This window comes from Afipia clevelandensis ATCC 49720 (assembly GCF_000336555.1).
Lineage (GTDB): Bacteria > Pseudomonadota > Alphaproteobacteria > Rhizobiales > Xanthobacteraceae > Afipia > Afipia clevelandensis.
On the sequence record NZ_KB375281.1, the window covers coordinates 3116214 to 3229770 of the forward strand.

The following is a 113557-nucleotide window of genomic DNA, read 5'->3' on the forward strand; positions in this document are numbered from 1 at the left end:
GGAGACGCTGGCAGGTGTGGACATCATCGCCTGCGAGGACACCCGGATCACGCGGCGGCTGCTGGAACGCTTCTCCATCAACGCGACGCTGAAACAGTATCACGAGCATAACGCCGAACAGGCGCGGCCGAAGATTCTGGAAGCGCTGGCGAATGGATCGTCCATCGCGCTGGTCTCGGATGCGGGTACGCCGCTGATTTCCGATCCGGGCTTCAAGCTGGTGCGCGAGGTGAGCACGGCGGGCTTTCCGGTGATCGCGCTGCCCGGCCCGTCGTCGGTGCTGACGGCACTGTCGGTGGCGGCGCTGCCGACCGACCGGTTTTTCTTCGAGGGCTTTCTGCCGTCAAAGCAGAACGCCCGCCGCACCCGCATCACCGAGCTTGCGCGCATCGATGCGACATTGGTGATGTTTGAAAGCGGCGCGCGGGTGCAGGACTGCCTGCACGATCTCGCCAGCATCATGGGCGCGCGTGATGCTGCAATCTGCCGCGAATTGACCAAGCTGCATGAAGAAGTCCGCCGCGCGCCGCTACCGGAGCTTGCCGCGATCTCGGACACGCTCGAAACCCGCGGTGAATTCGTGTTGGTGATCGCCCCGCCCGCGGCAGACGCCGGCATGGATGACGCGGCGCTGGACACCCTGTTGCGTGCCGCATTGGCGAGCGGCAGTGTGAAGGATGCGGTGGCACAGGCGGTCGACGCATCGGGCCGCGCGAAGCGGGACGTCTATGCCCGCGCGCTCGAACTGTCGAAAGACATGCGGAGCGGCGATGACGGAGAATAGCGATCCGCCGCAGCGAACGCTCAAGCGCCGTGGCACCATCGCGCCCGAGAAGTCGGCGCCCAAGAGTTCGGCGTCCGGGGACCGTCCGGGAAAAACGCCCGCACCGGAGCGCGTCGCGGCGTTTCAGACCGGCCTCTCCGCCGAGAGCAAGGCCAGCGCTTACCTGATCGCGAAAGGCTATCGCATTCTGGCGCGGCGGTTTCGCACGCCTTACGGCGAGATCGACATCGTGGCCCGCCGGCGCGGCCTGCTGGCCTTTGTCGAGGTCAAGGCGCGCGCATCGCTGGACGACGCGGCGTATTCGGTCACCCCGCAACAGCAGCAGCGCATTGTCGCCGCCGCGCAGGTCTGGCTGATGACCCATCCCGAGCACGCGAATTTCGAGATGCGCTTCGACGTGGTCCTGATCGCGCCGAAACATCTTCCAAAACACCTGATGGCGGCGTTCGATGCGGGGGTTTGACCAGCAGGGTTGCAAGGATTTGCGCTGGAAAGATCGCGCCAAATCGCACAGATTGCCGCCGCAACAGATCAACAGCCGGGTTTGAATATCATGAAGCTGAACGTCGCCGTCCAGATGGACCCCATCGCGCGGATCAATATTCGCGGCGACTCCACCTTCGCTTTGCTGCTGGAAGCGCAGAAGCGCGGCCATGCTATCTCCTACTACACGCCGGAGAAACTTTCTCTCCGGGGCGAGCAACTGGTGGCGAGCGTGCAGCCGCTCACCGTGCGCGATCAGGAAGGCGATCACTTCACGCTGGGCGAGCCCAAGCGCGTCGATCTCGAATCCTTCGACGTGATCCTGCTGCGGCAAGACCCGCCGTTCGATCTCGCCTACATCACCACCACGCATTTCCTCGAACGCATCCATCCGAAAACGCTGGTGGTCAACAACCCGGCCAGCGTACGCAACGCTCCGGAAAAGATCTTCGTCATGGAGTTCGCGGACCTGATGCCGCCGACGCTGATCTCGCGCGACAAGGACGAGATCAATGCCTTCCGCGCCGAGCATGGCGATGTGGTGATGAAGCCTCTGTATGGCCATGGCGGCGCGGCAGTGTTCCGCATCACCCCGAACGACATGAATTTCGGCTCGCTTTACGACATGTTCTCGGTGACATTCCGCGAACCGTGGGTGATCCAGCGTTTCCTTCCCGAGGTGAAGCACGGCGACAAGCGCATCATCCTCGTCGACGGCGAATTCGCCGGCGCGGTGAACCGCGTGCCCGCGGCCGACGACCTGCGCTCCAACATGGTGCGCGGCGGCGCGGCGGCTGCGACCGACCTGTCGCCGCGCGAACGCGAAATCTGCGAGCGGCTCGGGCCGGCACTGCGCGAGCGTGGGCTGCTGTTCGTGGGCATCGACGTGATCGACGGCCACCTCACCGAGATCAACGTCACCTCGCCGACCGGCATCCGTGCCATCGCACGGCTTGGCGGCCCCGACGTTGCGGCAAAAATCTGGGATGTCATCGCCGCCAAGCGCAAGTGACGCGGCGGCTGCAAGGCTGCCCTTGCTTTAATCAATTGCTGACCATCGTCTGACAATCTGGCCTCCGGAGGCGTGCGCGATCGCGGGTTACGCGGTATGCGTGCACCGAACAGGCTGGGACCCATGGCGATTGAAGTCTTTAGCGGCACATCCATCCCGCGCGAGCTGACCACGGCTGCGATGGAATACCTGTGGGTAAAGTGGAAAACTCTCCACGATACCAATGACTTGAACCTGCAGCGCCTGACCGAGGAATCGGACTTTCCGCTGCAGGCCAACATGACCCACCTGATCAGCACCGGCGACGACTTCCTCTACGTCTACGTCGGGAAGACGATCCGGGACGCCTCGCAGGAGCAACTCGCCGGCATGCTGCTATCGCAGAGCGCCAACCCGGTGCGGCGTGAATTTCTCGATGTCTACCGCCAGAGTGCGAGCAGGATGGCCCCCTGCTTCATCCGCTTTACCGGCAATGAATCGCAAAGCGGCCGGGTCTGGCAGCGGCTGGTGCTCCCGATCAGGCTCGGAAACGGCGCCGTGATGCTGGTGATCTATTCCGAGCTGATCAGCTATCAGCTCGAGGTCTACGATCATCTGTTCCGGACCGCGCCGGACGCCATGGTGATCGCATCGCCCATCGCCAACGACGCCGGCCACACCACCGATGGCTGGGTGCTGATGATCAACGATCGCGCGCGCCAGTTGCTGAAGTTCGACGGCAGCATCGGCAACCTGCGCCTCAACCAGTTCCCGCAATTCGCTGGCGTCGACCTTTGGGGACGCCTGTATGCGCCCAAGGCCGCGGCCGCGATCACACCCGTCACCACGCCGGACTTCGATGTCGAGATCATGCGTTTTCCGCATGTGTTCGGTCTTCGCATTTCGCCGAAAGCCGCCCGTGTTGACGCCGCCGATGCGCCGCTGGCGCCCGGCATTGCCACACAGACGGCCTCCCAGACCGCCTGATTTTCAGAATATCTCGACTGAAATTGTCATGACGGCGTCACGCTCTGGCGCGTGCGCCGTTGCACGCGCGCTTGCCAGTTCGCCGGAACGGGCCGCATAATCGTACCCGCGACGGCCAACAACAAAATTCAACGGAGGAACGCATGACTCTCGATGTTTCACGACGATCTCTCCTTGCTCTCGGCGCGGGTCTTGGCGCCGGACTTGCTGCGACGACAATCAGCGGCGGTGCGCTGGCAAAGGCTCCGAAGCTCGGCACGCAGGCGCCCTATTTCCATCGCTTCACGCTCGGCAGCGCGGAAGTCACCGTGGTGTCCGACGGGCCTCTGCCGCTCGGCGATCCTTCCGGCACCTTTATCGGCGTGCCGAAGGAAGACGTGAAGAAAATGCTGAGTGACAACTTCCTGTCCACCAGCAATGTCGTGCTTGAGCAGAATGCACCGATTGTGAATTTCGGCGATCGTATCGTGCTGTTCGACACCGGCATGGGCACATCGAAGCTGTTCGGCCCGACCACCGGGCGCTTGCAAAAGAGCATCACCGAGGCCGGCCTCAAGCCGGAAGACGTCGACGCCATCGTCTGCTCGCACGCGCATATCGACCATATCGGCGGTATCGTCGGCGCCGACGGCAAGCCGTTGTTCCCGAACGCGCAGGTCTATATCAGCCAGACCGACCTGGAATTCTGGACCGATGAGAAGAAGATGGACGGGCCGCTGAAGGATTTCATCGTCCATGCCCGCAAGAACCTGATGCCGGTGCGCGACCGCGTCGTGTTCTTCAAGGACGGTCAGGAGTTCCTGCCCGGCATCACGGCGCTTGCCGCGCCGGGCCACACCTTCGGCCACCACATGTTCATGATCCAGTCTGACGGCAAGTCATTCGCCTTCCTCGGCGATCTGACGCACCACCAGATCCTGCTGCTCGAACGCCCGCGCATGGAATTCGCCTACGACTCCGATCCGAAAATGGCGGCGGCGACGCGGGTGAAGATGCTGGACATGCTCGCAGCGAACAAGACGGCGGTGATGTCGTATCACTTCCCGTGGCCGGGCTATGGTCATGTGGTGAAGGCGGGCGACGGCTTCCGTTACATCGCCGAACCGATGATCATGAATCTCTGACCCGACGAAACGCGACGACGAACGGCAGCGCCAAGGCGCTGCCGTTTACGTTTGCACCGGACGCTTGCGCCAGACCAGCCACAGCACCACAAGATCGACCATCACGAAGGGCAGCACCCAGGGCAGCAATTTCTGCTGGCCCTGCGCCACGCTGCCAAGCGCGAGCACCGCGCCGACCGCCGGAACGATCCGCGCAGTCCACAGCGCCTTGCGGCCGGCGAAAATCAGCGCAATGCCGATACCGAGATAGACAAACCCGAACAGCACTGTCGTCACCATCGGCAGCGACGGCGGTGTCAGCCAGAACTGATAGACATGCAGAATGCCCGTTGCAGCGAGCAGTGCGATAGCCGGCCAGTTTCTCATGCCGGGCTCCCGGGCAACTTATCCGTCAGCTTGTACCAGTTGCGCGGGCCGGTGAATTCGCGGCCGTCATCGGTGCCGATCTCACGGGCGATCAAGGCGTTGCTCATGTTGCAAAGGCGCATCAGCTCGTCCTTCACGGCGTCCGGCTGCAGCGCGAGATTGTTCAATTCATGCGGGTCGTCGCGGGTGTCGTAGAGTTCGAGCTCGTTGTACTTTTTCAGCATCTCGAAATCGCTCGGAATGTGATGCTGCGAGGGGCGGAAGTAGCGCGCGAACTTGTAGCGCCCGTCGAACACGCCGCGGAACAGGCCGGGATTTTCCAGCGACGGGAAGAACTCGCCGGTGTTGAAGATCTGGCGGATCAGGAACAGCTTGTCGGCCGTGGTGTGATGGTTGATCGCCTTCTCGGTGTAGACCGGGTCCCAATAGTGAGCCACGCCGTAGTTGTAGAGAATGCCGAGACGGTCGCGCTCGCTCGGCGATGACGCGCCGGTGACAGCGCTCGAAACGTCGATCCCCTTCAGATACGGATATTTCGTGCGACGCGCAGCGTCATCCACGCCAGCCCATGCCAGAAGCGTCGGAATCATGTCGATCGGGCTGGCCAGTGCCGATGTCGTCGATCCGCCGCCGGTTTTCACATCGGGATGACAAACGATCAGCGGAACGTGAATGTTCTCGCGGAACATGTGCGGCCCCTTCTGCCGCAGCTTCTGCGCACCGGCCATTTCGCCGTGATCGGAGAGATAGATCACGATCGTATTGTCATCGAGGCCGAGATCCTTGAGCCGCGCCAGCACGGTGGAGGCGTGATGATCCACATCGCGCAGGCAGTTGAAATAATAGCTCTGGTTGTCGCGCCAGACGGTTTCATCGTCCTTTGGAAAGCGGCCGTAGATCATGTCGCAGAACGCGGCATAGGAGCGCTGCGACCAGTTCCGCTTGCTGATGTCGGCCCTGTAGAAACTGTCCGGCAGCGGCCCGGGCCATGCCGTGTCGTAAACCCCGCCGACCGGCGGACGCGAGATCGGCGCCAGCATGTTCGGATCAATGCGCGAACGCACCTGATCGTCGCCGCTCGAAAAATACATGATGTCATGCGGATTGACGAAGTTGACCGCGAGCAGCCACGGCTTGCCTTCGTCGTTCAGCTTCGTGGCCCGGTCCTTCAGCCAGATGCTGGCATCCGCCGCGATCTGCCCGTCATAGCGAAAGCCGGTCCATGTCGCGCCATGCGGATCGCCGTCGATGTTGAAATCGGAAAAACCGAACGGTTCGAGTTCGTCGCTGGTGTTGGGAAACGGACCGTAGGTCAGGTTGTGATTGCCGCCGATATGGCTGAGATGCCACTTGCCCTTGTAGGCGGTGTAATAACCCTGCGCCCGGAACAGATCGCCGAGACTGACAAGGGTGTTCGGCACTTCCGGAAATGGCGGTGCGCCGTGATTGACCACCATTTTGGTGTGCTGGGTGTGCTGGCCGAAATAGAAGGTCGAGCGGCTCGGCGAACATGGCGTGGTGTGGATGTGATAGTTCGCAAACGAGATGCCGCGCTCGCGCAGGAGATCGTGGCCCGGCAGCGGAAGATCATTCGGCAAACTGCTCCAGTGCCGCTCCTGATCGCTCATGATGATGAGGATGTTGGGCCGTTTCGCTTTCGGATTGGCGACGGCGGTCTCGACCTTCGGCGCCTGCCGCCGCGCCCGGCCGCCCAATAAGGCAGCGCCCACTCCCGCAGCGGCCATGGCCCCGCCGGCGAGAAGGATTCGCCGCCGCGATGATGTCCCCGTCATGATTTCCTGCCCTGTCGTTCTTGTTGATTGAATGAAATTCTTTCGCCGGTTCAGGCACCTGTCAAATTACGGTTCCATGTTCCTGAAATGTTCTTGCGAAAAGAGAGGTTCCTGCTAGCATTGGCAACGGGGGCGAGGAAGCCATGGTTCAGCGCGTTTCCACGGTGGCATTTGAGGGGATCGAGGCCCGCGCGGTGGACGTGCAGGTTCAGGTCTCGCCGGGTTTGCCGGCGTTTCATATTGTCGGCCTGCCGGACAAGGCCGTCTCCGAAGCCCGCGAGCGGGTCCGCTCCGCCCTGATCGCCTCCGGCCTTGCGCTGCCGGCCCGGCGAATCACCGTCAATCTCGCGCCCGCCGACCTGCCCAAGGAAGGCAGTCATTACGATCTTCCCATCGCACTTGGGCTGATGGCCGCCATCGGCGCGATCCCGCCGGATGCACTGAGCGGCTTTACCGTGCTCGGCGAACTCGGCCTCGATGGCTCGATTGCGCCTGTGGCCGGAGTGCTGCCCGCCGCCATCGGCGCGAATGCACGCGACGAAGGATTGATCTGTCCCGCAGCATGCGGCGCCGAGGCCGCGTGGGCCAGCCCGGAAATCCAGATCGTGGCGGCGGCCTCGCTGATCCAGATCGCCAATCACTTCAAGGGCACGCAGGTGCTCTCGCGGCCCGAACCGAAGATCGCCGAGCGCCAGATCGCATCCCTCGACCTGCGCGATATCAAGGGCCAGGAAAGCGCCAAGCGCGCGCTCGAGATCGCGGCCGCCGGAGGCCATCACCTGTTTATGTTAGGGTCTAATAACCGGAATATTGCCGGTTATTAGTACCTCATATTCTAATATGATGGCTAATTGTCCGGACTCATCCCCGACGGGAGGGGATAACAGGGACGAAAAATGATCGCTGTATAAAAATCGGCGGCGCTATCCCCTCATCCGCTATTAACGCGGCATGTCAGGATCAGTTCTGGATCGGCAGCTCCGCCTATCGATCAATCCCAAGCTCATCAATAAAAACGAAGCGGACGACGCCAGCCTTTTCGCGAAGGGCTGGGTCAACATGGCCGTCACCCCGCGTGAACTTGCCGAGTACATCGACGGCGGGATGGCCTTTTCCTGCGAACTCGACGGCTCGCGGAAGGCGAGCAACTTCGTTGCATCTGACGTTCTCGCCGTCGACGTCGACGGCACACGGACGATTGATGATGCTCTTAAAGACCCCTTCGTCCAGAGCCATGCAACCATCCTCTACACCACGCCCAGCCATACGGCGGAGCGTCACCGCTTTCGATTGGTCTTCGCTCTAGCCCGTACCATAGAATCGGCGCGCGACATGAAAGCGGCCTACCGTAGCCTCGCACTGCGTTTGGGCGGAGACCTAGCCTCCACAGACGCGGCTCGGCTGTTTTACGGTTCCCGGGGATCGAATCCGCAGCTGTTAGACAAATCTCTTTCCACCGAAGTTCTCGACGAACTGATCGCGCAGGGTCTCGAAAGCGACCAGTACGACAGCGATAAACTCGGCCGGACGACGACCACGTCCAAACTTCCAGTTTCACCCGACAGGATGATTCAGCTTCAAAATGGAGAGCACCGACGCTTCGACGAGATTTCGGTTGGAGCCACCGTCCACTGCCCCTTTCACCGTGACTTGAATGCGAGCGCGTTTATCGTCGAGTCGCGTGCTGGCACTACGGGAATCCACTGCTCGTCATGCGCGCAGACCTTCTGGCCTCCAAACGGAAGACAAGGCGACGATTTCTCCGACTTCGACAGGCGGGTCGCAGAGGCTGAGCAGTACTACAGCGACATGAAGGACGACCTTGGACCATTTACAAAGATGCTGCTCCCCAGCGGGGTTCAGTATCACGAGGGTTTAGCGCGTTCGAACATCTATCGATATGAGAGCGAGTACCTGAAATTTCCGAACCCCTTTCCCAAGGGCCTCGTTTTCATCAAGAGCCCTAAGGGCACCGGTAAGACCGAGCTCCTAAAGCACGAGTTGCAGGACGACAAGAAGTCCACGTTGCTGATCGGACACCGAACCGCGCTGATCCGGCAAAGCTGCGACCGCTTGGGCCTTCAGTGTTATCTGGATTTCACTGGAGCGTTGCAAGAAAAGCGCCTTGGCGTCTGCGTTGACAGTCTGCACCGCCTGAAGTGGCTTGACCACATTACGCCATACCAAATGCAGCAAAAGGAAAACCTGTTTGAGCGCATCATCATCGATGAATCTGAGCAGGTTCTATCGCATTTTCTATCCGACACGATCGATGCGACCACGCGGCACGATCTGTTCGAGATATTTTGTGCTCAGCTGCGGCATGCCAAGACAATTATAGCGCTCGACGCAGACCTTGGATGGCTCACGTTCGAGACCCTTTCAAAGCTGGCGCAGCCGAGACAAGGAACCGGCTTTAAAGAGAGCACACTCGTCCTAAACGACCGCAAGACCGCCGCACCGCTGCAGATGTTCGAATCACGAGAGCACATGATCGGCGATCTCAAGCAAGCTGTTGCTGACGGAAAGCGGGTCTTCGTGACGTCGAACTCCAAGAAGCTCGTCAGTTCGCTGCATGAGGGTCTGAAGGAGACAACCGAGGTTGGGGTCCGAAGTATTCTCGTTACATCCGACACGACATCGGACGAAGGCGTGAAGGCGTTCATCGCCGATCCTGCCAAGCTCGCACTGGATTACGACGCCATTCTCACCTCTCCCTCTCTAGGGACAGGCGTCGACATTACGTTTCCCGGTCGAGAGGCCAAGATCGATGTGGTCTACGGGTTCTTCGAGGCAGGAATCACAACTCACTTCGACTTCGACCAGCAGATTTGGCGCGTCCGTCACCCAGGCGCAGTTCGAGTCTGGATAAGCCCACGACGATTCAACTTTGATACTGCAGTGGACGTCGTTAAGCGCGAGATTCAGCAAAAGCAGCTCTACAAGAGTGTGCTCGCCACATACGACGACGATATGCGTCCGATCTACCATACGGACGACCCACTCATCGATATGGCTGCGTTGGCCCGTTCTCAGCAGCTTGCTTCCAAAAACAACCTGAAGCGGCACTTCATCGCCATGAAGCGCCGACACGGCCACATCATTGAGTTTGTCGAGAGTGATCCCGCAATAGCCAGTGAAGGCGGTGCGCTCAAGGCGATGGGTCGACTACTCGCCGATGCAGCTTACCGCAAACGGCTCGTGTCGGCACCTCCGCTCGACAAGGAGGCCTTTGAGGACATCGAGCAGCGTATTCTGGACAACGACGAGATCGACGTCGCTGAGCGGCTGTCTTTTGCCCGGACGAGAATCGAGCGTTTCTACAGACAGCCCCTCACGGACGAGCTGATCGACCAAGATGATCGGGGCCAGCTACGCGAGCGAATCGTCCGATATGAGGGGTTAATGAGATTCTGCCGTCAGGCGGCAGAAGGCATGGCCAGTCTCGACTTGGATAAGGCAGAGATGTTTGGTCTTAAGACGCGTTTCCTCCGCGACGAACGGACGGTAGCCAAGCTCCTGTACCATCTGCTGACCGATGCTGGGATTTTTTCCAACGGACGTTTCCTGCGCGACAGCATCGTTACCAAGCTGACGTTGGAGCCATGGATGACAAAAGTCGCAGCGGAAAAGCCCGTTATCGAGAACATGCTGGGGATCGAAGTCCGAAAGGACGGCGGGGCGGGAGTCAGCCAGCTGCAAGCAATACTTGGTTTGATCGGCCTCAAGCTCGAACAATCGGGCAAGACCAAAGCCCAATCCGTCGCCGGTGGAAAAACTGTGTACTTCTATCGGCTCGCGGCTGACGCGCTGAATGCTATCGAAGCGATCTTGAAGCGCCGTACTGAAATTGGCGGATGGGAATTTCTGAACGGCCATTACGGTTAGGTTGAAGATAACTACAGGAGACGAGAAGACCGGCTCAGTTGCCTGAGCCGATCTGATCGTTATGTCGCAACTTTTAGTACTTCCGCTGTGTTGATACTCAGAACTTGTACGGCTTCAGCAGCTTCCAGAACGTGTATTCACCGAACGGCTGATGAAACTCGCCGTCGTCGGCAATATTCTTGAAGTGCGGATGAGCGTGGATGAAGGCAGCCAAGGCCAATCCGACTGTTTCCATGTTGGCGGGAACAGGCGAAGTGTTATAGGCCGCGAACAGCGCTGCGTTAACGGCGCGGTGGGTGGCATCATCGATGTCGTGAACGGATACAACCGACTCGACGAGGTGCTTTGGAGGCTGAAGATCAATTGAATCCCAGATGACTCCACCTGACTTCACGAAGTCGATGCCAGCTGGCCGGATAGAATCCAGAATCTCCTGCCAGAGCAGCATCTGCTTACCCGTCTGATATTCCAGAGGGTCATTCTTGTCGCTGTAGGTCTTGCTGTTGACCGCGACGAAGCAGTTATCCCGTTGCAGGGGCACTTTGTACGGAAGACGCATCATCCGCACATGATAGTTATCACGTTCCTGTTCCGACATCTTGATCGTGGGCGGCCTCCAATCCGCATTCTTGAGGAACGCCTCGGAAAGATGATTGGCCAGATCCGCCGCGCCGGTTTTGGCAGGCGTCCGATGGTTCTGATTGGCTCGCGCGGCGAACCTGCGATTGCGGCGCTCCCGCTTACGAGCGACTGCAGCGTTCTTCTGTTTATTCGACTTTTTCATTTTCAGCTCCTCGCCCCGGCCAGCTCTGCTGGTGCGGGGCATCTAGATGGTGGGCTTGGCCCAACCGCTTCGATTGAGGCGGCGATATCCATCTACTGGAGGCGAGACAGGCGATGGGGCACCTTATAATGGGCCCGCGAGTTTGTGCGAATTACAGGCCCTGAGGTCTGGTAACAACGAGCTTGCGAGGTTTCGTATAACTGCTTTCGCGCGCTAGACCCTTGATGCCAGCCTTTCGAAGATAGTTCTTAAGGGTGGGTTCAGACATCGAGTAGGTTTTCTTATCCATAGCGTGGAGCGCCATGATCAACTCGGTCATCGTAACAGTGGGATATGCCGCTCGCACCACGCGAACATCTGCCTTGAGTCTTGCCTGAAAACCCTCGTTGCGTGAGACTTTACGAGGACCGCGAAGGACTATCGATGCCAACGCATCGGCGAGATACAGCCAGTCATTCGGTGAAAATGGATCAAGTCCGGTGAGGTGGAATGCTCTACTAACTGAAAGCTTCGGATGCTTCGCAACAGTCTTTGCTATGGTGTGAAACTCTTCGCCAGCGACATCGTCCTTCCGCTTAGGTGTAAAGGAAATTTGCCAACCGTGTTTTAGCACAAGGTCAATTTCGTCGGCCGTCAACCTCCCGTCTTCGCGCAGACGTTCGGCTTGCTCTATCCGCCGCGACTCGCCAATTGCTTTAAGCTCAAGCGTCGCCTTTTTAATCATTTCGGCGTAGTCTTTGCTGCTCATTCGTTCATCTCGCCATTTCCAATGGGTGGAATTAACAAGACTAGCCTCACGCTTGTCGAGATCGGATGAGCCGAGAATTGGGGATTGCTGCCTATGCAACGCACTTGGGGAACGATGCGGGTTTTTACAGCGGCCCTTATGATCGCCTTCTGTGGGCCACCTAGCCTTGCTCAGGACGCTCCGAAATCGGTCAAGACGATGCGAATACAGCAAGCGTCGCCGGAAGTTACAGCGCTGTATTCTGTTGGTTCTGATGGCGTCGTGAAGATCGACTGGGATGCCGTCGAAACGGTGGCTGCGTCGAAATCCGACAAAACCTTATCGCCGGTTGCCGAAGTCATGATCGCGATACGGGATAAAACTTGGAAGCCGATGCGCTGAATGGCTTCTATTCACTCACCCTCGCTTCGCTCGGGTGAGCCTTCGGTTGACCAGCTTCTTAAGCCCATCCAACCTTCTAAACTTATGTGCGGCAGTGTTTTGGATACACTTAGCCTATCGCGGCTAAGTGGACCCGTGGCGTGCGTATAGTGCCTCGGAAACATCGGATCAGAGAAACCCAGTTGTGGGGTGGGTCAGGCAGTGCGAAATGACCCATTACTCTCCGCTTGTCTGCGCTGTACTCCCGGGACCGATCCGACGATCACACCGATTTCCATGACGGTCTAAAGCTTTCCGTCTCTTGCAGGCTTCGTTTTACGACCGTTGCTTGCTTTGGTCGGGTAGTGCTGAACCTGCCGGTCCAACCAGTGTCTCAGTCCACCGGATTTCCGCAGTGCCTCACTTCTTCGAAGGGTACGGGACGCTATTAGATGCGCGTCAATACTGAGATTTCGAAGTATTTATGAGTCAGAGCAGGGACGGTGCGATCCGGTGCACAAAAAAAGAGCTCCGCCACTGACACCTCCGGAGCTGACCCCTAAAGAATGGGCAGAACCGTAGCCGCAGGGATATTGCCATGGTTGTCGAAAGGGTGGGGAAACATGACCTCAACGGCCCCTCCAGATTGGCCATACAGCGGAACACTAGCTCCATAGTACACCAGTGTGCCGCGCACCGGAGTTAGCTCATAGCGCCAGCAAGCGGGCAATAGTTTTGGAAGAGCAAATCGTCCCACGGCTGATAGACCGGTAGGAGTGAAGGGTTTCTCAGATGCAGGAGCCGCATAAGTTTCGGGTTTGACGATTCTATTGCTGGCTCTGTCGATCCTTTGACTTTTGGAAAACTGCTCATAGCGGTAGAACACGTCTTGGCCACCGCACAACCCTTTAAACGGAAGATGGCCATAGACATAACTGGGGCGCCAAGGAGTCGCCGGAAGAGGGTATCGAGGCCCCATGTGGATGAATGGAAGAATGCTCCAAGCTGCGAGGGCAGCCATCGGGGTGATCGGAGGACAAGGCCGTAAACGACTTACCCAAGCCTCCAAACGCTGACCGTACTCCTCTGCAGAGAATGCTCCGTCTCGTCCCACACCCACCAACTCATAAAATAAATTAAGCTGTTCGGCGGAGTCGTCATCGTAAAGGACGGCTATGCGGCCGCTTTCAACAACGAGCGGCGTTCCGTCGCCTTGGATGCCGACCTGCACACCCATGTCCACTTCAGGCTCGTTGGCAAATTGTTCGATCTGTTGAGGGGTTAATTGAAAAATGGTCATAAAGGCTCCTAAGAAAGAAATCGTCTGATGAAATTTGCGAAAGTGAAAAACGCTCGCTCGCCAATTCAATGACCTTTGGCGAGTATCGTCAAGAAACAAGGAGACTATACGAGCTCCACAATCTTCCTCTGCGCGTCTTCCTCTCCGTCGATGTATCGCTGCGTCACACGAAGCGAGCTGTGACCGGCGAGCATCTGGACGTCGCGTAGCGATCCCCCCACGAGCGAAATCTTTCTTGCCGCATTCGTAATGAACGTGCGTCGTCCCGAGTGACTTGAGCACCCGTTGAACCCGATGTGCTCGTACCACCGCGCGAACATATTCACGATCACCTGAGGTGAAGTCTGATCCAAGCGCTCAGTGCGGACGACGCGACCGTCTGGTGTCGGCGCAATTACCTGTCGCCAGTCGACGAGTGCTCGGCGAAGCTCCTCATTCAGCGGAATAATCCTACCAGATCGGCCCTTGCTCGCATGGTCCTGCAAAACGACGGCTTGACCGATCTCGCCCTGCGCGTCTGTCACCATGCGCCACGTTATGAACGCAATCTCGCGAGCGCGAAGACCGGCTTTGATTGAGAGCAAGAATATCAGTCGGTTGCGGATCGGATGGCGGGTCTTGGCGAGATAGCCGAGTACGGCTTCAATTTGGCCTTTTGATAGAGGCTTGGCTTGCTTTCCGAGAGACACGGTTTGCTCCTGACCATTTATCAGGATGCAGAACCATACCCAGTCGCAGGCGATCGTACAGGCCTGCTCGATAATATCATTTAGAATCCCAATGCACGGCATATAGAGGATTATATACCTATATTGAAATAAAATTACCGGCTTGCTGTGCTTGACTCCTTTTCGCTGAAGGGATCAGATGGGTTTTCCGAAAACAAGGAGAATTGCAATGGACCTCAAGCTCCGTGGCTGGAATCGCGATATGGGCACTCATCTGATCGCCAGTCATAACTTGTCGGATATTCCTATCCGGGATGATCCTAAGAAGACCATTAACCGGCAAAAACCTGGCCTATTTAAAAACTTTGGGGAGGTCACGGTGGCATGGGCTCAAACCCTGAAGTTCACTGGCGACTACCGCATGCAAATCGAATTTACCGAGGATGACGTGTTCAAGCTTTTCCGCGCCTCGTACGGTCGCGAACTGGATGAGGATCTGCTTGACCGTGGCTTCACGATCTCGGAGACGCTGAAAAAACGAATACTGAGTGAGATCAAAGTGGCAGATTTAACGATTGGCGATTTAGCGAAACTCGGAGCTGCATCCTCCGACCAACGCCCCGCGCAGACAAGGACTGTGAGCGCATTCCGCAAACGAAGTTGATCAGTTCAATCGACACTGGCGCGCCAGATCAACTTTGGAGTTAGAAGTTGAATACATTTAGCGGCAGCATTCGCGATCCAATCAAGCGCTCACAAATGGCACACACTTATGAATGATGAGTTTGTTTGTGCGGAGTGCTTCAATGATCAAGGCATGAAGGACTTCTGTAATGCATACGCAGAAGAGAATGAGTGCAGTTTTTGCGGGACAAAGAATAAGGAGCCGATAGCCGCCCCACTTGATGATGTAATAAGTCATATCAATGCTTGTATACATCACCATTTCGACGATCCAGCCAACGCTGGTCTTCCTTTTGAGTCAGCTGAGGGCGGTTATCAAGGCTCGACGTATTATACTTCCGAGGTTTTCGACGAGTTAGGTCTTGATTTTCCTCAAGACAGAGACGGCCGCCTTTACAATGCTATCTCTGCAGGCGTGGATAACGACCTTTGGAGTGAGGCTGAGCCGTTCAGATTGTCGTCCGACCAGCGCTTGCAATTCAGCTGGGAAAATTTCTGTCGCATTATAAAGCACGAACTGCGTTTCTTCTTTTTGCGGCCGCAACGGAATCGGTCACTCTATGACGACGAAGACGAGCTATTTTCGCCCGAAAGAATACTTCACACGATTTTTAAGTTCGCAGAGAGCGCCAATGGTTTCGTTACACTACCGGCCGGTACGAAGTTGTTCCGAGCGCGTTACCAACCAAAAGATGCCAGTTATTTCTCGGCATCAACTCTGGGGCCGCCGCCAGTTGATCATGCGATCAAAACAAATCGCATGAGTCCGCCCGGCGTCGTAATGACTTATGCTGCTGAGGATAAGGAAACAGCGCTAGCCGAGACAGCCGATTCCCCTGGCACTTTCGTTGTCGCGGAATTTGCAAATGATCGGGACCTGATGATTCTCGATCTGACCCGCATCCCGGAAGTGCCGAGCTTCTTTGCTGAGCTGTCGGATACCATGGAGTACGATCCGCGACCTCGGCTTAACTTTCTTCACAATATCAGTCGGGAAATATCGCGTCCCATAGCTCGGGATGACCGAGTTCATGTTGAATACGTGCCAACACAGGTGGTTACAGAATATGTGCGAACGGCCATTGAAATTAACGGACAAAAAGTAGATGGCATACGATACAATAGCTCGAGACGTCATGCTGCCACGGCTATCGTTCTATTCGCGGATCAAGAGAATTTGGTTCTTGACGAGGGCGAGCGACCGGAATTCTACCGAACCGCCGATCGCTGGCTTCGGTTAGTGAAATTCAGCACAACGAAAGTTACGGCCAAAAACATTACTCGGTGGACTACACCGCCGAGAACCGATCTGTTTAAATGAATGACGGTCAGGCAGAGTTGATAACTGATTTTAGAGAATCTCGGATGTGCTCTATTATAACAAGCTGCCATCGGTTTGCGGGATCCAAGTGAACAAACCTTATAGCAACATAATGGCTTGCATGGACTGATGATAGAATGGACCAAGTATCATCAGTTTCGACCTGAAAATATCTATGCCTGCCTCTGACAGATTCTCGTCGCTCCGGTTCTCTAGATCCGAGGAACTGCATGATCAGCCCCGCTTAGATGTAGTGAATCATTTGTGCCCCGCGATTCTACCGCTTGATCCGCCAATAAACAGCACCAATGCTTGGATGTTGAAAAGCGATCACACATACAGACTCACTCTCTGCTAACGAGGTTGAGAGCAGACGTTTGCGATATGGATTCCTTCAGAAAGTTGCAGCAGTTCCTTCTTGGAGAAATTGTGAGCACCGAGCGGAAGATAAGGCCACTCAAGGGTGAATTGGAGAGACTTCAGAATTATGCAGGAAAGATCATCTCTGGAGTTTTATTCGGGGTTAGCTTTTTATTTTCGTTTTTGCTGAGATATCGCAGCTATGTCAGTTGGCCATAAATCGCGAATTTCATGCAACATTCGACCATGCCGACTGTTCTTATTCTCTCAGGATCGATATCCCAGGCCTTGAACGTCCGAGCTAAATATCGAAGTATTTTTTTCTCAATGATCGATCTGGAGTTTGTTTCTCTTGACTGGTCCATTGAGTCTTCAATCAAGGCAATACAAAATGGTAAAGCCCTCATCGAAGAAGCCATTGAGTGAATAATTCAATAAACTTTCCTGACTCTCTATCGAGGGATACTCGTCGCCGTCGATCTATTTTTGCGTCATGCGGAAAGAGCCAATGGCTTTTGCAAACTGATGATGGAATGGACCAGTTGTTGTTCAAAGCCCGTTGTTAGGCAACACAACTCCAAAAGCGTCGGAAGGCAATCTAAGTTGATCTACCCACGTTTCCCTAACTGTTAATCCGGATTTTCGTGAATCTAAAGCGATATGCAGCGGGCCGACAAACTGCCGCCACGAGCTATTCAGAGTATGTGACGTAGCCTCGATCAGAGCGGACAAGGCGTGAATTCTTCGCTCCACAGAGACAGAACTGCTTGTCAATAATTGCTCAGCCAAATCCAAACCGGGTTGAAAAATAGGCTCTTGAACCAAAATATCTATGCTGCTCTTTACTTCGCCCTCATCCCCGACCAGAAGTGAAAGGGCAGCAGTAGCAGCTCGCGTTCGTGGAGAATCTCCTGGCTGAGAAACTGCAGCGGAGCTCAGAGTTGAGAAATCAAACTGACGCTTTTGAACCGAAATTGCGCTCAACAACGGATACAGCAGCTCCCGTTCATCCGGAAAGGCATTGAATGCCTTCATTATCGGAGGCGTTAAACTATCCAGCTCGTACTCATCAAAACGAGCTTCGCGAAGCGCAACTGCCAACTTGTGCACGATGGCGCGAACCCTTAAAGCTTCATCTGGAATATTTAAAACTCCTTCCATTGGAATGTATTCCGACGCACCTTTTGCGAGCAGATCCAAATAAGTCTCGGCGTTTTCGAGGGTTGGGCGTCTCACGCCAAACAGGGTCACATGATGAGCTAGTTCGAGGAATTTGTCCTTAACGCCTTTCGTTTCAGAGTGGCTTGCCAGCTCATATATTCTCGCTGCCAAAGCAAGCCCTTGATCATCGTCAACATAATTGGTCTCGGCTAAAATCCAACGCGGGCAGCCAATGCGCGCAACATCTTTTGAGAACCATTCTTTCGTGCTGGCGATCAAATCGGCTTCGGATATTCCGAATTCATCCCAACGGGTTTCTGCAGAAAGCCAATCTTGTAGATCCCCGTACTGGCCCTCGAAAGCCAATGTGGACCGCAAATACAAATCATCGGCAGAATCCGCTGCATCAACGATTGAAGCGATGGGCCAAGGAAGCGCGTCGATAATCACTTTTGAATTTTCAAAGATGCCAGGCTTCGCAATCATCTCGAGGCTAAGAGCTAGCGATTCCGCACATGGCGATCTTAGGAATACGAGTGAAGCGCGCAGTGGTATCCAAGCATCCGCGTCAAACTCTGACCCACCAAACTTCTCAAAGCTCGCAACCATGTTCAAGGAAGCATAGTTGACAATCGTTCGGCTATCAGATTGAGGCAGCTCCAACATAATATCTTTTCGGCCGGCTCCTTCGGGAGAGGCTAGCTCATGGATGCTAAGAAGCCGCAATTTCTCGACGTCACGTTCGTTGAACCTGTCAGGTTCTTTAAGCGCATAAAAGAGGCGATATAGTTCTTCCAGTTGGGGTGCGGGCCCTATCTCCTTCAATATCATGTAAAGCCGGTCTAAAACTTCTTGGCTCAAATAGAATGAGTTCGTCTTTCCTATTATTTTCATTGCCGCGATATTGTCTTGTGGCAACCATTTCAGAATCGTTGAATTAGCCCACTTACTTTCCATAGCGGAAAAGAGAAACAACAGATTCCAAATCGCTGATCGTGTAACAGAGTCAACCTCTCCAATTCTCGTTGTAATGTGGTGAGCGATTACTTCTTCGTCTGCCTCATCCCAAATGGCGCTTATTCTAGGGTCAAGATCAGAGCCGAGAGAGAGCTGTTCCATTGCATGAAGAATCAGAGGACGTCTTGATAGTGGATGATCAAAACCGATTCCATCTGCGACAAGATCGAGGGCCAAACGAGTGCCGTTCAAACACAGTCTATCGGGTTCGACCGCGTCGAGCTGCCTGGGTATGGCAACAATTGCAGATCGTCTGTAATGAAAGCTGTCATCTGAAAAGCACCGGCTCGCGGCGATCTGGAAGACGTGTCGCCAATGCGAGTTGCCCGCTAGATGAGCTAATCGCTTTTCCATAATGGATTCATCACCGGACGTTATAGCGGCCGCTGCCATAAACTCCTGTAGAGACCGCACGTCGAAGCTTATCGACCCTTCCTCTTGGGAGGAAAGGAGAACGAGTCTATGCAAGGCAAGACTCATTAGGTCCTCAACACCCTCCTCGACCTTAGAAGCCTCGAAGCCCTCCGAAAGAAGGTAGCTTCTAACAAGACTTCGAAACCGTTCATGAGAGAGCCGACTTCTGGCACCGCCGCCATGCTCGCTATCTGTCTGCAGAACTAACCCAGCACGATGATGTATCGGACCAAGACGATGAAGATATCGCTCCAAGATCCGCTGCGTTTCTCCCCCTTTGGCTTTTTCGCGCCTTTTGAGTACTTCGAAGTACTCATTGAATAGCGTCCATCGCGCTGTTGGTACGCCGCCCCCCGTATCAACTATAAAATACAGGATTGTGACTTGCAGCGGACTCACCATAAGGCGCGCGGTTGCCGTCTGGGCTGCAGCCTTTTGTAATTGCCGATGAACGTCTAACCGCCGTTGAAGATCGTCTTTGTATCGGACTTCTCCGAACGCACCGGCATATGCAAGAGCTTGTTCAGGTTTTAATTCAGCTAACCTCCAATGCTCCCAAAGCTTCTCATCGAGATCGTGATTGTAGCCTTGAGGTCGGGTTGTAACGACCGCAAGGACATCCGCATTTACTTCGCTTACCTCCAGAAAAAAATTCGAGATCGCATCGATGATGGCTGATCGCTCGCCACTAGGCGGAACTTCATCGAGTCCATCGAACAGCACGATCCAAGGATGAGCTCTCAGCCAATTTCTGATCTCCGATCGCGTAACTTCGTCGTCGGAGCTCAGAGAAAGCTCAGATGCAATGTACGCTATCACGGAAGGTACTTGCTGATGCGCAGTCCGGGCTTGGCTTATTTGGTCAGCAAAGCGGGGCAGAGAGATGTGAATTGGATATCGATGAGGTAGGGCAGTTCCGATATTCTCTGTCTGAGCTCGTTTCAGTATCTCAGGAATTAACGCGCGAACCGTCTGATCTCGCCGGGCACCGGGATGCTTTTCAAGAATGGCGGATCGAAACAACTGAGCTAGGAATAGACTCGCTGTCGATTTACCTTGACCAGGACCGCCAATTAAAACAATGCGGTTCTTTGAAGGCCTCCGCTCATCGTTCCCCTGTCGCTCCTCATCTTGCTCTAACGAATCTGGATCAAGTTTTTCTCGGGAGCGTTCGACCAATGCAGAAACAACTCGGGAGCGTCGCTCAAGAAGGTTTTCCGTATTCGATAGACCGCGATTGTGTATAAGCAGATTCTGCTCTCTTTCGCCAAGCATTAGGGGTAGGTCAACGAATACTTGGCTCGTGCGTATCTGCAGATCACCGACGCTCCCAGCATCTTTTAGGCGAACGAATTGATCCCGAAATAGCTGATGCTTGAGCGATCTGCTCACAATCTCAGAAAAATTTGGATGCTGCGAATCAAAACGTTCTAGAACCTTCGTTAAAACGTCCCCTGGTGTAACCCAGGCTGCATAAGTATGCCGAATTGCTGGCTGACCAACCAACATATCGACGATCTTATCGTAAGACCAAATATCAACATCTGTGACGCCTAGCTCTTTCTTCCACAGCTCAAGATATTCAAGAGCTTTCGTCAGTCCCCCTTTGCGACGCCCTCGGCTTGATTTCCCATCTGCTCCCGACAGCCGAAGATTAGTCGCGATAATGTAATACTTTGGCTTCTTTAGCACATTTCGTGCGCGGCGGAATTTCTCAAGTTCGATATCGAGAGTACGCTTGAACCATGCCAAGTCGTCGATCGATGTTGCCGCGTCTTTATACTTGGCTTGAATTACTAAATAGCCGCTCCAATTCCTTCCTTCATAACCCTTGATTGCTCCGTCATAAGTGAAGTCTCTACCTCCATCTGGTCCAGACGAATACACTACACCTGCAGGGCCAAGTTTTTCGAAGCAAAGGGCTCGCACTAACCGTTCGAAACCTATGCCGCTAAGCCTTGAGAGATCACATGTCTCCATTCGGTCTGCCCTGATACCTTTGATAAGTCGATGTGAGGATGGGGGGACGCGTCTTCGGGACTCAGATAGTAACACGGAAAACATTCTCCGACGCCAGTTACAAGCGCGTACGCGATGTTAGAACGGGCTGGGTTTGATCCAACAACGGAGAGACCCAATGCCAGTACTGAAATCCCTTTCCTTTACCGCAGTGCCGAAGACAGCCGGTGATCCGACCGGGATGCGTCGAGCCAAGTTCATCGAGAAGCTGGAGGAGCAGAAGCTCCTGCTGGCCGACCCCGGCTACGTCCGAACGGTCCAGAGGACCGCCGAGGTCGACGGCGTGAAGCAGGCGGTCGTTCGAAAGCAACGGGTTAAGCCGTGGTGGAAGACCGACTCGTCCGGTCAGATCGTGATGTCGGTGAAGTTCGGCTCCAAGCCCATCGAGTTCGAGAAGGGCAAAGCCGGTATCGCAGTCCCGTCCAAGGACAAGCTCCCTACCGTCATCAACACGCTGATCGAAGCCGTCCGCGCCGGTGAGCTCGACGACCTGTTCGCCGCAGCGTCCAAGTCTCGGCCTCTGCCGAAGAAGAAAGCCGCTTGATAACCACCCTGACGGATGGGTCTTGAACCCATCCGTCCTTTCAGAAGGGCATGGAGCGTCCGATGTCTCTCTGGGTGGATACCCTACGGATTCTGGTTTCGGACGTCCTGCGATCATTTCGACCGGGGTCGGGGGTCAAGATTCAGATTCGAGACCGGGACGGTTTCTGGAGGGATCATTCCCAGAGCTCCGGCACTGCCGAGGGTATCCAAGAATCCCTTCGAGCCACCGAATCAGCCACCGGCAGGCCAGTCAGAGCCGTCGATGCTGCCGGACGACTGGTGGATTTCCGCTGACGTCAGGTCTGACGCCTCCGTGTCCGCTTTGGCGGGGGCCGGAAGAATTCGGCTGGTTCGACGCCCAGAACGTCCACAAACTTACCGATAATCTCAATGCCGACCTGAGTTAAGCCGCGCTCGATCTTGCTGACGTGCGCCCGGTCTACTCCAGCCTCATGCGCCAATGCTTCCTGAGACAGGCCTTTCTCATGCCTGATCCGGCGCAGGTTGGTGGCGAGTACTTGGCGGAGGTCCATACCCCAGCCAACCGCTTTGTGGTCTTTTGACCCACGGCTTTAAAACCGAATTATTTTCGTTTAATCCAGTTACTTGGGCGTTCGACTGGATATGGTCGATCGAGTCCCGAACCGGCTACCCGCCGGTCGGCGAACTCAAGGGGGAGAAGCATGCTGAAACAAGGCTGGTGGCCGTTTGGGCTCTTGAGTGGAGGAGCCGTAATCCTGTGGCTGCTCGGATATCGCTACACTGATAGTGGAGCTGTGGCCTTTATGGCGGTCCTGATCGCAGCCGCCGGTGCATACCTGATCATGGTGCAGAACCGGGGAAGCTGGAAACGATGAGCCCTCCCGATCAATCCTCAGCCGAGGCGTCCTCCCCAGACAATAAGACGTCGCGGTACCTCAAAAGAACTTGCCTCGTACTTGCCGTAGTGGGGTTGGGCTTGGTTGCTAACCGGATATTCTTTTCGTCGAATGGCAGTGCATCGACGATGTGTGGCGACACCGCCATTCTTCAGAAGGTAAGGACGCTCATTCACCAGCAGACACCCAATATCGGTGAGCTGAGTGACGTTCTTCAGAAGCTCGACGCATCGCGTGGCAGCGCCATTCGTGATCCGCTTGCCGAGAAAGAAAAGCTCCTGCGGGAGACGAAGGAGTACTACGCTCGCAATCCGGTAGATCCCAACGATCGCTCCATGGGTGACCAGAACGCAGCGAGGGCTGAGCGCATCGGAACCCTTGAAAGAGAGATTGCGGAGCTAGAGGCTAAACTTGGGCCAGCTAGACGCAAGCGAGAAGAAATCAGGAAAACACCGGTCGAAATTATCGTAGCGAGCGAACCGACTCCCGTGGAGTTCGATCCCGTTACAAACAGAGCGGCGTGCAAGCTGGCGTACAGAGTCAAAGGCTTCGGCTACGATAGTCCGGGAATGCAGCTCAGCACACCGACGACCGCCGTTTACACCATCCATCAGGCCGCTGGCGATTGGATCGTAAACTTGGTCGCTTTGAACTAGGGAACTCACCAACAGAGGCAAGCGTGAGAACGAGATGCCTCTTCACGACGCTGGCGGCTGATTTTCCGAACTGAAGGCGGCCATGGAACTGCGCGAGAGTCATTTCGCCAGTTCCGGCTGCACGATTTCAAAGCCGCGCTCTCTCGCCCCGACGATCTGCTGCTCGAACTGAAGCGGATCGCCATACTTGGGAAATACCGCGCGCACCGCATTATTCTGAAATCCCACCGTAAAATAACGACGCGATTCATCTGGATCGGCGGCAAGATTCTCCATGTGCGCAAGCACACCGTTTTCACCCGGTGAAAGCAATTTCATTTGCTCGATGTTCCTTTGGCTGATGGGAAGCCGACCTATGGGAGCTATCAAAAGCGTATGAACCAAGGCTTTGAGCCTCGCCGCGATCTGCGCACGGACTTTGTAGAGCTCTTCCGATGGCGGCAACTGAAGGTGTTTCACCAGATCCCGGATTTCTTCTTTGCTGCTATAGAACCGGGATTCATGAGCCAGAAACTGCTCGTGCTCAGCTTCTTTGGCTTGCAGGCGCTGCAGAAGTTCATCCCGCTTCAGTCCGTGTTCGCGCAACTTCGCCGCAACAAATTCCGCAGGCGCGTTTTCGTTGAGCAGGCTGTAGCTCTTCTCCATGAGATTGGACACGGACTCGATCTCGCCCCGCAGCGCGGCTAAATCCTTCTCCAGAGACTTACGCTTGCTGGCATCTTCATCGCTGCGGACGATGCTTTCGATATCCAGCTCCTGAACGAAAGCCAGAAACGATGCTTCGAAGTCTCGATATCGCCATCTCGTGCCGCTGCAACCGAGGCCGCGCTGAGCGCTCCCGCAAACAAGGTACGTGCCGCCCCTTGTTCCCGGCCCCTTATTTTCAAAAACGATGGAGCCGGAGCAGTAAGCGCAGCGCGCTATCCCCGTGAACAAGTTCGTGTAGCCGGGACCCTTCCGGCCCTTCCCACCAACCCTCCGTGCGGCGCGGGCGTGCTGCGCTTGGTAGAATTCATCCTCTCTGATGATCGCCGGATAATAGTTGGAGATTGGATCGCCGCTTGGGACACGCTTGCCGTCGACCTTCACGTTCGGCTGAAATTCTCCAAGAACGGATCGGTTCTGCAGAACTTTGTCGACGGACGACTGGTGCCATCCATTCTTTCCTATGAATGCGGGAATTCCCTCATCATTAAGGCGCGTCGCGATGGAGTACATGCCGATACCGGCGATGGAGTCGGAGAAAATGCCCCGGACGATTTCCACCCGCTCGGGGATCTCCTCGAACGACGTCTTGTCGCTGGACAGCCTCAGCCACGACGGGCAGCGCGCCGTCATTGGTTGACCGTCGGCTGCTGCCTTGGCTCTCTTGTTCTTCCAAGCAGCGCCGATACGAATGCTCTTGGTCTTTGATTCTTCGTGGGCTCGCTCCATGATCACGAGCGACGTGATCAAATCCACGATGTTGGTGCTTGACGCGCTGTAGACCTTCTTATCGATCAGGGTGACGAGATTGATCCCCGACTGAATGATGCTCAGGAAGAGGGCTTGAGCATGGAGGATTTCTTCGCGGCTGAGACGATCCAGAGATTCGACGAGGAGATAAGAGCCCTTGGCTACGTTGCCCGCCTTCACCGCCTCAAGAAATATGCCCAGCGCGCCATCCCGGACGTTGGCACCCTTGAACGCGGAAATTCCGATATCTTCGAGCTGTGCATCGTCTGCGAGGTCCAGTTCGTAAGCCTCGGCATAGGCCTTCGAAGCTTCGAGCTGGCGTCGACGACTGTCCCCCTTAAGCTGGAGATCGGTCGACATTCGGAGGTAGGAATAGGCCTTGGGCTTCATGGGAACCTTTCGGTTCCTGCCTACTCAAATCCCGGTTAATTGTACATCATATTTTGATGATCGGCAGTCCGGGCGCGGGCAAATCCATGCTGGCCGCGCGGCTGCCGTCGATCCTGCCGCCGCTGTCGCCGTCGGAGCTTCTCGAAATCTCGATGATCGCGTCCGTGGCCGGCGAGATCGAAGGTGGCGCGCTGACGGCGCGGCGTCCGTTCCGCGCCCCGCATCATTCCGCCAGCATGGCCGCGCTGACCGGTGGCGGCATGCGCGCGAGGCCCGGCGAGATTTCGCTGGCGCATCATGGCGTGCTCTTTCTGGACGAACTTCCGGAGTTCGACGCCCGCGTGCTGGATTCGCTGCGCCAGCCGCTGGAAAACGGCGAAGTCGCAGTCTCGCGCGCCAACCACCGCGTCACCTATCCCGCGCGCTTCATGCTGGTTGCGGCGATGAATCCCTGCCGCTGCGGACATGCCTATGAACCCGGCTATGCCTGCAAGCGCGGACGCCTCGACCGCTGCACGGCGGATTATCAGGGCCGCATTTCCGGCCCGCTGATGGACCGCATCGACCTGCGCATCGAAGTGCCAGCCGTCACCGCCTCCGACCTGATCCTGCCCGCGCCCGCCGAAGGCTCCGCCGAGGTCGCCGCGCGCGTCGCCGCGGCCCGCGCGATTCAGGCGGAGCGCTATGGCGCACTCGGCCTGCCGCAGATCCGCACCAATGCGGAAGCGCCTGCCGCCGTTCTCGAAGAAATTGCCCGCACCGATGCGCAGGGACAGAAACTGTTGCGCGATGCCGCCGAGAGCATGCGCCTGTCCGCGCGCGGCTATCACCGCGTGCTGCGGGTGGCGCGCACTCTCGCCGATCTCGACGGCGCCGAGGTCATCGCGCGGCTTCATCTGGCCGAGGCGCTGTCCTATCGCGCGCTCGCGGACGATCTGCGCCGCGCGGCGTGAGCGAAATCCAGATCGCCCTTGGCCCGACAACGTTTGGCCTGACAACGCTTCCGTAACGATCTCTCTTTACACTTCACAAACCATAAGCCGCCTGTGGCGGCTTTGGCCGCATGATCCGGATCGCCGTGTGCGCGACCCGCAGGACCATGCGCAGTGTGTGTTGCGAGTCTGTTTTGAGTGAGTGGTGTCATGCGCGTAACTGTCCTGGCGTCAACTATCCCGTTGCTGCTGGCCGGCGTGGTCGCCGGCGGCGAACTGGTCCCGAGCGCGAATCCCTGCATCGCCATGGGCCGCGCCTCGATGCAGATCGCCACCGCGCCGTGGCAAAATCCGCTTCATGTCAGCTTCACTGACGATCCGGAAATGGCGACCGTGCGGGTGCAGGTGGTCGACGCCGCCGACATGGCTGATTTCACCGTGATCGACGGCACGATGACGGCGGAGGCCGACAGTTGCACGGTGAACCGCGACACCTCGTTTGTCAGCATTTCAGACCGCCACCTGACCGATACCGATCCCGTGATTTATCTGTCGCGTGATCCTGGCGCGGACTATCGCATCTTCGTGCAGTCGCGCGCCTTCAGCACAAAGGACGCCGCAGCGCTTGTGGTCGGCGCCGGACGCCGGGTGCAGCTCTCCGAGCGGGTCATGTGAGGCGTTAACCTCCCGTTAGCCATGTCTGAAGCGCCGCCGCCGATGATTCCGCGCTTCAAGCACTTTGAAACGTCCCCGACACATCCTTGCGCAAATCTTCCCGACGCATCATCCAGCCGCGGAGTGGCCCCTCATGTTGCGAGCCTTGCGCATCAGATCGCGCCTCCGCCGGTTTGCCCGCCGTCACCCCTGGATCAGCGTCACCATCCGCTCGGTGACGATTTTCTCCGCCACATTCGGCGGCGCGTATGGATTCATCACCGGTAGCCGGACCGAAGCCTACGATCCGCACGCCTTCGCGCTCGGCGCGAGCTTCCTGTTCGCGGTCGCGTGTCTGGCGCTCGCCATGCTCAGTATGCGGATGCGCTGGCTGCGCAAGAAGATGCGCAAGATCGAGCTGCACAACGAAGCGCTGGCCGACCGAAACTGGGAGCTGAAGAGCGCCGAGGAGCACGCGCGAAGCCTGTTTGAATCCCAGGGCGACCTGATCGTGCTGCGTGACGGCGATGGCATCGTGACGTCGGTCAATGACGCCTATTGCGCGCTGGCGCGCAAGCCGCGCGAAGCGCTGATCGGGACCCGCTTCAGTTTGCCTGTGCTGGAACAGGGCATCGTGGCCATCGAGCCGAACGGCACCCGCATTCACGACCAGAAGATCGACAGCCCGCTCGGGCCGCGCTGGATCGCCTGGCGCGAGGGCCTGATCCGTGGTGACGCTCACCAGCCTGCCGACCTGCAATGCGTCGGCCGCGATGTCACCGACCGCACCGGGACCGAGCGCGCGCTGGCCGAAGCCCGCGATCTCGCCAATGCGGCGAACCGCGCAAAGTCGAAATTCCTCGCCATGGCATCGCACGAAATCCGAACACCCTTGAACGGCATCATCGGCATGAGCAACCTGCTGCTCGACACGTCGCTGACCGCCGAACAGAAAACCTATGCAAAGGCCGTGAAGACGTCCGGCGACGCGCTGATGGCGCTGATCGACGAGCTGCTGGATTTTTCCAGAATCGAAGCCGGCAAGATCGACCTGGAGCAGCGTCCCTTCGCGCTCGCTGCCATGATCGAGGACATCACCGAACTGCTCGCGCCCCGCGCGCAGGCGCGCAATCTCGAGATTGCATCCTATGTCGACGAACGCCTGCCGCGGCAAGTGCTCGGCGACGCGGCGCGGCTGCGGCAGGTGCTGCTCAACCTCGCCGGCAACGCCATCAAGTTCACTCAGAGCGGCGGTGTCGCGCTGATCGTCGAACCGGGCATCTGGCCGGGCGAAATCTCGTTCATCGTCCGCGATACCGGCATCGGCATTGCGCCGGAAGCACAACAGCGGATCTTCCGCGAATTCGAGCAGGCTTCGGAAGGCACCGCCCGCAACTATGGGGGCACAGGCCTCGGCCTCAGTATCAGCGACCGGATCGTCCGGCGCATGGGCGGGCATATTGCGCTGGAAAGCACGGAAGGCCACGGCGCCACTTTCGCGTTTTCCATCCCGCTTGCCGCTGCGAACACCAACGATGCACCCGCCTTCATCGCTCCCGATCTCACCGGCAAATCCATCATGCTGGTGGCGCCGCAAAGCATCGAAGCGTCGCTGATCGCGCGGCGTCTGGAGCGCTGGGGCGCGCAGACCTGTACCGCAGCGGACATCTCGATCGCACATGCCCTGCTGCCGGAACGCCCCTGGCACGCCGTGCTGGTCGATTGCGGCAGCGCCGATACGCCATGGCGCGATTTCGGCAATGCCGCGGTCCGGCACTCAGCTCACCGCATCGCGATGTTCACACCGGCGCAGCGCCGGGACATCACGCCTGCGATGGCGGCGTCCTATACCGGCTATCTCGTGAAGCCGCTCCGCGCCGCGTCGCTGGCTGAACGCCTGTCCGTTTCCAGCGCTGCGATGCTGCCGGAATTGTCCGGTGAGGACGCTCCGGCGACAGACATGGCCCATTCCACGATGCCGCCCGAAACGGCATCGCGGGCGCTTTCGATCCTGGTGGCGGAGGACAACGAGATCAATGCCCTGCTGATCCGCTCGCTGCTGATCAAACTTGGCCACGCGCCGGTCATCACCACCGATGGTGAGCAGGCTTTGGAATCATGGATCGCGGCGGACAGCGCAGGCACGCCCTACGATGTGGTTCTGATGGACATCCAGATGCCGAAGCTCGACGGCATCAGCGCCACGAAACGCATTCGCGCGCATGAAGCGGGCCGCAGCCCACGGCGAACCACGATTCTCGCTCTCACGGCCAACACGCTGGTGGACGATCGCTACGCTTGCTTCGAGGCGGGAATGGACGGCTTCCTGATCAAGCCGCTGGACCGCGACAAACTGAGCGAAGCGCTGACGACAGTCAGCACAAGAAACGTGACGACGAGGACATCGGCGCAGACTGCGCTGTCATAAATCCGTATCACGACCATGATTATTGAAGCCTCAGGGCTGCGCCTGACGAATCACGACGCGCCGCCGCGAGGACGCCATGAGCGGCAACAAACCGGCGCTGACCAAGCCGGATGCAAATTCCAAAGCATTTGAGCGGAATGCCGTTCGCGGCCCGCTTCACGCACTTCGCCAGAATCCGCTGGTCCAGATGCTTCGGCCAACCCATGCGAAGACGGCCGCGAGCGCCGCCGCGACATGGCTGATGCCAAACCTTGTGCATTCAGGCCTGCGCGGCGAGGCCGTGCCGGATGTGATTCAGCCCGCGCGTCTCGGCAAGATCGGTTCGCTTGAAGTTCGTCTCGCGCAGACCAAGAGCGATGTGAAGCGCGCGCAGAAGCTGCGCTACAAGGTGTTCTACAAGAACGGCTCCGCCATCGCCGACGCCGCAACCATGCTGGCGCAGCGCGACAAGGATGCGTTCGACAAGATCTGCGATCATCTTCTTGTGGTGGATCACGCCGCCAAGCCGACCATGAGCGGCAAGCAGCCGGTGGTCGGCACCTATCGCCTGTTGCGCCAGGATGTCGCCGAAAAGCATGGCGGCTTCTACACCAACGACGAGTTTGACATCACAGGCCTGATGCAGCGGCAGGCGGGCCTGAAATTTCTCGAACTTGGACGCTCCTGCGTACTGCCGCCCTATCGCACCAAGCGCACCGTTGAACTGCTCTGGCATGGCGTGTGGAGCTATGTGCGCCGGCACAATCTCGATGTGATGATCGGCTGCGCCAGCTTCGAGGGCACCAATCCCGACGCCCTCGCCCTGCCGCTGTCGTTCCTTCATCACTACGCGGCCGCGCCGGAAGGCTGGCGCGCCAGCGCTCATCCGTCGCGCCGGGTGGAGATGAATCGGATTGCGAAAGAGAACATCGACACCAAAGCGGCGCTGCGGATGCTGCCGCCGCTGATCAAGGGTTATCTTCGCGTCGGAGCCTTTATCGGCGACGGCGCGGTGGTCGACCACCAGTTTGGCACCACGGATGTACTGGTTGTCATGCCGGTGTCGGCCATCTCCGGCCGCTACCTCGATCACTTCGGCGCGGACGCCACGCGCCACGCGGCGTAGACCGGCCTCAGCGTCATTGCGAGCGAAGCGAAGCAATCCGCTCTTTGAAAGCAGGGTGGATTGCTTCGTCGCTGTGCTCCTCGCAATGACGGAAGGAGCTGATCCCTACAGCCGCCGCAACTGAACGTCCTCAATCACATGATCGCCGCCCTTCTTGAGGATCAGCGTTGCTCGCGGACGTGTCGGCAGAATGTTCTCTTCGAGATTGACGAGGTTGATCGTGGTCCAGAGCTCAAGCGCGCGCGCGGTCGCTTCCTCGTCGGAGAGCTTGGCGTACCGGTTGAAGTACGACCGCGGATCGCGGAACGCCGTATTGCGCAGGGTGAGAAAGCGCTCGACATACCATTCGCGCAGGACCGGCTCGTCCGCGTCGATATAGACCGAGAAGTCGAAGAAGTCCGACACATAGGGCACCGCCTTGCCGTCGCGCGGCAGGCGACCGGTCTGCAGCACGTTGACCCCTTCCACGATCAGGATGTCGGGGCGGTCGATCTCGACGCCCTCGTTGGGGATCACGTCATAGGTCAGATGCGAATAGACCGGCGCGCGCACCGGCCGGCGTCCGGCCTTGATGTCGGACAGGAAGCCGAGCAGCGCAGGCAGATCGTAGCTTTCAGGAAAGCCCTTCTTCTGCATCAGGCCTTCGCGCTCTAGAACCTTGTTCGGAAACAGGAAGCCGTCGGTGGTGACAAGATCGACCTTCGGGCGCGGCGACCAGCGCGCGAGCAGCGCCTGCAGCACGCGCGCGGTGGTGGACTTGCCCACCGCGACCGATCCCGCGACGCCGATGATGTAGGGCATCTTGCGGTCCTCGATGCCGAGGAAGTGCCGCTGCGCCACGAACAGACGCTGGGCGGCGGCGACATAAAACGACAGCAGGCGCGACAGCGGCAGATAGATTTCCTCGACCTCTTTCATGTCGAGGCGATCATGCATCGAATGCATCCGCGCGATTTCCTCGGCGGTCAGCGTCATCGGCATGTCGTCGCGCAAGGCGGCCCACTGCGCGCGCGAGAACACGCGATAGGGATTGTACTGAACCTGTTCGGCTCTCACATCCATGAGCCATTCCTCCTGTCCGGCCTGCGCGCGTCCCCGCGCCGGCCGAATTGACCTAATCTTTCTTGCGCGCAGCCTTCTCTTCAAGCCCGGACATGCCGGTCCGCTGCGCCAATGCCGCTTCGACATCCGCCAGACTGACGCCGCGCGATTTCAGCAGCACCAGAAGATGAAAAAGCAGATCCGCGCTCTCGGCGATCAGATGGCTGCGATCGTTCTCGATCGCCGCAATGACGGTTTCAACCGCCTCTTCGCCAAGTTTCTTGGCGCAATGCTCCGGACCCTTGTCCAGCAGCTTGCGGGTATAGGACGCATCGCCGCCCGACGCCGCGCGGGCATCAATGGTGGCTGCGAGATCGTGGATCGTAAAACCGCTCATAAAGCGCCTTCTATCACTTCCATACCCCGGTAGGGAGCGCAAAGAATTGATCCGATTCAGGTATTTGGCATTTTTAGAGGCATGGCCTGATCCGAAAACCGGTTTCCACTTTTCGGGGCCATGCCTAGGGGTCCAGCCGCATCGGCAGACCGGAACGCACCATGTGGTCCTTGGCCTGCCGGATGGTGAATTCGCCGAAATGGAAGATCGACGCCGCGAGCACCGCGGTCGCGTGACCTTCGCGGATGCCCGCCACCAGGTGATCGAGATTGCCGACGCCGCCCGAGGCGATCACCGGAACATTGACGCTGTCGGCGATGGCGCGGGTCAGCGGGATATCGAACCCCTGCCGGGTGCCGTCGCGGTCCATCGAGGTCAGCAGGATTTCGCCTGCGCCGAGCGAGACGACCTCCTGCGCATATTCGATGGCGTCGATGCCGGTGGACTTGCGCCCGCCATGGGTAAAAATCTCCCAGCGCGATCCGCCGCCGGGACGCGCCACGCTCTTGGCGTCGATCGCAACCACGATGCACTGGTCGCCGAATTTCTCGGCACCTTCCTTGACGATCTCGCGCCGCGCCACCGCCGCCGAGTTGATCGAGACCTTGTCGGCGCCGTGATTGAGCAGGGTGCGGATATCGTCAACGGTGCGCACGCCGCCGCCGACAGTCAGCGGCATGAAGCAGGCTTCGGCCGTCCGGCGGACCACGTCGAGCATCGTGCCGCGATTTTCGTGGGTGGCGTTGATGTCGAGAAAGCAAAGCTCGTCCGCGCCCGCAGCGTCATAGGCAATCGCGGCCTCGACCGGATCACCTGCATCACGCAAGTCGACGAAGTTGACGCCCTTGACCACACGGCCGTCCTTGACATCGAGACAGGGGATGACGCGAACCTTGAACATTATGCCGCCGCCCTTGCGTTCCGGATCAGTTCGAGCGCTTCCGCCGGATCAACGCGGCCATCATAAAGCGCGCGGCCGGAAATCGCGCCTTCGAGCTTTTTCGCACGCGGCGTCAGAAGAGCCTTCACGTCTTCAATCGACGCAAGACCACCCGAGGCGATCACCGGAATCGAAATCGCATCCGCCAGCGCAATGGTCGCATCGAGATTGAGGCCCTTGAGCAGACCGTCGCGCGCAATGTCGGTGAAGATGATCGCGGCGACGCCGGCGTCCTCAAAGCGCTGCGCGATATCGAGCGCGGTGACTGTCGAGGTTTCCGCCCAGCCTTCCACCGCGACCTTGCCGTCGCGCGCATCGAGACCGACGGCGACCCGGCCGGGAAACTTTTTCGCGGCTTCCTTCACCAGCGCCGGATCGCGCACCGCTGCTGTGCCGATGATGACGCGGCGGATGCCCTTGGAGAGCCAGGCTTCGACGGTCGCAAGATCCCGGATGCCGCCGCCGAGCTGCACCGGAAATTTGACGACCTTCAGCATCGCCTCGACCGCCTGCGCATTCACCGGCTTGCCGGCAAATGCGCCGTCGAGATCGACAACGTGCAGATATTCAAAACCCTGCGTCTCGAAGGTTTTTGCCTGCGCGGCCGGATCGAGGTTGAACACGGTCGCGCGCGCCATGTCGCCCTGCTCGAGGCGCACGCACTGACCGTTCTTGAGGTCGATAGCGGGAAAGAGAATCACGGCTTCCACTTCAGAAAGTTCGAGATCAGGGCCAGGCCGAAGCGCTGGCTCTTCTCGGGATGAAACTGCGTGCCGATGGCGGTGTCCTTGCCGACAATCGCGGTGACAGGTCCGCCGTAATCGGCGCGCGCAATGACGTCCGCCTCGCTGGCGGCGCTGAGATGATAGGAGTGCACGAAATAGGCGTGCCGGCCTTTGTCGCCGAGCGGCAGCTTCTCCAGCACCGGATGCTCGCGCACAAGATCGAGCGTGTTCCAGCCCATATGCGGGATCTTCAGCTCTTCGTCGCGCGGCGCGATCTTGACCACGTCGCCCGCGATCCAGTCGAGGCCGGGCGTGGTGACATATTCCTTGCCCTGCGTCGCCATCAACTGCATGCCGACGCAGATGCCGAAGAACGGACGCGCCTTGTCGCGCACGGCTTCCGTCATCGCATCGACCATGCCATCGAGACTGTCGAGTCCCTTGCGGCAATCGGCGAACGCGCCGACGCCGGGCAGCACAATGCGATCGGCGCGAAAAACCGTCTCGGGATCGCGTGTCACAACAATCTTTTGCGGCTGCTCGCTGCTGCGCGCGGCACGCTCAAAGGCTTTCGCTGCCGAGTGCAGGTTGCCGGAGCCGTAATCGATGATGGCAACACTCACCGTGATGCTCCCGGCTCGGGAAACAGGCCGATCACGCCCTGCGGTTGCGCAATGGAGGCGCGCGGCAACGGCGGCGGCGCAGCACTCCGGCTATTCTCGCGGGCCGTCTTCGCGTTCCAGCGCTCGAAGAAACGGCGCTCCGCGGCCTCTTCCGAATCCGCCACGACAATATCGAGCTGACGCCACTTGCGGCGCGACAGCTTCCAGCGGCGCAGCGAGCCGGCTTCAAGGCCGAGCAGCAGCGCGATCACCGCCATCACCAGAAAGCGGGTGCCGGACCCGACGCCGGCCGACCACATCGCGATCTCGGCGATAATGGTGAGAGCCAGATAGCCGAGCGTCGCCAGCCACAGCCGATGCCACAGCAGCCAGAGGAACGTCCCGATAAACGCCCAGAAATAGAAGCCGTCGCGGACGAACACGAGCTGGTCAGGCGCGGTGCGCACATCGCTGCCGTAGTAACTCGCCGGCCCGTGAACCGTGTATACCGCCATGATCGTTCTCCGGAACCTCGCTGCGCGCGATCCGCATAAGATTGTGCGCCGCGCGATGGTCCAAAAGTGAAGTCCAGCGCATGCCCGGCATGCGCATCAGGTTCAAATCAGCCGCCGAGCGTGCCCTTGGTGGAGGGAATTTCGCCCGCCATGCGCGGATCAATCGCAACCGCGGTGCGCAGCGCCCGCGCCAGTCCCTTGAAGCAGGACTCCGCGATATGATGGTTGTTCTCGCCATAGAGCGTTTCGACATGCAGCGTTACGCCGGCGTTCATGGCGAAGGCGTTGAACCATTCGCGCACCAGCTCGGTATCGAATTCGCCGATCTTGTCGCGCGGAAACTCGGCCTTGAACACCAGCACCGGCCGCCCCGAAATGTCGATCACCACGCGCGAGAGCGTCTCGTCCATCGGCATGTGGACGCCGGCATAGCGGGTGATGCCCTTCATGTCGCCGAGCGCCTGCTTCACGGCCTGGCCGAGTGCAATGCCGACATCCTCCGTGGTGTGGTGATAGTCGATATGGAGGTCACCATCCGCCTGCACGGTGATGTCGATGCGGGAATGACGCGCCAGCAGGTCCAGCATATGATCGAAGAAGCCGATCCCGGTCGCGATGTTGGACACACCGGTGCCGTCCAGGTTGACCGACACCATGATGTCGGTTTCCTTGGTCTTGCGCTTGATGGTGGCGGTGCGCATGAAATGTGCTCTCCGAACGCCGTCCTCTGGAAAGAAGCGTCCTTTTAACAGGCACATGACGCCTTCGCTACTGCGGGATGACGCGATTTTCGCGTGAGTTTTCAGATATGGTGACCGGAAATCGCCGCTTCCCGGCCCGATTGCAACCGGCGGCCCCAGCGCCTAGATCAGGCCCCTCAAAGAGGTAATCATGCAGGCATCACAGGCTGAAATCTGGCACGGGACCACCATCCTGACGGTCCGCAAGGGCGGCAAGGTGGTGATCGGGGGCGACGGGCAGGTTTCCATCGGCCAGACGGTCATCAAGTCCAACGCCAAAAAGGTCCGCAAGCTCGGCAAGGGCGACGTGATCGGCGGCTTCGCCGGCGCCACCGCCGATGCATTCACGCTGTTCGAGCGGCTCGAAGCCAAGCTCGAACAGTATCCGGGCCAATTGACCCGCGCGGCCGTCGAGCTTGCCAAGGACTGGCGCACCGACCGCTATCTGCGCCGCCTGGAGGCCATGATGATCGTGGCCGACAAGGACGTCTCGCTTGTGCTGACCGGCACCGGCGACGTGCTCGAGCCGGAACAGGGCGTGATGGCGATCGGCTCCGGCGGCAACTATGCGCTGGCGGCGGCTCGTGCATTGGCCGACTCCGACAAGGATGCCGAGACCATCGTGCGCCGCGCGCTCGATATCGCCGCCGATATCTGTGTCTATACCAATCGCAATGTCACCCTCGAAACGCTGACCGCATGAGCGCGGCGGAGAACGCTTTGGCACCTTCCGCGCGCGGACTGTCGCCCCGCCAGGGTTTGCTGTTCGCCGTCCTGCTGCTCGCGCTGCAGGCCGCGATCCTTTACGCCATGGGCCGGGTGCCGATCTGCACATGCGGCACGATCAAGCTCTGGCATGGCGTGGTGCTGAGTTCGGAGAACTCGCAGCACATCACGGACTGGTACACGTTCTCCCATATCATCCATGGCTTCCTGTTCTACGGTCTGACCTGGCTGCTGCTGCCGCGCCTATCGTGGGTCGCGCGCCTCCTGATCGCCATGCTGATCGAGGGCGGCTGGGAATTGCTGGAGAACTCGCCGGTCATCATCGAACGTTACCGTGCCGGCACGATCTCGCTCGACTATTACGGCGACAGCATCGTCAATTCGATCTCGGATACACTGGCGATGATCGGCGGCTTCATCGCCGCGCGAAAACTGCCGGTGATCGCGACCGTGCTGATCGCCATCGTGTTTGAAATCGCCGTCGGGCTGCATATCCGCGACAACCTGACGCTGAATATCATCATGCTGATCCATCCGTTCGATGCGATACGGCAATGGCAGAGCGGGCCGCCGATCATCTAGGCTTCGTCACGCCGCTTGCGATCAAGCTCACTCAACAATAGTTAAGAGCCATGACAGACTTCTCTCCTCGCGAAATTGTTTCCGAACTCGACCGCTTCATTGTCGGACAGGGCGACGCCAAGCGCGCCGTCGCCATTGCGCTGCGTAACCGCTGGCGGCGGCAGCAACTGACCGGCTCGCTGCGCGAGGAAGTCCTGCCGAAGAATATTTTGATGATCGGTCCGACCGGTGTCGGCAAGACCGAGATCGCGCGGCGGCTTGCGCGCCTCGCCAACGCACCGTTCATCAAGGTGGAAGCGACGAAGTTCACCGAAGTCGGCTATGTCGGCCGCGATGTCGAGCAGATCGTCCGCGATCTTGTCGAGGTCGCGATCCTGCAAACCCGCGAGCGCAAGCGCAAGGATGTGCAGGCCCGCGCGCAGCAGGCCGCCGAGGACCGTGTGCTCGATGCGCTGGTCGGCGCCAATGCCGGCGCCACGACACGCGATTCATTCCGCAGAAAATTGCGGGCGGGCGAACTGAACGAGAAGGAAATCGAGATCGAGACACAAGCGTCCGGCGGCGCGCCGATGTTCGAGATTCCCGGCATGCCCGGCGCACAGATCGGCGCGATCAACATCGGAGATATTTTCGGCAAGATGGGCGGGCGCACCAAGACCCGCCGCCTGACGGTCGCGGATTCCCACGAAGTCCTGGTCAACGAGGAGAGCGACAAGCTGCTCGACAGCGAGCAGGTGACGCAGGAGGCCGTGCAGGCGGTCGAGAACAACGGCATCGTATTTCTGGATGAAATCGACAAGATTTGCGTACGCGATGGCGCAAGGGCGGGCGATGTCTCACGCGAGGGCGTGCAGCGCGACCTGTTGCCGCTGATCGAAGGCACCACCGTCTCGACCAAGCATGGCGCGGTGAAGACCGACCACATCCTTTTCATTGCGTCGGGCGCATTCCATATCGCCAAGCCGTCCGACCTGTTGCCCGAACTGCAGGGCCGCCTGCCGATCCGTGTCGAGTTGCAGGCGCTGACCCGCGACGACATGCGCCGCATCCTGACCGAGCCGGAAGCCTCCCTGCTCAAGCAGTATGTCGCGCTGATGCAGACGGAGGGCGTCACGCTGAATATCACCGATGACGCGATTGATGCACTCGCGGACGTCGCCGTGGCGGTGAACTCGACGGTGGAGAACATCGGCGCGCGGCGGTTGCAGACGGTGATGGAGCGCGTGCTGGATGAGACCTCATTCCACGCGCCGGACATGAATGGGCAGGCCGTCACCATCGATGCAGCCTATGTACAGAAGCACATCGGCGATCTGGCGAAGAACACGGATCTCAGCCGGTTTATTTTGTGACCGACTAACGCAAGCCCCGCTTTCCAGTCGAACTTGCCAACATTCGATGTCGTCCCCGCGAAGGCGGGGACCCATAACCACCACATTTGGTGATGACATCGCGTAGATCGCTTTTACGACTTTGCCCGCTCGGCAGATCAGGGAGTATGGGTCCCCGCCTTCGCGGGGACGACACCGAGTTTGCTGAACTTCGCCGTAGAACGGCAGACGCGATTACCGCGCCCGCCGCACCCGCACATAGAGCGCGCCCTCACCGCCGTGGCCGATATGCGCTTCGTCGAATCCGATCACCAGGCCACGGAATTCCGGCAGACTGAGCCATTGCGGTACCTGACGGCGCAGCACGCCGCGCTCCGACTCGGAGCCGCTCTTGCCCTTGCCGGTGATGATCAGGACGACGCTCAATCCGCCTTCCTGCGCGTGATGCAGAAAGTCCCGCAGCACGCGATGCGCCCGGCTCTGCGTCATGCCGTGCAGATCGAGCCGCGCGTCGATGTCCTTCCGTCCGCGCGAGAGCTTTGACCGCTCCCTCCGCCCGAGCGGGGCCAGCGGTGGCGCCGGAGGGGCGACCGGAGTTTTGTGGACCGGCGGCAGAGATTTCAGCCGAAGCACCGGTTCTGTCTTTGCCGGCGTCTCATCGACGGCGTCATGAGCCGTTTTGACCGGACGCGCACGCTTGCGCAGCGGCCTCGCCTGCTTCGCCACGCTTTCCCAGAGTTCGGCTTCTTCGCGCGTGAGCGCGCGCTTGCGCCGGGACACGGGAGGAGGATCGAGATTGCGCGGACGTTTCATCGGCGATGGCGATGCCGCCGGTAATGCCTTGAGCGGCGCGGCGTGGCGGATTTCACGGCTGACGGCGCGGCAGCTTCTGGTGCGGTTTTGGGGCGCGCGTCCGGCAACGGCACAGCCTGCGCAACGGGGGGAACCACAGCAGCGGCAGGTGTTGAAGGCGTAGCCGCGGACGGCGCGACCTGTGGAGCCTGGACCGCAGGCGCCTCTTTCGGCGCCACGGTCTTGTTGGCGTCGGCGGGCTGGTCCTTCGGCGAGGTCTTTTGTTCAGATTTTGAAGAATCAGTCTTTGAAGGATCAGCTTTGGGCTGATCTTTCGCAGCCTCCTTCGGCGCATCCGCCGCTGCTTCCTTCGCAGGCCCGGTCTGCGGAAACAGTTTGGCGATGGTGGCCGACGGCCGCTCGTCCGGCAGCGGCACGGTCTTGCCGCGCGGCGAGGGATCGAGACTTTTCGGCAGCAGCATCACAAACCGCGCCGGATTTTTCAGGCGGCCCGCGATGCGGCCAGCCTCCGCCCCTGCTCCGAAATAGATGTCCGCGCGCGCCGGCCCAATGATCGCGGAGCCGGTGTCCTGCGCAATCATCAGTTTGCGGAACGGCGTGTTCGACGTCTCGGATTCAATCGGCAGCTTGCCTTCGATAAAGAACGGCGTGCCATAGACATGCAGCGACTTGTCGACGGCGATGGAGCGCCCTGCCGTGAGCGGCACGCCCTGCGCCCCGACCGCTTCGTCATCCGCCGCAAGCTTCACCTCGCGGAAGAACACATAGGAGCGGTTGAACCGGCGCAACTCCTTCGCCGCATCCGGATTCTGCTCCATATATTCGCGGATCTTCTGCATCGACATCTGCTCTTTCGGCACGATGTTGCGCTCGATGAGCACGCGGCCGACGGGCGTGTAGGGATAGCCGTTATGCGCATCGTAATTGATGCGCACCATGGATCCATCCTCGAGCCTGATCCGCGCCGAGCCCTGAATCTGGATGAACAGAAGATCGGTCTGGCTTTTCAGCCAGACCACCTCAAGCCCGCGCCCCGCAATCGCGCCGTCCTCGATCTCGGCGCGGTCATAGTAAGGCACCAGCTTGCGCCGTCCGATCTTGCGGAACACCTGACCCTTGTTCGGCATGCTGGCGCTGGCCTGCGAATAGCCGCGCACGAACAGGTTCGACGGCCGCCGGTAGACCGGCACGTTATAGACATCGGTCTGGGTGCGCGAACCATCGACGATGGGCTCGTAGTAGCCGGTGACAAAACCCGCATCCTCGCCGATGCGCGAGATTTGCAGCGGCGTAAAGTTCTTTTCGAAGAATTCACGCGCCCTGGCGCTGTCGGCGATGTTGTCAGCGCGCGCCGCGATGCAGGGATCGCGCAGAGATGTGCCGAGCGCCTTGCTGTCGTTGAGCGCGCCTTTCTGCGCAGCGATCGGCTTGCAGCTTGCGCGAAACGTCTTGAACGCAGGGAGCTGATCGTCGTCGGTCCAGCCGGCGACCTCATTCCATGTCAGCGGCTCGTACTGTCCACCCGGAATCTCCAGCGGCCAATCGACTGGCGCACGTTTTCCGAGTTCATGATGGGGGCCGTGAGATGTGTGATGACGGCCCGCAGGTCTCGCCTGAGCGTTCACCGTCATTACAAGGGCGAGAACAAATCCCGCGGCTGCGGCGCCAGGCCACGAACAAAGGCGCGCGCCGGACCGCCCGGCGCATGAGCCGGGCGATGTCGCGTCCTTACTGTCCGCTTTCCGTCCCAACCAGCTTCCAGTTCGGATCGCGCGAGGTGATGTCACGGGCGAAGGTCCAGACATCTGTGACATCGGTGAGCTTTTCCGCATTGCCATCGACGACGGCGCCAGCCTTGTCGCGAGTCACCGAGATCATCTGGGACACGAAGCGGATGGTGATCTGCGCGGCGCGATCACGGACCTCCGCATTTACGATCTCGGCCTTGTCGATCGAAGCGAACCGCGTCTCGACTTTCTCGCCGCGCTGCTCGCGCTCCTTGATGGCGGCCTCAAAGCCTTCATAGACCTCGGACGAGAGGAGGTCCTTCAACGCCCGGCGGTCGCCATTGGCGAAAGCCAGCACGATCATCTCGTAGGCGCTCTTCGCGCCGCTGACGAAATGCTGCGCGTCGAATGAGGAGTCGGCAGCGGCGATCTGGTCCAGGCCGCGCGCCAGCGCGGAGCCGGACTCAGCGATGCCCTTCCAGCGATCGGCCGGAACTGCAGGTTCAGCGGACGGAGCCAGCGGTGCCGGGTCGATGGTCTTGCCCGGCATTGGCACGACGTTGTCCGGCGCGCCGCGCAGAACATCGCGGGCCGCGCGGTCAAACGGCGGGCGTTCGTCACCGGTGCGCTGGCCCAGCACGTTGCGCAGCCGCAGGAAGATAAAGACGGCCAAGGCCAGAAAAATGATGGTGTAAATATCCACGTCGCATTCACTTTCTGATCGGTACTGCACGCCACCCGCGCGGCTTCCCCGATGAACAGCGTTATACGGGCGATCGCAGCTCACATGTAGGCACGAAATCCGATCCAGCCAACATCGCACGATGCCGCGCCCCGGGCAGCCCAAAAGACCGAATTTGGGCTTCTATGGCGCCGATTTAGCGCGATTCTACCCGATCCGGCGGTCGCGGCCAACCGAAAGGCGGCAGAATGGGCCTATCGTCCTTGTCGAATGAGGCAAGGCTATGATAGCCACTCGCCCCGACAAGGGCCTTGCCTCCAAAGACGCTTCGCAGGCAGTTCCCGCCGGATGGCTTCCGCGGCAATCCGTAATTTCCCATTCTCGGAGCACACTCATGACCAACGGCAACGGCGCACCTCTTGAGAATGCGGCTCCGCCCCAGTTCAATGTCCTCGCGCAGTACATCAAGGATTTCTCGTTCGAGAATCCGAACTCCCCGGCGTCGCTGGCCGCGCAGGAGCAGCAGCCCACCATCAACATCCAGATCAATGTGTCCGCGACCGCGGTTGCCGAACACGACTATGAAGTCTCGCTGTCCATCGAGGGCAAGGCCGAAAACGAGAATTTCACGCTGTTCGGCTTTGAGCTGATCTATGCGGGCGTGTTCCGCATCCAGAACGTGCCGCAGGAGAGCATGCATCCGTTCGTCATGATCGAGTGCCCGCGCCTGCTGTTCCCGTTCGCACGCGAAATCGTGGCCTCCTCGGTACGCGCCGGCGGATTCCCGCCGCTGATGCTCGATCCGGTGGATTTCGTCGGTCTCTATCGCCAGAACATGGCGCGCCAGGCCGAACAGCAGCAGGGCAAGCCGAGCTAAGGCGCCGCCCCCACGCAGCGAGGCAAATTCGCCTCGCTCAGTTTTCCTTGTTCAGTTTTCCTTGGTGTATTCGTTCCAGTACGGCGTGCCGCCGAGCGTGGCGACAAAGGCCGCATGCGCGGCGATGTCGGCTTCCGTCACCCGCGGCGCAAGCGGTACCTCACGCTGCCGGCGCGGCGTATCGGCTGGCCCGACAGAAAATGACTGGCGCGTCTCGGACAGAATCAACTGCGACTGCCGCGCGCCGATCAGATCAATATAGACTTCCGCAAGCAGCTCGGCGTCGAGCAGCGCGCCGTGCTTGGTGCGGCGGGAATTGTCGATCGAATAGCGCGAGCACAGATCGTCGAGGCGGTTGGACACGCCGGGATGCTTGCGCCGGGCCAGCGTCAGCGTATCGACCAGACGATCGCGTGGAATCGCGGCGCGCGCGACGCGATCGAGCTCCGCGTTGATGAAGCCGATATCGAACATCGCATTGTGAATGACCAGCGGCGCCTCGCCGATGAAGGCCAGAAAATCCTCGACCACCGATGCGAACAATGGCTTGTCGGAGAGGAACTCGCTGGACAGCCCGTGAACGTTGAAGGCTTCCTGCGGCATGTCGCGTTCGGGATTGAGATAGACATGATATGTCTGGCCCGTCGGCATGCGATTGACCATCTCGACACAGCCGATTTCCACCAGACGATCGCCGCGCAGCGGATCGAGGCCGGTGGTTTCGGTATCGAGAACGATTTCGCGCATGGAGCTACCCGGATAAGCGCGGCCCGAATCAGGCCCGCCGCCTCGGCATTTTAACGACTTCCCGGAGGATTTCACTGATCCGCTCGCGCACCGGATCGAGACCGTGGGACGTGTCCACCACAAAATCGGCGCGACTGCGCTTCTCGGCGTCGGGCAACTGGCGGGCGAGGATCGCGTCCAGTTTGTCCGGCGTCATGTTCTCCCGCGCCAGAATACGCTCGCGCTGAACCTGCGGGTCGGTCGTCACCACCACCACCGCATCGACGCGGTTCTCTCCGCCGGTTTCATAGAGCAGCGGCACATCGAGCACGGCCACCGGAGCCCCGGACGCTTCGGCATCGCTCAGGAACTTGAGCTGATGGCTGCGCAGCATCGGATGCACAATGGTCTCTAGGCGCTTCATCGCCTCGGCGTTGTTCACCACCATCGCCGACAGCTTCTGCCGGTCCACCTTGCCGTTGGCGGTGCTGCCGGGAAACGCGGCTTCGACCGCCGGCACCGCCTCGCCCTCGTAGATCTTATGGACGGTGGCGTCGGCGTCATAGACCGGCACGCCCGCCTCCTGAAACAGCTTCGCCGTGGTGGATTTCCCCATCCCGATCGAACCCGTCAAACCCAGCAACAACATGGAGAACTCTTCCGTTATACGGCCAGCAGATTCCGGCTGCGCAGAAAATCAAACAGCGGCAGCAGCGGCAACCCCAGAATCGTGAAGTGGTCGCCCTCGATGCGTGCGAACAGGTGCACGCCGGTGCGCTCGAGCTGGTAGGCGCCGACGCTGGAGAGCACAGCGTCACCGGCTTCCGCCAGATAGGCCGTTATCTCGGCGTCTGTGAGAGGCCGCATGGTCATCCGCGCCACGCTGACATCGCAGAACAGCACTGTTCCATCCTTCGCAACAGCGACCGCGCTTTGGAGCGCGTGCATCTGGCCGGAGAGTGTCCTGATCTGGGCGGCGGCGGCGGCGCGATCTGTGGGCTTGCTGAAAAGCCGCTCGCCAAGTGCGAGCGTCTGATCCGCGCCAACGACATAACGGCCGGGATTCTTCACCGAGATGAACTTCGCTTTCTCCGCGGCAAGCAGTGCTGCGATCTTTCCGGGATCGGCCAGACCCGAGTCTTGCTGAATTCCGCGTTCGTCGATGTCCGCAGGCATGGTCTCAACCGCAATTCCCGCATTCACCAGCAGACTCTTTCGCACAGCGCTTTGCGACGCGAGAATCAGAGGCTGCCGCTCACGCCAGATGGTCACGACTGCGATGCTTTCTGGCGCTGGCGATCCGCATACAGCTTCATGATGGCCGCGGCAGTTTCTTCAATCGAGCGGCGCGTGACATCCAGCAGTGCCCAGTCGAACTTCGCACTGAGCTTACGCGCGAAGGCGACTTCCTCGGTGACGGACTGACGGTCGATGTAGGTGTCTTCACCGGTCTTGCCGATGCCAAGCAAGCGATTCTGCCTCACCTGAATGAGACGTTCCGGCGTCGCATGAAGGCTGACCACCAGCGGCTTCTTCAATGTTTCAAGCTGATGCGGAATCGGAATTCCCGGCACCAGCGGCACGTTGGCCGTGCGCACGCCGCGATTGGCGAGATAGATCGAGGTCGGCGTTTTCGAGGTGCGCGAGACACCGACAAGAACCACGTCGGCCTCCTCGAGGCCTTCCACATGCTGACCGTCGTCATGCATCATGGTGTAGTTCAGCGCGTCGATACGCTTGAAGTATTCGGCATTGAGGGTGTGCTGCGCGCCGACCCGCGGCGAGGTCTCCCGCCCGAGATAGGCGCGAAACAGCTCCATCACAGGACCGATGATCGAGAGGCTTGGAATGTTAATTTCCCGGCACTTCGCTTCGAGCCGCTCCACGAGATCCTTCTCAAGCAGCGTGAACAGCACAATGCCCGGCGTCTCCTCGATTTCCGCAAGAACGCGGTCGAGTTGTTTCTGGCTGCGGACCAGCGGATAGACATGCTCCACCGGCGACACATTGGAATACTGCGCGGCCACCGCGCGCGCCACCGTGATCAGCGTCTCACCCGTCGAATCGGAAATCATATGCAGATGAAAGTAGCTGCCGGAGGTAGGCATGGTGATTCGAATCCGTTTCCGCTTAATCCGGCGGCTGTGAAAAGCTGTGAGTCCCTGTGGGCATCGTCACCTCAATCCGGCGGCGAACAGACCCCCTTGGGATAACCGGCTCTTTCATTCACAGCACTGATTTCGGGATGAACATCTGGCTTTCGGCAGAATGGTAGCGGGGTTGTGTGGATTTGTCTCGGGATAATCCCGCATCTCGGCGCTCAAGCACTTGAACCATCGGCCAATTCCTTGCCGCAGGCGAACGATCCAACAGCGGGCATAAAACCGCCGGGTGTGGATGAGTGCTGGACAAGATCGGGAGAGCGATGCGCGAACGCTAATCACGGTTACACTTAATCAAACCAAGAATCTAAAAAGGATTTTTTAAGAAAGTCGTGCTTGCGGACAAACCTGTTCTCACGTCATCTACCGATGCTGATCAACACATCGAGCCGTGTCCGGTTCCTGCTATCAGGCGACAATCACCAGCTTTGAAACATCGAAGGCTTCGCAGCTAAAGAGCTTGGCAATTAAGGTTTGCGATTTCCAATGTACGAATGGATCAAGGCACTGCATGTGATCGCGGTCATCTCCTGGATGGCCGGCATGCTCTATCTGCCGCGGCTGTTCGTCTATCACTGTGACGCGGAGATCGGCTCAAAGCAGTCCGAGACGTTCAAGGTGATGGAGCGCCGCCTGCTCAAGGCGATTATCAATCCTGCCATGGCGGTGACCTGGCTGGCCGGTTTGTGGCTCGCCTGGCAGGGCGGCTGGTACGTTTCGGGCTGGTTTCACGCCAAATTCCTGCTGGTGCTGATCCTGTCGGGCGTCCATGGCTTTTTCAGCGCGCGGGTACGGGATTTCGCCAATGATGCGAACACCAGAAGCCAAAAATTCTATCGCATTATCAATGAAGTACCGACGATTCTGATGATCGGGATCGTCATTCTGGTGATTGTGAAGCCGTTTTAGGTCCAAAACGCTGCGATCTCGCGACAATCGCCTCCTTGCGTGAGACCAGACGATTTTCTATATTCGCGGCATCCCACCCAACGCAGGCGGATGTGGTTGAGTCCCGGTCTCACTGTTGGACCGGCCGCCACTTCAGGTTCGAAGCCTCCCGGCACCTTTCTCGCTCAAGACCTGCGGACTTTCGATCGTACCTTTAGTCCGTATGTCGTCAGCAGACTGAACCCTCCCCTCCCCTTTCTCCCTTACTTGCTCCACAGGACAACCCCGATGCGGGAAATCAAACTACAAGACCTCAAATCCAAAACTCCGGCGGAGCTTGTCTCCTTCGCGGAAGAGAACGGGGTCGAAAACGCCAGCACCATGCGCAAGCAGGAGCTGATGTTCGCCATTCTCAAGCAGCTTGCGATCGCGGAAACCGACATCATCGGCGAAGGCGTCGTCGAGGTTCTCTCCGATGGCTTCGGCTTCCTGCGCTCGTGGGACGCGAACTATCTGCCAGGGCCCGATGACATTTATGTTTCGCCTTCGCAGATCCGCCGCTTCGGATTGCGCACCGGCGACACTATCGAAGGTCATATTCGTAGCCCGAAGGAAGGCGAGCGCTACTTCGCCCTACTCAAGGTCAACACGCTGAATTTCGAGGACCCTGAAAAGTCCAAGCACAAGGTCAATTTCGACAACCTGACGCCGCTGTTTCCCGACGAGCGGTTCAAGCTCGAGATCGACGATCCGACCCGCAAGGATTTGTCGCCGCGCGTCATCGACATCGTAGCCCCTATCGGCAAAGGCCAGCGCGCGTTGATCGTCGCGCCGCCGCGCACGGGTAAAACCGTGCTGATGCAGAACATCGCCCATTCGATCACGGCCAATCATCCGGAATGCTATCTGATCGTTCTTCTGATCGACGAACGTCCGGAAGAAGTCACCGACATGCAGCGTTCGGTGAAGGGTGAAGTTGTGTCTTCAACCTTCGACGAACCCGCGGTGCGTCACGTTCAGGTCGCCGAGATGGTGATCGAGAAGGCCAAGCGTCTGGTCGAACATGGACGCGATGTTGTGATCCTGCTCGATTCGATCACGCGACTTGGCCGCGCCTACAACACCGTCGTGCCGTCATCCGGCAAGGTGCTGACCGGTGGTGTCGATGCGAACGCCCTGCAGCGTCCGAAGCGTTTCTTCGGCGCCGCGCGCAACATCGAAGAGGGCGGATCGCTGACCATCATCGCAACGGCTCTGGTCGATACCGGCAGCCGCATGGATGAAGTGATCTTTGAAGAGTTCAAGGGCACCGGTAACTCCGAACTCATTCTCGACCGCAAGGTCGCCGACAAACGCACCTTCCCCGCCATCGACATCGCGCGCTCCGGCACGCGCAAGGAAGAGCTCATCACCGATCCGCAGTTGCTCAAGAAGATGTACGTGCTGCGCCGGATCCTCAATCCGATGGGCTCGATGGATGCGATCGAGTTCCTGCTCGACAAGCTCCGCAACACCAAGAACAACGCCGAGTTCTTCGATTCGATGAACACCTGATCTGATCGCCAGATATTCGCGAATCAGCCTTTCAATGCCCGGCCTTCGTGCCGGGCATTTTGCTGGGATCAGCGATCAGAAATTGTGCGCCGCAACATATGTAATATTGCGGGAGTGGCGCAGTATATTGCGATGCAACAACAGCGGATTTTCTGCGGGCAAAGGCAAAGCGGGATTTTCATTGCCTGCTTTTGCGGTGTTCGCCAAATAGGCGATGCAGTCCTCTGATCAGACCATCTTCGCCCTGTCGTCCGGCCGCGCGCCGTCAGCTATTGCCATTCTTCGCGTGTCGGGCCCGCAGGCCCGCATGGCTGTCGAGCGGCTGTGCGGAAAACTGCCCTCGCCTCGTTTTGCCCGGTTCACGACGCTCCGTGATCTCGACGGCAGCGCCATCGACGAATCGGTGACCCTCTGGTTTCCCGGACCGCACAGCGCCACCGGCGAGGACGTCGCCGAATTTCATGTTCATGGCGGACGCGCGGTGATCGCCGCGATGTTCGATGCGCTCGGCGCAATCGACGGTCTGCGTCCGGCGGAGCCGGGTGAATTCACGCGACGCGCGTTCGAGAACGGCAAGCTCGATCTCACCGAAGCCGAAGGGCTCGACGATTTGATTCATGCCGATACGGATCGTCAGCGCCGTCAGGCATTACGGCATCTGAAAGGATTGCTCGGTGCAAAGGCTGAGACATGGCGACAACAGATTATCGAAGCGTCTGCGTTGATCGAAGCGGGAATTGATTTCTCCGATGAAGGCGACGTGTCTGAAGAGCTGATCGCACCTGCATTGAAAAAGATCGCGGCGCTGAAATCTGAAATCGAAGAAACCCTTTATTTATCGGCGCAAAGTGAACGCCTGCGCGAAGGTCTCACCGTTGCCATCGCCGGACCGCCGAATGCCGGCAAGTCGACGCTGCTCAATCGTCTTGCGCGGCGTGAAGCGGCGATCGTGTCGCCGCATGCCGGCACGACACGCGATGTCATCGAAGTGCATCTTGATCTCGATGGTTATCCGGTGACGGTGATAGACACCGCAGGCGTGCGCGAGACCCATGATCCGGTCGAACAGGAAGGCGTGCGCCGCGCGCGCGACCGTGCGCGCACATCGGATCTTGTCCTTTGGCTTGTCGATGCAAGTGACAGAGGCGCGACGTTGCCGGAAAATGAAGACGATCACGCGCCGGTCTGGATTGTGCGCAACAAGGTCGATCTGGCCGGTGATGGGAATGCAAACGCGGCGAGGGCGCAGTTCGATATTTCCGCGTCGCGCGGCGACGGCGTCTCTGAGCTGATGGCCGCCCTGGTGTCCTACGCCCAGGACTATTTCGGGTCCGGGGAAATGGCGCTGGTGAGCCGGGCGCGGCACCGGACGTTGTTGCGGGAGACGGTCGAAGCTCTGGACCGGGCAGGGCGCTCGGCCGACAAGGGCGATGAACTGTTGGCCGAAGAGCTACGAATCGCGATTCATTCATTGGGCCGCCTGACGGGGCGAGTCGACGTCGAGGACATCCTCGATGTGATATTTCGCGAGTTCTGCATCGGGAAGTAGGCCTCTGGCCGACTGTTGGTTCCAGATCGGCCATTGGCCCTGTTTCACGTGAAACGAGTTTTCTGCGTTGTTTCACGTGAAACAGCTTCCCAAGATCGCCTCTGTGTTTCACGTGAAACAGGTCTGAGCGATTTCCGTCTTTCAGCTTTCGCACCAAAGCGATAGAAGTGCGGCCATGCAGACATTCGATGTCATTGTGATCGGGGGAGGCCACGCCGGCTGCGAAGCTGCGGCGGCGTCCGCTCGTAGAGGTGCAAAGACAGCGCTGGTGACCCATCAGTTCGCGACCGTCGGCGCCATGTCCTGCAATCCTGCGATCGGGGGCCTTGGAAAGGGTCATCTGGTCCGGGAAATCGACGCGCTGGACGGCCTGATGGGCCGGATCGCGGATCGCGGCGGCATCCAGTTCCGGGTTTTGAACCGCCGTAAGGGTCCGGCGGTGCGCGGTCCCCGCGCCCAGATCGACCGCAAGCTCTATGCGGCGGCGATGCAGGCACAAATTCGGGATACACCGAATCTGACTGTCATCGAGGGCGAGGCGGACGAGCTTTTGCTTGCCGGCGGCCGTATCAGCGGCGTTCGTCTGGCTGATGGCCAGGAATTCGCCGTTGGCGCTGTGGTTGTGACCACCGGGACCTTTTTGCGCGGCCTAATCCATCTTGGCGAAAAGAACTGGCCCGCAGGACGGGTCGGGGAGGCTCCCGCCATGGGTCTCTCAAGGTCTTTCGAGCGCGCCGGCTTTGTGCTCGGCCGGCTTAAGACCGGGACGCCGCCGCGCCTCGATGGTTCGACCATTGACTGGTCCGCAGTCGAAATGCAGCCCGGCGACGACCCGATCGAGCCGTTTTCGGTGCTGACGGACCGGATTACGACCCCGCAGATCGAATGCGGGATCACCCGGACCACCAACGCGACCCATGAGATCATCCGGGCCAATGTTCATCGCTCGCCGATGTATTCCGGCCAGATCAAGAGCAGTGGGCCGCGTTATTGCCCCTCCATTGAAGACAAGATCGTCCGCTTCGGTGACCGCGACGGCCACCAGATCTTTCTGGAGCCGGAAGGGCTCGACGACAGCACGGTTTATCCCAACGGCATCTCCACATCGCTGCCGGAAGAGGTTCAGCAGGCCATTCTGGCCAGCATCCCGGGCCTCGAGCGGGTGAAAATGGTCCGCCCGGGCTATGCCATCGAGTACGACCACGTTGATCCACGTGAACTGGAGCCGACCCTGCAGACCCGGCGGGTGCCGGGGCTTTTCCTGGCCGGACAGATCAACGGCACCACCGGTTATGAAGAGGCGGGTGCTCAGGGGCTGGTCGCCGGACTGAACGCGGCGATCCTGGCCGGAGGCGGGGAGCCTGCGGTATTCGACCGGGCCGACGGCTATCTCGGGGTGATGATCGACGATCTGACTTCCCGCGGCATCACCGAGCCCTATCGGATGTTTACGTCGCGGGCGGAGTATCGCCTGACCCTGAGGGCCGACAACGCCGACCAACGCCTTACCGATCGCGGTCTTGAACTGGGCTGCGTCGGCGCGGAGCGGGCAGGGCGGCATGCCACCAAGATGGCTGCGCTGAATGCGGCCAAGTCGCTGGCGAAATCGCTGTCCGTGACCCCCAACGAGGCTGCCAGGCACGGCATTTCGCTCAACCGGGATGGCCAGCGCCGCTCGGCTTTTGAAATGCTGGCTTATCCGGACATTGAATGGACCAATCTCGTTTCGATCTGGCCGCAGCTTGGCGGGATTGACCCGAAGATCGCGGTCCATCTGGAAATCGACGCCAAATACGACGTCTATCTGGAGCGGCAGGCCGCCGACGTTCAAGCCTTCCGCCGCGACGAGAATCTCGTCATCACCGATGTCGACTATCAGGCAGTGCCCGGCCTCTCCAATGAAGCCCGGCAGAAGCTTGAGACGGTGCGGCCTCGAACCATCGGACAGGCTGGCCGGATCGAGGCCATGACGCCGGCGGCGCTGGCGATCCTGGCGGCCTATCTGCGCCGCGAGGCCCGCCGCTCCTCCGCTTCGGCCTGATCATGGCCAAGCCAGCTCCGGTTTCCATCTCCGCTTTCGACAAGGCGGCTGCGCTGAAGCTCACTCCTGTTTCACGTGAAACAGAGGCCCGGCTGGATCGCTACGTGGATTTGCTCGTAGCGTGGCAGGCCAAGACCAATCTGATCGCGCCCTCGACCCTGCCGCAGCTCTGGACCCGGCATATTTCCGATTCGCTGCAGCTTCTGGATCTCGCGCCCAACGCCCGGCGGTGGCTCGACTTCGGCAGCGGGGGCGGATTTCCCGGCGTGGTGCTGGCCTGCGCCATGGCGGAGCATCCGGGGGCGAGCGTTCAGCTTGTGGAGCGGATCGCCAAGAAGGCCGCGTTCCTGCGCGAGGCTCTGCGCGTGACCGGCGCGCTGGGCTCCGTTGTCCTCGCTGACATCGGGGATTATGTGGATAGCCTGTCAGAGCCGGTCGATTGCGTCACAGCGCGTGCGGTCGCTCCTCTACATATGTTGCTGGGTTTCGCGGCGCCTCTGGTGCAGCGGGGCGCCAAAGCCTTGTTCCTGAAGGGACAAGATGTAGAGGCTGAATTGACGGAAGCTACTAAATACTGGAATATAGAGCCTCTTCTTCATCCCAGCCGCACCGGCGGACACGGCTGGATCGTCGAACTCAATAAAATTGAGCGGCGATAACCGTCCGCAGCAGCAAGGCATGGCCAGGCACATGGTTGGCATCGACGGAATTTTTCAGGACGACAACAGCGCTGCGGCAGCCAAGCCGGGTCACCCCCGGATTCTGGCGCTGGCGAACCAGAAGGGCGGCGTCGGCAAGACCACGACCGCCATCAATCTCGGAACGGCGCTGGCCGCCATCGGCGAGCGGGTGCTGATCGTCGATCTCGATCCGCAGGGCAACGCCTCGACCGGCCTTGGCATCGACCGCCGCAACCGTAACTGCTCGACCTATGACGTGCTGATCGGCGAAGCCAAGCTGCGCGAAGCCATCATTCCGACCGCGGTGCCTCGCCTGCACATCGCGCCGTCGACCATGGACCTGTCGGGCCTCGAGCTTGAGCTCGGCACCACGCGCGACCGTGCGTTTCGTCTGCGCGATGCGATTGCCGATCTGAACGTCAATGTCGAGCCAGACACCGATTACACCTATGTGCTGGTCGATTGTCCGCCGTCGCTTAATCTCATCACCGTGAACGCCATGGCGGCGTCACACGCGATTCTGGTGCCGCTGCAGTGTGAGTTCTTCGCGCTCGAAGGCCTGTCGCAATTGCTGCAGACGGTAGAGCAGGTGCGTTCGACGCTGAATCCGACGCTGTCGATTCACGGCATAGTGCTGACCATGTTCGACTCGCGCAACAACCTGTCGAACCAGGTCGTCGCCGACGTGCGCCAGTTCATGGGCAGCAAGGTCTACAACACCATGATCCCGCGCAACGTGCGCATCTCCGAAGCGCCGTCCTACGGCAAGCCGGTGCTGGTCTACGATCTCAAATGCGTCGGCAGCGATGCGTATCTCAAACTCGCGACCGAAGTGATTCAGCGCGAGCGTGAACTGCGCTCGCATTAAGTTTTTCGCCGTCATTGCAAGTGCAGTGAAGCAATCCATTCTTGAACGAAAACTGGATTGCTTCGTCGCTAACGCTCCTCGCAATGACAGATAAAGATGGTCCTCGGGTCGTCGTCTCTGGGTTGATTTGATCTAGTTTGGAGTGCGTGGGTTGGGTGCAAGGGAAGCGGCTATGGCTGAGGAGCGTTCGCGACTGGGTCGCGGTCTTGCAAGTCTGATTGGCGATGTCGGCGGGGAGGCGGCTCATGTCGAGCGTCCGTCGCGCACGCCGCGCCGCGTGCCGATTGAATTTCTGAAAGCCAATCCGCGCAATCCGCGCCGCACATTTTCCGATGCGGAGCTGGACGAGCTGTCATCCTCGATCAAGCAGCATGGCGTGATCCAGCCGATTGTCGTGCGTCCGGTGAAGGGCGCGGCGGATCGCTATGAAATCATCGCCGGTGAGCGCCGCTGGCGCGCGTCGCAGCGCGCCGGCCTGCATGACGTGCCGATCGTCACTGTTGAAGTCACCGACAGCGCCGCGCTTGAAATCGCGATCATCGAGAACGTACAGCGCTCGGACCTGAACGCGATGGAAGAAGCGCAGGGCTATCACGCGCTCGCCACCGAATACAAACACAGCGCCGACGACATCGCGAAACTCGTCGGCAAGAGCCGCAGCCATGTCGCCAACATGATGCGCCTGACCAGGCTGCCGGATCAGGTTCAGGCTTACATTGCCGAAGGCAAACTCTCGGCAGGCCACGCGCGTGCGCTGATCAATCTGCCGGATCCGGCGGCGGCTGCGAAGCGCATTGTCGAGGAAGGTCTCAACGTGCGTCAGACCGAAGCGCTGGCGCATGAGGAAGGCGTTCCGGAGCGCAAGCCACAGAAGACGCGCGGCGCGGCAACCGCCAAGGACTCGGACACCATCGCGCTCGAAAAGCGCGTCAGCGATGTGCTCGGCCTCAAGGTCAGCGTCGATCATCGCAATCCCGGCGGCACGGTTCAGATCAAGTACAAGGATCTCGATCAGCTCGACGAGATTTTGCGGCGGCTGGAAGCGGGCAAGTAAATCGGAAGCGAGCAGCGATCTACCTTCCGGTCGTCCCCGCCTTCGCGGGGACGACATTGCATGTGATGCAAGCCGTATCTCGAATCGTTATCCCCGCCGCCGCGCATTCACGGCAATCGCCAGCAATGCGCGCTGCGCAATCACTTCCGCCAAGGACGATTGCTTGCGCATGTCGAACGCCGCATCAGCGAGTTGCGCCATCGCCCGCGCCATGCGCTCGGAACTGGCGTTTCGCAGCGCCGTCTCGACCAGTGGCTTGCGCGAAAAATGCAGCCGGGGAAATCCGCTCTCAAGGGCTTCGTATTCGCTGCGGCCTTCATCGACCGAGAGCCGCGCCTTGTGCAGCAAGGCGGCATGACGCTGCGCCGACATGATGATGAGGCCGGGATAAGTCCCCGCCGCCATGGCTTTGGCGAACAGCGTTTCGACATCGGCGGCGCGGCCGGCGAAGGCATTGTCCACGATGGGATCGAGCGCGAGCCCCGACGCATCGGTGACAATCGCGACCACATCCTCGAGCGTGACTTCGCCCTTGCCATGGGCGTAAAGCGCGACTTTCCGGATTTCATTGCGCGAGGCCTGACGGTCGCCGCCGAGCAGCGATGTCAGCGCCGCGCGGGCGTCGGCTGCGATTCTCAGATTTGAAGCGCGCAGTTCGTCGTCGATCAGTTTTGCGAGATCGCGCTCGGTGTCGGCGTAGCAGGCAATCGCGACGGCGGTCTTCGCCTTTTCGCAGGCCTTGCGCAGAGGCGCGTCCGGGCGAAGCTCACCGGCCTCGATCACGATGCGGCAATCGCTCAGTTGCATCTCCGCCAGCGTGTCGATGCCGCTGGCGAAACTGCGCGTGCCTGCGCGAATACGAATGGCGCGGCGGCCGCCGAACAGCGGCACCGTCATGGCTTCGTCGACCAGACGCGAGGGCTCGGCGGCAAGCTCGTCGCCATCCATGCGCACAAGCGAGAAGGGATCGTTGGGATCGTCAACGGCGGACGCCATCAAGGCGTCGGCTCGCTCGCGGACAAGGCCGGTGTCGGGGCCATAGAGCAGGATGATCGGCCGCGACGGATCGGGCCGGGCCAGAAATGCGTCGATTTCTTTCCCGCGAAGCGCGACCACGATTATCCCGCGGCTGTTGTCAGATCAGGTGCCGGCAATGAAGAACGATGCAAGGCGCTGATTGATGTTGTCCGCGATCACCTTGGCGGCGCGGTCTTCCGCATCGCGCAGGGCGCGCGAGCGGGCGAAGCGCTGTGCCTGACCCGGGATGTCATACGACACGCGCGAGAACGTGGTGCCGGTCAGCACTGTCTTGTCGGTGGCGTTGTCCTTTAGTTCGTACACCACATCGATACCGTAGTTTTCGATGTCAGGCCGCGCGGTGGTCGGATCGACGATGATCGACAGGCGAGTGGTGGTCAGCCGCATCAGCAGGCGGTGGGTGGTCGGGCCGCCGGTGGCGCTGCCGTACATGCTGAACATCAGGTTGTTGCGAATCTCGACGCCAAGCCGCGCTTCGCGCGAGCCGTTGGGCAGGTTCAGCGGAGGAACTTCGACACCCTGCAGCTTTTCCCGGAGCGCCGACCCGCCGGTGGCGCTGCGCTCGCCATACATCGGCTGGAAGCACCCGGCCGTCAGGGCCGCAAGGGCGGCCACGGCAACGAACCGGGCAGCGATGCGCGTACTAAACCACGACATTCACGATCCTCTGCGGAACAATCTTGATCAAGCGAGGTGGGTCACCCTTCAGGGCAAATTTTACAGCATCAATCGCCAAAACGGCAGCCCTTATTTCGGCCTCCGATGCATTTGAAGTCACTGTAACTTCAGCCTTTTTCTTGCCGTTAATCTGCACAGGCAGTGTGACGGTGTCCTCTACAAGCAAGCTGGGGTCGACTTCTGGCCATTTTGCCTCAGAGACGAAACCTACCTGACCAAGCGCTTTCCAGCATTCCTCGGCTAAGTGAGGCATCATTAACGAGATCATCTTGACCAAGATGACGACAGCCTCGCGAACAGCGGAAAATGATTGCGGCCCCGCTACCTTTCCTGGCTCGACAACGGTCCTCAGAAAACTCACGAACTCATAAATCTGGGCAACCGCTGTATTGAATCCTAAGCGCTCGATGTTGTCGCTGACTCGAGCTAGGCGCTTATTTGTAATTCGTCGAATAGCTAGGGCTTGTTCAGAGTCCGAAAGACCGGACTTGTCAGAAAACGTCGGATTTATTTGTGTTGAGGTGAATACATTCACCAGCCGCCAGACCCGCTGCACGAAACGGCTCGCGCCCTGGACGCCTTCCTCGCTCCAGATCACGTCACGGTCGGGCGGCGAGTCCGACAGCATGAACCAGCGCGCGGTGTCGGCGCCGTAGGTGCCGATGATGTCGTCGGGATCGACCGTGTTGCGCTTCGACTTCGACATCTTCTCGATCGGGCCGATTTCGACAGTCTCTTTGGTCGTCAGCAAGGTCGCGCGGCGCTTGTCGCCGACGGTCTCGATATTGATCTCGGCAGGGGACGCGAAGGTGCCGTCCTGCTTCTTGTAGGTCTCGTGCACCACCATGCCCTGGGTGAACATGCCTGCGAACGGCTCGTCCATGGCGATATGACCGGTGGCTTTCATCGCGCGGGTGAAGAAGCGCGAATAGAGCAGATGCAGGATCGCATGCTCGACGCCGCCGATATACTGGTCCACCGGCATCATGCGGTTGGCGACCGCCGGCGTGGTCGGCGCGTTCTCGTTCCATGGATCGGTGAAGCGCGCGAAGTACCAGGACGAATCGACGAACGTGTCCATCGTGTCGGTTTCGCGCGTGGCTGGGCCGCCGCACTGCGGGCAGGTGACGTGCTTCCAGGTCGGATGATGGTCGAGCGCGTTGCCCGGTTTGTCGAAGGTGACATCCTCCGGCAGCACCACCGGCAAATCGGCAGCGGGCACCGGGACCACATCGCACTTCGGGCAATGGATGACGGGGATCGGGCAGCCCCAGTACCGCTGGCGCGAAATGCCCCAGTCGCGCAGGCGGAAATTCACCTGCCGTTCGGCGACAGGCGCGTTGCCTCGCGTTTCGGTTTCGAGACGCCTTGCAACTTCTTCCTTCGCCGCCTCGATGGTCATGCCGTCGAGGAAGCGCGAATTGATCATCCGGCCATCGCCGTCATAGGCCGTGGTGGTGATGACGAAGCTCGCAGGGTCTTGGCCTTCGGGGCACACCACCGGCGTGGTGCCGAGATTGTACTTGTTGACGAAGTCGAGGTCGCGCTGATCGTGCGCGGGACAGCCGAAGATTGCGCCGGTGCCGTACTCCATCAGAACGAAGTTCGCGACATAGACCGGCAGCTTCCAGTCCGGATCGAACGGATGCACGGCCTTGATGCCGGTGTCGAAGCCCTGCTTCTCCGCCGTGTCGATGATTTCCTGCGCGGTGCCCTGACGCTTGGTTTCGGCGACGAACTCGGCCAGCTTCGGATTCTTCAGCGCAGCCGCCTGAGCCAGCGGATGATCCGCCGCAATCGCCATGAACTTCGCGCCGAACAGCGTGTCCGGGCGCGTGGTGAAGATGCGCAGTTCGCTTTCGCCGCTCGGTGCTGTTGCTGTGTCTAGTGCGAAGCGGATGAGCAGGCCCTCGGAGCGGCCGATCCAGTTGCGCTGCATGAGGCGCACCTTGTCCGGCCAGCGGTCAAGCGTATCCAGCGCGTCGAGCAGATCCTGCGAATACTTCGTGATCTTGAAGACCCACTGGTTCATCTCGCGCTGCTCGACCACCGCGCCGGACCGCCAGCCCTTGCCGTCGATCACCTGCTCGTTGGCGAGCACGGTCATGTCGACCGGGTCCCAGTTGATCTTGCGCTTTTCCCGCTCGGCCAGCCCGGCGTTCAGGAAATCCAGAAACATCTTTTGTTGATGCTTGTAGTAGCTCGGATCGCAGGTCGCGAATTCGCGCGACCAGTCGAGCGACAGCCCCATGGTCTGGAGCTGCTTTTTCATCGTGGCGATGTTTTCGTAGGTCCACGCCTTCGGCGCGACCTTGCGTTCGATCGCGGCATTTTCGGCGGGCAGACCAAAAGCGTCCCAGCCCATCGGATGCAGCACGTTGTGGCCCTTGGCGCGCATGTAGCGCGCGACCACGTCGCCCATGGTGTAATTGCGGACATGGCCCATATGGATGCGTCCCGACGGATACGGGAACATCTCGAGCACGTAGTATTTCGGCCTTGGATCGTCGTTGCGGGTCGCGAAGATCGCGCGCTCGTCCCAGATCTTCTGCCACCGCGGTTCGGATTCGCGGGCGTTGTAGCGTTCGGTGCTCATCAGGTCAGTCGTCTGCCAAGAGGGGGAATTCAAGGCCGGAGACTAGCCACAAAAGACCGCGACGGGTCAACGCTTTAGGGCGCGAATCGGCCCTGCGCAGCCTGTTCGGGACATTAGCCTGCGAGCGAAACCGCCGACGGGGCGGGCCGGATCAGCCCATGGGCGACCACCATGTTCCGTCCCTGCCGTTTTGCCGCATAAAGCGCTGCGTCGGCGGCCTCGATCAGGTCGTCCTCGGGCTGGGCGTCGCCCGGCGTCACGGTCGCGGTGCCGATGCTGACCGTGACAGTCCTGCCGGGGCTGGTGCGGTGGGGAATTGCGAGACCTTCCACAGCGGCGCGGACTTGCTCGCCGACCCTCAGGGCATCGGCGGTGTCGCCGCCTGGCAGCAGCAGACAGAATTCCTCGCCGCCATAACGGGCGGCAAAGCCATCACATGAATTGGAGAGGTCCGCCAGCGTTTGGCCGATGCGCTTGAGGCAAGCATCGCCCTCCGGGTGTCCGTAGGTGTCGTTAAACAGCTTGAAGTGATCGACGTCGATCATCAGAACTGAAAGCTGCGCGTTGGACTGCAGCGCCTTCATCCACTCAAATTCGAGCCGGCTCTGGAAGCCGCGGCGATTGGCGAGACCCGAGACAAGGTCGTGGGACGCAATCACCGTCAAGCGATCGTTGGCGGCGGTCATTTCACGTTCGCGCTCGGACAGTTGCGAGGCCATCGTGTCGAAGGCCCGGGCGAGCGGAACGAATTCCGCAGGCAGTGTGGCGCTGGAGGCGCGCGCCGAAAGTTCGCCGCGGCCGAACCGGTTGGCCATCTCCGTCATCTTGCGCACCGGTCGCATGATCAGACGCTCACCGGCGAACCAGGCGCCGAGCAGGGTGAAGAGACCAACCAGCGCGAGCTGAATATAGGCCGTTCTGATCTCGCCGTTGATACCGCGCAGCATCGTCGCCTGATCGATGCTAACGATCATACGTGCGCGCGTTCCCGCGACACGGGCGAATGAGACAGCCTTTTTCTCGCCGTTCGCGGATTCAAAGGAGATCGAGCCGTACTCCCGGTCGAGATTGATCTCGCGAAACGTGACGGCTTCGAGCAGGGACGTATCCTTCAGCGGGCGTCCAATCAGGTCGATTGTGCTTTCCGGCGCTGCCAGGATTGTGCCGCTGCCATCCACGAGCAGCACCGACATGCCTGGGCGCAGGTTACGGTTGCTGATGAGCTGCGACATCCACTTCAGGTCGATGGAGGCGATGACAAGGGCCTCGCTGTTGCCTTCGATAGCCGAAACCGGATAGGCGGCGACGATGGTCGGCGTGCCGGAGGGCCGTGCAAGGATATAGTCACTTACGACGAATTCATGGGTTTCCATCGCGCGCTGGAAATAATCGCGGTCGTGGACATTTGCGCCGACGAAAGCGGATTGCGTCGAGCACTGGATGATGCCGTTCGAGTCCACGAGATTCAGCGAACGGATCCATGGCAGGTCCACGCGCAGGCTGGCGCGCATGATGGCGCAGCCACGGCCCTGCTGCGCGGCCGATGCGTAGATGTAGGCGGAGGATTTGAGGACGGCTTGCACCGTGGAAATGATTTCACGCTGTGCGTCGGCGGTGTGCCTGGCGAGTTCGGACAGTTCGTTGGCCGCCTGCACCACCTGCCTGGAGCGGGATTCTTCGAGCAGACGGACCCGGTCGAGCATCAGCGGGACGACCAGAATCAGCGCCAGAATCACAAGGCGCGCGCGAATCCCGAGCAGCGCCTTGAGTTTTGACGTGTTGCGGCCGAAGCTGGCGATTGACATTGGTATTCCCTTGCCCCACGCCAATCCTACGAAAAAAGGGTTCAAAGACCCTTTTTTGATTTCGTTAAAAATCGAATGATCTCCATATTTGACGAAGGTTTGCCGCGATGGATGAGCAAAAGGTGTCGCCGGTAACATCCGATTCACCAAACGGCTTCGCCGAAGTGGAGCGCGAGATTGCCCGTGCCTGCCGCGATGCGGGGCGCGAGCGATCGTCGGTGACGCTGGTCGCAGTCTCGAAAACCTTCAGCGGCGATGCCATCGAGCCGGTGATCCAGGCCGGCCAGAAGGTTTTCGGTGAAAACCGCGTGCAGGAAGCCAAATCAAAGTGGCCGGACCTGATGGCGAAGCATCCGGGCCTCGCATTGCATCTGATCGGACCGCTGCAGTCGAACAAGGCGAAGGAAGCGGTGGCGCTGTTCGGTGCCATTCACTCGGTGGATCGCGCGAGCCTGTGCGAAGCGCTGGCGAAAGAGATCGTTAAGCAAGACCGGCATCCGGAATTATTCGTTCAGTTGAACACCGGCGAAGAACCGCAGAAGGCCGGCGTCGCCCCGGCAGACGCCGATGCGTTCATTGCAAGCTGCCGCGATGTGTATGGTCTGAAGATTTCAGGGTTGATGTGCATTCCACCGGTGGACGAACCACCTGCTGCTCATTTTGCACTTACGGCCAAGATTGCCGCGCGCAACGGACTTCCATTGTTGTCGATGGGCATGAGCGCGGATTTTGAAACCGCGATTCAGCTCGGCGCGACCCATGTGCGGGTCGGCTCCGCGATCTTCGGGAAACGGTAGAGTCCGCACAAGTAGCTACATCATCATTGCGAGGAGCCATTAGCGCGTTTACGCGCGTCTTCGACGCGCTTTAGCGACGAAGCAATCCAGTTCCTTTTTCAGGAGTGGATTGCTTCGCTTCGCGCGCAATGACGAGCGGCTTACAACTTTACCCGATCACAATTTTGGTTCGCGGCCCGATCCGTTCCAGCAAGCGCAACATCGCGCTGCGCGTCAGCCCGACACAGCCTGCGGTCGGTCCGAAGCTCTCGCGGGCGAGATGAATGAACACGGCGCTGCCGCGCTTTGGAATCCGAGGACGTGTGTTGTGGTCGATCTCGATAATGAAATCGTACAGGTGATCGGCGCGCATCAGTCGGTCGCCGTCATCGCCGGCCTTGCGAGTGACGGCGCGGTTGTAATGCCGGTCGGAAGGGTCCTCGGACCAGGCGTCGGTGGGTGTAATCGCACGGACCGGCAGAAACGTCTTCGGCCGGGGATGACGGTCGGCCCGCCACCACAGCCGGACCGGCTGGAAGACGCCGCGCGGGGTGCCGCCGTCGCCCTCGAACTTGTTGGCCTTGATTCCCCCGCGTCCCAACGCCACCGGCAGGACCTGCGCTCCTGCGGTCAGCCAGCCCTGAGTCGGGCGGCCGGCGGCGGCATGAACCGCAATCATGGATAATGGCCGATCACGGAACGGTGTTCTATAAGCCATTGGAAAGCCTAGATTTCCCCTATTTGCTCTCACCGGCTGCGCACAAACGCAGCTTGCGCTTTTACCCGCAAATGCTCTATTTCGCCGAGGCTTTGAGATGCGCCCGTCCGGGATCGCTCTCAAATGCCTCTTTTACAAGCCAAATTTTAAAGGACCGGATCAATGGCCAACGCCCGCAAGATCCTGATCGTGGATGACGATACCGATCTGCGCGATGCCCTTGTGGAGCAATTGTCGCTGCATGAGGAATTCGAGGCTTCCGCGGTCGATACCGGTGCAAAGGGTGCGCTGGCCGCCAAGAGCAATTCGCCCGATCTGGTTCTGATGGATGTCGGTCTGCCTGATACCGATGGGCGCGAAGTGGTACGCAGCCTGCGCAAGGGCGGCTTCAAGTCGCCGATCATCATGCTGACCGGTCACGACACTGATTCGGACACCATCCTCGGCCTCGAATCCGGCGCGAACGACTATGTGGCAAAGCCATTCCGCTTCGCCGTGCTGCTGGCGCGCATCCGCGCGCAGCTTCGCCAGCACGAAGCCAGCGAGGACGCCGTGTTCACGGTCGGCCCCTATAGCTTCCGTCCGGGCTCCAAGATGCTGACCGGCGCCAATGCCAAGAAGGTGCGGCTCACCGAGAAGGAGACCGCGATCCTGCGGTTCCTCTATCGGGCCGGCCAGATGCCGGTGTCGCGCGAGACCCTGCTGCAGGAAGTCTGGGGCTACAATTCAGGTGTCACCACCCACACCCTGGAAACGCATATCTATCGCCTGCGCCAGAAGGTGGAGAAGGACGCGGCCAACCCCGAAATTCTTGTGACTGAGTCCGGGGGCTATAAGCTGGTGCCATGAGTCGAATCACGGCGCTCAATGGCCATTGAAGACGACATCGCCCTGTTCACGCGCGTCCCGACATTGAATTTGTTGGGCGGAGCTGCCTTGCAGGTGCTCGCGATCGGCGCCGAGCAGCGCGATTATAGTTTCGGCGAAAAGCTGTTCGTGCAGGGCGATCCGGCGGATTCCGGTTTCATCGTCCGGCGCGGCGCGTTTCGTGTCGCGTCCGATGACGGGCAGGAAGCGGTGGCCGGCGAGAATGTGCTGATCGGCGAACTGGCGCTTGTCGTCGCGATGCCACGGCCCGCGACTGCGGTTGCGCTCGAGCCATCGTCGGTGCTGCGGATTTCGCGCAGTCTGTTTCAGCGTGTACTTGAAAGCCACCCCGAGGCGGCACGTCGTCTGCGCGATGATTTCGCCGCGCGCTCCAATGCCGCGCTGGGCGCCATGACGCGCGTCGGCGCGACGCTGCGCTAGCGCAGGTTTTCCTGACATCAAACATCGAGAACCGCCGTCACCGGGACATGATCCGATGGCCGCTCCCAGCCGCGGGCATCGCGGGTGATCCTGAAATCGCGAACGCTGTCGCCAAGCGCCTTCGAGACCCAGATATGATCGAGGCGGCGGCCCTTGTTGGCGGCGACCCAGTCGGCGGAGCGGTAGCTCCACCATGTATAGACTTTCTCCGAGAGCGGAATGCATTGGCGGGCGATGTCGATCCAGTCGCCCTGCGACTGCACCGCAAGCAGCTTCTCGCATTCGATTGGCGTGTGCGAGACAATCTTCAGAAGCTGCTTGTGCGACCACACGTCATGCTCATGCGGCGCGACATTGAGATCGCCGACAAGGATATGCCGGTCATCGGCTTTCGGATGCAGCGGCGCGCAATCCCGCATTTCGTCGAGAAATGACAGCTTGTGCTCGAATTTGGGATTGAGCACAGGGTCCGGAATGTCGCCGCCGGCGGGGACATAGAAATTATGCAGGGTGAGCGGCTTTGCGATCTGCGCCTGCTGTCCGAAGGCGACCGAGATATGCCGTGAATCGACCTTGCCGCAGAAGGTGCGCACGTCGCGCGATTCAAAGGGAATCTTCGAGACGATGGCGACGCCGTGATAGCCCTTCTGACCGTTGAGCGCGATATGCTCGTAACCCAGCCGCTTGAAGCGCTTCAGCGGAAAGGCATCGTCGATGCACTTGGTTTCCTGAAGGCACAGCACATCGGGCCGCACGGCCTTGATGAACTTGGCGACCAGGTCGATGCGCAGGCGCACCGAATTGATATTCCAGGTGGTGAGGGTGAGGCGCATGATCGCAGGCGGCGAGGAAAGACAGAGAAACCGTTAGCCGGTTTTGTCCGCCCGCTCCAGTGCGGTCATGCCGATATGCACCAATAGACGGCGCTAGTTCTGGTTGGTCTGATAGTTGGTGTAGTCGATCTTGAACATGGCAGGATCGAGCTTCTTGGTGGTGTCGAGATTATAGACCGCGACGGTGGTGTCGTAGCCCTGCGGATCGGTCACGGTCCATTGCTTGAGCTGATTGTCCTTGGCGCCGATCATCAGCATCAGGCGGCTGGTGCCGACCAGCGGCTGCTTTTCCTCGATGGTCACGCTGATGAACATGTCGTCGGAGCCGACGCCCACGACATTGGTGTCACGCATGAGATCAATGCGGTCGGCCAGAAGGAAGCGCAGCGGCGTCTGCGACAGCGGATAGACGTCCTGCGTCGCCAGCCGGCGGTCACGGACGATCACCGAAGACCCATCGGCGACCAGCGCGATGGGCGAGGGATCGTCATACTCAAACCGGATCTTGCCGGGCTTCTGAATGTAGAAGTCGCCGGTCGAGCGCGTGCCGTCGGGGCCAACCTGCACGAAGTTGCCCGAGACATTCACGAGCGAGGAGAGATAGCTGCTGACCTTGGCGGCGAGCGCCTTCTGGTTGGCGTCGAAATTCGGCGTGTTGCCGCTGAACAGATTGCGTAGATCCGGAATGATCGGTGTTGGTGGCGCGGCGGCGGAAGGCGCCGGGATGGTGGGATTTGGCAGCGCCTGCTTGGGGACCGGTGTATCGGCGCGCTTCGGCGCGGGCTTCGGTGTGGGGACAGCCTGGGCCGACGCCGCCGGAATCATGATCGCGGCAGCGATGGCGGCGGCGAGGGCAGCCGCCATCAATCTCACATGGAGAAAATGATGTGCGGTGAGCGGGTTGCGGCAGACCGGCTGATGGCGATGAAGGTGTCTCAACGGTCCGTCCTGTGGGATGCCTTGTGATCTGTCCGCCGGGGCTAACCCCAAGCTATGGCGATTTCGCGGCTGCGAATAGGGTGGATTTAGCCGAAGCGTTCTTCTTCCTCACCCACCAGAATCTCGCGTTTTCCGGCGTGGTTGGCCTGGCCGACGATGCCTTCCAGCTCCATCCGCTCCATCAGCGTTGCGGCCCGGTTGTAGCCGATCTGCAGGCGGCGCTGAATGTAGCTGGTCGAGGCCTTGCGGTCGCGCTTGACGATGGCCACCGCCTGCTGGAACAGGTCGCCTTCTCCGCCATTGGCGCCCATGCTGGTACCGTCGAAAACCGGATTGCCGTCCTCGTCGGTGTCCTCTTCCGCGGTGACCGCCTCGAGATATTCCGGCTGGCCCTGCGCCTTGAGGTGACGGACGATCTTTTCGACTTCCTCGTCCGACACGAACGGGCCGTGGACGCGGCTGATGCGTCCGCCGCCAGCCATATATAGCATGTCGCCCTGGCCGAGCAGTTGCTCCGCGCCCATTTCGCCGAGCAGCACGCGGCTGTCGATCTTCGAGGTGACCTGGAAGGAAATGCGGGTCGGGAAGTTCGCCTTGATGGTGCCGGTGATGACGTCGACTGACGGGCGTTGCGTGGCGAGAATTACGTGGAGACCCGCAGCGCGCGCCATCTGCGCAAGGCGCTGCACCGCGCCTTCGATGTCCTTGCCTGCGACCATCATCAGGTCGGCCATTTCGTCGACAATGATGACGATATAGGGCAGCGGTTCGAGCTCGAGCTTCTCTTCCTCGTAGATCGCCTTGCCGGTTTCCTTGTCGAAGCCGGTCTGCACGGTGCGGGTCAGTTCCTCGCCCTTGGCCTTCGCCTCGGCAACGCGGGTGTTGTAGCCGTCGATGTTGCGCACACCGAGCTTCGCCATGTTCTTGTAGCGTTGCTCCATCTCGCGCACCGCCCATTTCAGCGCGACGACAGCCTTCTTCGGATCGGTCACGACCGGCGTCAGCAGATGCGGAATGCCGTCATAGACCGAGAGTTCGAGCATCTTCGGATCGACCATGATCAGGCGGCACTGATCCGGACGCAGGCGATAGAGCAGCGACAGGATCATGGTGTTGATGCCGACCGACTTGCCCGAGCCGGTGGTGCCGGCGATCAGAAGATGCGGCATGCGCGCCAGATCGACGATCACCGGCTCACCGCCGATGGTCTTGCCGAGGCACAGTGGCAGCTTCGCGGTGCTGCCGGTTGCTTCCTTCGCGTTGAGCAGTTCGCGCAGGTAAACCGTCTCGCGCTTGACGTTCGGCAGTTCGATGCCGATGGCGTTGCGCCCGGAGACGACCGCGACACGCGCCGAGACCGCGCTCATGGAGCGCGCGATATCATCGGCAAGGCCGATCACGCGCGAGGACTTGATGCCCGGCGCCGGTTCGAGTTCGTAGAGCGTCACGACGGGGCCGGGGCTGGCTTTCACGATCTCGCCGCGCACGCCGAAATCCTGAAGCACGCCTTCGAGCGAGCGCGAATTTTCTTCAAGCTCGTCCTTGCTCAGGGTCTGGCGATCGGATGCCTTCGGAGCGGCGAGGACGGAGATCGGCGGCAGAACGAAGACACCCTTGCGGCCGGACGGCTTCGGCTCGGGGCGCTTGCGGGGGCGGGGCGCGGGCTCCTCGTCCTCCTCCTCCTCTTCCTCCTCGTCTTCTTCCTCTTCGTCGTGTTCGTCCTGTTCCTGCGGCACCAGCGACGGGGCGCGCCGCCCGCCACCGAGGTTTGGCTCCATGCGCTCGAACGAGCGGGCGGAGGAGGATTCCGTGCGTCCGACGGCCATGGCGAACAGCGCGGCGGCCATCCGCGCAATGCGCGCCTTCGCGCTCATCGCCGCATGAACCAGCCATCCGAGCGAGACGGAGCCCCGATCGTTGTCGTCTTCGTCTTCATCCTCGTCGATCATCGGCGGGCGGGTGCGCTCGAGGATTTTTTCCTTGGCGCCCGCGCCGCAGGCGAAGGCGAAACTTCCGATCATGGCCGCGAACAGGATCATGCCGAGCACGATTCGGTAGATCGTGCCGGGCGGGCCGAACACCACCGCAGGAAAGCGCACCAGCGCATCGCCGACAACGCCGCCAAGCCCGGTCGGCAGTGGCCATGCGCCGCTGCGCGGCAGGCAGCTTGCAAATCCGGCGGCGATCACCGCGCACAGAACCCAGCAGGCGACACGCAGCGCCTCACGGTCGAACAGGCGATGGGTCACCAGCCGCCAGCCCCACACGGCGACCGGCAGCACCAGCATGATCGAGCCGAGCCCGAGAATCTGCATCAGGAGATCGGCGCCGATGGCGCCGGGACGGCCCATCAGGTTGCGGATGGCGCCGGAGGTTGCGTGGCTGAGACTCGGGTCCTGCACCGACCAGGTCATCAGCGCCGCGGCCACGACACAGGACAATGCGATCACGCCGAGACCGGTCAGTTCGCGCAGGCGGCGCGCGAGCATTTCGCGGATCGGATCGGAGATCTGGCCGACGATGGGAATGACACGTTCGATCGCTGGCATGACGACTAACCTTGCGGCTCGCTCAAAACCTCGACCATGCGATGCAGGGCCTCGGCGGTGGTTTCACTGTCTTGCACCATGGCGACGCGGATATAGCCGGTGCCGGGATTGGTGTTGTCGGATTGCGGACGGGCCAGATAGCTACCGGGGATGACACGCACGCCGCCGTCCTTGAAAAGTTTGACGGTGGCCGCTTCATCGCCGCCATGGGCGGAGACATCGAGCCAGATGCAGAAGCCGCCTGCGGGGCGCTTGTAACCGAAGCGGTTGCCGAGAATCTGGTCGGCGAGATCGAACTTGATCCGGTACAGCTTGCGGTTTTCCTCGACATGCGCTTCGTCGCCGTAGGCGGCGACGGCGACATGCTGCAGCGGCACCGGCACTTGAGGCGCTGCGACATTGCGCAGCTCATGGAAGCGCGCGAGAAACCTTGCATCGCCTGCGGCGAAGCCGACGCGCATGCCCGGCAGGTTCGAGCGCTTCGAGAGCGACTGGAAGGCGACGACGTTGGCGAAGTCATGGCCCGCGGAGGCGAGCATGCTGCCCGGCGCGTCGTGGGTGTAGATTTCCGAATAGCATTCGTCGCTGAGCACGATGAAGCCGTAGCGGTCGGCGAGCTGCTTCACGCGATCAAAGTAGGCGCGCGAGGCGACGGCGCCCTGCGGGTTCGCGGGCGAGGCGAGATAGAACGCGACGGTGCGCTCAAGCGTCTCGGTGCTTAGGGAATCGAGATCGGGCAGGAAGCCGTTGGCGCGAACGGTCGGCAGGAACACCGCTTCGCATCCGGCGGCGCGGGCGCCTGCGGCGTAGGCCGGATAGAACGGGTTGGGCATCAGGATTGCAGGCGTGCCCTTGCGTGGCGCGACATAGCGGGCGGCGGCGATGGCCGCGAAAAACAGGCCCTCGCGGCTGCCATTGAGCACCAGGACTTCGGTTTCCGGATCGACGGCGCGGGGCAGTCCGAACCGCTTCGTGGTCCAGCTTGCCGCCGCCTGCCGGAACGGCTCAATCCCCTTGGCGATCGGGTATCGCCCAAAGTCTTTGATATGTTTCGCTAAAACCGGCCCGACAAAATCGGGCACCGGATGCTGCGGCTCGCCCAGCGACATGTTGATCAGGGGTCTGCCGGGCTTGTAGGGGCTGAGGAGGTCGGCCAGCCGGGCGAAGGGCGAGCGCTCGCTGGCCGATGCGCCACCTTGGGCGCCGGCAGCGTCGGCCGGGCGGGAAGAAGCGGTTATGGCCATTCGGAAAACGCCAGCACTTTCGGTCCGTTGGTCCCCTCGGGACGGTCCCGGGGAGCGCGCGGATTTGATCACATCACCATAGGTGGGGCGAGGTTAAGACGCGATTAACCATCGTCCGTCGGGCGCATTTTCGCCGTCTTGGAACCGGGCTGGCGGATATGCCGAACCCAAAGAAAAGGGCTCCAGCTTGCGCTGGAGCCCTCCGACGGACGGGGCATTGCCGGGTTTGTGCCCCAACCGTTGTCCTTGTTTCAGAGCATGACCTTTTCGGAAAACCGGTTCCCACTTTTCCGGGTCATGCTGGCTCGCTTACATGTTGTAGGCACGCTCGGTGTGGTCGGTGATGTCGAGGCCTTCGCGCTCGGCATCGACCGGAACCCGCAGGCCCACGATCACGTCGACGATCTTGTAGATGATCGCCGAACCGATGCCCGAGAACAGCAGCGTGGTGCCCACGCCCCAGCTCTGCGAGATCATCTGCGTGACCATGTCGTAATCGCCGACTTTGCCGGTGACGTAATCGAGGACACCGGTGCCGCCGAGGGCAGGGTTGACCAGGATGCCGGTGCCGAGAGCGCCGACGATGCCGCCGATGCAGTGGACGCCGAACACGTCGAGGGAGTCGTCATAGCCGAGCGCGTTCTTCACAACCGTACAGAAGAACAGGCAGACCACGCCGACGACAAGGCCGAGAATGATCGCGCCCATCGGGCCCGAAAATCCGCAGGCCGGAGTGACGGCGACAAGACCGGCGACCGCACCCGACAACGCGCCGAGAACTGACGGATGGCCCTTGATCATCCACTCCGCGAACATCCAGGACAGGGCCGCGGCAGCGGTTGCCAGGAAGGAGTTGGTCATTGCGAGCGCAGCACCGCCCGAGGCTTCGAGGTTCGATCCTGCATTGAAGCCGAACCAGCCCACCCAGAGCAGCGAGGCGCCGATCATGGTCATGGTCAGCGAGTGCGGGGCCATCAGCTCCTTGCCGTAGCCGGTGCGCTTGCCGATCAGCAGAGCGCCGACGAGACCTGCGATACCGGCGTTGATGTGCACCACCGTGCCGCCCGCGAAGTCGAGAGCGCCCTTCTTGAAGAGGAAGCCGGCATCCGCCATCACTTCGTCCAGTTTCGCCTGCGCTGCAGTCTTGGCTGCACCGTCAGCCGCGGCAGCGACTGCCTTGGCGGCATCGGTGATCGCGTCCGGTCCGGCCCAGTACCAAACCATGTGGGCCATCGGGAAGTAGATCAGCGTCACCCAGAGCGGGATGAACAGCGCGATCGCCGAGAACTTCATGCGTTCGGCAAAGGCGCCGACGATGAGGGCCGGTGTGATCGCCGCGAACGTCATCTGGAAGCAGAAGTAGATCATTTCCGAGATGTTGGCGTCGACCGAGAACGTTGCCGCCATCGAGTCAGTCGTGATGCCGGACATGAAGGCTTTGGAGAAGCCGCCGATGAAATCCGAACCGCCGGTGAATGCGAGGCTGTAGCCGTAGAGAGCCCAAATCACGCAGACGATGCAGACGGTGTAGAAGACCTGCATCAAAACCGACAGCATGTTCTTGGAGCGGACAAGGCCGCCGTAGAACAGTGCGAGGCCCGGGATGGTCATCAACAGCACGAGAACCGTTGCTGTCATCATCCAGGCATTATCGCCCTTGTTGACCGTTGGCGCGGCGTAGGCCGCTGTCGTAGCGAAGAGGCCGACGGCGAGAGTTGCCAATCCCGCGCTGGTGGGACGCTTGAACGTCATTTGTATGTACTCCTGATAAGATGAGGTTTGCGCGAAATCAGAGCGCCGCGTCATCGGCTTCGCCCGTACGGATGCGCACCGCATGGTCGAGGTTGATGACGAAGATCTTGCCGTCGCCGATCTGGCCGGTCTTTGCCGCGCCGGTGATCGCTTCGATGGTCTTGTCGACTTGGGACGAGGCGACAGCCACCTCGATCTTGATCTTGGGAAGGAAGCTCACGGCGTATTCAGCGCCGCGGTAGATTTCCGTGTGGCCCTTCTGGCGGCCATATCCCTTGACTTCCGTCACCGTGAGGCCGTGAACGCCGATGGCGGTCAGGGCATCGCGGACTTCTTCCAGCTTGAATGGCTTGATGATGGCCATAACAATTTTCATGGGTTCTTCCCCGCTTGGGCCCGGCCGTACTGACCGGGCGATCTCGACTGAGGGTCACCGCGCGAAGACAGATCACTCCACGGGCACAGCCGGGTCCCATAGAATCAAATGCCGTGCCAACACCGCCAAAATCGCTAACAGTTTATGAATCCGGAGGTTTTCGGCCCGGAGGGGGGTGCGCAGGAAACAGGCTGCGGGGTGCCGCCTAAAACAGCGACAGAAATGCCAAAAACATAGGCAGGACAGACTGCGGACACATTCATGCCCAGCGGAGGGGCAAAAGGTATCTCCGCCCGGCTGTGGGCGGAGGAATCCGGTCGGATTGGCGGCCTACTGCAGCGCTTCGCCGTGCTGGGTAATGTCGAGACCCTCGACCTCATGCTCGTGCGACACCCGCAGACCCGACAGCATGTCGACCGCCTTGAGCAGGATAAAGGTCATGCCGCCGGTCCAGACGAACACAACCGCCACGCCATAAATCTGCGTCAAAAGCAGTTTCGGGTTGCCCTCAAGCAGTCCCGAAGTTCCGCCAATGGCAGCCGTGGCGAAAATTCCGGTCATCAGGGTGCCGAGCAACCCGCCGATGCCGTGAATGCCGAACACGTCGAGGGTGTCGTCATAGCTGAAACGATGCTTGAGGCTGGTGCAGGCCCAATAGCAAACCGCGCCGGCGATGATGCCGATCACGATGCCATGCCATGGCTCGACGAAACCGGAGGCGGGCGTGATGGTGCCAAGACCAGCCACCGCGCCGGAGATCATGCCGAGCACCGATGGCTTGCGGCGCGTGGCCCATTCGATCGCGGTCCAGGTCAGCGCGCCGGCGCAGGCGGCAAGATGGGTCGAGAAGATCGCCATCACCGCGCGCGAATTCGCCTGCAATGCCGAGCCGCCGTTGAAGCCGAACCAGCCGACCCATAACAGGCCGGTGCCGATCACCGCGAGCGAGAGATCGTAAGGCGAGAGATTCTCGGTGCCATAGCCGCGGCGGCGGCCCATCACCAGCGCTGCGACAAGTCCGGCCGTGCCTGCACTGAGATGCACCACAAGACCGCCGGCGAAATCGAGCACGCCGGCCTGTGCAAGGAAGCCGCCGCCCCACACCCAGTGTGCGAGCGGGATGTAGACGAAGGTGAACCAGCCGATCGAGAACAGCACATAGGATGAAAACCGCATGCGGTCTGCGACCGATCCGGCGACCAGCGCAACGGTGATGACAGCGAACGTCATCTGGTAGAGCGTGAACAGCGCTTCGGGAATGGTCTTTGCGGCGCTGTTGACGCCGTCCATCGTCATGCCCGACAGCAGGATGCGGTCCAGCGAACCGAGCCAGGCGCCGTCACCGGCGAACACGAGGCTGTAACCGTACATCACCCAGAGAATGGAAATCAGTGCCACCGCGATCAGGCTTTGCGCCATTGTCGCCAGCACGTTCTTCTTGCGCACCATGCCGGCATAAAACAGCGCAAGGCCTGGAATGGTCATCATCAGAACCAGCGCGGTGGACGTGATCATCCACGCCGTATCCGCCGCGTCGATCTTGGTGTCCTGTGCAAGAGCCGGCGTCGCCAGCATGAAAGAAAGACTCGCGGCAGAAACCACAGTCGCACAGCGTGCGACCGCAGGCAGCAATCTCAACATGGCAATCCCCCCGGCCAGGAAGACCTTGCGGCATCGTGCACGTGCCGCTGCAGTCGCTTGGTATATGTTTCTCAGAAAATCAAAGTGCGTCGTTGTCGGTTTCGCCGGTGCGAATGCGCACGGCATTTTCAATCGGTGTAACGAAAACCTTGCCGTCGCCGATCTGACCGGTGCGCGCGCTGGCGGTGATCACCTCGACAGCCTGGTCGGCCAGATCGCTGCCCACGGCGATCTCGATCCGCAGCTTGGGCAGGAAATTCACGATGTACTCGGCGCCCCGGTAAATTTCGGTATGGCCCTTCTGGCGGCCGAAGCCCTTCACCTCGGTGACAGTCATGCCGTGAACGCCGATCGCGGTCAGGGCCAGACGGACCTCTTCGAGCTTGAAGGGTTTGATGACGGCGGTGATCAGCTTCATGGTCGCTCTTCGTCCTTGATGTCTGCGCGGCAGCGCCATGCGTCTTTACGCGCGCGCGCGGAAATCCGCTACCTTTTTGGGCAAGACGACAGAAAAATATGCAGGCAGAGCCGAAAACCGTTGCGGCGCTGCGCGGTCCGTTTGTAGCATCAGCTCTCTTGGGGCTGAGACCGATCGCGATCCGCTGATGCGCCGTGGAGCAGGAGCTTTGCGGCCGGTCCGGTGCTCCATCTTCCGAGGGAAAAGGACCAGTCATGTCGGGCCGATCTTGGTTTGTTGCCGCCGGAGATAAGCAGGAAGGTCCTTATTCCGAGGAAGAATTCCGCGACCTGATCGCGCGCGGGCATGTTCGGGCCGACACCTATGTGTGGGCCGACGGTATGCAGGACTGGAAATATGCCGGCGACATTCCGGGTCTTCTGTCGCCCGGCCGCATGCCGCCGGTTCTTCCGCGCGCGGCCGTTCCTGGACCGGCAACGGCGGCTTACGGCTATGCCGACAGCGGCGCGGCGGGTGCGCTGGATTCCGATTTTCCGTTCCTGGAGTTTGTCTGGCGAAGCCTTGTTTTCTGCGTCGGCTCGCTTTTCGTCATTCCGCTGCCATGGCTGCTGGTCTGGTATCTGAAGTGGCTGGTGCCATGCGTGCGGGTGCCGGGCCGTCCGAACCTCAGTTTCGAGGGAACGGCGATGGCGGTCGTGCCGTGGTATTTCGGCGCGGTCGTTCTTGCGATCGCCGTTGCGATGCTCGGAAGCGAGCTGCTCAACAACCTGATGATCATCGTTCAGGTCGCGCTCTATTGGCTTTTCATCAAGTGGGCGGTTGCCAACCTCGCGTCCAACGGACAGCCGCTCGGACTGAGCTTTTCCGGAACGGTCTGGGCCTATCTCGGCTGGAATCTGCTGGTGGTTGTTTCCATCCTCACCATCATCGGCTGGGCCTGGGTCTATTCGGCATGGACGCGGTGGATGTGCAAGAACATCCAGGGCACGCGCCGCTCCGTGATTTTCAATGGCACCGGGCTGGAAATTCTCTGGCGCGGATTAGTCACGATCATCGGCTGCGTGCTGGTGATTCCGATTCCGTGGGTCGTGCGCTGGTACATGCAGTGGTTCATCTCGCAACTCGCGGTGGTGCCGCGCGATGCATCATCCGAGCGCATGATCGAGGCGCCGCGCGCGCCATAGCGCGCGGGCCCATCCTAGCCTGCCGGCTTTTGCTTGCGCTCGCGCAACGAGCCTTCCTGCGCGACGGACGCAACCAGCGTGCCGTCCTGCTTGAAGATCATGCCGCGCGTGAGACCGCGCCCGCCCTGCGCGCTCGGCGAATCCTGAGCATAGAGCAGCCATTCGTCGGCACGGAACGGGCGATGAAACCACATCGCATGATCGAGGCTCGCCGGCATCATGCGCTGATCGAACAGGGTGCGGCCATAGCGCGCCATCGCGGCATCCAGCAGCGAGAAGTCCGAAGCGTAGGCCAGCGCGCACATGTGCAGCGCCGGATCGTCCGGCAGTTTCGCGACGGTGCGAATCCAGACGTGGATACGGCCGTCGTCGATTTTCTGGCCGAAGTAGCGGCCAAGCTCCACCGGGCGCAATTCGATAGGCCGGTCGGATTCGTAATAGCGGCGAATGAAGTCCGGCATTTCCTTGAACATCGGCTGCTTGGATACTTCTTCCGCAGTCAGTTTCTCCGGCGGGGGGACGTCGGGCATCCGGTCCTGATGATTGAAGGACTCTTCCTCGACGGCATGGAACGACACCATGATCGAAAAGATCGCGTTGCCGTGCTGGATGGCGGTGACGCGCCGCGTCGAATAGCTCTTGCCGTCGCGCAGCCGCTCGACTTCGTAGATGATCGGAATCTGCGGGTCGCCCGGCAGAATGAAATAGCAGTGCAGCGAATGCGGCAGCCGCTTCTCGACATTCTCGACGGTCCGGCAGGCCGCGACCATCGCCTGACCGATCACCTGGCCGCCGAACACGCGCTGCCAGCGCGTTTTCGGACTGACGCCGCGGAACATGTTGACCTCTAACTGCTCGATATCGAGGATCGACAACAGATCAATCAGGCTTTTCGACATTCACAATGTTCCGATCTTCGGTATGGCGGGGCGCGCGACGATTTCCGGTCAGCCGCAAACCCTGATAAACAGCGCAGGCCTCTCTTCGGGCCTATTCTCGGGGCATATTTCCCCCATGGCCGGGCCCGAGGCAAGGGCGGCGGCCAAACGAATTGCACGTATGAAAGTCCGGATGTCATGTCGTCACAACGCAGCATCGTGATCGCAGGCGGCGCTTTTGCCGGTCTGGTACTGGCTCTGGCCTTACGTCAGGGACTTGGGCCTGAGATTCCGATTGTCGTGGCCGATCCGGCCTTCGCCATGAGGCCGAGCCGCGATCCGCGCGCCTCCGCGATCGTTGCCGCCTGCCGCCGCCTGTTCGAGGTGATCGGTGTCTGGGATCAAGTCGCCGAGACGGCGCAGCCGATCCTCGACATGGTGGTGACCGACTCGCGTCTCGAAGATGCGACCCGCCCGATCTTCCTGACTTTCGGCGGCGAGGTTGAGCCGGGCGAACCGTTTGCGCACATGGTCGAGAACCGGCACCTGATCAACGCACTGGCGACGCGCGCCGAAGCCGAAGGCATCGAACTGAATGCGGTCGCGGTCTCGTCCTATGATGTGTACGGCGAAGGCACGCGGGTCAGCCTGAGCGATGGCCGCGTCATCGACGCGAGCCTGCTTGTGGCCGCGGACGGCGCGAAATCGAAGCTGCGCGAACGCGCAGGCATCGCCACCCATGGCTGGGATTACGATCAGTCCGGCATCGTGGTGACCGTCGGGCATGAGCGCGATCATCAGGGGCGCGCGGAAGAACATTTTCTCCCCGCAGGTCCGTTTGCCATTCTGCCGCTGAAGGGCAACCGCTCGTCGCTGGTCTGGACCGAAAGCCGCGGCGAGGCCGCGCGGATCATCGAACTGCCCGAGGCAGAGTTTCAGACTGAACTGGAAACTCGTTTCGGACTTCATCTCGGCGATGTGAAAGCGCTCGACAGGCCGCGCGCCTTTCCGCTCGGCTACTTTGTTGCGCGCTCGTTTATTGCGGATCGCCTCGCACTGGTTGGCGACGCCGCGCATGTGATTCACCCCATCGCTGGACAGGGTCTCAACATGGGCCTGAAGGATGCGGCGGCGCTTGCGGAAGTGGTCGTGGATGCGGCGCGGCTCGGGATTGATCCGGGACAGGCCGATGTGCTGGAGCGCTATCAGCGCTGGCGGCGTTTTGACACCGTGGCGATGGGCGTCGCCACCAACTCGCTGAACATGCTGTTCTCGAACAAGTCGACGCTGCTGCGCACGGTGCGCGACATCGGCCTCGGCCTTGTCGATCGCGTACCACCGTTGAAAAGCGCGTTCATCCGGCAGGCGGCGGGTCTCTCCGGTGAGGTGCCGCGGCTGTTGCGCGGCGAGGCGCTCTAGCGCCGTCATTGCGAGGAGCGGAAGCGACGACGCAATCCAGCTTTCTCAGGAGTAGATTGCTTCGCTTCGCTCGCAATGACGAAGTTATCCGGCCGCTGCTGCTGCTTTCGCCAGTTGCTCGCCCATCAGGCGATGCAGCAGGTTCATCGCTTTCAGCGGGCGGACCATCACCTTGAAATGCGTGATCTGGCTTCCGTCTTCGCTGAAGGTGATGATGTCGACGCCGTTGATCTTGATGCCTTCGACCTCGTTCTCGAATTCCAGCACGGCGCCGTTCTCGTTGCGCCATTCGCCGAGATACTTGAAGCCGGGACCGCCAAGCACCGTCCCGGCGCTCGCCAGATATTTGAACGTGATGTCGCGTCCGCGCTGGGGCGTATGGACGACCGGACTTTCAAACACGGCATCGGGATGCAGCAGGTCCCACAATACTTTCTCATCGGGAGACTTGATGAATTGGTGCCAGCGTTCGAGAGCGTGATGTTGCATCGGGCATCTCCGGGAGAGTGATGATCGGCAAGGCGTTGCGCCGGGGGATGCGACGCCGATTGAGTCTGCGCTCAATCGAGCCGGCGGGCTTCTTCCGGCAGCATGATCGGAATGCCGTCGCGGATCGGATAGGCCAGCTTGGCGGAGCGCGAAATCAGTTCCTGCCGTGCGCTGTCAAACTCCAGCGGCCCCTTGGTCTGCGGGCACACCAGGATTTCCAGCAGCTTCGGATCGACACTGCTTTCGGGGCGGTCACTGGCGGTGGTCATCGGGGTTCTCCGGCAATCAACTGAGGGGACACTAGCATGGCGCTGCGCAAATCGAAGGGGTGACTTATTGCAGCGGCGGATCGCCTGAAGTCTGCTTCTTGGCGAGATCCATCTCGGTCACGGCGATCAGGATTTCGGCGCGGGTCTTGAGATCCGGCGCTTCGAGCAACGCCTGTTTTTCGGCAGGCCCGTAAGGCGACATCATCGCCAGCGCATTGACCAGCGCTTCGTTCGGCGCGCTTTCGATGCCGTCCCAGTCCACCTTGAGCTGGTTGGCCTCGAGAAACTGCGTCAGCGCTTCGAGCAAAGCCTTGCGGTCGACGAAGTCCTCACCCTTGCGGGCGGTGAAATCGTCGATGAAGGGGCTGAAGTCCACGCTGCACTGGCGATAGGGTGTCAGCACGGTTTTTTCTTCCAGCACCTTGAAGCGTGCGACTCCGGTAAGTTCGAGGATGTAACGGCCGTCGCCGGATTCGGCGAGCTGGGTGATGCGGCCGACGCAGCCGACCTTGAACAGGATCGGCCGTTCGCTGCTTTGGGAGTGGCTGACGTCGGGCTGGATCATTCCGATCAGGCGGTGGCCGTCGCGGAAGGCGTCGTCCACCATCTGCAGATAGCGCGGCTCAAAGATATTGAGGGGCATCTGCCCGCGCGGCAGCAGCAGCGCGCCCGGCAGCGGAAACACCGGGATGACCTTCGGCAGATCGGCGGGCCCACGATATTCAGCGTTGATTGGCATCCGCGTCCCTCAACTCAGGTGCAACACGCTCCGTCAGGAGAACAGGACCGTCGACAGATGCTTGCGGCTGTCAACCGTCGCGTCATCTTCCGGACCCCACGCCTCGAAGAACTGCACCAGCTTCTTGCGCGCGCCGTCGTCGTCCCACTTGCGGTCACGCTTGACGATCTCCAGCAGGTGATTGGCAGCCTCGCCGCGTTTGCCCGCGGCATTGAGCGCGACCGCAAGATCGAAACGCGCCTGATGATCCAGCGGATTTGCGGCGACTTTCTGCTCAAGCTCATTGACCGGGCCAAGATCCTTGGCCTGCTCGGCAAGGTCGATCATGGTCTGTACGGCGGAAATCGCGGCATCGCCGCGTTTCGACTCCGGCACCATGGCCAGCGTCTGCTTGGCCTGGTCGAGCGCTCCTGCCGTGACATAGCAACGGGCAAGTCCGGCCAGCGCGGTGAGGTTGGTGGCATCGACCGACAGGACCTCGGCATAGATCGAGGCGGCGGTGGCGGGGTCGCCCGCCGCCATGGCCGCTTCAGCCTCGTTCAGAATTTCAGAGATGTCGCCTTCCGGGGAGGGCATGCCTTTGGTCAGCTTGTCGATGAAGCCCGTGACCTGGCTTTCGGGCACGGCGCCCATGAAGCCATCGGCCGGCTGGCCGTTGACGAAGGCGATCACGGCAGGAATCGACTGGATGCCCATCTGGCCCGGGATCGCCGGATGTTCGTCGATGTTCATCTTGACCAGCTTGACCTTGCCCTTGGCGGCGCGGACGGCCTTCTCGATCACCGGCGTCAACTGCTTGCAGGGGCCGCACCAGGGCGCCCAGAAGTCGATCAGCACCGGCTGGCGCTTCGACTCCTCAATGACGTCCTTCACGAAGGTCTGGGTCGTGGTGTCCTTGATCAGGTCCGGCGGCAATCCTGCCCCGGCTCCGGTGCCTTGGTCGACTATGGTCACGTGATCCTCGCCTGACGCATGTTCTGGATAGAGTTGAGCTGCTTCTAGCACGGTCCGGCGCTTTTCCGGCAGCCTCATCCGCCGCACGGGAAATAGCCGATATGCAAGAAGGCGCGATTTTCGCGTGGCCCCGGCAGCGACCGAGGGCCGAAAACGGCGCAAAGCCACAGATGGAGGTCCTTTGGCCCGTTTTCAATCGGTCCGGCAGCGGCTCGGCGGCGGGTAGGCCGATGAAAACATTGATTTGGCCGGAAAATCACCGGAACCGGTGGGCAGAATTAATGAGATGTGCCCTGTTGCATTGCATGGCGGCATTTGGCATAGGATGGCCCGGCGGTGCGCTTCGCGCCCGCCCATTCTCTGTGATGCGGGTGTAGCTCAGGGGTAGAGCACGACCTTGCCAAGGTCGGGGTCGAGGGTTCGAATCCCTTCGCCCGCTCCAGAAATTCTCGAATGAGAATCTTGGCCGATAGTAACGCAGGATCGTTGCCGTCGAATGACAAGCCGCCGCAAGGCGGCTTTGTCGTTTCTGCCCGTTCTCGCGATGCATTGACGGATCACAACAGGGACTGAGGCAGCCGGTCGCGGATTGGCGAGCAAGCGTGATTTCCGGAGTCTGCGGGATTCCGGTTCGCGTTTCTTGCACTCGGCTTATGAGGCCGTCGCCGACAGCTTGTCCTGTGTCTTCGTCTCGAAGTCGGATGCGTCGTGGCGTTCATGAAGCTGATGGGCGGGATCGCCCTGTACGCGGTTGACCATGCGCCCGCGCTTCACGGCAGGGCGCGCGGCAATCGCATCCGTCCAACGCAGAACGTTCTTGTAGTCCTGCACCGAGAGGAATTCGCCTGCGCCGTAGAGCAGGCCTTTCACCAAGCCGCCATACCAGGGGAAGGTCGCGATGTCGGCAATGGTGTAGTCGCTACCTGCCAGATACTCGCTCTCCGCCAGCCGGCGGTCGAGCACGTCAAGCTGACGTTTCACCTCCATGGCGAAGCGGTCGATGGCGTATTCGATTTTCGTTGGCGCGTAGGCGTAAAAATGGCCGAGGCCGCCGCCGAGATATGGCGCGCTGCCCATCTGCCAGAACAGCCATGACAGGCATTCGGCGCGTGGCGCAGCCTCGCGCGGCAGAAAGGCTCCGAACTTTTCCGCAAGATGAACGAGGATCGCGCCGGATTCGAACACGCGGATCGGTTTGTCACCTGAACGATCCATCAGTGCGGGAATCTTGGAGTTCGGGTTGATCCCGACAAAGCCGCTGCCGAACTGATCGCCGTCGCCAATACGGATCAACCAGGCGTCGTATTCCGCGCCCTTGTGGCCCAGCGCCAGCAGCTCCTCCAGCATGATCGTTACTTTCTGGCCGTTTGGCGTCGCCAGCGAGTAAAGCTGCATCGGATGCTTGCCGACCGGGAGGTCCTTGTCATGGGTCGGACCGGCGATCGGGCGGTTGATGTTAGCGAAACGCCCGCCGTTGGCCTTGTTCCAGGTCCAGACCTTGGGCGGGGTGTAGTCGTGTGAATCGGTCATGTCGAAAGCCCTGTTCCGGCACTGGATTAGGCCGGGACGGCACTCTCCGCAAGCGCGAGCGATCAGGGCCGCTGCGATTCGTAAGCCTTCAGATGCGTATAGACGATCCGCAGCAGCGTTACGTTCAGCGCGCCCTTTTTGTTGGTCTCGGCGCGATGGATCAGGTCGCCGATGATCTGGTCCGCCTCGATCCGGGCATTGCTGCGGATGTCGCGCAGCATCGACGCGGTCATTTGGGAGCCGGGCGCGAACAGCAGGCCATCGGTACGATTGATGAATTCCGCCCGCGGCGCATGGCCCGCCGCTTCGGCCACCGACGCGATCTCGGCGCGCAGTCCGCGGATGAATTGCTCACCACCCGGTGCGCCGGTGATGACTCCGGCCGCCGCACGCATCAGCGAGGTCGCCCCTGCGAGCGTCGCGAGGAAGACCCACTTCTCATACATTTCCTGCATGATGGCATCGCTGGCGCGGGCTTCAAACATTGCGCCCTGCAATGCCGCTTCGATTCGTTTGGCACGATCGCCCTTCGGCGTGCCGCGCTCGCCGAACGACATCGACTGCATCGGCGCGAGATGATGGATCACGCCGTCGGCGTCGAGCATCGAAGCGATCTGACATTGTCCGCCCATCACGCGGTCGATGCCGAACTTCGCGTCCAGCACATCGAGATGTTTCATGCCGTTGAGGAAGGGAATGATCGCGGTGTCGGGACCGACCGCGGCGGCGAATGACGAAACCGCATCGTCGAGGTCGTAGGCCTTGCAGCTCAGGATGATGACATCGAACGGCGTGGTGATCTTGTCCGCGACGATGGTCGGCGGATTCTTGAGCGTGACATCGCCGGCGGGGCTCTTGATGACAAGGCCGTTCTTCGCCAGCAGCTCGGCGCGCTTCGGGCGCACCAGAAACGTCACGTCGCGGCCTGCCTGCAGCAGCCTGCCGCCGAAATATCCGCCGGTTGCACCGGCGCCGATCACGAGAATCCGCATGCCAAATCCACTTCTTGCTGAGTGTTAGACGCGATCCGGAGACTGTGCATCAGGACCGGATCGGCCTCCTTGATGAGCGCGCGATCCTTGCTCAAATCGCAACGCCTGCGCAAGCAGGGCTCGCGCAGGCGTGATGCTCGGCAGCTATGCGCTTACCATTTCTCGCCGAAGGGGCGGATTTCCAGCTCGAACGTCCACGCACTGCGCGACTGTTGATAGAGCAGCCAGTAGGATTCCGCGACGGACGACGGCGGCATCAGGAGATCGGGATTGTCCAGCGCGCCCGGACCGTTGGCTTCGATGCGGCGCTGACGCACCCATTCGGTATCGACGCCGGAGTCGATGATCAGATGCGCAACATGGATGTTCTTCGGTCCGAGCTCGCGGGCCGTCGCCTGCGCCACCGCGCGCAGGCCGAACTTGGCGCTGGCGAAGGCCGCGTAGCCCGGGCCGCCGCGCAGACTGGCAGTGGCGCCGGTGAAGAAAATATTGCCCTTTCCACGCGGCAGCATCACCCGTGCCGCTTCGCGTCCGGCCAGGAAACCGGAGTAGCACGCCATCTCCCAGACCTTGCGAAAGACGCGCTCGGTGGTGTCGAGGATCGGGAAATTGACATTGGCGCCGATGTTGAAGATGCAGACTTCGAGCGGTGCATGCTTGTCGGCATCGGTGATGAAGGAGACGATTTCATCTTCCTTGCGGGCATCGAGCGAGCGCGCGTGAATCTCGCCGCCTGCAGCCTCGATCTCCTTCACCAGCGGCGCGAGCTTCTCGCCGTTGCGGCGGCCTGCAAACACCGTAAATCCCTCGGAAGCGAATTTCTTGGCGATCTCGCCGCCGATGTAGTCGCCGGCGCCGATAACGGCCACAGTTGCGTTTCGTTTGGCCAAGACAGCCTCCCTGTTCAGATGGTGATGCGCGGCGGAGATGTTTCCGCCGCGCGCGGTTCAAGTCAATTCAGTTACTTCGCGTCGTCGTCGATCAATCCGCCGACAAGGTCCCAGGCTTTGCCGTTCCAGCGCTGCAGATTGAGCTGGGTGTACATCTTGTTGTTGGTGGTGCTGGTGTTCACGACAATTCCCGGCAAAGACATCGGCAGGGCCAGGCCCTTGATGTTGCGGGTCTGCTTGAGGATGTTCTCGCGGGACAGATCGTTGCCGCACTGCTTGAGCAGGGTTTCGAGAATGACGCCCTGATGCAAGCCGGTGAAGTAGTTGCTGTCGGCATGGTCCGCGCCCGGCATGTGCTTTTCCATAAATGCGCGATACAGCTTCACGCCCGGATCGTTGGCCCATTTCGTATCGTCTGGATCCTTGCGATAGGTCGCGGTCATCACGCCGGTCGAGATGTCGAGGCCTGCGGGGGCAAGGACGGCCGCGATCGAACTTGAAATCAGGTTGGTGATGAACAGCGGCTTCCAGCCGGATTCGTGGGTCTTGCGGATCGCCTGCGCGGCGAACTTCGGCGTGCCGGCGAACAGCATGACAGTCGCGCCGCTGCTCTTCAGCGACACGATCTGCGAGTCGATGGTCGGCTGGCTGACCTCATAGCTGGACGTCACGACCTTGCTGTCGAATGCTTCTTTCAACTCGGCCTTGAAGCCATTGACGAAATCTTTGCCGAGATCGTCGTTCTGATAGAGGATCGCGATCTTGGCGTCCGGCATTTCCTTGGCGAGATAGCGGGCGTAGGCGCGAGACTCGGTATCGTAGCTCGGCAGCCCGGTGGTGATCATCGGGTATTCTTTGTAGTCCGTGAAGCGCGTTGCGCCGGTTACGATGAACGCCTGCGGGATTTTCTTTGCCGCAAGATACTTTGCGATGGCGAGATTGCTCGGCGTGCCGAGAGTCGAGAACATGAAGGCGACTTCGTCGGATTCCACCAGCTTGCGGGTGTGCTCCACGGCCTTGGGCGGGCTGTAGGAATCGTCCATCGCGATGAGGTTGATCTTGCGGCCGTTGATGCCGCCCTTCTCGTTGATGAGATCGACATAGGCGATCAGGGATTTTCCGACCGCGCCGAGCGCCGAGGCCGGGCCGCTGAACGGAAACACCGCGCCGACCTTGATCTCCGTCGCCGTGACGCCGGGCGCATCGGCGGCCATCGCCGGGAGCGGCAGTCCGGCAAGCAACAGGGCGGCCGCGGTGGCCTTGAGTGCTGTTCTCCTCAGCATGGATCGTCTCCTCTGATTGGTTGTTGTTGGGCCCGGACCCGCACGGGGTCCCTCGGCCATCCCATCGACCAATAGGGTTCTAATAAAGAACTGTCAATGCAATCGGGTGAGGCAGGAAACTTACCGCAACGCACAAAACAAATGCTTCGCGGATTTCGCGGTCGGCGGTATAGTGCATACCAAATCGGAATTGATCGCTGTCGCTCCCTCGTGACAGCGGGGAGATACGGCATGAAATGGGATCGTCTCGACGAGGAAGCCTGTTCGATGTCACGCACGGTATCCGTGATCGGTGACCGCTGGACGCTTCTGATCCTGCGCGATTGTTTCCGGCGCATCCGGCGCTTCGATGAATTTCAGTCACGCCTCGGCATCACGCGGCATCTGTTGGCCGAGCGGCTGCGCAAGCTGGTGCGGCAGGGAGTCTTGCGCAAGGTCGTCTATCAGGAGCGGCCGAAGCGTTACGAATACATTCTGACCCAGAAGGGTCTCGAACTGCATCCGATCATGATGGCGATCGTGCATTGGGGCGATGTGCATATGGCGGACGAACGGGGCCGGCCTGTGCTGCATCAGCATAAGACCTGCGGCCACCATTTCGATCCGGTGATGACCTGTTCGGTGTGCAATGAACCGCTGACGGCCAAGGAGGTGCATGTGCATCCGGGGCCCGGCGCCGACAAATCGAAAACCCTGCTGCCGTCGCTCGAACAGCAGGCCATGGACTGAGTTCGCCTCGCGGGAGCCCGCGCCTGTGCGAGGGTTACCTCTCGACTTTTGACGGCATGACTGTCACGACTGGGACGTCCCTTGGCGACGTACAGGAGCGGCCAGCATGCTCACGGTTCATCATCTCAACAATTCCCGCTCGCAGCGCGTGCTCTGGCTGCTGGAAGAGCTGGAGGTGCCTTACGAGATCGTGCGCTATCAGCGCCTGCCCTCGATGCTGGCGCCCAAGGAGCTGCGCGCCATTCATCCCTTGGGCAAGTCGCCGGTCATCACCGACAACGGCAACACCATCGCGGAGTCTGGCGCCATCGTCGAGTATATCGTCGACACCTATGGCAACGGTCGCCTGATCCCGCCGCCAAAAACACCGGAGCGTCTGCGCTATACGTACTGGCTGCACTATGCGGAAGGCTCGGCCATGCCTCTGCTGTTGCAGAAGCTGCTGTTCACGCTGGCGCCGAAGCGCGTGCCGGGCCTGTTGCGTCCGGTCATCAAGCCGGTGTTCGACAAGATGCTCGGCACCCTGGTCGATCCGCAGCTCAGGCAGCACATCGCCTTCTGGGAAGGCGAGCTGTCAAAGAGCGAATGGTTCGCGGGCGCTGAGTTTACCGCCGCCGACATCCAGATGAGCTTTCCGCTGGAAGCCGCGTCCTCCCGCGCCGGTCTTGATGCAAGCTATCCAAAGGCATGGGCGTGGCTCGAGCGTATCCACGCCCGCCCGGCCTATCAGCGTGCGCTGGAGAAGGGCGGGCCGTATCAGGTCGGGCGATAGGACGGTGGTACCCTTCTGTCATTGCCAGGAGCGCTTGCTTCGCTTTGCTCGCAATTGCAGGCCTTACGCCACCGCAGGAAATCCGAACAGCCGCTGCGGATTATCGACAAGGATGCGGTTGCGCAGCATGCTGTCCGGCACCCAATCGGCCAAAAGGTCAAGCAGATCCGACACCCCCATCATCACGCCCCAGTTGGCGACATGCGGCCAGTCCGATCCCCACACACAGCGATCCGGCGCGGCCGCGACAAGATTGTTTGCGAAGGGAATCGTATCGCGATAGGGCGGGCCTTCGACGGTGTTGCGATAGGCGCCGGACAGGCGCACCCATGCGCCGTCGCGCACCAGTGACAGCAACGTCTTGAAACCTTCGTTCTCGATTCCGCATGTGGTCGGGAAATGGCCCATATGGTCGATCAGGAAGGGCACCGGCAGTTTCGTCAGCCGCGGTGCGAGTTCAGGCAACTGCCGCGCGTCGACCAGAAACTGCAGATGCCAGCCCATTTCCTTGCAGAGTGAAGCATAGCTTTCGACCTGCTCGAAACCGATGCCGCCGCCATAGAGCACATTGATGCGCAGGCCCACCACGCCGGCATCCTTCAGCTCATGCTTGTCCTTGTCGGGACAATCGAGCGGGATCACCGCGATGCCGCGCAGCCGCTGGCGATGAGCGCGCAGCGCATTCACCATCAGGCGGTTGTCGGTGCCGTGCACACTGACCTGCGTCAGTACGCCATACGTCATGCCGGTGGTATCCAGCATGGCGATGTAGCTTTGCGCGGTGGCTTCCGGCGGCGTGTAGCTGCGCTCCGGCATGAAGGGATAATCCGGCGGCAGGCCGATCACATGGGCATGGGTATCGACAGCGCCGCGCGGCACCTTGAAGCGGGTTGGACCGCTTTGACGCGGCTGAGGCCCCGGACATGACGGGGCCTCCTTGATTGGCTGGTTCATTGAATCAGGCATCGGCGTGAAGAATCCTGCCCCGGGTTTCCGGCAGCGCGAAGGCTGCGAGGAAGAACAATCCGTAGGCGGCGACCGCGAAGATGCAGATCGCGTTGCCGAGCGTTGTGGATGTCGAGAGCCAGCCCACCAGGAACGGAAACAGCGCGCCGATGCCGCGGCCGAAATTGTAGCAGAAGCCCTGTCCCGAACCGCGCAGTCGCGTCGGGAACAGTTCGGTGAGGAACGCGCCCATCCCCGAGAAGTAACCGGAGGCGAAAAAGCCAAGCGGGAAGCCGAGCAGCCACAGCACTTCGTTGGTCAGCGGCAACTGCGTGTAGGCAAGGACGACCACCATCGCGCCCAGCGAGAAGGTCAGGAACAGGTTACGCCGCCCGATCCTGTCGGCCAGCCACGCGCCGACCAGATAGCCGATGAACGAGCCGATAATCAGCGCCGCAAGATAGCCGGTCGAGCCGACGATCGAGAGCTTGCGCTCGGTGGTGAGGAAGCGCGGCACCCAGAACGTGATGGCATAGTAGCCGCCCTGGCAGCCCGTTGCCGCGAGAGATGCGAGGATCGTGGTCTTCGCGATGGGTCCCGAGAAGATTTCCCAGAGCGCCGGGCTGTCGCCAGAGGTCTTCTGCTTCGCCAGCGTTTCCGCCGCGACCTTCGGCTCCTCCACATAACGCCGCAGGAAGAACACCAGAATCGCCGGCAGCGCACCGATGGCGAACATCCAGCGCCAGGCCACGTCCGCCGGCAGATACGAGAACAGCACCGCCTGCGACAACACGGCGAGACCCCAGCCGACGGCCCAGCCCGATTGCACCGAGCCCACTGCGCGTCCGCGATATTGCGGGCGGATCACTTCGCCCATCAGCACGGCGCCCGCAGCCCATTCGCCGCCAAAGCCGAGCCCGAGGAGCGCGCGCGCCACCAGAAGCTGATCGAAATTCTGCACAAAGGCGCAGACCAGCGAGAAGAACGAGAACCAGATGATGGTGATCTGCAATGTCTTCACGCGGCCGATGCGGTCGCAGAGATAACCGGCCAGCCATCCGCCGATGGCGGAGGCCAGCAGCGTCACGGTGCCGGCAAGACCGGCGGTGCCGGGATCGACCTTCCACATCGTGATGATGGTGCCGATCACCAGCGGATAGATCATGAAGTCCATGCCGTCGAGGGACCAGCCCGCGAAGCAGGCCCAGAAGGTGCGCCGCTCCGGTTTGTTCATGTCGCGGTAGAACGCGAGAAGGCTGGTGTCTTCGATCGCCGCGACGTCCATCGCGCCGGGCTGTTGAGCCGTACTCATGTGGTGCTCCCCAAAATCTGCGGCTCTGTTGTGGCCCTGCGTTCGCCGCACGACGTCAGGGTTCAGGCTTCGCAACGCATTGCGGCCTGCGGCAAGTTTACGCAGATCATTTTACCTGTCATCAGCCAAATGCGGGTCGCGCGTCTGAATGGCTCTAATATCCGGCTGCTTCCGCGCCGCGTGTGCGCGGGTCGGGCGCGCCGAGCAGGCCATCCGCCGTCACGGCAATGGAATTGGCCGAGGTCTGGCCGAGCGGCGCGATGATCTTGTGTCCACGCTCACGCAGCGCAGCAAGGACGGTGTCGGAAAATCCGCGCTCGACGCGCACTTCATCCGGCAGCCATTGATGATGCAGGCGCGGCGCCGAGACCGCCGCTGCAATGTTCATGTCAAAGTCGATGGCGTTGACCAGAACCTGCAGCACCGCCGAGATAATGCGGCTGCCGCCAGGCGAACCGGTCACCAGCACGGGCTTGCCGTCCTTCAGCACGATGGTTGGTGTCATGGATGACAGCGGACGCTTGCCGGGGCCGGGCAGGTTGGCCTCGAAGCCGACAAGGCCGTAGGCGTTCGACGCGCCGGGCGCGGCGGTGAAATCGTCCAGTTCGTTGTTGAGCAGAACGCCGGTGCCGTCCGCAACCAGGCCGACACCGTAACTGAAGTTCAGCGTGTAGGTGTTGCTCACGGCATTGCCCTCCGAATCCACCACGGAATAGTGCGTGGTGTTGCTGCCTTCGCGCGGGCCGGTTGCCTCGCTCGAGGGCATTGCGTGAGACATGTCGATGGTGGCGCGCTGCCTGGCTGCGTAGTCCTTGCCGATCAACTGGACTGTCGGCGCGTTGACGAAGGCCGGATCGCCAAGATAACGCGCGCGATCCGCATAGGCGCGTTTCATCGCTTCAATGGAGACATGCAGCGCATCCGCAGATCCGGCGCCCATCTCGCGCAGCTTGTAGCCTTCGAGGATGTTGAGCGTTTCGATCAGCACCGTGCCGCCCGAGGAGGGCAGCGGCATCGAGACGATATCGAAGCCGCGATAGGTGCCGCGCATTGGATTGCGGATGATCGGCTGATAGGTCTTGAGGTCGTCGCGGGTGATGATGCCGCCCGCGGCCTGAATTGCGGCGGCGAGCTTCTCGGCAACGGGCCCCTCGTAAAAGCCGCTGACGCCTTGCGCGGCAATCGCTTCCAACGTTGCTGCAAGATCACTCTGGATCAGGCGGTCGCCGGGCTGCAACGAGGTGCCGTCAGCGCGCGAGAAAATCTTTTGACTCGATGGCCATTTCGCCAGCCGCCGGTGCCAGTCCGGCAGCGTGTCCGCGTTATCGTCAGCGAGCACGAAGCCGTCACGCGCGAGCGGAATGGCCGGCGCGATCAGGTCTGCGAGCTTGAATTTTCCCGAGCCGTATTTTTCCAGCGCCAGCGCGAGGCCGGCGACCGTGCCGGGTACGCCGATGCCGAGCGCCTGATCGCGCGAATTCTTGGTATCCGGCTTGCCGTCGTCCCCGAGAAACATGTCGCGTGTCGCGGCCGCCGGCGCGCTCTCGCGATAGTCGATGGCAACATCCATGCCGCTGGCCAGATGCACCATCATGAATCCGCCGCCACCGATATTTCCGGCACGGGGATATGTGACGGCCATGGCAAAGCCGGTGGCGACAGCGGCATCGACCGCGTTGCCGCCGCGCGCCAGGATGTCGCGGCCGATCTGCGCCGCGATCTTTTCCTGCGCGACCACCATGCCGTGTTTCGCGGCAACCGGCCGAACCGTCTCGATCGCAGGCGGCGCATAGTAGCCATGCCGCGAGTCCTGAGCGAACGATGCTGCGGACGACAGTCCGATGACGCAGAGCGCCAAGGCGAGTGCGCCGCGCTTGGTAAACAGAGCCATAACCTTACTCCGGCAAACCGCCTCTACGGAAAATCGCGATAGCAATTGGACCGCCGCACTATATGGTTTCGCGGCAACCACGGCCAATCTCCGGATTGATTCGGCAGGAAATTCGATCATGGCTCAAGCCGTTCCGGCGCATGACAGTCACGCATCCGCGTTACCGCAGACCTATCCGCCGCGTTCGGCAATCATCGGCTGGGTTCTGTTCGACTGGGCGGCCCAGCCATATTTCACGCTGATCACTACATTCGTGTTCGCGCCCTATTTCGCCTCGCGCGTCGCCTCCGATCCGGTCACGGGTCAGGCGAGTTGGGGATACGCGACGGCGGCGGCGGGTCTGGTCATCGCCTTGCTGTCGCCGGTGCTCGGCGCCATCGCCGATGCGGGCGGACGCCGCAAGCCGTGGATCGCGGTGTTCGGCGCGCTTCTGGTGATCGGTTCGTCGCTCATGTGGATCGGCAAGCCTGGCGATCCGTCGATCATCGTTCCGCTGCTGATCGCCTACGGGATCGCGACCGTCGGCGTCGAATTCGCGACCGTGTTCAACAATGCGATGATGCCGACGCTGGTCCCGCCCGAGCGCATCGGACGATTGTCCGGCACCGGCTGGGCAACGGGATATGTCGGCGGAATCCTGAGTCTTGTTCTCGTGCTCGGGTTCATGGCGGCGAACCCTTCGACCGGCAAAACCCTGTTCGGACTGACGCCGATTCTCGGCCTCAATCCCGCAGCGTTTGAAGGCGACCGGCTGACCGGCCCGCTGACCGCGATCTGGTTCATGATCTTCGTGCTGCCGATGTTTCTGCTGACGCCCGATCATGCGGCGAAGGCACCGGCGCGCGGCGCTGTGCGTCAGGGCCTGCAGGAGCTGCGCGAAACGCTGGCGCGGCTGCCGAAGACGCCCTCTCTGCTGGCGTTCCTGATCGCCAACATGATCTATATGGACGGCCTTGTCTCGCTGTTCGCTTTCGGCGGCATCTATGCGGCAGGCACGTTCGGCTGGAATACGATCCAGATCGGCACCTTCGGAATTCTGCTGGCGATCTCAGGCACGTTCGGTGCGTGGCTCGGCGGACGATTGGATGACAGGCTCGGTCCGAAAAAGGTGGTGGCCGGAAGCCTCGTGATCCTTCTCGCCGCGCTCGCCGCGATTCTCCTGATCGACCGCGATGCGATCTTCTTCATTCCGGTGCCGCCGCCGGTGCCGAACGGACCGCTGTTTGCTGCGCCGGCGGAGAAGGCCTATCTCGCGCTCGGCTTTCTGATCGGCCTTGCCGCAGGTCCGATGCAGGCGGCGTCGCGCACCATGCTGATCCGTCTCGCGCCGAAAGACCGCATCACGCAATGCTTCGGACTGTTTGCGCTCACGGGCAAGGTCACCGCGTTCTTCGGGCCGCTGCTGATCGGACTGGTGACCGATGCGGCAAACAGCCAGAAGGCCGGAATGGCCGTTCTGGTGATCTTCTTCACGGCGGGCCTATTTTTGCTGAAGAGAGTTCGGGCCTAGAGCCAGGCGTGAAATCAGCACCCGTCATTGCGAGGAGCACTTGCGACGAAGCAATCCAGCTTTTTGGATTTAGAGTGGATTGCTTCGCTTCGCTCGCAATGACGATCTAATGCTTGAAATGCCGCGTGCCGGTGAAGACCATGGCGATGCCATGGGCATCGGCGGCCTCGATCACCTCATTGTCGCGCATCGAACCGCCCGGCTGGACAACCGCAGTCGCCCCGGCCTCGATCGCCACCAAGAGTCCGTCGGCGAACGGGAAGAAGGCGTCGGACGCCACCACCGAACCTTTGGTCATCGGCGCGGCCAGTCCCAGTTCTTTCGCGGCATCTTCCGCCTTGCGCGCGGCGATTCGCGCGGAATCGACGCGGCTCATCTGGCCCGCGCCGATGCCGACAGTGGCGAGATCTTTTGCGTAGATGATGGTGTTGGATTTCACATGCTTGGCGACACGGAAGGCAAAACGCAGGTCGTTCAGTTCGGCTTCGGTCGGTGCGCGCCTGGTGACAGTCCTGAAGGTCATGTCGTCGACCACGGCGTTGTCGCGTGACTGCACCAGCAGCCCGCCGGCGACGGTCTTGGTCATCAGCCCGGCAGCGCGCGGATCGGGCAGGCCGCCCGCGAGCAGAAGGCGCAGATTCTTGCGCTTGCCGATAATGGCGATGGCTTCGTCGGTTGCGTCGGGCGCGATAATGACTTCGGTGAAGATGCCGGCCACTGCATTGGCCGCATCCGCATCGAGCTTGCGGTTGAAGGCGATGATGCCGCCGTAAGCCGACGTCGAATCGCAGGCGAGCGCCTTGCGATAGGCGGCGGCGAGATCCGCGCCCTCGGCGACGCCGCAGGGATTGGCATGCTTGACAATGACGCAGGCCGCGGTGCGCTTGGCATCGAATTCCGCGACGGCTTCGTAGGCGGCATCGGTGTCGTTGATATTGTTGTAGGACAGTTCCTTGCCCTGCAACTGGCGCGCGGTGGCGACGCCGGGACGGCGTTCCGGCGACTTGTAGAACGATGCCTGCTGGTGCGGGTTTTCGCCATAGCGCAGCGCCTGAATCAGCTTGCCGCCGAAGGCGCGGAAATCCGGCGCTTCGATTTTCAGTTGATCGGCGAACCAGTTCGAGATCGCGGCATCGTAGGCGGCCGTGCGCGCATAGGCTTTCTGCGCGAGTTTTTTGCGCAGCGACAGAGTTGTTGCGCCGTTGTTGCCGGCGAGTTCATCCAGCACGGCCTGATAGTCGGACGCCTCGACCACCACGGCGACGTCGTGATGATTTTTCGCCGCCGCGCGGATCATGGCCGGGCCGCCGATATCGATGTTCTCGATGCAGTCTTCTTCGGACGCGCCTTTATCGACGGTCGCCTCGAACGGATAGAGATTGACCACCAGAAGATCGATCGGCGCGATGCCGTGATCCTTCATGCTGCGGGTGTGATCGGCGTTGTCGCGGATCGCGAGCAGGCCGCCATGGACATTCGGATGCAGCGTCTTCACCCGCCCGTCCATCATCTCGGGAAAGCCGGTCAAATCCGACACGTCGCGGACCTTCAGCCCGGCGTCGGCGATGGCCCTGGCGGTGCCGCCGGTGGAAACCAGATCGATGCCCCGGTCTGAAAGCGCGCGGGCGAATTCGATCAGCCCGGATTTGTCGGAAACGGAAAGAAGGGCGCGCGTCACGCGGCGCGGGTGGTCAGCCATGGAATGGGTCCTGGTTCGACGGATGCCGCCCGGTAGCACGGTTTTTCGCCGGGCAAAACCTCCAATCCATGTCGTTTTTGCAGCGAATTTTGCATGACCGCCGGTGTCGTGCCGGCGCAGGCCGGGACGAGGGGATTTGATCCCTAAAGCGGCAATTCCGGCTCGCGGCGGGCATCGCGGCGGGCATTGGTGACAGACGCAGAGGCCGAGGAACGGCTGAAACTCCAGCGCACGCTTGGTGAGTCCGCGCGGTGCTGCCGGATCACGATCTGGGAGGTGCGGCGCGGCCCGTCGGACCCGGCGAGAAACACGCTGTCTTCCAGGTCGACCTTGTCGTTTGGGGCCTCGAAGGTCCAGACCTCTCGATTGGGCAGCACCAGCATCACGCCATGGGCGTCGGTGAGGCGGTTGGCCTTGACCGACGGGTGCAGGTGAAAGCGCAGCACGTAGTCGTCAGGTTTGTTGCGCGTTGACGAGCCCGAGGCGTTCAGCAGCGTGTCTTCGCCGTCGAGCCGGGTGCCGTCGGCGGACAGCGTCAGGCTGCGCTGATGCACGACGCCGAACTGCCGCGCATAGGCATCGTGGGTCGCGGTGAGCTGAATGCTGTCGTTATCCGCCTCGCGGACGACACCGACATTGGACGGGCCGGAGACAATCGGCGCGCCCTGCAGCATCCGTTTCATCGCCGGCAGTTCGATGAACTGGCACGACGAGGTGTCGTGACAGATCAGGGTGGAATGCGCGGCCGTCGAGCGCGCGAAGGCGCGCCAGTTGTCGCGGCCGGTGGAGGGAATTCCGCAATTGACCACAATGCGGCCGGTGCCGGACGAGAGTTCGAACGACAGGCATCCGGCATGGGCGTCGCGGCTCACCGCGGGCGGCGGCGGCGTGCCGGTGTCCATGATGAGAGCGGTCGCGCCGGCGTCGAGGCGCTGGAAGCCCGAATGCGGCATGTTCGACATCGGAGTGCCGTGGGTGTCGTCATAGGCCAGCAACGTCGCAAGCAGGCCCGAGGGCGCGCTGCTCATGCCGTTGAACAGTGCGAAGCTGCCGTCGCCGTGCCGGAAGAAGCGCAACATCGGCATCATGCGGTCGATAGCGTTGAGCAGCGCAGGCGGCGGTGCGATGTTGCGCGCGGTGTAAGTCTGGCGCAGGGGCAGCAGATCCGGCAGCAGTTCGATCAGTGCGCCGGGATTGCGTGAAATATGCCCTCCGTCGGGAAGCAACTGGCGCTGCAATTCGTCGGACAATTTGCGCGACGCCGACTTGATGTGCTTGGCCTGATTGGCGAGGCACAGCGAGGCATAACACAGCGCGATCAGCACCTGCAGGCGCGGCACGCCGTCCGGAATATCCACCATCGTATAGCGCAGATAGCGAATCTCGCGGGTCAGGCTGCGCAGGAAGCGGCGATAGAATTTTCCGTCGGCATCGTTCAGCACCAGCGGCGCTTGCGACAGCAGCGAGATCACCCGCCGCGCCAGCACGTCCGCGCGCCAGCCGATGCCGCGCTTGCGGATCGGCTTTGAAATCCAGTCGTCGATCAGCGCGCGGGCATTGGCGCGGGTGATCGCCGAATCGGCGGCGCGCAGATGGCGCAGCCAGCCGAAGCCGAGCAGGTTGGATTCCCAGTCGTCCGACGGCGGATCGAGTTCAAAAATCGAGCGGCCGTGCGAGGTGACGATTTTGCCCGCGAACACGAAGCGCCCGGCATAGATTTCGGAGGCGCGGGTGGCGTCGACGGTGCGCAGGTCGTTAGGTGCGATCAGCAACCGGTCGGTGCGGCCGGGCCAGAACCGCGACAGCGCGACCGATTGCCCGCTGGCGCGCGCCAGCACGGACCGCGCGGCGCGGCCCAGCAAAAGCGATGAAATGCGTCGTCGGTAAGCGACCGCCACCTGCGCCCTGTCCCTGATCGCGCCGGCGGTGTCCCCGCCGCCAGCGCTGACCGTTCCCCATGAACCGAGTGAGACCCGCGCGGGATACCGTCTCCCGGCTGCGAGAATCTTTGCGCACCGTTGTAATCCGGAAATGCCCGCAAGGCACCCCCAACACATATCCCAGTAATTTCAGTGAAATCCGCCGATGAGGACCGCAAAAGCCAAGGAAGGCTTCGGGCAATCGCGAATCACTTGCCGCGCAGGGTCAGGATTTGACGAGGCGCGCGGCGAAGAAGCCGTCGAGGCCGCCGAGGCGCGAATCAGGATGGGCGAGATGGGAGGGCAGGGTGCGGATGTCGCCGTCGGCGGTCACGATTTCATCGAGCCCGGCGACTTCATCGCGGCCGACCGGCATGCGGCGCAGACCCGGTTCGCTGGCGAGAATGCTGGCGATGGCCTGCTCGCCCTCCTCGGGTTCCAGCGAACAGGTGCAGTAAACCAGAGTTCCGCCGGGCTTCAGCAGGGTGGCGGCCTTCTGCAGCATGCGCTTCTGGACCGCGGCGAGGGCGCCGATGTCGGACTCCTGTTTGAGCCAGGCCACATCCGGATGCCGCCGGATGGTGCCGGTTGCGGCACACGGCGCGTCGATCAGCACGCCGTCGAACAGGTCGCCGGATTGCCACTCGGTCGCGTCCGCAACCGCCGTCTCCGCCTCAAGCGAAAGGCGCGCCAGATTTTCGCGCAGACGCGCCACGCGGTTGGGCGAGCGGTCGACAGCGGTGACCCGCGCGCCGGCGTGAATCAGTTGCGCGGTCTTGCCCCCGGGCGCAGCGCAAAGATCCACAACGCTCTTGTCCTTGATATCGCCGAACAGACGGGCCGGGATCGCGGCGGCGGCGTCCTGCACCCACCACGCGCCTTCGTTGAATCCGGGAAGCGTGGTGACCGAGCCATGCAGCAGCGTCCGCACCGTGCCGGTGGCGAGCGCTTCGCCATGCAGGCGCGCCGCCCAATTGTCCGGATCGGATTTGACGGTGAGGTCCAGCGCCGGCTCGACGCCGATGGCGGCGGCCATGGCGCGCGTGGTGTCTTCGCCATAGGCCGCGATCCAGCGCGCCACCAGCCACGGCGGCAGATCGAGCATCTGCGATTGCACTTCCTCGATCAGCGGCTGGCCTTCGCGCGCGCAGCGCCGCAGCACCGCGTTGACAAGGCCCGCGTACTTCGCCGCGCGCCGATCCGCCTGCACAAGGCGGACCGATAGATCGACCGCGGCATGATCGGGAACATCCATCCACAGAATCTGCGCGGCGCCGATCAGAAGCGCGCTTTGCGCGCGGGGCGCGTCACTCGGAATGCCGCGGTCGAGCAGGCGCGACAGCACATGGCCGAGCGTGCCGAGCCGCCGCAGGATGGTTGCAACCAGGCGGCGCATCAGCGCGCGGTCGCGATCCGCAAGCGTTTTCAGTCCCGGATGTGCGCCCGGGCCGTCGAGCTGATCGTCGAGCATGCGATGCTTGTGCAGAACGCCGTCAAGAATGTCGGCCGCGATCCTGCGCGCTGCGAGGCCGGGTACCTCGGTGGGCGGGACAAATCTCGAAGGCTTCATGCAGCAAAAACATTCTTTGGCGGGACAGGCGCAACGGATATCGCACCGGAGGCAAAGCTGTGACACCGGAATATGCCAAATGTAAGAATTGCGGCTTGCTCGAATTGTCTTGTCTTCAAAATGTAAACTGGTTCACAGACGGGCGGTCGCTGTCGTGATACGGATCGCCCGCGGGCCTTGATCAGGCGTCGCGCCTCTCTAGATTCCAGTTTCGGCTCTGACCATCCGGGAGTGTCAGCCATGAATGATGACCCGTCACGCTTACATCCTGTCGATGCCGATCCTGCCCCAGCGCGAAAGCCATTGTCGCCGCAGGCCCAGCGTGCGCTCGCCGAGGCCGAAGAACGGCGCAAGGCCGCGCAGGCCGATTCTCGGGCGAAAGAGATTCAGGGTCCGAAGGGGCCTGAACCCACCCGCTATGGCGATTGGGAAGTGAAGGGCATCGCTTCGGACTTTTGATCTTACGTAGGACTACGGATCGTACGGATCGCGCTTGCGGCCGGGTGTGTTTTAGTCCTATTCTAGGTATATGATCCTAGATCGACCTATTCAAAGAACAGCGGGGCGTTCGCTACCACGCCGCCGGACCACGCCCGGTGCGCCGGTCTGGCCGTTCGCGCTGATTTTCGTGACCGGCATTGCGTGTGGAACCGCGATCCCGGGCCGGGACCGCCTGCCGTGGGCGGGAGTTCCCGAACGGTCAGCCGGGCCAAGCGTCCCGCCGCCATTACCCTCGCCCACATGGAGCCGCGACGGCAATACCAGTGTGCGTCATTCCGTCGAGGTGATGCGTGTGATCGACGGCGACACGTTCGAGGCGCGGGTGCATCTGTGGCCCGGGCTCGAAATGATAACGCGGGTGCGGCTGCGCGGGATCGACGCCCCGGAAATGAAGGGCGCATGCGCGGAGGAAATGCGCATGGCGGAAACGGCGAGCGAAGCGCTACGCGCGCAACTCGCCGATGGCGATGTGACGATCTTCAATATCGGACCTGACAAATACAACGGCCGCGTGGTGGCAGACGTTGCGACACGCCGCACGCCGAATGTGTCGTCGGCATTGCTGGCTGCCGGGCATGCGCGTCCCTATCAGGGCGGCAGACGCGGCGGGTGGTGCATGGCGTCAGCGAGATGACGGTTGGCGAGGTTGCCGGCAGGAATTCGCAGCGTCATTGCGAGGAGCGCAGCGACGAAGCAATCGAGTCATTCCTTAAAGAATGGATTGCTTCGCTTCGCTCGCAATGACGCGGCATCTTGACATCGGAATGGTGCGGCAATCACCGCGAGGTGACGATCACCGGCGTGCCGACCTCGACGCGGTTGAAGAGATCGCTGATGTCCTGATTGTACATCCGCACACAGCCGTACGAAACATAGCCGCCGACCGAGTTTGGACGGTTGGTGCCGTGAATGGCGTACTCTCCCCCGGCCAGCGTCATGGCCGCAACGCCCATCGGATTGGACGGCGAGCCGCCGGGGATCACATCGGGAATGTTCGGATTGTCACGCTTCACATCCGCCGGTGGCGACCATGCGGGCTGGCGATACTTTCCGTCGATGCGGGTGGCGCCGGCCCATTGCTTGCCGGCCTTGCCGACCCCGACCGGATAACGCAGCGCCTGCCCTTCGCCGAGTATGAGATACAGCCGGCGTTCGTTGGTCTTCACCACGATAGTTCCCGGCGCATAGCCGTGGGGAGAAGCCACCACCGACGGCGCTGCCTGCGCGGTCATGCCGGACAATCCCGTTGCCGAAAATGCAACGGTGGCCGCCAGGATCATCGTCAGTTTACGCACCATCATCGCCTCCAGTTTGCCGGTCGTGCGGACTTTCGGGCACGCCATCCTGCCGGAGAGGTTTCAACAGCACCTTATCGCCGGGTGTAGAAGGCTGGCCGCGCGGCGCAAAAAAGAAAATTCCGGCGGCAAAGTAAATGCCCGGGAAACAACACCCGGCTTCAAACGGCCCGGCGCAGGTGACATTTTTGTGAGATCGCGCGCCGGAGCCGATGGCTCCGGCGCGTTTTGCGGAACCTGCACGGGCGACGGTTATCACCGCTCAAAAACACGGGGCCGCGCTGCATGGCAGAACGGCCCCGGCGTCTGTTCAAAGCCGAACGACTCAGGCGTTGGCCTTCTTGTTCTGGCGGTTGTTCACCAGATCGTCGACCACCATCGGATCGGCCAGCGTCGAGGTGTCGCCGAGGCTGCCGTATTCGTCTTCGGCGATCTTGCGCAGGATGCGGCGCATGATCTTGCCCGAGCGTGTCTTCGGCAGGCCGGGCGCGAACTGGATCAGATCCGGCGAAGCGATCGGACCGATGTCCTTGCGCACCCATGCGACCAGTTCCTTGCGCAGGGTTTCGGTCGGCTCGACGCCCTGCATCAGCGTGACATAAGCGTAGATGCCCTGACCCTTGATGTCGTGCGGATAGCCGACCACGGCGGCCTCCGACACGGCGTCATGCGCCACCAGCGAGCTTTCGACTTCTGCCGTGCCCATGCGATGACCGGAGACGTTGATCACGTCATCGACGCGGCCGGTGATCCAGTAATAGCCGTCGGCATCGCGGCGGCAGCCGTCGCCGGTGAAGTACTTGTTCTTGTAGGTCGAGAAATAGGTCTGCTCGAACCGCGCGTGATCGCCATAGACCGTGCGCATCTGGCCCGGCCACGATTTGGCGATGCAAAGATTGCCCTGCGCCTCGCCCTCGAGAACCTTGCCGTCGGCATCGACGATCTCCGGCACCACGCCGAAGAACGGCTTGGTGGCCGAGCCCGGCTTCTGTGCGATGGCGCCGGGAAGCGGCGTAATCAAAATGCCGCCGGTTTCGGTCTGCCACCACGTATCCACGATGGGGCAACGTGAATCGCCGACCACGCGGTAGTACCATTCCCATGCCTCGGGATTGATCGGTTCGCCCACCGAGCCGAGCAGGCGCAATGAGGCGCGCGAGGTTTTCTTCACCGGCTCGTCGCCGCCCTGCATCAGCGCGCGGATCGCGGTCGGCGCAGTGTAGAAGATGTTGACCTTGTGCTTGTCGATGACATTCCAGAAACGGGAATTGTCCGGATAGTTCGGCACGCCCTCGAACATCAGCGTGGTCGCGCCGTTGGCGAGCGGCCCATAGACGATGTAGCTGTGGCCGGTGACCCAGCCCACGTCGGCGGTGCACCAGTAGATGTCGCCCTCGTGATAGTCGAACACATACTGATGCGTCATCGACGCGAAGGTGAGATAGCCGCCGGTGGTGTGCAGCACGCCCTTTGGCGTGCCGGTCGAACCGGACGTGTAGAGAATGAACAGCGGGTCTTCCGCATTCATCGGCTCCGCCGGGCAGTCGGTGTCGACCATCGCGGCGGCTTCGTGGTGCCAGACGTCGCGCACGGGGTCCATGTCGATCTTGCCGCCGGTGCGCTTGACCACGACGACCCAATCGACACCGCCGCCGGCCTTGGCGATGGCTGCGTCGACATTGGCCTTCAGCGGCACCTTCTTGCCGCCACGCAGGCCTTCGTCCGCAGTGATGACAACTTTCGATTTGCAGTCGGTGATGCGCTGCGCCAGCGAGTCGGGCGAAAAGCCGCCGAACACCACCGAGTGGATCGCGCCGATCCGCGCGCAGGCCAGCATGGCGTAGGCCGCTTCGGGAATCATCGGCAGATAGATGGTGACGCGGTCACCCTTCTGGACGTTCCGCAGCCGCAGGATGTTCGCCATCCTGCAGACTTCGTCATGCAGCTCGCGGTAGGTGATCTTCTTCGATTCCGACGGGTCGTCGCCTTCCCAGATGATCGCGACCTGATCGCCGCGCTTGTCGAGATGGCGGTCGATGCAGTTGGCGGCGACGTTGAGGACGCCGTCCTCGAACCATTTGATCGAGATGTTGCCCGGCGCGAACGAGACGTTCTCGACCTTGGTAAAGGGCTTGATCCAGTCGAGCCGGCGGGAGGCTTCGTCCGCCCAGAAGCCGTTGGGGTCGTTGACCGAACGCGCGTACATCTCGCGGTACTTAGGTTCGTCGATAAAGGCGCGCTTCGCCCATTCCGCGGATACGTCGTAGATTTTGTCGGACATGACTTCCTCGTTTCCTCCACGCAGGCCGTCCGCGGCGCAACATGCGCGCGGCTTCTTCTTGTTTTTGATATTATGCGCCTGTGCATACATCAGCGACAAGCGACCGCAACTAGGACTTTTGGCGGACCCCGTATTTTCCGTGCCAGATGAAGGGGATGATGGCGGATTTCAGGCCGGCGGCAACAGGCTCCAGACCGCGGTTTTCTTGATTTCCGCATCTTCCAGGTCGCGGGTCACCGGCACGCTGTAATCGGCGATCCGGCGCAATTTGTCGCGGGGCAGATAGCTGCGTCCGGGGTCGCCGATCAGAATGGTTGCGCCCTGCGCTGCATGTTCGGACAGAAAATCATAGGCGCGCTGCGCGGTGTCGCGTTCGTAGAAAATATCGCCCGCGAGGATCACATCCCAGCGCTCCGGTGTCCCGCCGGCCAGAAGGTCTTTGTCGCAGGTGGCGATCGCGACGCCATTCTCGGCGGCATTCAGTGCCGCGGCGGCGCAGGCGAAGGCGTCGATATCGGCGACAGTCACGGCAGCCGCACCAGCCTTCATCGCGGCGATGCCGACAAGCCCCGATCCGCTGGCGAGATCGAGCACCGTTTTGCCGCGCACGATATCCGCATTGTCGAGGACATAACGCGCCAGCGCCTGACCTCCCGCCCAGGCGAAGGCCCAGAACGGCGGCGGCAACCCGGCTTCGCCGAGTTCTTCCTCGGTCTTGTGCCAGAGCGGCACCGCTTCATCGGCCACGAACAGCGAAACTTCGGGGACGAGCGGCACCGGCCGCAGCCGTGTGTTGGCGCGGATGAAGGCGGCTTTGTCGGGGATGGGGTGCTGCGGAGCCTGTTCCATAAGGCGTATCACCGCAGTTCGTCCGCCGGGTCAAGGCGGATGGGAACAAATGCCGCGTCGGGAAATTGTGCAGGTCATGGCTGATGCTCAGATCATCGCTGAACTGAAGGAGGGAGCGCGCGGTATCACGCCGCCGGATGCGTCTGCGCAGCGCAAACCGTCGTCCGTCCGGCGCCTGACGAAAAAGCTCGGGCTGAAAATCGGCGATCAGATGGAATTTGACATTCGTCGCGTCAAGCGCGGCAAAGGCTATTCTTTCGTCCGCGCCGGCGGCAAGCTGGTGCGCGACGCCGCCACCATCAGGCGTTTCAACGCCATGGCGGTGCCCCCGGCCTATGTCGACGTTCGTTATGCGAGTGATCCGCGTTCGCACCTTCAGGCGGTGGGCCGCGATGCCGCCGGGCGATTGCAGTATCGCTATCATCCCGATTGGGAAAAGGTGCGCGAAACCCGCAAGGCGCGGCGGCTTGCAAGCCTGATCGAGGCGTTGCCGAAAATCCGGCGCAGCGTGGCGCAGCATCTCGGCAACGACGCGCCAACGCGGGAGTTTACGCTCGCCGCAGTGATCGAACTCGTGGCGCGTACGGCGATTCGTCCGGGCAACGAATCCTATGCCCGGCTTAACGGAACGCGGGGCGCGACGACGCTGCTCAAAAGCAATGTCATGATTGAGGACGACTGCATCGTTCTGTCGTTCCGCGCGAAAGGCAACAAGGCGGTCCGCAAGGAATGCAACGCGGCGCGCCTGGTGCGAGCCGTGGAAACGTTGCGTGCTCTGCCGGGACGCAGGCTTTTTCAGTATCGCGATGACCATGGCGTCGTGCGCACAGTCAGCACAGCGCAGGTCAATGCCTTTCTGCGTGAGATCGCAGGGCTCCGCATATCGCTGAAGGATTTCCGGACACTGATGGCGTCGGCGGCTGTGCTGGAATCGCTATCGCGCATGGTTCCGGCGGAAAGCGCGCGCGGCCGCCGCAAGCAGGTGCTGGAAGCTGTGCGTGCGGCCGCCGATGAATTGTCTAACACGCCGGCGATCTGCCGCAAAAGCTATGTCCACGACACCATCGTGACGGCGTTCGAGGATGGAATCCTCGAACGCTTTGCCGCGACCTTGAAAGGATGCCGCTCGCCGGCGCGGCGCGAGCAGATTCTGGCAAAGGTGGTGTTGACGGCTGCTGCTTGAGCTAGATCCCGCCCATCTTGCAGACCAGCTTCCACTGCTCCGGCGTCACGCTCTGCACCGACAGCCGCGACAGCTTCACCAGTTCCATGTCGGCGAGCTTTGGCTCGGTCTTGATGGTCTCCAGCGTCACCGGCCTTTTCAGGGGCTTGTCGGCCTTGATGTCGACGCAGACAAACTTTCCGGTCTTGTCGGACGGATCGGGATAGTGCTCCTTCGCGATCTCGACAATGCCGACAATCTCCTTGCCCTCGTTGGAATGATAGAAAAAGGCGCGGTCGCCTTTCTTCATCTTCATCATGTTGAGCTTGGCGGTGTGATTGCGCACGCCGGTCCAGGCTTCGCCCTTGGCGCCTTTTGCAACCTGCTGGTCCCACGACCAGACCGAGGGTTCGGATTTCACGAGCCAGTAGGCCATTACGGTTTTCCTTATCCTTCGCTACGGAACGGCCGCGTCAGCAGCGCCTCGATGGCGGCATCCACGGTCACCGCGCCGCCGAGAATCGCCGCCACCGCATTGGCGACCGGCATCTCGACATTCTTTTCAGCCGCAAGCTCGATCAGCACCGGCGCGGTGAACTCGCCTTCCACCAGCTTGCCGCGGTCTGGCGTCTCGCCGCGTCCGAGCGCAAGCCCGAGCGAGAAGTTGCGCGACTGCGGCGTCGAGCATGACAGCAGGAGATCGCCGAGACCCGACAGGCCCGCGATGGTTTCGGATTTCGCGCCGCAGGCCAGACCAAGCCGCATCAGTTCGGCGAAGCCGCGCGTGGTCAGCGCCGCCAGTGCGGATGCGCCAAGCTTGCGGCCCGCGACAATGCCCGCCGCAATCGCCAGCACATTCTTCGCCGCGCCGCCGATCTCGACGCCGCGCACATCGGTCGAGTGATAGGGACGGAAGGTCGCCGAGCCGAGCGCATGGACCAATGCCTTCGCGCGTGTTTCATCCGCTGTCGCGAGCGTAACGGCGGTCGGCAATCCGCGCGCCACGTCAATATCGAAACTGGGACCCGACAGGATCGCGGGCACGGCGTTCGGCGCAACCTCCGCGACGATCTCGGTCATGAACCGATGCGTGCCGCGCTCGATGCCCTTGGCGCAGACGATGACCGGCGCGCCGTTTGCCAGATGCGGTGCGAGCGCGAGCGCCGCCTCGCGCAGGCTCTGTGCCGGCGTGACTAGCAGCACCGCGTTTGCGCGGCCAGCCTGTGCGAGATCGCTGGTCACAGCGATGCCCTCCCCAAGCCGGATGCCGGGCAATTTCGGATTCTCGCGCGTCTGCGCGATCCGCTCCGCAGCGGCGCGGTCGCGCGCATAGAGCGTGACGTCACGGCCTGCCCGCGCAGCGGCATTGGCGAGTGCCGTGCCCCATGCGCCGGCGCCGACAACAGAAATGGTCTGATGCGCGATCATAGCGTCTTCATTTTTGAAGGCATGATCTTATCTGAAAACCGGGGCCCACTTTTCGGGATCATGCCTTAGTGCCTCGCCCGCGTATTCGCAAACTTCAGCGGCGTCGATGTGGTTTCATCGAGCTTCCAGCGCGCGCGGGGCGCGCTGTCCATGTCGTCGATCATCTTCAGCGCCAGCCGCTCCGCACCGGCCCATGCGATCATCGCGCCATTGTCGGTGCAGAGCGCGGGCGGTGGAACGATCAGCGTGGTCTGCGCGCGGCCCGCGATTTCGTGCAGCGCATTGCGGATCGCGAGATTTGATGCGACGCCGCCCGCAGCGACCAGCGCGCGCGGCGGGCCGAATTTTTCCTGGAACAGTTTCAGCCCGACGCTGATGCGATCCGCGGTGACTTCAAGCACGGCGGCCTGAAAGCTCGCGCACAGATCGGCAACATCCTGCGGCTCGAACGGCATCAGGCGGGCGGCTTCATTGCGCACCGCGGTCTTCAATCCGGACAGCGAGAAGTTTGCATCGGGCCGCCCCACCATCGGGCGCGGAAAAGTGAAGCGCGCCGGATTGCCGCTGGCCGCCGCACGTTCCACCTGCGGTCCGCCGGGATAGGGCAGGTCCAGCATCTTGGCGACCTTGTCGAAGGCTTCGCCCATGGCATCGTCGAGCGTGGTGCCGAGGCGGACATATTTTCCGACGCCGAGCACGGCAACGATCTGGGTGTGGCCGCCCGATGCGAGAAACAGGCAGTAAGGGAACATCAAGGGCACGGTCAGTCGCGGCGTCAGCGCATGCGCTTCGAGATGATTGACCGCGATCAGGGGCGTGTCATGCACCAGCGCGATCGCCTTCGCCGTGGTCAGGCCGACAATCACGCCGCCGATCAGTCCGGGCCCGGCCGCGGCGGCGACGGCGCTCAGATCGCCGAAGCCGATATCGGCTTCCTTCATGGCCGCCCGGACAATTCCGTCGAGCATGTCGACATGGGCGCGCGCGGCGATTTCGGGAACCACGCCGCCGAACGGTGCATGCTCGTCGATCTGCGAGCGCACGATGTTGGAGAGAATCCGGCCCGAGCCGTCACGGTGCCGCTCGATCACGGCCGCGGCGGTTTCGTCGCAGGTGGTCTCGATCCCCAGCACCAGTGTGCGCTTGCTTGCCAATTTCAGTCCTTGCGTTGGTGGCCAATCCGGCGTTTCCCTTGAATCCGCCAATGGGCTGTCATTGAGGGGGTTCATAACGTGAAATCGTCAGGCGGGCTATCCTTGCTTGAGACAGGGAGAGCTTCATAAATGGCCATTCTTGTCACACGCCCGGCGCCGGATAATGACAAGACCGCCTCCGCCTTGCGGGCAAGGGGCCACGAGGTGCTGTTGTCGCCGATGCTGCGGTTCGAGCCGGTTGCATTCGAGGACGATGGCGAGATTGTCTTCGACGCGGTGATCCTGAGCAGCGCCAATGCGGTTCGCGCCATTGAGAATCATTCCATCCGTGCGCGACTGACGCTCCTGCCGGTCTTTGCGGTGGGCGAACATACCGCGCAGGTGGCGCGCGATGCGGGCTTCACCAATATCACGGTCGCGGATGGCGATGCCGTCTCGTTGCGTGAGCGGATCACGGAGAGCGCGGTGGCCGGCAAGCTGAAGAAGAAGGCTGCGCTGTGCTATGTGGCGGGCGCCGATCTCACGCGCGATCTCGCTGGAGAACTTGGCGCGCGCGGATTTACGGTGGTGACCCGCACGTCCTATCGCATGGTGCCGGTGGCGGGTTTTTCCGAGCCGGTCAGCAGCGCCTTTCGCGCGGGCGCCGTCGGCGCGGTGATGCATTATTCCCGCCGTAGCGCGCGGGCCTATGTCGAAGCGGCGCGGGCCGATGGCGTGGAAATATCCGCCTTGGCTTTGCCGCAATGCTGTATGTCCGAAGCTGTCGCAGGCGTTTTGCGCGAGGCCGGTGCGACGCAGGTTGTAGCCGCGCGCGTGCCGGACGAAAAAAACCTGCTGGATGTGGTGGACAGATTGGTCAAGGCGTCGTCTCCTTGATTGGAGCGGGCGAGGCCGGGAGAATCTGCTAGTCTCGGGTTCGATGCGCAGGGAGTGTTCGATGGACGACGACAAGCAAGACAAGCCGGGCGGCGGCGATGCCGCAAAACGTCCACCGCCAACCATCGACCTGACCGCCTCCGACGTTTCCGAAAGCACGCCTGCGCCGGATGCGCCGTCCGACGTGAATGAGGCGGAAAAAACTGCTTCGGAACATCATCAGCCGTCGCCCGAACCGAAAGCGCCGTCGCGGGCCGCGCCGATTGTCCTGTCCGCGCTCACCGGCGCCGCCGCCGCCGCGCTGGTGCTCGGCGTGGCGAAGTCTACCGGCTGGCTGGATGTGCCGCCACCGAAGCCGACTGCCGATGTGGTGAGCAAGAGCGATGTCGACACGCTGGGGGCGCGTCTGGCAAAGGTTGAATCCGATGTGGCGAAGCCTGCGCCTGCTCCAAAGCCGGTGACCGATCCCGCGCTGGCGGCCCGCCTCGATTCGGTAGAGAAAGCGCTGGCGTCGCTGCGTGGCGATGTTACCGCCGTACAGACAGAAAGCGGAAAGATTGTCGCTGCGCTCAACGACGTCAAATCGGCATCCCCGCAGGCGGCGGTGTCAATGCCCGCTGCATCGGGTGACACGCCGGCGCTTGAAGAACGGCTCGACAAGATCGAGCGCGCAACCGCTGCATTGACAGCGGCGGCTGCCGCGCCGCCACCACCACCGCCGCCTACGGAAGATCCAAGACTGCGCAGGCTGGATGTGCTGATCAATCTCGACAAGGCCGTGCGCCGCGGGTCGCCCTATGTTGCCGAGCTTGCTGCCGCACGCTCTGTTGCCGGTGATTCCGATGTGCTCAAGGCGCTTGATCCGTTTGCCCATACGGGGATTCCGGACACCGACGCCCTGAGCAAGGAATTGCTCGCGCTGCTGCCGCAAGTCACACCCAGGCCTGCGCCCGAGCCTGCGCCTTCCGGTATCGTGGAGCGCCTGCAGCAGAGTTTTTCCAAGCTCGTTCGCGTTCAGCGCACCGATGCGCAGGCCAGCAGTCCAAGTGGCGTGATCGCGCGCGCAACGGCTGCGGCGCAGCGAAACGATCTGAACGCGGCGAAGCGCGAACTGCTGTTGCTGCCGCAGTCTGATCTCGTTCTGGTTCGGCCATGGATCGCAAAGGTCGATGGCCGCGAGAAGGCGCTGACCGCATCCGAGCAGTTCACAATGGACACGCTGACCGCGATCTCGAAACCGGCGCGATAGGACACATCATGATCCGGATCATCCTGTTTCTTTTTCTGGTCGGTATCGTCGCGCTCGGTGCCGCCGTGGTCGCCGATCAAACCGGCGACGTCACGCTGTCATGGAGTCACTGGCGCATCGACACGTCAATACCGGTGCTCGCGCTGGCACTGCTGCTGATCGTGTGCGCGGCGATGCTGGTCTGGGCCATTGTCCGCAGTTTCCTGCGTGCGCCGGAGCGGCTGCGCAGACTTGGCCGCGAGCGGCGTCAGGCGAAGGGCCGCAACGCCATCACACAGGGCTTGATCGCCATCGGCACCGGCGATCATTTTGCCGCGCGCCGCCATGCCGATGTAGCAAAGCGGCTCGCAAATCAGGACCCGCTGGCGATGTTGCTGCACGCACAGACCGCGCAGCTTCATGGCGACAGCGAAGGCGCGCAGCGCGCCTTTCATGCCATGGCCGAGCGCAAGGACACGCGGCTGCTCGGCCTGCGCGGATTGTTCGTGGAGGCGCAGCGCCGTGACGATGCCTATTCAGCCGTTGCGCTTGCTGAAGAGGCCTTGAAGACCGCGCCGGCGTCGGCCTGGGCGTCGCATGCGGTGCTCGGCTTCCGCTGCAGCAAGGGCGACTGGGACGGCGCGCTGAAGATTCTCGAGAACAATCTCGCAGCGGGATTGATTGATCCTGCGCCCTACAAGCGCCAGCGCGGCGTGCTTTTGACGGCGCGCGCGCTCGATCTGGAAACGTCAGACCGCGACAGGTCCCGCGCGAGCGTGATGGAAGCGGTGAAGCTCGCGCCGACGCTCGTCCCGGCCGCGACGCTGGCCGCGAAGTTTCTCAGCGAGAACAACCAGACCCGCCGCGCCATGCAGGTGATCGAGGCCGCATGGACCGCGCAGCCGCATCCCGATCTTGCCGATGCCTATGCCCATGTGCGTCTCGGCGATTCCGCGCTCAACCGCCTGAGCCGCGTCGAAAAGCTCGCCGCGAAAGTGCCGGGACATATCGAAGGCGCGCTGGCGGTGGCGCGTTCCGCCATTGATGCGAAAGAATTCGCGCGCGCGCGCGAGGCGCTGGCGCCGTTCATCGAGGCGCCGACGCAGCGTGTCGCCATTCTGATGGCGGAGCTTGAGCGCGCCGAGCACGGCGAAAGCGGCAATGCCCGGCTCTGGATGCAACGCGCGGTACGCGCCGCGCTCGATCCGGCCTGGACCGCGGACGGATACGTCTCCGAAAGCTGGCGGCCGGTGTCGCCGGTCAGCGGGCGGCTCGATGCGTTTCAATGGCTGACGCCGGTGGCCGCGCTTCCGTCCGACAAAGCTACGGTGCTCGAGGCCGAGATCGCGGATGAGCCTGCGCTGCCGCCTCCGCTGGATGTGACCCCGGCCGTATCGCTGCCGTCGCCTGCGACATCGCAGGACAACCAGCCCCCGGAGCCGGTCGTGGAAGAAGCTGCAGCGCCGCCGGCCCCCGCCGCACCTGCGGTTGCCGCCAATGTCCCGCCGCCGGTGTTTCGTCCCCGCCGCGATATCGAAAAGCCGGATGCGCCGCGAATCCCGGCGGTCATCCCCATCGTCCGGGCGCCGGACGATCCGGGCGTGGCCGATGAGGTGATCCATGACGAATATGACGATCCGGAGAAGCCGGAACCGGCGCAGCAGGGTGGCTGGAAGGGATTTTTGTCCCGTCTTGTCAGTTGATTAGGACATCAATGGCATTTTCGTCACGGACCTGATCCAGCCTGACAAAAACGCCCCGCGATGTTGCAAAGCGGGGCGCTGGCAAGTATCAGGTGCGGATACCGATTTCGCGTTTTGCCGCCTTAGCTCAGCTGGTAGAGCACATCATTCGTAATGATGGGGTCGTAGGTTCGAATCCTATAGGCGGCACCACTTTTCCGGTCTTGAAGACCGGCGCGCTGCGCCCGCCTGTGGCTTCGCATCCCGAGGATCGGCCCGATGAAATTCCTGCCACCAGCAATGTTGCTCGCCGCACTCGTGACCGTCGGCCCTGCCGTTGCGAAAGTCGAGCAGTGCCGCTTCATCAATTCAAAGCCGGAGCGCGAAGCCTGTTACGAGCGGCAGGCGAAAGCGCTGGACGCCAAAAAAGCGGAAGCCGCTGCGAAGCAGAAGCCAAGTGCGCCGCTGGAGCGCATGAATGCGGAAGATGCGGCGCTGTCGCGCCAGCTCAGAAGCATCTGCCGGGGCTGCTGATCCCCGATACCAGTTTTCATACGACAGCAGGCCGCCCGCGCGTGCGAACGGCCTGCTCCGATCCATCGAATGAGTCTCAGCCTGCGATCTTTGAAAAATCCGGCTGCCTGCGTTCGGCGAACGCAGTGAGCGCCTCGCGCGCCTCCGCGCCCTTGAGCCGCTCGCGCAGGATCGCGCCTTCGCGCTCCATCTGCGCCGAGATCGCCTGCGGATTTCGCATCAGGGCTTTGGTCTGCGACAGCGATCCCGCCGGCCGTTTCGCGAGCTTGACGGCGGCTTCATGGGCCTTGCTGCGAAGCTGATCCAGCGGAACGACCGCGTTGGCGAGGCCCATCGCGACGGCGGTCTCGGCATTCACCGGTTCGCCGAAGGCGAACATCTCGTAGGCGCGGGCATAGCCGACGCGCGCCGGCAACAGATGTGTCGACGCTGCTTCCGGCACCAGCGCGATATTGACGAACGGCGTGATCAGCCGCGCGGTCGGCGCGACATAGATGAGATCGCAATGCAGCAGCATGGTGGTGCCGATGCCGACCGCGTTGCCCTGCACGGCGGCGACAAGCGGCCGGGTCGAGACGGCGAGATTCTGCAGGAATCGTCCGACATGACTTGTGACCGTCGGGTCCTTCGACTGCGCCGCGAAGTCGGCCATATCGTTGCCCGCCGTAAAGCTGTCGCCATCGCCCTGAAACACCACCGCGCGAACGGCAGCATCCGTCTCCGCACGCTCCAGCGCATCCGCGAGCGCGGCATACATGGCGTTGGTGATCGCGTTCTTCTTGTCCGGACGCGCCATCGTGACGGTCAGGACGCTGGATTCAAGCTCACTCTTCACAAACTCGGTCATGGCCTTCGTTCCTTCTGTCGAAATCAAGAACTGTCCTTCGGAAACTTGGTCTGCAGGCTGGTCAGCCAGCGCGACACCGTGTCGATTTCCCTGTCGGTGAATCCGTCCATCAACTTGCTGTTGATGGACTGGGCCCGCGCCACCGCGCGCTTGCGAACCCTCTTTCCTTCGTCGGTCAGATAGACGCGCTGGGCGCGGCCATCCTTTTCGTCGCGCCTGCGCTCGATCAGCCCGGCGCGCTCCATCCGGTCCGCGAGTCCGGTGGTCGCGGACGGCACAAGGTCGAGCGCACCGGCGACATCGCCGATCAGGGCGCCGTCGTTCTGTCCCAGAAAGAACAGCACGCCGGACTGCGCCGAGGTCAGGCCATCCTGCGCCAGCATCTCCTGTTCAAGGCCGCGCTGAAGCCTGCGGTAACCCACAGTCATCAGGAAAATCAGCCGCCGGTCCGGTTTCATTCGCCCTCCTGTATATATTTCACATGCGAAATATCAAGCGTCGTCCGCGCGCGGCAGCCATGACAGCCGCGCCGGCGCGGCGGCGGGCGATCGTTACGGCCTTGTGACACGCTGTCCCCGGCAGCCTCAATTGCGCTGTTTTGGACTGTTTCGCTCCACGCGCCGAGAGGTGTACCGTGAGGCACGGGCCGGGTGCCAAATTTTTGATGCGGGAGTCACTGCAGGATGAGCATTGCCGAAATTCTCGACACGCCCATGCAACGGCCGCCGCTCGTGCCGCCGCGCCCGCCCATGGCACCGGATGACCTGTCCGCGCTCGGACGCCTTGCGCTCATCCGCAGCAACGCCATCGCGAGCTGGGGGCCGCGCGCCTATGAGGAGGATATCGTCAAGGGCCGCTTCTTCGGGCGCAGCAGCTTCATCCTCAATACGCCGGATGCGATCCGGCACATTCTTGTCGAGAACTACGAAAATTACACCCGCACACCCGCCGCCTTCCGCGTGCTGCGGCCGATCCTCGGCGAAGGGCTTCTGCTGGCGGAGGGCAAGGCCTGGAAGAACCAGCGGCGGACGCTCGCGCCCGCCTTTGCGCCGCGCGCGATTCCCCTGCTCATCCCGCACATGCTGGCGGCCACCGATGACGCAATCGGCATGCTGCGCGCACAGGCCGGTGCGCCGGTCGATCTGCGAGAAGCCATGCAGCGGCTGGCGCTCGACATCGCCGGGCGGACGATGTTCTCGTTCGAGATCGACAGGCACGGCGCAGCGTTGCGCGATTTCGTCAATGACTACGGCGAGCGGCTTGCGCAGCCGCGCTTCTTCGATCTGTTGCTGCCGCCAGGCTGGCCAAGCCCGAGGGATATCTCCCGCGCCCTGTTCCGGCGGCGCTGGACGCGGTTCATGCGCACGCTGATTTCCGAGCGCCGCGCAAAAAGCGCAGGCGATGCCGCGCCACATGATCTGTTCGGCCTGATGGTGGCGGCGCGCGATCCGGAAACGGGTGAAGCATTCACCGACGAGCAGCTCGGCGATCAGGTCTCGACCATGATCCTGGCCGGGCACGAGACCACCGCGACCGCGCTGTTCTGGTCGCTCTATCTCCTCGCCCTTGATGCCCCGACGCAGGATGAACTGGCGGCGGAAGCATCGCGCGCGCTCGCGAGCGGGCCGCCCGATGCCGCGCGGCTGACATTCACCCGCGCGGTGCTGGACGAGACCATGCGGCTGTATCCGCCGGCGTTCCTGATCGTGCGCGCCGCCGCAGGTCCTGACGCGGTGCCCGGGGCCGACATCGCGAAAAAGGACGTGGTGCTGATCTCTCCATGGCTGCTGCATCGCCACGAAAAGCTGTGGGATCAGCCCAATGCCTTCCGGCCGTCGCGCTTCCTGCCGGGCAACCCGCCGCCGGATCGCTTCGCCTATCTGCCGTTCGGCGTCGGGCCGCGGGTCTGCATCGGCGCGCAGTTCGCGCTGACCGAAGCGACGCTGGCGCTGGCCAAGCTGATCGCGGCGTTCAAGGTTGAGCTTCTTGATCATGCGCCGGTGACGCCGGTCGGCGTGGTGACCACCCAGCCGGATCGTTCCCCGATGTTTCGGATCACACCGCGCGACGGCAGCGCCGCCTAGATGGTTTGCGTTGCGCTGCAGCGGACATTTTCGCGTCCAGCGCTCGTCCTGCGATGCATCGCGTCCCGTCTTCGTCTAAAGTCTGATGTGCCATGCGGCAAACCGCTCATGACGGTTTCGTTGCGTCGCAATCGAAACGCCGTGGCCGCAGAAAGCCCTGTGTTGCAGGCCTAAGTTGCTTGCGCGGCGACGGTAAAAACGCGGCGGTCTGTTTTATTCCCGCAATGTTGCGCCATCAATCTGATCTTCCGTCAACTTTTCAAGTTGTCGGGCGCGGGGCCTTGGCCCACACTTGGTCCGGACGGGGAAATCTCCGCGACAATTAAAAAAGTGCAAGCAGGGAGGAAGACCATGACCAACGACAGCGAGAATCCGTTTCAGACCAGGAAGCCCACGACACGGCGCGCATTCGTGGGCGGCGCAGCGATAGCCGGCGCCGCGGTTGTCAGTGCGCCTTACATCCGCAACGCAGAAGCCGCCGAAACCACCACCTGGAAAGTGCAGACATCCTGGCCGGCGGGTGTCGGCCTCGCCACGTTCAAGGAATGGTGCGGCAGCATCAAGGAAAAGACCGGCGGCGAGCTCGAGTTCAAGCCATTCGCCGCGAAGGAAGTGGTCGGCGATTTTGAACTGCTCGACGGCGTCAAGAACGGCGTGCTGGAAGCGATGAACTCGTTCACGCTGTACTGGGCCGGCAAGGTCCCGGCGACAGCGTTCCTGTCGTCCTATCTGATGGGTCTGCGCTATCCGCACGAATGGGACATCTTCTTCTACGGCAACGGCGGTCTGCAAATGGCGCGCGATGTGTTCGCCAAGCAGGGCCTCATGTATGTCGGGCGCATTCATCACGGCCCGAACATCATCCACTCCAAGAAGCCGATCCGCTCGATCGAGGACTTCAAGGACCTCAAGCTGCGCGTGCCGGGCGGCATGATCGCCGAAGGGTTCGCGGCGATCGGCGCCAAGACGACGCTGCTTCCGGGCGGCGAAGTGTTCTCCGCACTCGAGAAGGGCACCATCGAAGCGGCGGACTACACCGGCCCGGCCGTGAACTGGGACCTCGGTTTCGCGCAGGTCGCCAAGTACATCTTCATGGGCCCTCCGGGCCTTGAGTCGATCTATCAGCCGGTCGACCTGATGGACTTCTGCGTCGGCATGAATCACTGGAATAAGCTGAATCCGAAAATGAAGCAGTGGGTTCAGAACGAGGTGGAAGCCTATTCGGCGCATCATCACGGCGCGATTCAGAAAGCCGACATGCTGTCCTGGCCGAAATATGAAAAGGCCGGCATCGAGGTCAACCGCCTTCCGGTGGAAGATCTGCCGAAGTTCCAGAAGGTCGCGGTGCCGATCTGGTTCAAGTGGGCCAACAAGGACAAGGATGCCGCGCGCATCTTCAAGGCACAGCTCGACGTGATGGAATCGCCGAGCATCGGCTATGTCACGCCCGACATGTACAAGGGTCAGAAGCTCGATCTCTGAGCTTCAGGGCACGAGTAGAGTACCGGGGCCGCCGTCAGGCGGCCCCGCCATCCACGACATCCCGCATCCTGCTTTCCATCCGAGGCATCAATGCCGAGTCTCACCTTCGTGCTGCCCCATTGGCTTTACTGGGGCACGCTGATCGTCTTTCCGCTTGTCGCCATGTACTTCATTGCCAGGGAACGCCGCCGCGGCATTCCGCGAGGGCCGTCGCTGTTCATCGCCTATCTGTTCTGGCTTTGCTCGGGGTTCATGGGGCTGCATCGCTTCTATCTGCGAAATGCGTGGGGCTTTGTTTTCATCCCCGTGTTCCTCGCCATTCTCTACATGACGGGGAATATCCGCGACCACCGCGAGGATGTTTCACGGACCCGCGCGGCGGTGGAATCATCCCATACAGCGGTCACGCGGGAAAAAATTCCGTCCGGCGAGGCGGCAACGCCGGAGGCGACCGCCCGGCTGTCGAAGGCCCAAGCTGACCTGAAGACGGCGGAGGCGGAGTTCGAGACCGAAAAGAAGAATCTCGAGACGGCGCGTGACTATTCGCGCTGGCTGGCGATTCTGATGGCGGCGATGCTGATCGCCGATGCCTTGCTGCTGCCCGGCCTCGTCCGGCGGACGGCCGCGAAGGAGGCCAATGAGCGTCAGACGCCGCTGGCGGATATTCCGGAGGTACCGCCGCACGGCACCGATGAAGACCCGGCGAAGAACGTGCATACCTGGCTCACCGACAAGATCGAGATGGTCAACGTGCGCGCCGGCGAATTCTCGGCCTATTGGGCGGTAATTTCGGTCTTCGTCTACTACTACGAGGTGATCGCGCGCTTCGCTTTCAATTCACCCACCAACTGGGTGCATGAAAGCATGTTCCTGATGTACGGCATGCAATACATGCTGGCCGGCGCCTATGCGTACAAGGAAGACCAGCACGTCCGGGTCGACGTCATCTACACCAAGTTCTCGCCGCGCGGCAAAGCGGTCGCGGATATCATC

General features: G+C 61.3%; 103 protein-coding genes, 2 tRNA genes and 2 pseudogenes (2 of these 107 only partly in view). 48 read left to right on the plus strand and 59 right to left on the minus strand.

Annotated elements, in window-relative coordinates; genetic code table 11:
- The 5 genes from rsmI to HMPREF9696_RS14930 form a co-directional block, all read left to right on the plus strand.
- A protein-coding gene (gene rsmI / locus HMPREF9696_RS14910) for a 16S rRNA (cytidine(1402)-2'-O)-methyltransferase (RefSeq protein WP_002713864.1) crosses the window boundary here: on the plus strand, positions 1-784 show its 3' portion. The gene continues 158 nt to the left of window position 1, outside the view; only the last 784 of its 942 coding nucleotides appear in the window; its start codon lies off the left edge, out of view; its stop codon occupies positions 782-784.
- Positions 771-1247 (plus strand): YraN family protein, encoded by a 477-nt coding sequence (locus HMPREF9696_RS14915; RefSeq protein WP_002713865.1) that lies wholly within the window; start codon positions 771-773, stop codon positions 1245-1247. Before rsmI ends, HMPREF9696_RS14915 begins: the two co-directional genes overlap by 14 nt.
- Before the next feature lie 90 nt (positions 1248-1337).
- Positions 1338-2279: a glutathione synthase gene (gene gshB, locus HMPREF9696_RS14920; protein WP_002713866.1), complete on the plus strand. Its 942-nt coding sequence runs from the start codon at positions 1338-1340 to the stop codon at positions 2277-2279.
- 123 nt (positions 2280-2402) lie between these two features.
- Positions 2403-3245 carry a hypothetical protein gene (locus HMPREF9696_RS14925; protein ID WP_002713867.1) on the plus strand — a complete coding sequence of 281 codons (843 nt, stop codon included), beginning with the start codon at positions 2403-2405 and terminating at the stop codon, positions 3243-3245.
- 143 nt (positions 3246-3388) lie between these two features.
- Positions 3389-4369, plus strand: a complete 981-nt coding sequence (locus tag HMPREF9696_RS14930) for an MBL fold metallo-hydrolase (RefSeq protein ID WP_002713868.1) — start codon at positions 3389-3391, stop codon at positions 4367-4369.
- A 45-nt stretch (positions 4370-4414) separates the two neighbouring features.
- Here HMPREF9696_RS14930 and HMPREF9696_RS14935 read toward each other — a convergent pair whose 3' ends face one another.
- Together HMPREF9696_RS14935 and HMPREF9696_RS14940 are read right to left on the minus strand one after the other, a co-directional pair.
- On the minus strand, positions 4415-4735 hold the full coding sequence (locus tag HMPREF9696_RS14935; protein WP_002713869.1) for a hypothetical protein: 321 nt from the start codon (positions 4733-4735) through the stop codon (positions 4415-4417).
- The gene (locus HMPREF9696_RS14940) at positions 4732-6528 is read right to left on the minus strand and encodes a sulfatase family protein (protein ID WP_002713870.1); all 1797 of its coding nucleotides are present in this window, start codon (positions 6526-6528) and stop codon (positions 4732-4734) included. Before HMPREF9696_RS14940 ends, HMPREF9696_RS14935 begins: the two co-directional genes overlap by 4 nt.
- A gap of 143 nt (positions 6529-6671) precedes the next feature.
- Here HMPREF9696_RS14940 and HMPREF9696_RS14945 point away from each other — a divergent pair.
- A pseudogene (locus HMPREF9696_RS14945) lies at positions 6672-7325 on the plus strand (magnesium chelatase domain-containing protein); the annotation flags it as partial.
- Positions 7326-7479: 154 nt separating this feature from the next.
- The gene (locus HMPREF9696_RS14950; protein ID WP_002713872.1) at positions 7480-10416 is read left to right on the plus strand and encodes a plasmid replication protein, CyRepA1 family; all 2937 of its coding nucleotides are present in this window, start codon (positions 7480-7482) and stop codon (positions 10414-10416) included.
- Positions 10417-10513: 97 nt separating this feature from the next.
- On the opposite strand, the gene HMPREF9696_RS14955 is transcribed toward HMPREF9696_RS14950, so the two are convergent.
- Together HMPREF9696_RS14955 and HMPREF9696_RS14960 are read right to left on the minus strand one after the other, a co-directional pair.
- Positions 10514-11200, minus strand: a complete 687-nt coding sequence (locus tag HMPREF9696_RS14955) for a hypothetical protein (protein WP_002713873.1) — start codon at positions 11198-11200, stop codon at positions 10514-10516.
- A gap of 151 nt (positions 11201-11351) precedes the next feature.
- A complete protein-coding gene (locus HMPREF9696_RS14960) occupies positions 11352-11948 on the minus strand; it encodes a hypothetical protein (RefSeq protein WP_002713874.1) in 597 nt (198 codons plus the stop codon).
- Between the two features lie 93 nt (positions 11949-12041).
- On the opposite strand from HMPREF9696_RS14960, the gene HMPREF9696_RS14965 reads away from it, so the two are divergent.
- Positions 12042-12329 carry a hypothetical protein gene (locus HMPREF9696_RS14965; RefSeq protein WP_245259233.1) on the plus strand — a complete coding sequence of 96 codons (288 nt, stop codon included), beginning with the start codon at positions 12042-12044 and terminating at the stop codon, positions 12327-12329.
- A 538-nt stretch (positions 12330-12867) separates the two neighbouring features.
- Here HMPREF9696_RS14965 and HMPREF9696_RS14970 read toward each other — a convergent pair.
- Positions 12868-13608 carry a hypothetical protein gene (locus tag HMPREF9696_RS14970; RefSeq protein ID WP_002713875.1) on the minus strand — a complete coding sequence of 247 codons (741 nt, stop codon included), beginning with the start codon at positions 13606-13608 and terminating at the stop codon, positions 12868-12870.
- A gap of 104 nt (positions 13609-13712) precedes the next feature.
- Entirely contained in the window at positions 13713-14297 is a 585-nt protein-coding gene (locus HMPREF9696_RS14975) for a tyrosine-type recombinase/integrase (protein WP_040302082.1), read from the minus strand.
- Positions 14298-14505: 208 nt separating this feature from the next.
- Between HMPREF9696_RS14975 and HMPREF9696_RS14980 the strand changes: the two genes are divergently transcribed.
- Together HMPREF9696_RS14980 and HMPREF9696_RS14985 are read left to right on the plus strand one after the other, a co-directional pair.
- Positions 14506-14940 carry a hypothetical protein gene (locus HMPREF9696_RS14980; RefSeq protein WP_002713877.1) on the plus strand — a complete coding sequence of 145 codons (435 nt, stop codon included), beginning with the start codon at positions 14506-14508 and terminating at the stop codon, positions 14938-14940.
- A gap of 108 nt (positions 14941-15048) precedes the next feature.
- Positions 15049-16281 carry a HEPN-associated N-terminal domain-containing protein gene (locus HMPREF9696_RS14985; protein ID WP_002713878.1) on the plus strand — a complete coding sequence of 411 codons (1233 nt, stop codon included), beginning with the start codon at positions 15049-15051 and terminating at the stop codon, positions 16279-16281.
- 909 nt (positions 16282-17190) lie between these two features.
- Here the strand turns inward: HMPREF9696_RS14985 and HMPREF9696_RS21690 are convergent.
- Complete coding sequence (locus tag HMPREF9696_RS21690) at positions 17191-21213, minus strand: NACHT domain-containing protein (protein ID WP_157170035.1); 4023 nt, start codon at positions 21211-21213, stop codon at positions 17191-17193.
- A gap of 157 nt (positions 21214-21370) precedes the next feature.
- Here HMPREF9696_RS21690 and HMPREF9696_RS15005 point away from each other — a divergent pair, with 157 nt between their 5' ends.
- Complete coding sequence (locus HMPREF9696_RS15005) at positions 21371-21796, plus strand: DUF6641 family protein (RefSeq protein ID WP_002713880.1); 426 nt, start codon at positions 21371-21373, stop codon at positions 21794-21796.
- A 298-nt stretch (positions 21797-22094) separates the two neighbouring features.
- Here HMPREF9696_RS15005 and HMPREF9696_RS15010 read toward each other — a convergent pair whose 3' ends face one another.
- On the minus strand, positions 22095-22331 hold the full coding sequence (locus HMPREF9696_RS15010; protein WP_002713881.1) for a helix-turn-helix domain-containing protein: 237 nt from the start codon (positions 22329-22331) through the stop codon (positions 22095-22097).
- 150 nt (positions 22332-22481) lie between these two features.
- Here HMPREF9696_RS15010 and HMPREF9696_RS21950 point away from each other — a divergent pair, with 150 nt between their 5' ends.
- Together HMPREF9696_RS21950 and HMPREF9696_RS15015 are read left to right on the plus strand one after the other, a co-directional pair.
- Positions 22482-22655, plus strand: a complete 174-nt coding sequence (locus tag HMPREF9696_RS21950; protein WP_002713882.1) for a hypothetical protein — start codon at positions 22482-22484, stop codon at positions 22653-22655.
- The gene (locus tag HMPREF9696_RS15015) at positions 22652-23332 is read left to right on the plus strand and encodes a hypothetical protein (protein WP_169332502.1); all 681 of its coding nucleotides are present in this window, start codon (positions 22652-22654) and stop codon (positions 23330-23332) included. Before HMPREF9696_RS21950 ends, HMPREF9696_RS15015 begins: the two co-directional genes overlap by 4 nt.
- A gap of 99 nt (positions 23333-23431) precedes the next feature.
- On the opposite strand, the gene HMPREF9696_RS15020 is transcribed toward HMPREF9696_RS15015, so the two are convergent.
- Positions 23432-25177, minus strand: coding sequence for a recombinase family protein (locus HMPREF9696_RS15020; protein WP_002713884.1), 1746 nt, complete (start codon positions 25175-25177; stop codon positions 23432-23434).
- A 44-nt stretch (positions 25178-25221) separates the two neighbouring features.
- Here HMPREF9696_RS15020 and HMPREF9696_RS15025 point away from each other — a divergent pair.
- From HMPREF9696_RS15025 to olsB, 4 genes and pseudogenes are all read left to right on the plus strand, one after another.
- Positions 25222-26130: pseudogene (locus HMPREF9696_RS15025) on the plus strand (YifB family Mg chelatase-like AAA ATPase); the annotation flags it as partial.
- A gap of 189 nt (positions 26131-26319) precedes the next feature.
- Complete coding sequence (locus HMPREF9696_RS15030; RefSeq protein WP_002713886.1) at positions 26320-26784, plus strand: hypothetical protein; 465 nt, start codon at positions 26320-26322, stop codon at positions 26782-26784.
- Between the two features lie 133 nt (positions 26785-26917).
- Positions 26918-29191, plus strand: coding sequence for an ATP-binding protein (locus HMPREF9696_RS15035; RefSeq protein ID WP_002713887.1), 2274 nt, complete (start codon positions 26918-26920; stop codon positions 29189-29191).
- Positions 29192-29267: 76 nt separating this feature from the next.
- Positions 29268-30296 carry a l-ornithine N(alpha)-acyltransferase gene (gene olsB, locus HMPREF9696_RS15040; protein ID WP_002713888.1) on the plus strand — a complete coding sequence of 343 codons (1029 nt, stop codon included), beginning with the start codon at positions 29268-29270 and terminating at the stop codon, positions 30294-30296.
- 105 nt (positions 30297-30401) lie between these two features.
- Here olsB and coaA read toward each other — a convergent pair whose 3' ends face one another.
- The 7 genes from coaA to hisB form a co-directional block, all read right to left on the minus strand.
- Positions 30402-31358 (minus strand): type I pantothenate kinase, encoded by a 957-nt coding sequence (gene coaA / locus HMPREF9696_RS15045; protein WP_002713889.1) that lies wholly within the window; start codon positions 31356-31358, stop codon positions 30402-30404.
- A gap of 52 nt (positions 31359-31410) precedes the next feature.
- Positions 31411-31734: a phosphoribosyl-ATP diphosphatase gene (locus tag HMPREF9696_RS15050; RefSeq protein ID WP_002713890.1), complete on the minus strand. Its 324-nt coding sequence runs from the start codon at positions 31732-31734 to the stop codon at positions 31411-31413.
- Positions 31735-31858: 124 nt separating this feature from the next.
- Positions 31859-32635: an imidazole glycerol phosphate synthase subunit HisF gene (gene hisF, locus HMPREF9696_RS15055; RefSeq protein WP_002713891.1), complete on the minus strand. Its 777-nt coding sequence runs from the start codon at positions 32633-32635 to the stop codon at positions 31859-31861.
- Positions 32635-33375 (minus strand): 1-(5-phosphoribosyl)-5-[(5-phosphoribosylamino)methylideneamino]imidazole-4-carboxamide isomerase, encoded by a 741-nt coding sequence (gene hisA, locus HMPREF9696_RS15060; RefSeq protein WP_002713892.1) that lies wholly within the window; start codon positions 33373-33375, stop codon positions 32635-32637. The genes hisF and hisA overlap by 1 nt, the downstream gene beginning before the upstream one ends.
- Positions 33372-34022, minus strand: a complete 651-nt coding sequence (gene hisH / locus HMPREF9696_RS15065; RefSeq protein WP_002713893.1) for an imidazole glycerol phosphate synthase subunit HisH — start codon at positions 34020-34022, stop codon at positions 33372-33374. The genes hisA and hisH overlap by 4 nt, the downstream gene beginning before the upstream one ends.
- Positions 34019-34516, minus strand: a complete 498-nt coding sequence (locus tag HMPREF9696_RS15070; protein ID WP_002713894.1) for a DUF2628 domain-containing protein — start codon at positions 34514-34516, stop codon at positions 34019-34021. The genes hisH and HMPREF9696_RS15070 overlap by 4 nt, the downstream gene beginning before the upstream one ends.
- Before the next feature lie 107 nt (positions 34517-34623).
- Entirely contained in the window at positions 34624-35217 is a 594-nt protein-coding gene (hisB, locus tag HMPREF9696_RS15075; protein WP_002713895.1) for an imidazoleglycerol-phosphate dehydratase HisB, read from the minus strand.
- Between the two features lie 190 nt (positions 35218-35407).
- On the opposite strand from hisB, the gene hslV reads away from it, so the two are divergent.
- From hslV to hslU, 3 genes are read left to right on the plus strand one after another with little or no spacing between them, the layout of a single operon-like run.
- Entirely contained in the window at positions 35408-35959 is a 552-nt protein-coding gene (hslV, locus tag HMPREF9696_RS15080; protein ID WP_002713896.1) for an ATP-dependent protease subunit HslV, read from the plus strand.
- On the plus strand, positions 35956-36564 hold the full coding sequence (locus tag HMPREF9696_RS15085; protein WP_002713897.1) for a DUF2585 domain-containing protein: 609 nt from the start codon (positions 35956-35958) through the stop codon (positions 36562-36564). Before hslV ends, HMPREF9696_RS15085 begins: the two co-directional genes overlap by 4 nt.
- A 50-nt stretch (positions 36565-36614) precedes the next feature.
- Positions 36615-37916, plus strand: a complete 1302-nt coding sequence (gene hslU, locus HMPREF9696_RS15090; protein ID WP_002713898.1) for an ATP-dependent protease ATPase subunit HslU — start codon at positions 36615-36617, stop codon at positions 37914-37916.
- Between the two features lie 213 nt (positions 37917-38129).
- Here hslU and HMPREF9696_RS15095 read toward each other — a convergent pair whose 3' ends face one another.
- From HMPREF9696_RS15095 to HMPREF9696_RS15105, 3 genes are all read right to left on the minus strand, one after another.
- Entirely contained in the window at positions 38130-38708 is a 579-nt protein-coding gene (locus tag HMPREF9696_RS15095) for a Smr/MutS family protein (protein ID WP_002713899.1), read from the minus strand.
- Entirely contained in the window at positions 38705-40339 is a 1635-nt protein-coding gene (gene mltA, locus HMPREF9696_RS15100) for a murein transglycosylase A (RefSeq protein ID WP_002713900.1), read from the minus strand. The genes HMPREF9696_RS15095 and mltA overlap by 4 nt, the downstream gene beginning before the upstream one ends.
- A gap of 97 nt (positions 40340-40436) precedes the next feature.
- Entirely contained in the window at positions 40437-41138 is a 702-nt protein-coding gene (locus HMPREF9696_RS15105) for a Tim44/TimA family putative adaptor protein (protein WP_040301501.1), read from the minus strand.
- A 373-nt stretch (positions 41139-41511) separates the two neighbouring features.
- Between HMPREF9696_RS15105 and secB the strand changes: the two genes are divergently transcribed.
- The gene (gene secB / locus HMPREF9696_RS15110; protein ID WP_002713902.1) at positions 41512-41994 is read left to right on the plus strand and encodes a protein-export chaperone SecB; all 483 of its coding nucleotides are present in this window, start codon (positions 41512-41514) and stop codon (positions 41992-41994) included.
- 51 nt (positions 41995-42045) lie between these two features.
- Here the strand turns inward: secB and dnaQ are convergent, their stop codons facing one another.
- Genes dnaQ through HMPREF9696_RS15130 form a run of 4 tightly spaced genes read right to left on the minus strand, consistent with a single transcriptional unit; the run spans position 42046 to position 44828 of the window.
- Positions 42046-42741, minus strand: coding sequence for a DNA polymerase III subunit epsilon (gene dnaQ, locus HMPREF9696_RS15115; RefSeq protein ID WP_002713903.1), 696 nt, complete (start codon positions 42739-42741; stop codon positions 42046-42048).
- A gap of 28 nt (positions 42742-42769) precedes the next feature.
- Positions 42770-43369: a dephospho-CoA kinase gene (gene coaE / locus HMPREF9696_RS15120; RefSeq protein WP_002713904.1), complete on the minus strand. Its 600-nt coding sequence runs from the start codon at positions 43367-43369 to the stop codon at positions 42770-42772.
- A gap of 14 nt (positions 43370-43383) precedes the next feature.
- The gene (locus tag HMPREF9696_RS15125) at positions 43384-43992 is read right to left on the minus strand and encodes a Maf family protein (protein ID WP_002713905.1); all 609 of its coding nucleotides are present in this window, start codon (positions 43990-43992) and stop codon (positions 43384-43386) included.
- Positions 43989-44828 (minus strand): pyruvate, water dikinase regulatory protein, encoded by an 840-nt coding sequence (locus tag HMPREF9696_RS15130; protein ID WP_002713906.1) that lies wholly within the window; start codon positions 44826-44828, stop codon positions 43989-43991. The genes HMPREF9696_RS15125 and HMPREF9696_RS15130 overlap by 4 nt, the downstream gene beginning before the upstream one ends.
- A 540-nt stretch (positions 44829-45368) precedes the next feature.
- Between HMPREF9696_RS15130 and hemJ the strand changes: the two genes are divergently transcribed.
- The 7 genes from hemJ to HMPREF9696_RS15165 all read left to right on the plus strand — a co-directional run bounded on the left by hemJ (position 45369) and on the right by HMPREF9696_RS15165 (position 53516).
- Complete coding sequence (gene hemJ, locus HMPREF9696_RS15135; RefSeq protein ID WP_002713907.1) at positions 45369-45791, plus strand: protoporphyrinogen oxidase HemJ; 423 nt, start codon at positions 45369-45371, stop codon at positions 45789-45791.
- Positions 45792-46058: 267 nt separating this feature from the next.
- Positions 46059-47324 (plus strand): transcription termination factor Rho, encoded by a 1266-nt coding sequence (gene rho / locus HMPREF9696_RS15140; RefSeq protein WP_002713908.1) that lies wholly within the window; start codon positions 46059-46061, stop codon positions 47322-47324.
- A 214-nt stretch (positions 47325-47538) separates the two neighbouring features.
- Positions 47539-48873 (plus strand): tRNA uridine-5-carboxymethylaminomethyl(34) synthesis GTPase MnmE, encoded by a 1335-nt coding sequence (mnmE, locus tag HMPREF9696_RS15145; protein ID WP_002713909.1) that lies wholly within the window; start codon positions 47539-47541, stop codon positions 48871-48873.
- Between the two features lie 175 nt (positions 48874-49048).
- Positions 49049-50914 carry a tRNA uridine-5-carboxymethylaminomethyl(34) synthesis enzyme MnmG gene (gene mnmG, locus HMPREF9696_RS15150; RefSeq protein ID WP_002713910.1) on the plus strand — a complete coding sequence of 622 codons (1866 nt, stop codon included), beginning with the start codon at positions 49049-49051 and terminating at the stop codon, positions 50912-50914.
- A gap of 2 nt (positions 50915-50916) precedes the next feature.
- On the plus strand, positions 50917-51573 hold the full coding sequence (gene rsmG, locus HMPREF9696_RS15155; RefSeq protein WP_002713911.1) for a 16S rRNA (guanine(527)-N(7))-methyltransferase RsmG: 657 nt from the start codon (positions 50917-50919) through the stop codon (positions 51571-51573).
- A 31-nt stretch (positions 51574-51604) separates the two neighbouring features.
- Positions 51605-52462 (plus strand): ParA family protein, encoded by an 858-nt coding sequence (locus tag HMPREF9696_RS15160; RefSeq protein WP_040302086.1) that lies wholly within the window; start codon positions 51605-51607, stop codon positions 52460-52462.
- 172 nt (positions 52463-52634) lie between these two features.
- Positions 52635-53516, plus strand: a complete 882-nt coding sequence (locus HMPREF9696_RS15165) for a ParB/RepB/Spo0J family partition protein (protein ID WP_002713913.1) — start codon at positions 52635-52637, stop codon at positions 53514-53516.
- Between the two features lie 87 nt (positions 53517-53603).
- Here HMPREF9696_RS15165 and holA read toward each other — a convergent pair whose 3' ends face one another.
- The 4 genes from holA to HMPREF9696_RS15185 all read right to left on the minus strand — a co-directional run bounded on the left by holA (position 53604) and on the right by HMPREF9696_RS15185 (position 59633).
- Positions 53604-54632 (minus strand): DNA polymerase III subunit delta, encoded by a 1029-nt coding sequence (gene holA, locus HMPREF9696_RS15170; protein ID WP_002713914.1) that lies wholly within the window; start codon positions 54630-54632, stop codon positions 53604-53606.
- 24 nt (positions 54633-54656) lie between these two features.
- Positions 54657-55211, minus strand: a complete 555-nt coding sequence (locus HMPREF9696_RS15175) for an LPS assembly lipoprotein LptE (RefSeq protein WP_002713915.1) — start codon at positions 55209-55211, stop codon at positions 54657-54659.
- Positions 55198-57828 carry a leucine--tRNA ligase gene (gene leuS / locus HMPREF9696_RS15180; protein ID WP_002713916.1) on the minus strand — a complete coding sequence of 877 codons (2631 nt, stop codon included), beginning with the start codon at positions 57826-57828 and terminating at the stop codon, positions 55198-55200. The genes HMPREF9696_RS15175 and leuS overlap by 14 nt, the downstream gene beginning before the upstream one ends.
- Positions 57829-57941: 113 nt before the next feature.
- Positions 57942-59633, minus strand: a complete 1692-nt coding sequence (locus HMPREF9696_RS15185; RefSeq protein ID WP_002713917.1) for a diguanylate cyclase domain-containing protein — start codon at positions 59631-59633, stop codon at positions 57942-57944.
- Between the two features lie 107 nt (positions 59634-59740).
- Between HMPREF9696_RS15185 and HMPREF9696_RS15190 the strand changes: the two genes are divergently transcribed.
- On the plus strand, positions 59741-60430 hold the full coding sequence (locus HMPREF9696_RS15190; protein WP_002713918.1) for a YggS family pyridoxal phosphate-dependent enzyme: 690 nt from the start codon (positions 59741-59743) through the stop codon (positions 60428-60430).
- A gap of 148 nt (positions 60431-60578) precedes the next feature.
- On the opposite strand, the gene HMPREF9696_RS15195 is transcribed toward HMPREF9696_RS15190, so the two are convergent.
- Positions 60579-61127: a L,D-transpeptidase family protein gene (locus tag HMPREF9696_RS15195; protein WP_002713919.1), complete on the minus strand. Its 549-nt coding sequence runs from the start codon at positions 61125-61127 to the stop codon at positions 60579-60581.
- A gap of 162 nt (positions 61128-61289) precedes the next feature.
- On the opposite strand from HMPREF9696_RS15195, the gene HMPREF9696_RS15200 reads away from it, so the two are divergent.
- Together HMPREF9696_RS15200 and HMPREF9696_RS15205 are read left to right on the plus strand one after the other, a co-directional pair.
- Positions 61290-61976, plus strand: a complete 687-nt coding sequence (locus tag HMPREF9696_RS15200) for a response regulator transcription factor (RefSeq protein ID WP_002713920.1) — start codon at positions 61290-61292, stop codon at positions 61974-61976.
- Between the two features lie 18 nt (positions 61977-61994).
- Positions 61995-62435 carry a Crp/Fnr family transcriptional regulator gene (locus HMPREF9696_RS15205; RefSeq protein ID WP_002713921.1) on the plus strand — a complete coding sequence of 147 codons (441 nt, stop codon included), beginning with the start codon at positions 61995-61997 and terminating at the stop codon, positions 62433-62435.
- A 17-nt stretch (positions 62436-62452) separates the two neighbouring features.
- On the opposite strand, the gene HMPREF9696_RS15210 is transcribed toward HMPREF9696_RS15205, so the two are convergent.
- From HMPREF9696_RS15210 to HMPREF9696_RS15245, 8 genes are all read right to left on the minus strand, one after another.
- Positions 62453-63268: an exodeoxyribonuclease III gene (locus tag HMPREF9696_RS15210; RefSeq protein ID WP_002713922.1), complete on the minus strand. Its 816-nt coding sequence runs from the start codon at positions 63266-63268 to the stop codon at positions 62453-62455.
- Positions 63269-63361: 93 nt separating this feature from the next.
- Positions 63362-64207 carry an outer membrane lipoprotein carrier protein LolA gene (locus tag HMPREF9696_RS15215; protein ID WP_040301504.1) on the minus strand — a complete coding sequence of 282 codons (846 nt, stop codon included), beginning with the start codon at positions 64205-64207 and terminating at the stop codon, positions 63362-63364.
- 86 nt (positions 64208-64293) lie between these two features.
- The gene (locus HMPREF9696_RS15220; protein ID WP_002713924.1) at positions 64294-66756 is read right to left on the minus strand and encodes a DNA translocase FtsK 4TM domain-containing protein; all 2463 of its coding nucleotides are present in this window, start codon (positions 66754-66756) and stop codon (positions 64294-64296) included.
- Positions 66757-66761: 5 nt separating this feature from the next.
- A complete protein-coding gene (locus tag HMPREF9696_RS15225) occupies positions 66762-68000 on the minus strand; it encodes an aminotransferase class I/II-fold pyridoxal phosphate-dependent enzyme (RefSeq protein WP_002713925.1) in 1239 nt (412 codons plus the stop codon).
- Positions 68001-68309: 309 nt separating this feature from the next.
- The gene (locus HMPREF9696_RS15230) at positions 68310-69752 is read right to left on the minus strand and encodes an ammonium transporter (RefSeq protein ID WP_002713926.1); all 1443 of its coding nucleotides are present in this window, start codon (positions 69750-69752) and stop codon (positions 68310-68312) included.
- Between the two features lie 37 nt (positions 69753-69789).
- Positions 69790-70128, minus strand: coding sequence for a P-II family nitrogen regulator (locus HMPREF9696_RS15235; protein ID WP_002713927.1), 339 nt, complete (start codon positions 70126-70128; stop codon positions 69790-69792).
- Between the two features lie 330 nt (positions 70129-70458).
- The gene (locus HMPREF9696_RS15240) at positions 70459-71703 is read right to left on the minus strand and encodes an ammonium transporter (RefSeq protein ID WP_002713928.1); all 1245 of its coding nucleotides are present in this window, start codon (positions 71701-71703) and stop codon (positions 70459-70461) included.
- A 145-nt stretch (positions 71704-71848) separates the two neighbouring features.
- On the minus strand, positions 71849-72187 hold the full coding sequence (locus tag HMPREF9696_RS15245) for a P-II family nitrogen regulator (protein WP_002713929.1): 339 nt from the start codon (positions 72185-72187) through the stop codon (positions 71849-71851).
- A 254-nt stretch (positions 72188-72441) separates the two neighbouring features.
- Between HMPREF9696_RS15245 and HMPREF9696_RS15250 the strand changes: the two genes are divergently transcribed.
- Positions 72442-73371 (plus strand): DUF4339 domain-containing protein, encoded by a 930-nt coding sequence (locus tag HMPREF9696_RS15250; RefSeq protein WP_002713930.1) that lies wholly within the window; start codon positions 72442-72444, stop codon positions 73369-73371.
- A 14-nt stretch (positions 73372-73385) separates the two neighbouring features.
- Here the strand turns inward: HMPREF9696_RS15250 and tesB are convergent, their stop codons facing one another.
- A complete protein-coding gene (gene tesB, locus HMPREF9696_RS15255; protein WP_002713931.1) occupies positions 73386-74270 on the minus strand; it encodes an acyl-CoA thioesterase II in 885 nt (294 codons plus the stop codon).
- A 177-nt stretch (positions 74271-74447) separates the two neighbouring features.
- Here tesB and HMPREF9696_RS15260 point away from each other — a divergent pair, with 177 nt between their 5' ends.
- A complete protein-coding gene (locus HMPREF9696_RS15260; RefSeq protein ID WP_002713932.1) occupies positions 74448-75668 on the plus strand; it encodes a ubiquinone biosynthesis hydroxylase in 1221 nt (406 codons plus the stop codon).
- An 84-nt stretch (positions 75669-75752) separates the two neighbouring features.
- Here the strand turns inward: HMPREF9696_RS15260 and HMPREF9696_RS15265 are convergent, their stop codons facing one another.
- The 4 genes from HMPREF9696_RS15265 to trxA all read right to left on the minus strand — a co-directional run bounded on the left by HMPREF9696_RS15265 (position 75753) and on the right by trxA (position 78119).
- Complete coding sequence (locus tag HMPREF9696_RS15265; RefSeq protein ID WP_002713933.1) at positions 75753-76157, minus strand: nuclear transport factor 2 family protein; 405 nt, start codon at positions 76155-76157, stop codon at positions 75753-75755.
- Positions 76158-76228: 71 nt separating this feature from the next.
- On the minus strand, positions 76229-76426 hold the full coding sequence (locus HMPREF9696_RS15270; RefSeq protein WP_002713934.1) for a Trm112 family protein: 198 nt from the start codon (positions 76424-76426) through the stop codon (positions 76229-76231).
- A gap of 64 nt (positions 76427-76490) precedes the next feature.
- Positions 76491-77165, minus strand: a complete 675-nt coding sequence (locus HMPREF9696_RS15275) for an LON peptidase substrate-binding domain-containing protein (protein ID WP_002713935.1) — start codon at positions 77163-77165, stop codon at positions 76491-76493.
- Between the two features lie 33 nt (positions 77166-77198).
- A complete protein-coding gene (gene trxA / locus HMPREF9696_RS15280) occupies positions 77199-78119 on the minus strand; it encodes a thioredoxin (protein WP_002713936.1) in 921 nt (306 codons plus the stop codon).
- A 367-nt stretch (positions 78120-78486) separates the two neighbouring features.
- On the opposite strand from trxA, the gene HMPREF9696_RS15285 reads away from it, so the two are divergent.
- Positions 78487-78561 (plus strand) — tRNA-Gly (locus HMPREF9696_RS15285).
- Between the two features lie 209 nt (positions 78562-78770).
- Here HMPREF9696_RS15285 and yghU read toward each other — a convergent pair.
- From yghU to HMPREF9696_RS15305, 4 genes are all read right to left on the minus strand, one after another.
- Entirely contained in the window at positions 78771-79649 is an 879-nt protein-coding gene (gene yghU / locus HMPREF9696_RS15290; protein WP_002713937.1) for a glutathione-dependent disulfide-bond oxidoreductase, read from the minus strand.
- A gap of 62 nt (positions 79650-79711) precedes the next feature.
- The gene (panE, locus tag HMPREF9696_RS15295; RefSeq protein ID WP_002713938.1) at positions 79712-80641 is read right to left on the minus strand and encodes a 2-dehydropantoate 2-reductase; all 930 of its coding nucleotides are present in this window, start codon (positions 80639-80641) and stop codon (positions 79712-79714) included.
- Between the two features lie 152 nt (positions 80642-80793).
- Complete coding sequence (locus HMPREF9696_RS15300) at positions 80794-81531, minus strand: SDR family oxidoreductase (RefSeq protein ID WP_002713939.1); 738 nt, start codon at positions 81529-81531, stop codon at positions 80794-80796.
- Between the two features lie 71 nt (positions 81532-81602).
- Positions 81603-82814 (minus strand): ABC transporter substrate-binding protein, encoded by a 1212-nt coding sequence (locus tag HMPREF9696_RS15305; RefSeq protein WP_002713940.1) that lies wholly within the window; start codon positions 82812-82814, stop codon positions 81603-81605.
- A gap of 231 nt (positions 82815-83045) precedes the next feature.
- Here HMPREF9696_RS15305 and HMPREF9696_RS15310 point away from each other — a divergent pair, with 231 nt between their 5' ends.
- Positions 83046-83543 (plus strand): winged helix-turn-helix transcriptional regulator, encoded by a 498-nt coding sequence (locus tag HMPREF9696_RS15310; RefSeq protein ID WP_002713941.1) that lies wholly within the window; start codon positions 83046-83048, stop codon positions 83541-83543.
- Between the two features lie 106 nt (positions 83544-83649).
- Positions 83650-84315 (plus strand): glutathione S-transferase family protein, encoded by a 666-nt coding sequence (locus tag HMPREF9696_RS15315; protein ID WP_002713942.1) that lies wholly within the window; start codon positions 83650-83652, stop codon positions 84313-84315.
- 63 nt (positions 84316-84378) lie between these two features.
- On the opposite strand, the gene HMPREF9696_RS15320 is transcribed toward HMPREF9696_RS15315, so the two are convergent.
- From HMPREF9696_RS15320 to ggt, 3 genes are all read right to left on the minus strand, one after another.
- Positions 84379-85269 (minus strand): amidohydrolase family protein, encoded by an 891-nt coding sequence (locus HMPREF9696_RS15320; protein WP_040301509.1) that lies wholly within the window; start codon positions 85267-85269, stop codon positions 84379-84381.
- 4 nt (positions 85270-85273) lie between these two features.
- Complete coding sequence (locus HMPREF9696_RS15325) at positions 85274-86572, minus strand: MFS transporter (RefSeq protein WP_002713944.1); 1299 nt, start codon at positions 86570-86572, stop codon at positions 85274-85276.
- Between the two features lie 154 nt (positions 86573-86726).
- The gene (ggt, locus tag HMPREF9696_RS15330) at positions 86727-88463 is read right to left on the minus strand and encodes a gamma-glutamyltransferase (RefSeq protein WP_002713945.1); all 1737 of its coding nucleotides are present in this window, start codon (positions 88461-88463) and stop codon (positions 86727-86729) included.
- A 118-nt stretch (positions 88464-88581) separates the two neighbouring features.
- On the opposite strand from ggt, the gene HMPREF9696_RS15335 reads away from it, so the two are divergent.
- Positions 88582-89973 carry an MFS transporter gene (locus HMPREF9696_RS15335; protein WP_002713946.1) on the plus strand — a complete coding sequence of 464 codons (1392 nt, stop codon included), beginning with the start codon at positions 88582-88584 and terminating at the stop codon, positions 89971-89973.
- 106 nt (positions 89974-90079) lie between these two features.
- Here HMPREF9696_RS15335 and purH read toward each other — a convergent pair whose 3' ends face one another.
- From purH to HMPREF9696_RS15350, 3 genes are all read right to left on the minus strand, one after another.
- The gene (gene purH, locus HMPREF9696_RS15340; protein ID WP_002713947.1) at positions 90080-91672 is read right to left on the minus strand and encodes a bifunctional phosphoribosylaminoimidazolecarboxamide formyltransferase/IMP cyclohydrolase; all 1593 of its coding nucleotides are present in this window, start codon (positions 91670-91672) and stop codon (positions 90080-90082) included.
- 143 nt (positions 91673-91815) lie between these two features.
- Positions 91816-93570: a heparinase II/III family protein gene (locus HMPREF9696_RS15345; protein WP_081602409.1), complete on the minus strand. Its 1755-nt coding sequence runs from the start codon at positions 93568-93570 to the stop codon at positions 91816-91818.
- A gap of 247 nt (positions 93571-93817) precedes the next feature.
- Positions 93818-95161, minus strand: a complete 1344-nt coding sequence (locus tag HMPREF9696_RS15350; RefSeq protein WP_002713949.1) for an RsmB/NOP family class I SAM-dependent RNA methyltransferase — start codon at positions 95159-95161, stop codon at positions 93818-93820.
- A 240-nt stretch (positions 95162-95401) separates the two neighbouring features.
- Between HMPREF9696_RS15350 and HMPREF9696_RS15355 the strand changes: the two genes are divergently transcribed.
- Both HMPREF9696_RS15355 and HMPREF9696_RS21335 read left to right on the plus strand, forming a co-directional pair.
- A complete protein-coding gene (locus tag HMPREF9696_RS15355) occupies positions 95402-95620 on the plus strand; it encodes a DUF1674 domain-containing protein (protein ID WP_002713950.1) in 219 nt (72 codons plus the stop codon).
- A 70-nt stretch (positions 95621-95690) separates the two neighbouring features.
- A complete protein-coding gene (locus HMPREF9696_RS21335) occupies positions 95691-96296 on the plus strand; it encodes a thermonuclease family protein (protein ID WP_040301511.1) in 606 nt (201 codons plus the stop codon).
- Between the two features lie 142 nt (positions 96297-96438).
- On the opposite strand, the gene HMPREF9696_RS15365 is transcribed toward HMPREF9696_RS21335, so the two are convergent.
- From HMPREF9696_RS15365 to HMPREF9696_RS15375, 3 genes are all read right to left on the minus strand, one after another.
- Positions 96439-96960 (minus strand): L,D-transpeptidase, encoded by a 522-nt coding sequence (locus HMPREF9696_RS15365; protein WP_002713952.1) that lies wholly within the window; start codon positions 96958-96960, stop codon positions 96439-96441.
- A gap of 322 nt (positions 96961-97282) precedes the next feature.
- A complete protein-coding gene (gene acs, locus HMPREF9696_RS15370) occupies positions 97283-99238 on the minus strand; it encodes an acetate--CoA ligase (protein WP_040302090.1) in 1956 nt (651 codons plus the stop codon).
- Positions 99239-99406: 168 nt separating this feature from the next.
- Positions 99407-100087: a class I SAM-dependent methyltransferase gene (locus HMPREF9696_RS15375; RefSeq protein WP_002713954.1), complete on the minus strand. Its 681-nt coding sequence runs from the start codon at positions 100085-100087 to the stop codon at positions 99407-99409.
- A gap of 76 nt (positions 100088-100163) precedes the next feature.
- Here HMPREF9696_RS15375 and HMPREF9696_RS15380 point away from each other — a divergent pair, with 76 nt between their 5' ends.
- A complete protein-coding gene (locus HMPREF9696_RS15380; RefSeq protein WP_157170037.1) occupies positions 100164-101270 on the plus strand; it encodes a DNA topoisomerase IB in 1107 nt (368 codons plus the stop codon).
- 1 nt (position 101271) lies between these two features.
- Here the strand turns inward: HMPREF9696_RS15380 and HMPREF9696_RS15385 are convergent, their stop codons facing one another.
- The 3 genes from HMPREF9696_RS15385 to tsaD all read right to left on the minus strand — a co-directional run bounded on the left by HMPREF9696_RS15385 (position 101272) and on the right by tsaD (position 103831).
- Complete coding sequence (locus HMPREF9696_RS15385; RefSeq protein WP_002713956.1) at positions 101272-101685, minus strand: EVE domain-containing protein; 414 nt, start codon at positions 101683-101685, stop codon at positions 101272-101274.
- Positions 101686-101696: 11 nt separating this feature from the next.
- Positions 101697-102677, minus strand: a complete 981-nt coding sequence (locus tag HMPREF9696_RS15390) for an NAD(P)H-dependent glycerol-3-phosphate dehydrogenase (protein ID WP_002713957.1) — start codon at positions 102675-102677, stop codon at positions 101697-101699.
- Between the two features lie 65 nt (positions 102678-102742).
- Positions 102743-103831, minus strand: coding sequence for a tRNA (adenosine(37)-N6)-threonylcarbamoyltransferase complex transferase subunit TsaD (gene tsaD / locus HMPREF9696_RS15395; protein WP_002713958.1), 1089 nt, complete (start codon positions 103829-103831; stop codon positions 102743-102745).
- Between the two features lie 129 nt (positions 103832-103960).
- On the opposite strand from tsaD, the gene HMPREF9696_RS15400 reads away from it, so the two are divergent.
- From HMPREF9696_RS15400 to HMPREF9696_RS15420, 5 genes are all read left to right on the plus strand, one after another.
- Complete coding sequence (locus HMPREF9696_RS15400) at positions 103961-104707, plus strand: uroporphyrinogen-III synthase (RefSeq protein ID WP_002713959.1); 747 nt, start codon at positions 103961-103963, stop codon at positions 104705-104707.
- Positions 104708-104768: 61 nt separating this feature from the next.
- Entirely contained in the window at positions 104769-105956 is a 1188-nt protein-coding gene (locus HMPREF9696_RS15405; protein ID WP_002713960.1) for a COG4223 family protein, read from the plus strand.
- Between the two features lie 8 nt (positions 105957-105964).
- Positions 105965-107638 carry a heme biosynthesis protein HemY gene (locus HMPREF9696_RS15410; protein WP_002713961.1) on the plus strand — a complete coding sequence of 558 codons (1674 nt, stop codon included), beginning with the start codon at positions 105965-105967 and terminating at the stop codon, positions 107636-107638.
- 116 nt (positions 107639-107754) lie between these two features.
- Positions 107755-107830 (plus strand) — tRNA-Thr (locus tag HMPREF9696_RS15415).
- A 66-nt stretch (positions 107831-107896) separates the two neighbouring features.
- Positions 107897-108151: a hypothetical protein gene (locus tag HMPREF9696_RS15420; protein ID WP_002713962.1), complete on the plus strand. Its 255-nt coding sequence runs from the start codon at positions 107897-107899 to the stop codon at positions 108149-108151.
- A gap of 76 nt (positions 108152-108227) precedes the next feature.
- On the opposite strand, the gene HMPREF9696_RS15425 is transcribed toward HMPREF9696_RS15420, so the two are convergent.
- Positions 108228-108998 carry an enoyl-CoA hydratase gene (locus HMPREF9696_RS15425; RefSeq protein ID WP_002713963.1) on the minus strand — a complete coding sequence of 257 codons (771 nt, stop codon included), beginning with the start codon at positions 108996-108998 and terminating at the stop codon, positions 108228-108230.
- Positions 108999-109021: 23 nt separating this feature from the next.
- On the minus strand, positions 109022-109456 hold the full coding sequence (locus HMPREF9696_RS15430) for a MarR family winged helix-turn-helix transcriptional regulator (protein ID WP_002713964.1): 435 nt from the start codon (positions 109454-109456) through the stop codon (positions 109022-109024).
- Positions 109457-109681: 225 nt separating this feature from the next.
- Here HMPREF9696_RS15430 and HMPREF9696_RS15435 point away from each other — a divergent pair, with 225 nt between their 5' ends.
- The 3 genes from HMPREF9696_RS15435 to HMPREF9696_RS15445 all read left to right on the plus strand — a co-directional run.
- The gene (locus HMPREF9696_RS15435) at positions 109682-111082 is read left to right on the plus strand and encodes a cytochrome P450 (protein WP_002713965.1); all 1401 of its coding nucleotides are present in this window, start codon (positions 109682-109684) and stop codon (positions 111080-111082) included.
- A gap of 351 nt (positions 111083-111433) precedes the next feature.
- Positions 111434-112564, plus strand: coding sequence for a TRAP transporter substrate-binding protein DctP (gene dctP / locus HMPREF9696_RS15440; RefSeq protein WP_002713966.1), 1131 nt, complete (start codon positions 111434-111436; stop codon positions 112562-112564).
- 90 nt (positions 112565-112654) lie between these two features.
- A protein-coding gene (locus HMPREF9696_RS15445) for a TRAP transporter small permease subunit (RefSeq protein ID WP_002713967.1) crosses the window boundary here: on the plus strand, positions 112655-113557 show its 5' portion. 219 nt of this gene lie beyond the right edge of the window; the window shows 903 of its 1122 coding nt (coding positions 1-903); it begins with the start codon at positions 112655-112657; its stop codon lies off the right edge, out of view.

Bases quoted from the DNA above. Each gene is read 5' to 3' on its own strand.
- HMPREF9696_RS15085 (WP_002713897.1), top strand. From the start codon at position 35,956: ATGAGCGCGGCGGAGAACGCTTTGGCACCTTCCGCGCGCGGACTGTCG.
- HMPREF9696_RS15425 (WP_002713963.1), bottom strand. From the start codon at position 108,998: ATGACCGAGTTTGTGAAGAGTGAGCTTGAATCCAGCGTCCTGACCGTC.
- HMPREF9696_RS15095 (WP_002713899.1), bottom strand. From the start codon at position 38,708: ATGAAACGTCCGCGCAATCTCGATCCTCCTCCCGTGTCCCGGCGCAAG.
- HMPREF9696_RS15275 (WP_002713935.1), bottom strand. From the start codon at position 77,165: ATGCCAATCAACGCTGAATATCGTGGGCCCGCCGATCTGCCGAAGGTC.
- HMPREF9696_RS15310 (WP_002713941.1), top strand. From the start codon at position 83,046: ATGAAATGGGATCGTCTCGACGAGGAAGCCTGTTCGATGTCACGCACG.
- HMPREF9696_RS14980 (WP_002713877.1), top strand. From the start codon at position 14,506: ATGGACCTCAAGCTCCGTGGCTGGAATCGCGATATGGGCACTCATCTG.
- HMPREF9696_RS21335 (WP_040301511.1), top strand. From the start codon at position 95,691: ATGATCCTAGATCGACCTATTCAAAGAACAGCGGGGCGTTCGCTACCA.
- mltA (WP_002713900.1), bottom strand. From the start codon at position 40,339: ATGACGGTGAACGCTCAGGCGAGACCTGCGGGCCGTCATCACACATCT.
- leuS (WP_002713916.1), bottom strand. From the start codon at position 57,828: ATGAGCACCGAACGCTACAACGCCCGCGAATCCGAACCGCGGTGGCAG.
- tesB (WP_002713931.1), bottom strand. From the start codon at position 74,270: ATGTCGAAAAGCCTGATTGATCTGTTGTCGATCCTCGATATCGAGCAG.
- mnmE (WP_002713909.1), top strand. From the start codon at position 47,539: ATGCAGTCCTCTGATCAGACCATCTTCGCCCTGTCGTCCGGCCGCGCG.
- HMPREF9696_RS15325 (WP_002713944.1), bottom strand. From the start codon at position 86,572: ATGAGTACGGCTCAACAGCCCGGCGCGATGGACGTCGCGGCGATCGAA.
- HMPREF9696_RS15245 (WP_002713929.1), bottom strand. From the start codon at position 72,187: ATGAAGCTGATCACCGCCGTCATCAAACCCTTCAAGCTCGAAGAGGTC.
- HMPREF9696_RS15240 (WP_002713928.1), bottom strand. From the start codon at position 71,703: ATGCTGGCGACGCCGGCTCTTGCACAGGACACCAAGATCGACGCGGCG.
- HMPREF9696_RS15235 (WP_002713927.1), bottom strand. From the start codon at position 70,128: ATGAAAATTGTTATGGCCATCATCAAGCCATTCAAGCTGGAAGAAGTC.
- yghU (WP_002713937.1), bottom strand. From the start codon at position 79,649: ATGACCGATTCACACGACTACACCCCGCCCAAGGTCTGGACCTGGAAC.
- HMPREF9696_RS15335 (WP_002713946.1), top strand. From the start codon at position 88,582: ATGGCTCAAGCCGTTCCGGCGCATGACAGTCACGCATCCGCGTTACCG.
- HMPREF9696_RS15430 (WP_002713964.1), bottom strand. From the start codon at position 109,456: ATGAAACCGGACCGGCGGCTGATTTTCCTGATGACTGTGGGTTACCGC.
- HMPREF9696_RS15375 (WP_002713954.1), bottom strand. From the start codon at position 100,087: ATGGAACAGGCTCCGCAGCACCCCATCCCCGACAAAGCCGCCTTCATC.
- olsB (WP_002713888.1), top strand. From the start codon at position 29,268: ATGAGCGGCAACAAACCGGCGCTGACCAAGCCGGATGCAAATTCCAAA.
- HMPREF9696_RS15320 (WP_040301509.1), bottom strand. From the start codon at position 85,269: ATGAACCAGCCAATCAAGGAGGCCCCGTCATGTCCGGGGCCTCAGCCG.
- gshB (WP_002713866.1), top strand. From the start codon at position 1,338: ATGAAGCTGAACGTCGCCGTCCAGATGGACCCCATCGCGCGGATCAAT.
- HMPREF9696_RS15050 (WP_002713890.1), bottom strand. From the start codon at position 31,734: ATGAGCGGTTTTACGATCCACGATCTCGCAGCCACCATTGATGCCCGC.
- HMPREF9696_RS14955 (WP_002713873.1), bottom strand. From the start codon at position 11,200: ATGAAAAAGTCGAATAAACAGAAGAACGCTGCAGTCGCTCGTAAGCGG.
- HMPREF9696_RS15195 (WP_002713919.1), bottom strand. From the start codon at position 61,127: ATGGCTTATAGAACACCGTTCCGTGATCGGCCATTATCCATGATTGCG.
- HMPREF9696_RS15270 (WP_002713934.1), bottom strand. From the start codon at position 76,426: ATGACCACCGCCAGTGACCGCCCCGAAAGCAGTGTCGATCCGAAGCTG.
- HMPREF9696_RS15435 (WP_002713965.1), top strand. From the start codon at position 109,682: ATGAGCATTGCCGAAATTCTCGACACGCCCATGCAACGGCCGCCGCTC.
- dnaQ (WP_002713903.1), bottom strand. From the start codon at position 42,741: ATGCGCGAAATCGTTCTCGATACCGAAACCACCGGCCTCGATCCGCTG.
- HMPREF9696_RS15400 (WP_002713959.1), top strand. From the start codon at position 103,961: ATGGCCATTCTTGTCACACGCCCGGCGCCGGATAATGACAAGACCGCC.
- HMPREF9696_RS15260 (WP_002713932.1), top strand. From the start codon at position 74,448: ATGTCGTCACAACGCAGCATCGTGATCGCAGGCGGCGCTTTTGCCGGT.
- rho (WP_002713908.1), top strand. From the start codon at position 46,059: ATGCGGGAAATCAAACTACAAGACCTCAAATCCAAAACTCCGGCGGAG.
- HMPREF9696_RS15355 (WP_002713950.1), top strand. From the start codon at position 95,402: ATGAATGATGACCCGTCACGCTTACATCCTGTCGATGCCGATCCTGCC.
- HMPREF9696_RS14970 (WP_002713875.1), bottom strand. From the start codon at position 13,608: ATGACCATTTTTCAATTAACCCCTCAACAGATCGAACAATTTGCCAAC.
- HMPREF9696_RS15350 (WP_002713949.1), bottom strand. From the start codon at position 95,161: ATGAAGCCTTCGAGATTTGTCCCGCCCACCGAGGTACCCGGCCTCGCA.
- secB (WP_002713902.1), top strand. From the start codon at position 41,512: ATGACCAACGGCAACGGCGCACCTCTTGAGAATGCGGCTCCGCCCCAG.
- HMPREF9696_RS15405 (WP_002713960.1), top strand. From the start codon at position 104,769: ATGGACGACGACAAGCAAGACAAGCCGGGCGGCGGCGATGCCGCAAAA.
- HMPREF9696_RS15165 (WP_002713913.1), top strand. From the start codon at position 52,635: ATGGCTGAGGAGCGTTCGCGACTGGGTCGCGGTCTTGCAAGTCTGATT.
- HMPREF9696_RS14940 (WP_002713870.1), bottom strand. From the start codon at position 6,528: ATGACGGGGACATCATCGCGGCGGCGAATCCTTCTCGCCGGCGGGGCC.
- HMPREF9696_RS14925 (WP_002713867.1), top strand. From the start codon at position 2,403: ATGGCGATTGAAGTCTTTAGCGGCACATCCATCCCGCGCGAGCTGACC.
- HMPREF9696_RS14935 (WP_002713869.1), bottom strand. From the start codon at position 4,735: ATGAGAAACTGGCCGGCTATCGCACTGCTCGCTGCAACGGGCATTCTG.
- HMPREF9696_RS15205 (WP_002713921.1), top strand. From the start codon at position 61,995: ATGGCCATTGAAGACGACATCGCCCTGTTCACGCGCGTCCCGACATTG.
- HMPREF9696_RS15305 (WP_002713940.1), bottom strand. From the start codon at position 82,814: ATGCTGAGGAGAACAGCACTCAAGGCCACCGCGGCCGCCCTGTTGCTT.
- HMPREF9696_RS15250 (WP_002713930.1), top strand. From the start codon at position 72,442: ATGTCGGGCCGATCTTGGTTTGTTGCCGCCGGAGATAAGCAGGAAGGT.
- HMPREF9696_RS15130 (WP_002713906.1), bottom strand. From the start codon at position 44,828: ATGCCTACCTCCGGCAGCTACTTTCATCTGCATATGATTTCCGATTCG.
- HMPREF9696_RS15230 (WP_002713926.1), bottom strand. From the start codon at position 69,752: ATGACGTTCAAGCGTCCCACCAGCGCGGGATTGGCAACTCTCGCCGTC.
- HMPREF9696_RS15365 (WP_002713952.1), bottom strand. From the start codon at position 96,960: ATGGTGCGTAAACTGACGATGATCCTGGCGGCCACCGTTGCATTTTCG.
- HMPREF9696_RS15410 (WP_002713961.1), top strand. From the start codon at position 105,965: ATGATCCGGATCATCCTGTTTCTTTTTCTGGTCGGTATCGTCGCGCTC.
- HMPREF9696_RS15015 (WP_169332502.1), top strand. From the start codon at position 22,652: ATGAGCCCTCCCGATCAATCCTCAGCCGAGGCGTCCTCCCCAGACAAT.
- hslU (WP_002713898.1), top strand. From the start codon at position 36,615: ATGACAGACTTCTCTCCTCGCGAAATTGTTTCCGAACTCGACCGCTTC.
- HMPREF9696_RS15265 (WP_002713933.1), bottom strand. From the start codon at position 76,157: ATGCAACATCACGCTCTCGAACGCTGGCACCAATTCATCAAGTCTCCC.
- coaA (WP_002713889.1), bottom strand. From the start codon at position 31,358: ATGGATGTGAGAGCCGAACAGGTTCAGTACAATCCCTATCGCGTGTTC.
- HMPREF9696_RS15200 (WP_002713920.1), top strand. From the start codon at position 61,290: ATGGCCAACGCCCGCAAGATCCTGATCGTGGATGACGATACCGATCTG.
- HMPREF9696_RS15225 (WP_002713925.1), bottom strand. From the start codon at position 68,000: ATGGCCATAACCGCTTCTTCCCGCCCGGCCGACGCTGCCGGCGCCCAA.
- ggt (WP_002713945.1), bottom strand. From the start codon at position 88,463: ATGGCTCTGTTTACCAAGCGCGGCGCACTCGCCTTGGCGCTCTGCGTC.
- HMPREF9696_RS15385 (WP_002713956.1), bottom strand. From the start codon at position 101,685: ATGGCCTACTGGCTCGTGAAATCCGAACCCTCGGTCTGGTCGTGGGAC.
- HMPREF9696_RS14985 (WP_002713878.1), top strand. From the start codon at position 15,049: ATGAATGATGAGTTTGTTTGTGCGGAGTGCTTCAATGATCAAGGCATG.
- rsmG (WP_002713911.1), top strand. From the start codon at position 50,917: ATGGCCAAGCCAGCTCCGGTTTCCATCTCCGCTTTCGACAAGGCGGCT.
- HMPREF9696_RS15010 (WP_002713881.1), bottom strand. From the start codon at position 22,331: ATGGACCTCCGCCAAGTACTCGCCACCAACCTGCGCCGGATCAGGCAT.
- hisF (WP_002713891.1), bottom strand. From the start codon at position 32,635: ATGTTCAAGGTTCGCGTCATCCCCTGTCTCGATGTCAAGGACGGCCGT.
- HMPREF9696_RS14950 (WP_002713872.1), top strand. From the start codon at position 7,480: ATGTCAGGATCAGTTCTGGATCGGCAGCTCCGCCTATCGATCAATCCC.
- HMPREF9696_RS21690 (WP_157170035.1), bottom strand. From the start codon at position 21,213: ATGGAGACATGTGATCTCTCAAGGCTTAGCGGCATAGGTTTCGAACGG.
- hisB (WP_002713895.1), bottom strand. From the start codon at position 35,217: ATGCGCACCGCCACCATCAAGCGCAAGACCAAGGAAACCGACATCATG.
- dctP (WP_002713966.1), top strand. From the start codon at position 111,434: ATGACCAACGACAGCGAGAATCCGTTTCAGACCAGGAAGCCCACGACA.
- HMPREF9696_RS15185 (WP_002713917.1), bottom strand. From the start codon at position 59,633: ATGTCAATCGCCAGCTTCGGCCGCAACACGTCAAAACTCAAGGCGCTG.
- coaE (WP_002713904.1), bottom strand. From the start codon at position 43,369: ATGTTGTTGCTGGGTTTGACGGGTTCGATCGGGATGGGGAAATCCACC.
- HMPREF9696_RS14965 (WP_245259233.1), top strand. From the start codon at position 12,042: ATGCAACGCACTTGGGGAACGATGCGGGTTTTTACAGCGGCCCTTATG.
- HMPREF9696_RS15175 (WP_002713915.1), bottom strand. From the start codon at position 55,211: ATGTCGTGGTTTAGTACGCGCATCGCTGCCCGGTTCGTTGCCGTGGCC.
- HMPREF9696_RS15420 (WP_002713962.1), top strand. From the start codon at position 107,897: ATGAAATTCCTGCCACCAGCAATGTTGCTCGCCGCACTCGTGACCGTC.
- HMPREF9696_RS15390 (WP_002713957.1), bottom strand. From the start codon at position 102,677: ATGATCGCGCATCAGACCATTTCTGTTGTCGGCGCCGGCGCATGGGGC.
- HMPREF9696_RS15210 (WP_002713922.1), bottom strand. From the start codon at position 63,268: ATGCGCCTCACCCTCACCACCTGGAATATCAATTCGGTGCGCCTGCGC.
- purH (WP_002713947.1), bottom strand. From the start codon at position 91,672: ATGGCTGACCACCCGCGCCGCGTGACGCGCGCCCTTCTTTCCGTTTCC.
- HMPREF9696_RS14915 (WP_002713865.1), top strand. From the start codon at position 771: ATGACGGAGAATAGCGATCCGCCGCAGCGAACGCTCAAGCGCCGTGGC.
- acs (WP_040302090.1), bottom strand. From the start codon at position 99,238: ATGTCCGACAAAATCTACGACGTATCCGCGGAATGGGCGAAGCGCGCC.
- HMPREF9696_RS14930 (WP_002713868.1), top strand. From the start codon at position 3,389: ATGACTCTCGATGTTTCACGACGATCTCTCCTTGCTCTCGGCGCGGGT.
- hemJ (WP_002713907.1), top strand. From the start codon at position 45,369: ATGTACGAATGGATCAAGGCACTGCATGTGATCGCGGTCATCTCCTGG.
- HMPREF9696_RS15030 (WP_002713886.1), top strand. From the start codon at position 26,320: ATGCGCGTAACTGTCCTGGCGTCAACTATCCCGTTGCTGCTGGCCGGC.
- HMPREF9696_RS15035 (WP_002713887.1), top strand. From the start codon at position 26,918: ATGTTGCGAGCCTTGCGCATCAGATCGCGCCTCCGCCGGTTTGCCCGC.
- HMPREF9696_RS15380 (WP_157170037.1), top strand. From the start codon at position 100,164: ATGGCTGATGCTCAGATCATCGCTGAACTGAAGGAGGGAGCGCGCGGT.
- panE (WP_002713938.1), bottom strand. From the start codon at position 80,641: ATGCGGATTCTCGTGATCGGCGCCGGTGCAACCGGCGGATATTTCGGC.
- hslV (WP_002713896.1), top strand. From the start codon at position 35,408: ATGCAGGCATCACAGGCTGAAATCTGGCACGGGACCACCATCCTGACG.
- HMPREF9696_RS21950 (WP_002713882.1), top strand. From the start codon at position 22,482: ATGCTGAAACAAGGCTGGTGGCCGTTTGGGCTCTTGAGTGGAGGAGCC.
- HMPREF9696_RS15190 (WP_002713918.1), top strand. From the start codon at position 59,741: ATGGATGAGCAAAAGGTGTCGCCGGTAACATCCGATTCACCAAACGGC.
- HMPREF9696_RS14960 (WP_002713874.1), bottom strand. From the start codon at position 11,948: ATGAGCAGCAAAGACTACGCCGAAATGATTAAAAAGGCGACGCTTGAG.
- HMPREF9696_RS15070 (WP_002713894.1), bottom strand. From the start codon at position 34,516: ATGGCGGTATACACGGTTCACGGGCCGGCGAGTTACTACGGCAGCGAT.
- HMPREF9696_RS15020 (WP_002713884.1), bottom strand. From the start codon at position 25,177: ATGAAGCCCAAGGCCTATTCCTACCTCCGAATGTCGACCGATCTCCAG.
- mnmG (WP_002713910.1), top strand. From the start codon at position 49,049: ATGCAGACATTCGATGTCATTGTGATCGGGGGAGGCCACGCCGGCTGC.
- HMPREF9696_RS15005 (WP_002713880.1), top strand. From the start codon at position 21,371: ATGCCAGTACTGAAATCCCTTTCCTTTACCGCAGTGCCGAAGACAGCC.
- HMPREF9696_RS15315 (WP_002713942.1), top strand. From the start codon at position 83,650: ATGCTCACGGTTCATCATCTCAACAATTCCCGCTCGCAGCGCGTGCTC.
- HMPREF9696_RS15220 (WP_002713924.1), bottom strand. From the start codon at position 66,756: ATGCCAGCGATCGAACGTGTCATTCCCATCGTCGGCCAGATCTCCGAT.
- HMPREF9696_RS15160 (WP_040302086.1), top strand. From the start codon at position 51,605: ATGGTTGGCATCGACGGAATTTTTCAGGACGACAACAGCGCTGCGGCA.